This is a genomic window from Methyloceanibacter superfactus, from assembly GCF_001723305.1.
In the GTDB taxonomy this organism is placed as follows: Bacteria; Pseudomonadota; Alphaproteobacteria; order Rhizobiales; family Methyloligellaceae; genus Methyloceanibacter; species Methyloceanibacter superfactus.
This window is the reverse complement of record NZ_LPWF01000036.1, coordinates 1-88192: the sequence shown is the minus strand read 5'-3', so window position 1 is coordinate 88192 and position 88192 is coordinate 1. Positions and strand designations below refer to the sequence as shown.

The following is an 88192-nucleotide window of genomic DNA, read 5'->3' as shown; positions in this document are numbered from 1 at the left end:
CCGATTATCCCGTCCAGCCCGGCGACACTATTTACGTTCTCGAACGCTTCTTCTAAAGCTCAGGGGTTCGTTTTCCCCGCTGCGACGTCCCGGGTCCCGTGAGCTCCAATTTCCGCATCCTCCATTGTCTGCGTGCGCCGACCGGAGGCCTCTTCCGACACGTGCACGACCTGGCGATCGGCCAAGCCGAGCTTGGGGCCGAGGTCGGCGTGATCTGCGATTCGCGGCCGGACGACAGCGACGAGCTCAACGTGGCGCTGAGCCGGCTCGAAGACAATTGCGCGCTGGGGGTCACCCGCCTGCCCATGACGCGGCAGCCCGGCGTCAACGACTGGCACACCTATCGCAAGATCGCCAAGATCGCCGGCAAGCTCGATGTCGATGTGCTGCACGGCCATGGCGCCAAGGGCGGCGCCTATGCGCGGCTCGCGGGACGGAAGCTGCGCAAGAAGAAGGGCACGAAGGTCGTCTATACGCCCCATGGCGGCGTGCTGCATTATTCGCCGTCGACCTTCTCGGGGCGGCTGTACCACGCCATCGAGCGTAAGCTCGCCGCATATACCGACGGGATCATCTTCGAGAGCCTTTATGCCGCGAATTGCTACGGCGAGCTCATCGGTCCACCGCCCTGCCCGGCGCGCGTGATCTATAATGGTCTATACCGGCACGAATTCTACGAGTCCTTGCTCGCCGACGACGCGGCGGACTTCGTGTTCATCGGCGAGTGCGTAAGCAGGGCGTCGACATCTTCCTCGAGGCCCTCGCCGCGCATCAGACCATCTTCCCCGGCCGCGCCATCATCGTCGGGTAGCGGTCCCGACGAGAAGCACTTCAAGCGCATGGCCCGCCGGTTGGGCCTCACCTCGCGGGTCATCTTCTCCGGTCCGCAGCCCGCCCGCACCGCGTTCGTGCGGGCCCGCTGCGTCGTGGTGCCGTCCCGGTTGGAATCCTTCCCCTATATCGTGCTCGAGGCGGCCGCCGCGCAGATGCCGCTGATCGCCACCAATGTCGGCGGCATTCCGGAGATCATGGGCGACGTGCCCATGCCGCTGATCCCGCCCGGCGACGTGGCCGCCCTGGCGAGCCAACTCCGCGCCTTCCTTGCCGATCCGAAACCGTTTCTGGTGCGCGCCGCGGCTTTGCAGAAACATGTCCGCGACAACTTCACCGTCGATGAAATGACCCGCGACGTGGTCGATTTCTACATTTCCGACCTCGGCGCCGGCATTCACAAACTGCCGGAAGCCGGCCCCACAACGGCCTCTTAACCATAGGTCGAGCGCGGCCTTCCTTCGCCGCCGCCCTTCACGCATCCAAAAAGTCTCGCCGTGCCATAACCATGAGCGGCTGCGCCGAGCGCGACGGCCCAGCGAACGCTCGCTTTTTGCATACCTGGCTGGGTGGGCCGGGTCAGGGTCGAGAGACGAATGAGCAAGACACACGCCATTAAGCCTGGCGAGTTGGACGCGCGCGAGGCGCTCGTGCCGCCGAATCCGCGCGACCGGAAGAAGGCCGGCCTCGCCTTTCCCGATAGGCGCCGCACGCCGCGTCCGCCATTGGCCGAGATCCGCCGTGGCGGCAAGCTGAACCTGCTGCCGCCCATCGTCGTGACCGGCGCCGTGCGCATGATCGAGTTCCTGATCGTGACGGTGCTCGGCTTCGCCATCTATCTCGGCTATGTGGAGCAGAAGGACGAGAGCCTGCATCTCGTCTATCTCGTCGCCGTGGTGATCGCCGCGACCGCCAATATGGCGATCGTCCAGGCGCTCAATCTTTATCAGATGCAAGCCTTCAGCGGGTTCGTCCGCGGCTTCACGCGAACCGCCTTTGCCTGGACCATGGTCATGGCCGGCATGATGGCGCTCGCCTTTTTCGTCAAGGTCGGGGCGGACTTCTCGCGGGTGTGGATCGCGGGCTGGTACGTCTCCGGACTGATCGCTTTGTTCGGCGAGCGGCTGGCGCTGTCGCTTCTGGCCAAGCGCTGGATCCGCGAGGGGCGCCTCTATCGCCGTGCGGTGATCGTCGGCGGTGGCGCCGAGGCCGAGCAGTTGATCAAGGCGCTGGAAGCGTCCGCCGATACCGATATCCGGATCGTCGGCATCTTCGACGATCGCGGTCCCGACCGGGTGTCGCCGCTGGTTGCCGGCTATCCGAAACTCGGCAATATCGACGAGCTGGTCGAATTCGCGCGGAACTCGCGGCTCGATCTTCTCATCGTGTCCTTGCCGGTCACGGCCGAGACGCGTCTCCTGCAACTCCTGAAGAAGCTGTGGGTGCTGCCGGTCGACATTCGCCTGTCGGCGCACACCAACAAGCTCCGCTTCCGGCCGCGCACCTATTCCTATATCGGCAACGTGCCGTTCATCGACATTAGCGACAAGCCGATCGCCGACTGGGACTATGTCAAGAAATGGCTGTTCGATAAGGCCGTCGCGACGCTCGCGGTGATCGTGCTGGCCCCGGTGATGCTGCTCATCGCGCTCGCCATCAAGCTCGGTTCAAAAGGTCCGGTTCTCTTCCGGCAGAAGCGTCTCGGCTTCAACAACGAGCAGATCGACGTCTACAAGTTCCGCACTATGTATGCCGAGGCGACCGATGCGGAGGCGTCGAAGCTCGTCACCAAGGACGATCCGCGCGTGACCCGCGTCGGCCGGTTCCTGCGCAAGACCAGCCTCGACGAGCTGCCGCAGTTCTTCAACGTGGTCAAAGGCGATCTCTCGCTCGTCGGGCCGCGCCCCCATGCGCTCAAGGCCAAGGCGGCGGACAAGCTCTATGCCGACGCAGTCGACGGCTATTTCGCGCGTCATCGGGTGAAGCCCGGCGTCACCGGTTGGGCCCAGATCAACGGCTGGCGCGGCGAGACCGACACCCAAGAGAAGATCCTGCGGCGCGTGGAGCACGACCTCTACTACATCGAGAATTGGTCGGTGACCTTCGACCTCTACATCCTGCTGATGACCCCATTCGCCCTGATCAAGGGCGACAACGCCTATTAGGCGAAAGGGCGCGCCGTGGCGGTCACTTACGATGCCGTGCAAGAGACGGCTCCTGCCTCGAGGGACCGTGGCGCCCGGCGGCAGGTCAGCCCCGGCATCAAGCGGCTGGCGCTCGTCTATCTCTGGATCACCATCGCCACTGGCGGGATCGTCTATTGGGAGCCGGCGCCTTACGACGGCCTGATGATCGGCGCGATCATTCTGCTGCCGCTCGTGGGGCTCGCACCTTTCACCCGCGGGCTTTCGGTCTATCTCCTGCTGCTGTGCGGCATCGTCGCCGGGGGCTATATCGCGACGACCCAAGCCGGCGTGCTGAGCGTGCCGGTGACCCATGTCTCGATCACCCTCTATCTCGCCCTGTCGTCCGTGGTCATGGCGGCGTTCGTCGCCCACAATCCGGACGCCAATGTCCGGCTGATTATGTCCGCCTATATGGCCGCCGCGCTCGTCGCCGCTTCGGCGGCGTTGATCGGCTATTTCGACCTGGTCCCGGGCCTCTACGACATCTTCACCGAGTTCGGCCGAGCCCGGGGCACCTTCAAGGATCCCAACGTGCTCGGCGCCTTCCTGGTGCCAGCCCTGCTCTATGCCTTCAACGTGGTGCTCACCGCACGGCTGCTACGCGGCAGCCTGTGGGCGATCGCGCTGCCGCTTCTTCTGCTCGGAACGCTGCTCAGCGTCTCGCGCGGCGCCTGGCTCAATCTTGCCGTGTCGCTCATGGTCTACAGCGCGTTCGTCTTCATCATCGCGGCCACAAACCGGGAGCGTCTGAAGCTCATCATCGTCATGGTGCTGGCTGGACTATGCGCCGTTGGCGTCCTGGCCGCGGCCCAGAGCATCCCCAAGGTCGCCGATATCATGGGCGAGCGCGCCACCTTCGAGCAGTCCTACGATGTCGGGCCCGAAGGCCGTTTCGGCGGACAAGAGAAGGCGGCGGAGCTGGTCGTCACGCATCCGCTGGGTATCGGCGCGCTCGAGTTTGGCCGCGTGCATCACCATGAGGACGTGCATGAGGTCTATCTCAACATGTATCTCAACACCGGCTGGATCGGCGGCACGCTCTATATTTTCCTCGTGCTCGCCACCCTGGTCCTCGGCGTGCAGCTGGTTCTCCGGGATCGGGGAGGCAACGGTTTGAGCGCCGTTCTCGTCGCGCCTTCATCGGCATGGTGCTGGAGGGCGCAGTCATCGATACCGATCACTGGCGTCACTTCTATCTCATCATGGCGATGATCTGGGGAATGGCCTTGGCACGGCCATATCTAAGGCGCGCCGGCTCATGAGGCTTGCGATCTCGCCGTGATCCCGATCAATGTGCTGTTGCCTGTCGCCGGATAGACAGACTGGGTGCTTCAGAAGGATCGAGCCATGAAGGCCGTTGAATTGATCAGAGTCTCGTTCGCCGCATGCCTCATTGCGGTGTTGACCAGCAGCGCCAGTTTCGCCGGTGACTGGGCCGGCAAGTACATGACCGCCGACACCAAGGGCAATGCGTTCAGCATCACGCTGAGCGCCGACGGCACCGCCGCCGGCGAGAAGCAAGGCCATGTCCTTAAGGGGACGTGGGAGGATGGCGGCGAGGCCGCCGTCATCAAGTGGGAGACCGGCTGGACCACCAAGCTCAGCAAGGACGGCGACCGCTACAAGAAGACGGCCTACCGCCCCGGCGCCTCCATGGAAGTCCAGACCGACGGGATCGGCGCGGAGAAAATCGAATAGCGCAGAGCTGCAACTTTGGCGCTTGGGCTGACGGGGGAAAATGGTCGGAGCGGGGAGATTTGAACTCCCGACCCCCGGTCCCCCAGACCGGTGCGCTAACCGAGCTGCGCTACGCTCCGACGTCTCGCTGACGAGGCAGACTGCATATACTCGATCGGGCTCACGAAACAAGCCAAAGCGGCCAAACCGGCGCGCTATTCCTTGGCGTCGGCGTTGGCGAGCAGCTTCTGGCAGGCCTCGATTTCCTCTCGCAAAGAGCAGAGAGCATCCCCATCCATCCTGCGCGGCTGCGAGGTCGGCCGGACATAGGTGCCGCCGCTCTTGGCCGCCTCGGCGGCCACATCGGGAATCTCGTGGGCGGGCGACAGATCGTCGTCCTCCGCCTCTTCTGACAGCCGCCGGTAATCCATGACGTAGCGCGGTCCATGCTCGCGCAGGATCTTTTGGACGCCGCGAATGGTGTAGCCATCGTCGTAGAGTAGGAAACGGATGCCGCGCAGCAGCGCGACGTCCTCGGGCCGGTAATAGCGCCGGCCGCCACCGCGCTTCATGGGCTTGAGCTGAGCGAACTTAGCCTCCCAGAAGCGAAGCACATGTTTCGGAACTTCCAGCTCATCAGCGACTTCGCTGATGGTGCGAAACGCCTCGGGCGCCTTCTCCAACGCTCTCCTCCTGGCGTTAAACAGCTGGCCTACTCGGCTGCCTTTCTCCGCGACAGCATCTCGTTAATGCGCTGCTTCATGATGTTGCTTGCGCGAAACACAAGCACGCGCCGTGGCGTGATCGGAACTTCCTGGCCGGTCTTGGGGTTCCGCCCGATGCGCTGCCCCTTGTCGCGAATACCAAAGGAGCCGAACGAGGACAACTTTACCGGGTCGCCACGCTCAAGACTCGCCACGATCTCGCGCAGCACCAGCTCCACGATCTCAGCGGATTCGTTCCGAGGTAAACCAACTTTCTGAAACACGGCCTCCGCGAGGTCGGCGCGCGTCAGTGTCTTCCCGCTCATCGTGCGTACAACTCCCCCAAAGTCGCGGGACGAACCAAGATGCTAGCCGAGCGGGCGCTGAACGGTCAATCTCTGCCGCAATCAAATTCCTGATATTGCGTCATATTCTGGCGAGGTGTGACATTCTCGCGGCACTACCAGCGAATGAGCAACGCTCCCCACGTGAATCCGCCGCCCATGGCCTCCAGAAGGACCAGATCGCCCTCTTTGATCCGCCCGTCAACGCAAGCAGTATTGAGTGCGAGGGGAATTGAAGCCGCCGACGTATTGGCGTGTTTATCCACGGTAATCACGACCCGAGAAGGGTCGAGGCCCAGTTTCCTGGCAGCCCCGTCCAAAATTCGCTTATTGGCCTGGTGGGGCACAAACCAGTCGATATCGGACACCTGATATCCCGCTATATCTAGTGTGTCGCCAATCACTTCGCTGATCTTCGTCACAGCATGGCGGAACACTTCGGGCCCGTCCATGCGGACATAGCCGACGGTACCGGTCGAGGATGGGCCGCCGTCCACGTAGAGCTTGTCCCGGTAACGGCCGTCCGAGCGCAGGCACGTGGCAAGAATGCCACGATCGCTCATGGCCCCATTGAGCTTCTGCGCTTCCACCACGACCGCCGCCGCGCCGTCGCCGAAAAGCACGCAAGTGGACCGATCCTCCCAATCGAGGATGCGCGAGAACGCTTCCGAGCCGATCACCAGGGCCCGCTTGAACTGTCCGCCCTTCAGATAGTTATCGGCCGTGGCTAAGGCGAAGATGAAGCCAGAGCAGACGGCCTGCACGTCGAAGGCGGCGCCGTGATTGATCCCCAGCTCGGCCTGGATGGTGACGGCGGTGGCAGGGAATGTTTGATCGGGGGTCGAGGTGGCGAGCACGATGAGGTCGATGTCGTCCGCCTCCAGCCCCGCGTCGGCCAGCGCCGCCTTGGCGGCATGGGTGCCCATGGTCGAGGTCAGCTCGCCGTCGGCGACGATGTGGCGCTCGCGGATACCGGTGCGGGCGGCAATCCAATCGTCGGACGTGTCAACGATCTTGGCGATGTCTTCGTTGGTGATGACCCGCGCGGGCAGGTATGCGCCTACGCCCTTGATCACTGACCGTACCGTGTTCAACTCAATCCACTCCCAGGCCTACGCCGCACCCTCGAGCTCGAGCTTGGTGTGGAAATGAGCCAAGTCGCTACCGAGCCGCTTCACCACACCGCTGGAAGCCATCTCATAGGCGAGATCGACCGCGCAGGCGAAGCCCGTGGCGTCCGTGCCACCGTGGCTCTTGACGACGATGCCGTTCAGACCAAGGAAGATGCCGCCGTTAAGCTGGCGTGGATCCATCTTTTCCTTGAGTGCACGGAAAGCGCCCTGGGCCAGCACGGCACCCAGGCGAGCAAGAAGCGACCGCCCCATGGCGGCACGCAGATATTCGCCGATTTGCTTAGCCGTTCCCTCCGCCGTCTTCAAGGCGATGTTCCCGGTGAAGCCGTCGGTGACGACCACGTCGACCGTGCCACGGCCGATATCGTCGCCTTCGATGAAGCCGTGATAACGGATGGGAAGCGGCGCTTCCTTCAAGACGGCGGCGGCGGCCTTGATCTCCTCGACGCCCTTCACCTCCTCGACCCCGATATTCAGGAGGCCGACGGACGGCTCGGCCATGCCGAACAGGGCGCGCGCCATGCCGGCGCCCATCAGGGCGAACTCGACCAGCTGGCGGGAATCCGCGCCCACATTGGCACCCACATCGAGCACGATGCATTCGGCGTCGATGGTCGGCCAGATGGCGGCAATGGCCGGACGATCGATGCCCTTGATCGTCTTGAGGCAGAACTTGGCCATGACCATCAGCGCGCCGGTATTGCCGGCGGACACGACAGCATGGGCGCGGCCGTCGCGCACCGCTTCGATGGCGAGCCACATGCTCGACTTCCAGCGCCCGCGGCGCAGCGCCTGGCTGGGCTTCGCGTCCATGGTGATGGCGACGTCGGTATGAACGACCTCGGATTTCTCGGCGAGGGCTGGATGCGCGGCGAGCTCCGGCCCGATCTGAGCCTCGTCACCCACGATGATGAAGCGCAGCTGCGGATGGCGGACGAGCGCAATGGCCGCGGCCGGAATGACCACGCTGGGACCATGGTCCCCGCCCATGGCGTCGAGCGCTATGGTGACTGGAGCACCCATTCTCACCTACAGATCAGGAAAAATTGCCATGCGGCGGTCCAGCCGCCGCAACCCCCGGAAACGAAACCCGAATAGACTCAAAAAGGCTGCCAGTGACAACCTGATTTTGCCCTTGGATTCGCGCCTCTAGCTGTCTTTTAGCCGCTTTAGAGCCGCGAATGGGCCACTTTCTTGGCCCTCCCCGTCGTCTGCCCCTTGCGACCATTGGAAGCTCGCCCCGGGTTTCTTCGGATAGGGATCGAGCGCCGTGGCCAGGCTCTCATAGACCACCGGACCGAGGTCGATCACCCCCTCGACGATGGCGTCCGGCCAGTCCAGCGGCACCGTGGTGTCGGGATCCGTGGCCTCGCGGGCGAGTTCCTCGATCTGGGGGGTGGGCCAGAACTCGTCCTCGACGGGGATATCCACTACGGATTCAAGCGGCTCGAGGGTCACGACGCAGGTCTGGGTCACGCGGGGCCTGAGACGCCCAGTGAGAAGAACGCGGCCACCCGCGGTACGGTGCAGGCGATAGGTGAAGGCGAGGCCGTCGAGGGCCACAAGATCGAGGAGCGCGACGATCTCGGCCAGTTCGGCCGGCGTCGGCTCGATGCGCAGTTCCACATTTTCCTGGATGTCGGTGACGCGCTGCTTTCGCGACAGCGGGGGTGCTTCAATCGCTTCGTCCATGGCCCTCATCTCCCAGCGGCGCCGACCGCCCTTCACGCCTCAATGTCCGGGAAGGTCAGCCGACCCTCGGAGAGATCATCCAGTGGCTGCGCCTCCAGATGCCGGACCGCCGCCATTACATAAGGTGCTAGACGCCCGCCTGCAGCCCTGGCAGCGGTTTCGTCCAGGGGCAGCGTGCCAGCGATGGCGCCGGCGAGTGCCGTCTCGCCCCCGGCAAGGCCCTCCTCATAGGCTTGCATTACGGCCGCGCCCGAGGCCGCAAGCCCCCTCACCTTTTTCGGGACGCGGAGATCGCTGACGCCGAGTTCCCGCAGCACCGTATCCATGTCGGCGGTGAAGCGATCGGCGAGCTTTTGCGCCAGACCTCTCGCCGTTTCTGGCGCTTGGGGGCCGCTTTCGGTCAGGCGGTGAAGCACGGCAAACAGGTGGAGCGACAGCAGGGTGAACCGGCCTCGAGCGTATCCGGCACCCAACCCCTACATAGAAAACGGGAAGCCGCGCCCGCGCCACAATCGCGCCATAGAGATCGTCCGCGGGGGCGCTTCTGCGGCGCCACGACAGCACGTCGGCGAGAGGCTTCAAAGACCAGGCCATTTCGTCTAGCTTCTTGGCGCTTCCTGCCCGCTTTGCGGCGCGGGCACATAAGAGCCCTTGTGGGGCTCAACGAGGGATGTCCGAATCTTGCGCAAGGTCAAGCCTACATCCGTTTGGGCGTCGCTCCCCATGGTTGCCTCCCTGCTCATGGGTTCGGCGGCCCTGACGGCGTGCGGCGCTCAGATCGACCGGCATGGGCATGTCTTCATCGACATCGACCTGGATCAAATTCAGCCGGGCATGTCGAAGCAGGAGGTCCAGACGCTTCTGGGATCGCCCGACACCACGAGCACGATCGGCGGCGATGCCTATTACTACATCTCGACCACGCAGAAGACCGTCGCCTTCCTCAAGCCCTATGAGATCGACCGGCAGGTCGTCGCCGTCTATTTCGACGGCGGCCAGACCGTCCAGGAGGTCGCGCAATACGGCATGCAGGACGGTATTCTGGTGAACTACTACAAGGGTGAGACGCCGGCTCGCGGCAAGGATCTGAGCTTCGTCGAGCAGCTGTTCGGCAATATCTCTAACCGCAAGATGTTCAAGGATCAGAGCGGCGGCGCCGGCATTCCGGGACCGGGCCTCTAAGGGAAGCCCGGTCCGGTTGTTCGTCCTAGTGGTGGGCGAGCACCGCCAGCAACAGCAGCGCCACGATGTTGGTGATCTTGATCATCGGGTTCACCGCGGGGCCCGCCGTATCCTTATAGGGATCGCCGACCGTATCACCGGTCACCGCGGCCTTGTGGGCTTCCGAGCCCTTCCCGCCGTAATTGCCGTCCTCGATATACTTCTTGGCATTGTCCCAAGCGCCACCGCCCGCCGTCATGGAGATGGCGACGAACAGGCCGGTGACGATGACGCCGAGCAGCATGGCGCCGAGCGCGGAGAAGGCCGCGCTCTTGCCGGCAATCCAGTTGATGATGAAGAAGAACACCACCGGCGACAGCACCGGCAGCAGCGACGGCACGATCATCTCCTTGATCGCCGCCTTGGTCAGCAGGTCGACCGCGCGCCCATAGTCCGGACGCTCGGTGCCCTTCATGATGCCCGGCTTCTCCTTGAACTGACGGCGCACCTCTTCAACGATGGCGGACGCCGCGCGTCCAACCGCCGTCATGGCGATGCCGCCAAACAGGTAAGGCAGCAAGCCGCCCAGGAAGAGGCCCACGACCACATAGGGATTTGACAGGCTGAAGGTGGCATCGACGCCCCCGAAATACGGGAACTGGTCGGCGTTGGCGGCGAAGTATTTGAGATCCTCGGTATAGGCCGCGAACAGCACCAGCGCGCCGAGGCCGGCCGAGCCGATGGCATAGCCCTTGGTCACCGCCTTGGTGGTGTTGCCCACCGCGTCGAGAGCATCGGTGGTCTTGCGGGTGTCCTCCGGCAGACCGGCCATCTCGGCAATGCCGCCGGCGTTGTCGGTCACGGGACCGAAAGCATCCAGCGCCACGATCATGCCGGCCAGCGCCAGCATGGTCGTGACCGCGATGGCGATGCCGAACAGACCGGCAAGCCCGTAAGCGACGATGATCGCGCCGATGATGATCAGCGCAGGCAGCGCCGTCGACTCAAGCGAGATGGCCAGGCCTTGGATGACGTTGGTGCCGTGGCCGGTGACGGAGGCTTTGGCGATGGACTGCACCGGACGGTAGTTCGTGCCGGTGTAGTACTCCGTGATGACCACGATCAGCGCGGTGACCACGAGCCCCACGACGCCGCAGAAGTAGAGCGACTGGCCGGTAAAACTGACGTCCCCGACCTTCATCGCGGTATCCATACCGACGAGCCAGGCGGTGAGCGGCCAGAGCACAATGAGCGACAACACACCCGTCGCGATCACGCCCTTGTACAGCGCGCCCATGATCGACTGGCTCGAACCGAGACGCACGAAATAGGTGCCGATGATCGAGGTGATGACGCACGCGCCGCCGATCGCCATCGGATAGATCATCATCTCCATGACGCGGTCGCCGCCGGCGAAATAGATCGAGGCGAGAACCATGGTGGCCACGACGGTAACCACATAGGTCTCGAACAGGTCGGCGGCCATGCCGGCGCAGTCGCCGACATTGTCGCCCACGTTGTCGGCGATGGTCGCCGGGTTACGCGGATCGTCCTCGGGAATGCCGGCCTCAACCTTGCCGACGAGATCGCCGCCCACATCGGCACCCTTGGTGAAGATGCCGCCGCCGAGACGGGCGAAGATGGAGATCAGCGAAGCGCCGAAGCCGAGCGCGACCAGGGCGTCGACGACAACGCGCGAGGCCGGGCTGTAACCGAGGAACTGGGTGAGGACGAGGAAATAGACCGACACGCCGAGGAGCGCGAGGCCGGCCACGAGAAGACCCGTGATGGCGCCCGCGCGGAAGGCGATGCTCAGGCCGCCGGCCAGGCTCTTAGTGGCGGCCTGCGCGGTTCTGACATTGGCGCGCACCGAGACGTTCATGCCGACAAAGCCGGCAGCGCCCGACAGTACCGCGCCGACGGCGAAGCCTATGGCCTGCGGCAAGCCGAGCAAGAAGTAGAGCGCGATGAAGATGAGCACGCCGACAATGGCGACGGCCTGGTATTGGCGATTGAGATAGGCCTGCGCGCCCTCTTGGATGGCGGCGGCGATTTCCTGCATGCGCGCCGTCCCTGGGTCCGACGCGAGAACGGCCCTTGTGGTCCAAACGCCATAGGCGATGGAAAGCGCCCCGCAAGCAATGATGAGGTAAAGAACCCAGGTCATGACAGGTTGTCCCCGTTTATCGGCTCAGTTGGGATAAGAGGGAGATCGTGGCCGCGAATAGCGAGACGGTGGTCCGTGCCCGCGGCCTCAAGGCCCCCCGGAAAGATGTGGCCGTTAGGCCGGGCGGAAAATGCCAAAGTTGCGGCGCGGACGCAACACATGCCTCTCCAGGTACTACTTTGGTCTAAGCTCTCGCCCGGGAGCCTAGAAGTGGCTGAATCCCTTATGTTTTAGCTCGATCGTGTGCCCCTCCCCGTCAAGCACGGCGACGCCTTCTTCCTCCGGTCTGAGCTCACCGATCATGCGGAACGCCGCACCCGTGGATTCCGCCTCCGATTCGAAGCCCTTGCCGCTCTTCTGGGAAACCGCCGCCACGACCCCATAATCGTCGCCGGCGGCGATCAGAACCGGAAGCAGATCGGGCTCGCGCGCCAGCACTTTCTTGGTCGCTGGCGAGAACGGCACGCGTCCGGCTTCGATCTTCGCGCCCACATGGGAAACGCGGCACAGCTTCTCGATGTCGCCCACCAGCATCGGAGACGTCGATGGCCGCTTGGGCGAAGTTGCGGACGAGCAGCGCGAGTTCGCTGTGGCCCGGGCGCGGTACCGCTCGACGAGGAACGTCACGTCTTCCTCCGTCAGGCCCCAGGTCTCGGCGAGCGCCGGATCGCGCAACAAACGAAGACCGAGATAGGCATCGCCGATGGTGCCGCTCACATAGAGCCGGTCGCCGGGTTTGGCGCCCATACGCAGCACGGCATGCTGATGGGACACGAGACCGAGCGCGGTGATGGTGATCGTGATTGGCCCGGGCGTCGCCGTGGTGTCGCCGCCGATTAGGCTGATGTCCGTTTGGTCCTGGATGGCTTTGAGCCCCGACGCAAAGCCTTCGAGCCATTCCGTCGAGATGTCATGAGGCAGCGCCAGCGACAGCATATATGCGTAGCCGCGCGATCCCTTAGCGGTGAGATCGGACAGATTCACCGCCAGCGCCTTGTGGCCGATGGACTCCGCCGGATCGTCTTTGAGAAAGTGCACGCCTTCGACCAGCGTGTCGCAAGTCACCACGAGTTCCTGGCCATCGGCCACCATGAGCACGGCGGCATCGTCGCGCAATCCCAGTGCACCCGTGTCCTTGGCCAAGGGCGCGAAGATACGGGCGATGATGTCGAACTCATCTTCATGATCGTGGCGGACGCCTTCGACGCCGTTGATCATTTGCCTGCCTCGCTTACTGCAAACTCCTTTGGACGCGCCTTATGACCGAGCCGGTCAAGGATGCCATTCACCACCCGGGGCTCGTCCTCGCCAAAAAAGGCGTGAGCAATATCGACATACTCCGTAATCACCACACGGGCTGGAACGTCGTCGCGGGTGAAAAGTTCATAGGCGCCGGAGCGCAAGATGGCCCGGAGGATGGAATCCACACGGGTGAGCCGCCAGCCCTCGGCGAGCTGCTGATCGATCAGCGGATCGAGGCTGCGTTGCTCGCGCACCACCCCTTCGACGAGATCCGCGAAAGACTGATCCTCGACCTTGTTGTATTGGTCGCCTTCGATTTCCTGACCGAGGCGGTGCTCCGTGAATTCGGCCACGACCTCTTTGAGGTCGATGCCGGTCATGTCCATCTGATAGAGCGCCTGGACAGCGGCGAGCCGCGCCGCGCTTCTCAATGCTGCACGATTGGATGTTCCGGCGCGCGGGGCCATGGCGGCTAGCGCCGGCTCGCGGAGGAGAAATGCTGCTCAAGGCGCATTAGTGTGAGGCAGGCGCGCGCCGCGTCGCCACCTTTGTTGCGGCCATCGACGCTGGCCCGCTCCCAGGCCTCGCTCGCGTGTCTCGCAAGTGAGGATGCCTGAGCCGATCGGCACGCCGTGCTCTAGGGCAAGCTGATTGAGGCCTGCCGCGGATTCGCGCGCGACGATGTCGTAATGGGCCGTCTTGCCCCTGATGACACAGCCAAGCGCTATGCAGGCACGATGGCGCCCGGCACGGCCGACGAAGCCATTGGCGAGCGCGAGACTGAGCGCGAGGGGGATCTCCAGCGCGCCCGGCACGGCGATACGCTCGAAGTCAACCTGATTGCCACGCAACTCGTCTTCCGCGCCCCGCGCGAGCTCGTCGGCGATATCCTCGTAGAAGCGCGCCTCGATAATGAGGACGGAGTTTCCTTTGCGGCTCATGACGACGGCTCCAGACCACGCTGATCCACCACTTTCAAGCCATAGCCTTCGAGCCCGACGATCTTGCGCGCGGGCGAATTCGAAAGGAGCACCATCTCGTGCACGCCGAGATCAAGGAGGATCTGCGCGCCGATTCCGTACTCCATCAGCCTCGGCTGGTCCTTACCGTTCTCCGTGCGATTGATGTGTGAGGAGATGGCGTCGCTCCGCGACTCCCGGATCAGCACGATCACGCCGCGTCCATCTTGGCCGATGATCTCCATGGCTTTGTGCAATGAGGTTTCACGCTCGGCACCCGAGACGAGCAGATCATCGAGGGTATTGACGGCGTGCACGCGCACCAAGACCGGTTCGGCGGTGCTCACATCGCCTTTGACGAGTGCCACGTGCTCAGCGGCATCGACGGTGGTGGCATAGACCTTCACATCGAAATTGCCACCGTATGGGCTGTCGATCTTCGTCTGGGCCACCACGTTGACCAGGTGGTCGTAGCGCAGACGGTAGGCGATGAGATCGGCGATGGTGGCGATCTTTAGCCCATGCGTCTGAGCAAAGCTCACAAGATCGGGCAGTCGCGCCATGGTGCCGTCGTCGTTCATGATCTCGCAGATCACGCCGGCGGGATAGAGCCCCGCCAGCCGCGCGAGGTCGACCGCCGCCTCGGTGTGGCCGGCGCGCACGAGGACGCCGCCTTGCTTGGCGAGCAGCGGGAACACATGACCGGGCGTGATGACGTCGTGATGGTCCTTCGTCGGATCCGATGCAACGGAAATGGTGTGCGCCCGGTCATGGGCGGAGATGCCGGTGGAGACCCCTTCCCGCGCCTCGATGGACACTGTGAAGGCGGTGGAATGGCGCGAGAGATTCGAACGCGACATCAGCTCGAGACGAAGCTGGGCGGCACGCTCCGGCGTGAGCGCCAGGCAGATGAGCCCGCGGCCATGTTTGGCCATGAAGTTGATGGCATCCGGCGTGGCCATCTGCGCCGGAATTACGAGATCGCCTTCATTCTCGCGCTCCTCGGCGTCGACGAGAATAAACATGCGGCCGTTGCGTGCGTCCTCCACCACCTCCTCGATGGGAGAGAGGTACTGGCGGTGCGGCGCCCGGCTAGACGGCTTGCTCAAAACGGTCACGTGCGGCGGCTTTCATATTGAGACAGGCGCGCCACGTAGCGCGCAAGAAGATCGACTTCAAGGTTTACCAGATCGCCGGGCTGACGGTCGCCCCACGTCGTATGGGTCAAAGTGTAAGGAATGATGTTCACGCCGAAGCGCTCGCCGTCCACGTCGTTAACGGTCAGCGATACGCCGTTGAGCGCGATGGAGCCCTTGGGGGCAACAAAGCCGGCGAGTTCGGGCGGCACTTCGATCAGGACTCTGACGCTGTCCCCGTCCGGATAGCGCGAGACTACTTTGGCGCGGGCATCCACATGTCCTGTGACGATATGCCCGCCAAGCTCTTCGCCGAGCGCGAGCGCGCGTTCGAGATTGATCCGCTGCCCCGGCTGCCACGTGCCGAGCGTCGTGTGCGCCAAGGTCTCATTGGACACCTCGACGGCGAAGACGGAGCCCGCCCCCTTTTCCTTCGCTTTGTCGATGTCGACCAGAGTGAGGCAACACCCGTCGCAGGCGACCGAGGCGCCCTCTTCGAGGCTCTTCTTCTTGTAGGGCGCGGCGATCACGAAGCGCGATCCGCGGCGCTCCACAAGCGTGCCTAGGCCGCTGACAATACCAGTGAACATGTTCGCATCCGGCGCCACCACGTCATCCGGTCGGGTCCAAATGATCGTGAGGCGATTGTGGTGAAATGACCGCTTTTCGTCAGCCGATCAAGCCCGTCGCCGGCAAAAGGGGTTAGCCCCTCGCCGCCGGCCGGCTCGGCGCCCTCGTAGATCACGGCCTCGTCCACGAGATCTGCGTCAAGGAAGGCGCGCGCCACCGAAGGCCCGCCCTCTACCAGAACGCGCGTGATGCCCCGGTCGGCGAGTGTCTCAAGGGCATCCTGGACATCGATAAGGCCGTGGGCGTCGATGGGGACCGGCACGATCTCGGCGCCCTGGGCATGCAGCAGATCGGCGGTCGGAAGGCTTTCGCCCTCGGCGCAGATCAACCAGACCGGCACCATGATGTCCTCGAACAGCTTGGCGTCCGGTGGCGTCCGCAAGCGCCGGTCGAGCACCACGCGCACCGGCGAGCGGCAGGACATGCCGGGAAGCCGGCAGGTGAGCGTGGGGTCGTCGGCCAGCACGGTGCCGCGGCCGACGAGGATGGCGTCGTGCCGCGCGCGCAAGAGATGACCGTGAGCACGTGCGTCCGGTCCGGTAATCCAGACCGGTTTCCCGTGGCCTTGGGGAATGAGACCGTCGGCGCCCACCGCGAGCTTCAGTGTCACCACAGGCCGTCCCCGGGTGACGCGCATGAGATGACCGAGAGTCACGGCGGCGGCCTCGTCCGCCAGCACGCCTTCCTCCACCTCGATGCCGGCGTTCCGCAATCGCTCGATGCCGCGCCCGGCGGTACGGGGATCGGGATCGCGCAAGCCAATGACGACACGTTTCGGCCTCGCGGTAACGATGGCATCGCTGCAGGCAATGCCGCGGCCCTCATGAGCGCAGGGCTCTAGCGTCACGTAGAGGGTGCTGTCTTGTGCCTTGATGCCGGCCCGCTCAAGTGCGACGGCCTCGGCATGAGGGCGTCCGCCTGGTGCCGTCCAGCCGCGCCCCACGATTTCGCCGGACGGCGCCACGACGATGGCACCGACCGATGGGTTCGGCCAGGTGAGGCCGAGCCCGCGCCGCGCAAGCACAAGTGCCTGCGCCATATGCTCCTCGTCGCTGGCACGCATCGATCGGGGTTACCTAGTCCTCGGCTTCGGTTTCGTCGGCGTCCTCGCCTTCGGTTCCGGCGAGTTCGCCGAGCAGTGCCTCAAAGTCCTTGGCCTCGCGGAAATTCTTGTAGACGGAGGCAAAGCGCACATAGGCCACGTCATCTAGGCCCTTCAGCGCTTCCATCACCAGGCGGCCGATGGTCGCCGAGCCGATATCGTTCTCGCCCATGTTCTCGAGGCGCCGCACGATGCCGCTGACCATGCGCTCCACGCGCTCCGGCTCCACCGGGCGCTTGCGCAAGGCGATCTGCACCGATCGCATCAACTTGTCGCGGTCGAAGGGGATGCGGCGCCCGCTCCGCTTGATCACGGTCAGCTCACGCAGTTGCACCCGCTCGAAGGTGGTGAAGCGGCCGCCGCAGTCGGCACAGACGCGGCGGCGCCTGATCGTGGTGTGATCCTCGCTAGGACGAGAGTCCTTCACCTGCGTGTTGGTGCTGCCGCAATAAGGGCACCGCATGGGCGATCGCCCTCCCCTTCCTCACCGTCACGCTAGAGGCTTACTCGTAGATCGGATGACGCGCACAGAGCTCGGTCGCACGCTGCTTCACGGCCTCCTCGACGGCGCCATTGCCCTCGTCGCCATTGGCGGCGAGACCGTCAAGCACTTCGAGAATCATGCCACCGATCGACTGGAACTCGGTGATGCCGAAGCCGCGCGTGGTGCCTGCCGGCGAGCCGAGACGGATACCAGAGGTGATCATGGGCTTCTCCGGATCGAACGGCACGCCATTCTTGTTGCAGGTGATGTGCGCCCGGCCGAGAGCGATCTCGGCCGCCTTGCCGGTGAGCTTCTTGGGCCTGAGATCGACCAGCATCAGATGCGTGTCGGTGCCGCCGGAAACGAGATCGAGTCCGCCTTGCACCAGCGTCTCACCGAGCGCCTTGGCGTTGTCTATCACCGACTGGGCGTAGAGCTTGAAGGAGGGCTGCAACGCCTCGCCGAAGGCGACGGCCTTGGCGGCGATAATGTGCATCAGCGGACCGCCCTGCAGACCCGGGAACACGGCCGAGTTGATCTTCTTGCCGATCTCCTCGTTGTTGGAGACGACCATGCCCGAACGCGGCCCCCGCAAGGTCTTGTGGGTCGTGGTGGTACAGACATCGGCAAACGGCAGCGGGCTCGGATGGACGCCCGCGGCCACCAGGCCGGCGAAATGCGCCATGTCGACCAGGGAGATAGCGCCGACGGAATCGGCAATCTCGCGGAAACGCGCGAAATCGATGATGCGCGGATAGGCGGAACCACCGGCGATGATCAGGGCCGGCTTGTGCTCCTTGGCGAGCCGCTCGACCTCGTCATAGTCGATCAGGTTCGTATCCTTCGTCACGCCGTACTGAACGGCGTTGAACCACTTGCCGGACATGTTCGGCGGCGCGCCATGGGTCAGGTGACCGCCGGCGGCGAGGCTCATGCCGAGAACCGTATCGCCGGGCTTGATCAGCGCCAGGAACACGGACTGGTTGGCTTGCGAGCCCGAATGGGTCTGCACATTGGCGAAGTTGCAGTTGAACAGGCGCTTGGCCCGGTCGATGGCGATCTGCTCAACCACGTCGACATATTGGCAGCCGCCGTAATAGCGGCGTCCCGGATACCCTTCGGCGTATTTGTTGGTGAGGAGCGTACCGGCGGCGTCCAGCACAGCCTTGGACACGATGTTCTCCGAGGCGATCAGCTCGATCTCGTTCTGCTGGCGCTCGTGCTCGTTCTCGATGGCGTCCCAGACTTCCGGGTCGGCATCCTCCAAGTGCTTGGTGAAAAAGTCGCTCTCGCGCGCCTCGGCGCGCCGAATATCACTTGCCGTCATGGCTAACTGCTCCTCGAGCTTAGACAAACCCCAGCTGGCCTAGGCGACCTGCCCGCTTGGTTTTCCCCTCGCGAAGCGCACGCTAGGCATATTAGGCCGGGCTTACCACATGTCGCACGGACACGCCAGCAACGCCCCAACCGTAGACCGGTCTCGACTAGCCTATCCTGCCGCTACGTAGAAATCACCCACTTTACAATATCTTACACGGAGTCTTAGGAGCGCCCGGGCCTAGCTCACAGCGAGAACCTTCAAGAGGCCGCTCCCGACGATATAGAGACCGGTTGCGATCACGACGCCGGCGAAGATGCCGGCAAGCGCGCGCTTGTGTCCCGCGAGATGGGCGTTCGTGTTGGTGCCAATGAGGGTCCCGGCAACACCGCCCAGGATCACGAGCGCGGCGATCCGCCAATCGACCAGGCCGGAAAAGGCATAACTGGTCGCCGTGGCGAGACCGAAGGCGGTGACGGCGAAGAGCGAGGTGCCGATGGCGTTCTGTAGGCCCATGCCGGTGGCAAGGACCAGCCCCGGCACGATGAGGAAGCCGCCGCCGATGCCGAAGAAGCCGGAAAGAAGTCCCACCGGCCCGACGCCGAACAGAAGGAGGCGCGGCAGCAGGTGGCGGGCGGTCTCGGGCGTCAGGCGGACGTCCTGGCCGATGCTTTCGGGACGGACACTGATCATATAGATGCCGATGCTGATCATGACCAAGCCGAACAGCGCCAAGAGCAGCGGTCCGCCGAACTGGCTTGCCGAGCTCGCGCCGATAAAAGCGCCGGCGACGCCCGCCGTCGTAAACACGAGCGCACAGGGCCATTTCACCGTGCCGAGCCGCGCATGGGCGGCGAGCCCCCAGGCGGCGTTGGCGGCGACGGCAACGGCCGAGGATCCGATGGCCACATGGGCCGAGGGGACGCCCACGAGATAGACGAGGAGCGGCACGGCCAGCACCGAGCCGCCGCCGCCGATCAAGCCGAGGGTCAGCCCGACGAGCGCACCGGAGCCCAGCAGCAGGGCAATCGGGAGAAGGCCAAGGACCATCGGCATCGGACGCTGGCCTAGGCCGACTTAGCCATTCCGCCCCACCCGAAGACGCCGCCCAGCAAGAGCCCGGCGCCGGCGAACCCGGCCAGCAGGTAGAAGGTCGGGGCGATGAAGATGCCGAGCAAGACGCCAAGCAGAACGGCAGTGCCCCCGGCGACCATCAGCCGGCGGCCAGGCGACATCCGCCGGCTGTTGTCACTGACGACGGGGAGCCCTGCCTTCTTCCAGGCCTCTATCCCCCCAGACAGGACATAGGCCTCGCAGGGCGCGGCCTCTTTCAGCCGGCCGGCATTGGTCGTCGTCCGCATGCCCGAACGGCAGTGGAAGATGATCGGTGCGCTGACGTCCTCGAACGCGTTGCCATCGATTTGCCTTAGAGGTCCATGTTGCGACCCGGGAATGTATTCGCTGGCACGTTCGCCGGTTTCGCGGATGTCGATGAGGGTCGCCCCTTGATCGAGAAGACGCTTGGCATCGGCTGGTGTGATGGTGGGCAGGCTCATGGGGCTCTCCGGGCGTCAGTCGTCACTGCAATAAAGTTTCTGGAGATAGCCGAGCAGCAGCTCGGTGCGCGGCTCGTCGATGCGGTACCAAAGCGTCTGGCCGTCGCGCCGGAAGTCCACCAGACCCTCATCACGCATCTTGGCGAGATGTTGAGACGTGGCGGACTGCGACAAGCCTGCCGCCTCGGCCAAGGAACCGACACTCGCCTCGCCCCATTCCACCAGCTTGCACAGCACCATCAGGCGCCGCTCGTTGGCGAGGGCGCGCAGGATGTCGGCGACCTTCGTGGCATTGGCTGCGAACACGGCCAAGTCGGCGGGAGCGCGGGGCATGGATCAGCTCCTTTATCCATCAGGTCTTGCTAATTTAGTATCGTCTAATATATTCGTCAACAAAGATCACGCTGTGTCGTTACGAAAGGAGCATTCCCCCATGTCCGGCACGCCTACCATCAAGGCCTTTTTCGACGAGCCCACCAATACGGTGAGCTATCTGGTATCCGACCCCGACACGAAGCGTGCCGCGATCGTCGATCCGGTGCTCGACTACGATCACGCCACCGGCAAAGCCTCGACCAAATCGGCGGACGTCATTCTTGCCGCGGTGGAGGCCGACGGTCTGACCGTCGATTGGGTGCTCGAGACGCACGCCCATGCCGACCACTTGTCCGGCGCGCCCTATATCAAGCTCAAGACCGGCGCGCGGGTCGGGATCGGCGAGCATATCCGCGACGTGCAGAAGATCTTCCGCCCGGTCTCAAACGCGACCGATCTCAGCGGCGACGGGAGCGAGTTCGATCACCTCTTCAGCGACGGCGAGCGCTTCAAGCTCGGTTCGCTGGAAGTCGAGGTGATGCATGTCCCGGGACATACGCCAGCCGATATCGCCTATCGGATCGGGAGCGCCGTCTTTGTCGGTGATACGCTGTTCATGCCGGATTACGGCACTGCGCGGGCCGACTTCCCCGGTGGCGATGCGCGCAAGCTCTACCGCTCCATCAAGCGGCTGCTGGCGCTACCGCCGGAGACCCGCCTGTTCATGTGCCATGACTACAAGGCACCTGGCCGCGACAGCTATGCCTGGGAGACCACCGTGGCCGAGGAGCGCGCCCACAACGAGCATGTGAAGGACGGCGTCAGCGAGGACGCGTTCGTGGCCATGCGGGAAGCGCGCGACGCCACGCTGGCGGCGCCCGATCTGCTGATGCCGTCGATTCAGGTGAATATGCGCGCCGGCCATTTGCCGCCGCCGGACGCGAACGGGGTCCAGTATCTGAAAATCCCGGTGAAGCTCTCTGCCTAACCGCCCGAGCCCAGCCCCCCGATGGCGTGCCTCCCCTTCCCCCTTGGCACGCCAACGCAAGAAGGCCATCCGGTCGCGAGACGGGATGGCCTTCTTTGCTCTTCGCGTTTGACTCAGTAAGCGGACGCGGTCTGCCCACCGGAGTCGTGCCCGTAGATGTCGGGACGGAAGTTGATCTGCCCGTCGGGCGTCGCCCAGGCACTCACATAGGCGAGGTAAACAGGGGTCGGGTTTGCGACCTTGACGTCGATTTGCTCGCCACTCCGCTTCAGGGTCTCGATACGGCTCATGTTCCAGCCGGGATTGCTCTCCAACAGCCAGGCGACCAGCGTGCCGACATTATGCACGCGCACGCAACCTGAACTCTCGAAGCGGATCGCCTTGCCGAACAGGCTCTTGAGCGGCGTGTCGTGCAGATACACCGCATCCTTGTTCGGGAAGTTGATCTTCACGAAGCCGAGCGAGTTCTCCTCCCACGGCCGCTGACGGAAATTGTAGCTGTAGACCGCCTCGCCGTACCAATCGATCTGGCGCGGATCGAGGGGATTGCCCGCCGCGTCGAACGCCTCCATCCGATAAGCAGCGAGCATGTCCTGCCCGCGGCTGGCGTATTGGCGGCCCTTCGGCACGAGGTCCTTATGGATGATGCTGCGCGGCACGTACCAATAAGGATTGAAGTTCACTTCCTTGATCTTGCTGGAGAGCTCCGGCGTCGGCCGCTCGATCTTGCCGACCACGGCGGCGTGACGCTGGACGACCTGGCCGCCGTCGACCGCTTCGACCTGGGCCGCGGGGATGTTCACCAGGACGTGCCGGCTTCCAGCCTGCGGCGCCAATTTCTGCAAGCGCTTAAGATTGGCCTCGAGCTGAGCGAGACGGACGCTCGCCGGAATGTTCAAGGCCTCGATCGTCGCCTTTGAATCGATGACGCCCGTCGGCGGCAGGCCGTGCCGCAGCTGGAACTTCTTCACTGCCGCGACGACGGCACCGTCATACTGATCCGGGATGCTCATGCCGACGAGATCGCCACTGATCTCGAGCCGGCGATGCAGCGTGACGACCTCCTGGCCGCGCGAGCCCGGCTTCATTGCCGTAGCCGGTACGGTGGGCCAGCCGCCCTGGGCGACGATCGTCTTGTATTTCTGGATGGCAGCCTTGGTCGCCGCGATGTTGCGGCTGGACAGGGTCGGCGAGCCGAGCGCCGGATTGACGATCATGGCGACCTCGGGGTCGCCGACGGCAAGCTCCGAGCGATGCGAGTCGTGGCTTTGCGCGGCACCGCCGCCGCCACCGAACAAGCCGCCGAACAAGCCGCCGCCATTGCCGCCCGACTGGGGCGCCTGCTGCGGCTGCTCGTACTGATCCTGGCTGTGGTTCTTGCCCTTGAACCAATTGAACGGTCCGGCGCTCGCCGGCCCGGCACCGGCGACAAGAAGGGCCGCGATCAGGCCCGCGGTCGCGATACGCGCGCCGCCGTTGAATTCGTCCATAACTTTCGGCATATGCCGCTCCCCGTCTGCTGGCGGCTTCTGTCCTGCTTTAACTATAGGCGCTTTGTCTTCGCCGCTCTACTCGTTTCGGGCCGGGCAAATCCTCGCTTGGCGTCACAAATGCTTTAACCAAGACTGAGTTCCCAGGCCCTCTTCCCGACGGCCGCGACCACGTTACGCTGCAACTGATTGAGAAAAACTTCCCCCATCAGGCGCCCTCGCCGCCATGTCCGCCCGACGCGGCAGCGGGCCGAGTTGCAAGACTGCCTGAGAAATGGGGCGAATTTGGGCTGGCACGCCGGGCGCGGCGCCAAAATAGATTGCCCCGGCGGGGGTTAGCCGCCGGGGCAAGAAATCGTAAGCGCTGATCGCGGAGGTTTAGAGCTGGTAGCGGATCTGGTCGGTCCAGAAGCGCTCGAGCCGGATCAGGGCCTTGTTGAGAATCTCCAGGTCGTCATGGCCGATGCCACCCACCTGCTCCAGCGACTTCAGCTGGCGCTGGAAGAGGCCGTTGACCACCTTGGAAACCTCCTGCCCCTTATCGGTGAGGCTTACCCGCACGGAACGGCGGTCGGTGGTCGAACGCTGGTGGTGGATGTAGCCGGCATCGACCAGCTTCTTGAGATTGTACGACACGTTCGAGCCGAGATAGTAGCCGCGGCTGGTGAGCTCACCCGCGGTCAGCTCGGCGTCGCCGATGTTGTAAAGCAGCAGTGCCTGGACGCTGTTCACGTCGCCACGGCCAAGGCGTTCGAACTCATCTTTGATGACATCGAGCAGCAACCGGTGAAGCCGCTCGACGAGCTTCAAGGAAACAAGATAGCGGCCTTTGAGGTCTTCTGCCCCATCGGTGCTCGCGTGCGTCCCTATATTCAGGGCTACATTCATCGCCTACCCTCATTAGTTGTTGTTAATCCCCAACTTGATGAGGACTATAGGCGGGCGGACCTAAGATGAGCTTAAGCGGGACGCTTAAGATTGCATGAAATTCTAGTATTAAGTTTTGATGATGTTGGCGCGCTTTGCGCCGGTCTCAAAGACTTTCCGGGCCCGGCTGGCGTTCGTCGAGTTCGAGCTCGCCTTCGACCGGCGTCGAGAAAAGCCGCGCAATCGCGTCATCGTCGACCTCCGCCAGGCTCGCCGGCCGCCACTCGGGGGGGGCGGCCCTTGCCGGCAATGCGCGCATCGATCCCTTCGCGGAAATCATGGGTGGTGATGATGTGCGAGGCCAGGCGGAACTCCAGCTTCAAGCTTTCGGCAAGATTAAGTGCGTTGCCCGCCTGCATCTGCGCGAAGGCAATCTTGAGGGAGGTCGGCGACTTCTTACGAAGCTCAGCCGCCGTCTCTCTCGCCCAAGGCTCGAATTCGCCTTCTTCCGCGTCGAGCCCGGCGAGGATCGCCTCGACGGAGGGTGCGGCGAAGATGCGGTCGATGGCTGGGGTGAGCCGTACCAATTCCCCCTCGCCCGGATCGCGATGCAACCCGTCGAGCAGACGATCGATCGGATGGTTGTCGGCGAGCGCGTCCTTGATCACGCCAAAATGGGCGGACGGGATGTAGTGGGTCACCAGGCCCAAGCGATAAGCATCGGCTGGGCCGATGGTGCTGCCGGTGAGCGCGAGATAGATCCCGGTCCAGCCGAGCAGGCGCGGCAGGAAATAGGTCCCGCCGATATCGGGCAGGAAACCGATGCCCACCTGCGGCATGGCGAAACGATAGCCTTCCGCCGCCACGCAATGGGTGCCGAAGAGGGTGATGCCGATGCCGCCGCCGAAGACGAGCCCGTTGATAAGGGGCACGTTCGGCCTGATGAATTTCTCGATCAGCCAGACATGGCTATAAGCAGCGCGGTAGAATTCTCGAATCGCCTCGGTGGCGCCTTGCTGGTTCAACTCATTCAGAACTTTGAGGTCGCCGCCGCTACAGAACACGGAAGGGTGGGATGATTGCATCACCACGCCGTAGATATGCGGCGCGGGGGCCCAGCGCCGATAATTGGCGCTCAAGGCCTCGAACATTTCGCGGCTGAGCGCGTTTAGCCTTGCGGGCCGGTCGAGGGTGACCACGCCGGCGCGGTCGTTCTCTTCGAAGGTGATGCCAAGCGCCTCGGACAAACGCGATGACCCCTGTAAAATCCAGCCAAAATCAGCCGTAGAATGGCCCGGGGCAGCTAGCACTCAATGGCGGAAACCACAAGGGCGGCAAAGAGGCACGTGAGCTCGATGCGCTTAGATGCAACTCATAACGGACGCAAGGCGCGGCGCTCGCCGGTGCGGTTGCTCGTCCTGTCTTGTCTCGCGATGCTGACGTGGCCGGCTCTGGCGCAAGAGACGCCACCAGCGCCCGAGCCGCAGCCGGCCGCAAGCGAGGCGGCCGAGACGCCGGAACTGGAGCCCGAACTTCCGGGCGACAAGGCGACGGTAGCCTGGACCGACGCCGAGGTCGCAGCGGCCAAGGCGGCCTGCGCAGACGTGCTTGCCGGCGTCACCCTCGACTACGAGCCTCTGCCGCCCATCAAGGAGGGGATTTGCGGAGCACCGGCGCCGATCCTGGTCGAGTCCATCGGCGACGTGGCGATCTTTCCGCCGGCGACCATGCGCTGCGCGCTGGCAGTCAAGCTCGACGGCTGGCTGAAGACCCGCGTGCAGCCGCAAGCGAAGGCGACGCTCGGCAGCGCCGTGGTCAAGATCCGTAACGCCACGTCCTACTCCTGCCGCAACCGCTACGGCGGCGCCAATACCAGGATCAGCGAGCATGCGCTCGCCAATGCCCTCGACATCTCGGAGTTCGTGCTCGCCTCCGGCGATCGCGTCACGGTGCTGAAGGCCTGGCCGCGCGTCGTGCCGGAACAGGAGCCTGAGCCCGAGCAGGTTGCCAGCGAGACGACCGCGGCGATCGTGCCGGTGTCCAACAGACGGCCAATGACGGCGACCAAGACAGCCCTCACGACCGCGCCTGAGATCGCCCGCCCGGATGCGGCTACGGCTAAGGCCAAGACCGAGGCCAAACCTTCGAGCAACCCGTTCGTGGCGCAGACCGAGGCCGAAGCGGCGCCCTCACCCACCCCGCAGACCAATCCGTTCGTGGCGCCGGTTTCGGTCGCCGCAGTTCCGCCCCCCCGTGCCGCCGCCGGTCGCGAGGCCACCCGCGGCCAAGCTCCCCCCGGGCAAGCCGGAGAAGCCTTCGGTCGATCACGTAACGGAGGCCCGGACGGCCTTCGTGCGTGGCGTGCACGCGGATGCCTGTAAGTATTTCGGCACGGTGCTGGGGCCGGAGGCGAACGAGGCACATCGGGATCACTTCCATCTCGACATGAAACCGCGCCGCCACTCGAATTTCTGCGAGTAAGGCTTAGCGAGACGGCAAACCATGTTTGTCGCACCTTCTGGCAGCAAGGCGGCGCGGGTGTTAGTTTCACCGCGACATCAGTCAAGTCAGCTTAGGATTTCGCGTGGCTTCACCGTCCAAACATGCCGCCAAAGACAAGACCGTCTCGTTGCGCACCGAGCGGGCGAAGCGCGCGGGCGCCAAACCGCCTGAGATGCCGCAAGCCGGCTATCCGGCAACACGCCTCAGGCGCAACCGGCGCGCCGACTGGTCGCGGCGGCTGGTGCGCGAGACCACGCTCACGCCCGACGATCTGATCTGGCCGATCTTCGTGATCGAAGGCACCGGCGAACGCAGCGCCATCGCGGCGATGCCCGGCGTCGACCGGCTCTCCATCGACCTCGCCGTCAAGGCGGCGGAACACGCGGCGACGCTCGGGCTCCCGGCCATCGCGCTGTTCCCCAACACGGACTCCGCGTTGCGCGACGAAGCCGCAAGCCAAGCGGTCAACCCGGGCAATCTGGTGTGCCGCGCGGTACGCGCCATCAAGGCGGAAGTGCCCGACATCGGCATCATCTGTGACGTGGCGCTCGATCCCTACACCAGCCACGGCCATGACGGACTGCTGGTCGACGGCGAGATCGACAACGACAAGACGATCGAGGTGCTGATCGCCCAGGCGCTGGTTCAGGCGGAAGCCGGCTGCGATATCTTGGCGCCGTCGGACATGATGGACGGGCGCATCGGCGCCATCCGGGCGGCACTCGAAGAGAACGGTTTCACGCAAACGCAGATTCTCAGCTATGCGGCGAAATACGCCTCGGCCTTTTATGGACCGTTCCGCGATGCGGTCGGCTCGGGCCAGCAACTGCACGGCGACAAGAAGACCTATCAGATGGACCCGGCCAACGGCGACGAGGCCTTGCGCGAGGTGGCGCTCGACGTGGCTGAAGGCGCCGACATGGTGATGGTGAAGCCGGGGCTCGCTTATCTCGACATCGTCTGGCGGGTGAAGGAGGCATTCAAGCTGCCGACCTTCGTCTATCAAACGTCCGGGGAATACGCGATGCTGGCGGCGGCAAGCGAGCGCGGCTGGCTCGACCGCGAGCGCGTGATCCTGGAAAGCCTGATGGCGTGCAAGCGCGCCGGGGCCGATGCGATCTTCACCTATTTCGCCTCCGAGGTGGCGAAGCGTCTGAAAGATGCGCGCTAGCCGCTAGTCGGTGACTTTCATGTCGGTGAACAGCACCGTCGCCTCTTTGCTCTTGTCGAAATTGTCGCCCGACAATCCGAAGCGCCAGCCGCCCGACGGCGCCTGCCCTCGCAGCTCACGCACCTTCGTGCCGTTGATGTAGAAGGCGAGCGTGTTGCCCTTGGCATCGACGCGCAACGTGTTGACCGCGCCGGGCGAGGTCTTGATGGCGGGGGAATCGATATTGGCGGCAATGGTGCCGAGCCAAGCACCGTCCTGCTTGCGCGCAATCCAATACCGGCCGTTGTTGAGGATGCCGAACTGGTAATAGGTCCGGTTGTTCTCACCCCAAAACAGCAGGCCGGCGCCGAGCACCGGCGCATCGCCGCCTTGCGGCCACACCGCGTCGGCGCAGATATCCGCGTCCTTGACGGTGAAGGTCACATTGAGATTCGATTGCATGTCGTCGGCGGGCAGCTTGAAGACGAAGGACCCGCCCTTCACCTCGATCGTGTTCTTGAGCGACCAGCCACCGGCGTCGTCGTCGAACTTGTCCTCGAAGATGATCTTGCCGCCGTCGCAGGCGCTCGCCGGGCCGCTCGCAGCGACGAGCAGACCCACGATCGCGAGCCCCAGTACCGATTTCCGCATGCTGGTTCCCCGTAAGCCGCGTCGTGCCCAGCAAGAATCCTTAAACCGTCGTCTTGAACTCGGCAACCAGCGGGCGCGTTCGGCGTTGCTAGGTGGCGCGTAGCAAGACCATCCGGGGCGGCCGCGCTTGTGTGACGGCGAGCAAATCCCCATGTTTCCCCTGTGAAGTGCCCCGATTCGGAGACCCCATGACCGAGCATCAGACACACCCTGCCCGCACGGGTGGGACTTTTGGCGAGCAGCCGCATGCCTATAATCCGGTAACGCAGCCGCAGCTTTTCGAGGCGGTGATCCGCAAGCGCTGCGTCGCCTTCATCATCGATGCCATCATCATCGTGGCACTGACGGCCATTGCCGGGGTCGCCGTCGCGGTTCTCGGCGTCCTCACGCTGGGCCTCGCCTGGCTTCTGTTCGGATTGGTCTTTCCGGCCGTGGGCCTCGGCTACAACGCGCTGACCATCGGCGGTCCCAATTCAGCCACGATCGGCCAGCGCATGATGGGCCTGACCGTGCCTATGTGGTTCGGCGGCAAGGTCACGCCCCTGATCGCGGCGTTCCATGCGCTGCTGTTCTGGTTCTCTCTGGTCATCTTCTGCCCGATCCTGCTGTGGGCCTTTTTCGACCAGCGCAAGCGCTGCCTGCACGACATTCTCGCCGGAGTCGTGGTCATCAACCGCCCATAGCTTCGAGCTATTCCAAGTTTTTGCGGCTTTATGACAGCCTTGGCGGATTGCGCGCCCGGCCTTTGATCCACTAAGCTCTACGTGAATTGGCTTGGATTCGCTTCAGGTCGGTGGCCCGTGACAGAACACAAGAGCAACTTTCCCGAGTTCTACATAACCGCGCCGCAGCCGTGCCCCTATCTGCCCGGCCGGCTCGAGCGGAAGCTGTTCACGCATCTGACCCGCGATAAGCCGGGCTTTCTCATCGATAATCTGCTGAAGGGCGGATTCCGGCGCAGCCAGAACATCGCCTATATGCCCTATTGCGATGCCTGCTCGGCTTGCGTGCCGGTGCGGATCCTGGTGGACGAGTTCAAACCCCGCCGCTCCCTCAAACGCATCGCCCGCGACAATCTCGATCTGGTGGCCACGCGTATGCCGGCGGCGGCGAGCTCGGAGCAATACGCGCTGTTCCGCGACTATATCGAAGCGCGCCACGCAGACGGGGGCATGGCCGAGATGAGCGTGCTCGACTATTCGCTCATGGTCGAGGACAGCGTGGTGGAGACCTTCGTCACCGAGTACCGCTTGAGGCCGGACGAGAACGGCGATGCACCGCTCATGGGTGTGTCGCTTTGCGACCGGCTCAGCGACGGCATCTCCATGGTCTACAGCTTCTACGATCCCGATGTGCCGGCGCGCAGCCTCGGCACCTATATGATCCTCGATCACGTCGACTACGCGCGGGCGCAAGGATACCCGTTCGTCTATCTCGGCTATTGGATCGAGGGCTCGCGCAAAATGCGCTACAAGGATCGCTTCCAGCCGCAAGAGCGCCTCACCTCGAAGGGCTGGGTGCGCGGCTAGCTTACTCTCTTAGTCGAAGCGTTTTCCGAACAGCCCCGACTTGGGAAAGCCTCTCGGCGGCAGGCGTCCGGCCTGGGCGCGTGCGCCCCACCACTCGCGAAGGTCGGCGGCAGACAGCGTGAACGTGCGGTCGGCCGCATCCACATAGGTGAGGCCGTCCTTCTTCTTGAAGATCTTGGCGTCGGCGAGACCGCCATCCTTGTAGCGTTGCAGGCGCACGCCCTTGCCGCGTGGCATCTCCGGCAGCTCCTTCAGGGGGAACAGCAGCAGCTTGCGGTTGTCGCCGATGACCGCAACGCTGTCGCCGTCGCCGACCGGTGCGCAAACGGCGGCCTCGTCGTTGCCCTTCACGTTCAGGATCTGCTTGCCCTTGCGTGTCATGGCCACGACCTCGTCCTCGGCGACGATGAAACCGTAGCCGGTGGTCGAGGCGACGAGCAGCTTGCGGCCCGGTTCAAAGACGAAGAGATCCACGGAATCGCCGGCGTCCTCGATGTCGACCATGAGCCGGAACGGCTCGCCGTGGCCCCTGCCCCCGGGCAGCTTGTCGGCGCCGAGCGAATAGAAGCGCCCGTTGGTGGCGAACAGCAGCAGCGTGTCGGTCGTCTGGGCCGCACGAGTCCGCTTCAGGCGGTCGCCTTCCTTGAAGGACAGGCTTCCCGCTTCGGCGTTGTGTCCCTTGATGGAGCGGATCCAGCCCTTCTCCGAAAGGACGATGGTGACCGGCTCCTTCTCGATCATCGCCTCGGCGAGCTCGACATCGACGCCCTCGGGGGCTTCCTCGAAGCCCGTGCGCCGGCGCCCAAGCTCGGTCTTCTCGCCGAACTCGGTCTTCAGTCCCTTTATTTCGTCGCCGATGCGCTTCCACTGCTTGTCCTTGGAAGCGAGCAGCGATTTCAGCTCCTTCCGCTCCTTGGTGAGATCGTCGTGCTCGCGCCTGAGCTCCATCTCCTCGAGCTTGCGCAAGGCGCGCAGGCGCATGTTGAGGATGGCTTCGGCCTGGATCTCGGTCAGCTTGAAGGCTTTGATCAGGGCGGGCTTCGGCTCGTCCTTCTCGCGGATGATCTTGATGACTTTGTCGAGATTCAAATAGACGATGAGATAGCCGGCCAGCACTTCCAGCCGGTGGTCGATCTTGCCGAGACGGAACTTCGAACGGCGGACCAGCACCTCGAGCCGGTGATCGAGCCATTCGCTCAAGACCTGGCGCAAGCCCAGCACGTTCGGGATCTTGCCTTGGCTCAGCACATTCATGTTGAGCGGCACGCGGGTCTCGAGCTCGGTGAATTTGAACATCTGCTCCATGAGCAGCAGCGGATCGACGGTCCGGCTCTTGGGCTCCAGAATCAGACGAACATCCTCGGCCGACTCGTCACGCACGTCGGCGAGCAGCGGTAGCTTCTTTGCCTGGAGCAGCTCGGCGATGCGTGCGACGAGGCGCGCTTTCGGCACCTGGTAGGGAATCTCGGTGACGACGATTTGATAGGTGCCGCGGCCGGTGTCCTCTTGCTCCCATCGCGCGCGTAGGCGGAAAGAGCCGCGCCCCGTCTTGTAAGCCTCGACAATGTTCTCGCGCGGCTCGACGATGACGCCGCCGGTGGGCAGGTCGGGTCCCGGCACGAGGTCCACGAGCTTGTCGGCGGTGGCCTTGGGAAACTTGATGAGATGGAGGGCCGCGTCGCACAGCTCGCCGACGTTATGGGGCGGGATGTTGGTGGCCATGCCCACGGCGATGCCGGAGGCACCGTTGGCGAGGAGATTCGGGAAATTGGCCGGCAGCACCGACGGCTCCAGCTCGCGCCCGTCGTAGTTGGCGCGGAAGTCGACCGTGTCCTCGTCGATGCCCTCGAGGAGCCGCGCCGCGACCGCGGTCAGACGCGCCTCGGTGTAGCGGTCGGCAGCGGGATTATCGCCGTCGATATTGCCGAAATTGCCCTGACCGTCGATCAGCGGATACCGCACCGAGAAGTCCTGGGCGAGACGCGCGAGCGCGTCATAGATCGCCTGGTTCCCATGGGGATGGAAGTTGCCCATGGTGTCGCCGACGATCTTGGCGCATTTCCGGAACTCGCCTTGCGGCCCAAGCCGGAGCTGCTGCATGGCGTAGAGCAACCGGCGATGCACGGGCTTCAATCCATCGCGCACGTCGGGCAAGGCCCGGTGCATGATGGTGGAGAGCGCATAGGCGAGGTAGCGCTCCTCGAGTGCCACGCGCAGATTAACCGGCTCGATGGGCCCCGAATCAGGGGGCGAAACGCGTTTTCCCATGTCTCGCGATTAGCGCATCGGGCACCAGCGCTCAAGGCGTGTCGATCCGCGCAGGGTTCCGGTCGGGAAGCGGCGGCAGGGTTGCCCGGGCCGGCAGACAGGATGTATCGATGAACACCTGCACGGAAACGTAGATCCAGCGGTTGTCGCGCTTCCAACCCGCCACGCCCACGCCGATCTCGGTCGAAGCCGATCTTAGGGCCCGCTCATGGCCCGGCGATCGCTTCCAGAAGCGCATGGCCTTTTGCATGGCGGCATCCACCGAGGCTCTTTTCGGCCGCGTCCAGGACTGGTGCCAGTTCTCCCCACGGAATTTGCAGAATACGATTCCGGCCTCGCGCAGCCGTTGGGCGGGCCCGCGTCCGTCCGCGTGATGGCCGGTCTTGTCGTTGCGCGCGAGATAGTCGGCATAGGCTTGCGCCGCCTGGGTGGTCCTGGGGCTCTCACGCAAGGGCGCGAGCCCCTTCGCCTGGCGATAGGCGTTGGTGTCGCTGACGATGGCCGCCCTGGCGCTAGCGGGGACGGTGAACTCTTGCGCGCTTGCGGGTGTCGCGAAAAGGACTGCGGCCGTCGCCGGCAGCAGGACTCGCGCGAGGCCCCGAACCGTGCGCATGGCTAGACCGACAGCGCTGCCGGCTGCCTCCTGGCCAGCAGATCGAGAAGCCGGTCGCGGGCCTGGGGCAGCTTGAGCCCATGGGGCTCCAGCACGTCGCGCTGGAGGAAATAGCCGGTCAGGGCGAAGCCGGCGGCGATGTCCGTGTCGGCGATGGGCGCCGTCTCGTCCAGCAGGAAGGCCGGTAAGGCCAGGAGCTTGTCGTCGTAAGGCTCACCGGCCGCGCGCGACACGGCCTTGCCCGAGCGCGGCGACACATAGACGAGCTCGTCGGTGAGGCCGGTAGCGGCGCATTCGCTGAGATCGAGGCCGAAGCCGAGCTCCTGCAAGAGCTGGAACTCCCAATGGACGAAGAGCACGGGCCATACGTCCTCCTCGGCGAAGGAGCGCAGCACATGCAGCGTCGTGGCGTAGAGCTCCGGATGCGGATCGCGCTCGGGTAGCAGCTTGATCAGGCCGGCCAGCGTGCCGATGGCGGCAAGGGCCGCGGCATCGTCGAGCACCCGGGCGCCGTGAGCCTCCATCATCTCCACGTTGAAGCCGCCAAGATGCTCGGCCAGGCGTGCGCGCCAGGTGACGCGAATGAGATTGCCGGGCTGGAGCACGGGGCGGATGCGGCGCGAGCGGCCACCGCGCACGAGCCCGAGATGGCGCCCATGCTCGAGCGTCAACAGCTCGGCGACGGCGCTCGTCTCGCCCAATGGTTTCGCCGAAAGGAAGATGCCTTCGTCAACCCAATCCATGCGCTAGCTTGGCCCTCCCAAGGGGCTTTGCCTATCCCTTTGGATAGTCGAGGCCCATCTCGCGGAACCGTTCGGGGTCGTCGCCCCAATGCTCGCGCACCTTGACGAATAGGAAGAGATGGACGGGAACGCCGGCGATCTCGGCGATCTCGGCGCGCGCCGCCGAGCCGATCTCCTTGATCATGGCGCCCTTGGCCCCCAGCACGATGCGGCGCTGGCTCTGGCGCTCCACATAGATCGTCTGCTCGATGCGGACGCTGCCGTCCTTCAGCTCCTTCCAGTCGGTGGTCTCGACCGTGAGCGCGTAGGGCAGCTCCTCGTGGAGCCGCAGGAACAGCTTCTCGCGGGTGATCTCGGCGGCGGTCTGGCGCAAAGACGCATCCGAGAGCTGGTCCTCGGGAAAGAGCCACGGTCCCTTCGGCATGGCTCCGGCGAGATAAGACTTGAGGTCGGCGACGCCGTCGCCGGTGAGCGCCGACACCATGAACACCTGATCGAAGGCCCTCAGCGCCGATAGATCGCCCACAAGCGCCAGGAGCTCCGGCTTCGCCACCAGATCGATCTTGTTGAGGATGGCGATGGTGGGAACCTTGAGCTGGGGCAAATGCTCGATCACCGGGGCGAGCTTGGCATCCACCCCTCGGGCGGCATCGATCACCAACGCGGCGATGTCGGCGTCGGCGGCACGGTCCCAGGCGGATTGCGCCATGGCCCGGTCGAGCCTGCGCTTCGGCTCGAAGATGCCGGGCGTATCGACGAGAATGATCTGGGAGTCGTCCACGATGGCGAGCCCGCGCACGGGGCCGCGCGTCGTCTGCGCCTTGTGGGTGACGATGGAGACCTTGGCGCCGACGAGCGCGTTGGTGAGGGTCGACTTGCCGCTGTTGGGCGCGCCGATCAGGGCCACGAAGCCGCAGCGCCTGGCTTCGTCCCGGCTCGTGCCGCCTTCGATTTCGGGCTCAGTCATCGGCTGTTGCGCTCCACACGCCCTCGCGCAAGAGCATGGCGAGCGCCGCGGCCTGCTCGGCCTGACGCTTGTTGTCCCCCTGCCCTTGCTCCGGCGCCAGGCCCTCGACCCGCACCTCGGCGGTAAAGCGCGGGGCATGATCCGGGCCCTCGCGGCCGACCTCCAGATAAAGCGGCAGCGGCAACTTCTTGCCCTGCGCCCATTCCTGCAACACCGACTTGGCGTCGGGGGCGGCAACCTCCAGATCCTCGAGATGGGGCGCCCAGTCGCGAATGACCACGTCGCGCGCGGCCTCGTAACCGGCGTCGGCGAAGATGGCGCCGAGAACGGCTTCGCAGGTATTGGCGAGGATGGTGGTCTTGCGCCGGCCGCCTGAGCCCGCCTCGCCGCCACTCATCAAGATGTATTCGCCGAGCGACCAGCTTTGGGCCACCTGCGCGCAGGTCTCGGTGCGAACCAGGTGATTGAGCCAACGTGCCAGCTCGCCCTCGCTGGCATTCGGAAAGCGCTCGGTGAGAAGCTCGGCCACGGCAAGACCGAGCACCCGGTCGCCCAGGAACTCGAGCCGCTCGTTATCCTCGTTGGGCTTTGAATCGGCACGTGCACTGGCATGGGTGAGCGCCAGCTTGAGGCGCGCGGACTTTGCGAAGCTGTGTCCGAGCCGGTTGCAAAGCTGGCCGAGATCGGTGGTTCGCCGCTTAGGCAAGCTCAGTGAACCACCTGGAAGATGCGGTTCCAGCGAACTTCGGTCGGCCAGTGCCAGAATTCCCAGAAGCTCGAATCCTCATCGATGGAGAAGAAGATCACCTGGGCCTTGCCCACGAGATTGACGAAGGGCACGAAGCCGACCTCCGACAGAAAGCGGCTGTCGGTGGAGTTGTCGCGGTTGTCGCCCATCATGAAGAAATGCCCCTCGGGCACCTTGTAGACCTCGGTGTTGTCGCCGAAGCCTTCATTGACGAGATCGAGCACGGGATAGCTGACCCCGTTGGGCAGCGTCTCCTTGTAGCGCGCCATGTGCCGCTCGCGGCCCGAAGCCTCGGTGACGACATAGTCGTCCACCTTCACCTTCTCCACCGCCTTGCCGTTGATATGCAGGACGCCGTGCAGCATCTGGATCTCGTCGCCGGGAAGACCGATCACGCGCTTGATATAATCCGTCTCGTTGTCGCGCGGCAGCTTGAACACGACCACGTCGCCGCGATCCGGATCGCTCGCCCAGATGCGCCCCGGAAACAGGTTCAGCCCGAAGGGAAAGGAGTAGCGGCTGTAGCCGTAGCTATATTTCGAAACGAAGAGATAGTCGCCGACCAGCAGGGTCGGGATCATCGAGCCCGAGGGGATGTTGAACGGTTGGAAGAGGAACACTCGCACGATCAGCGCGAGGATCAGCGCATGCACGATGACGCGGACGGTGTCCTTGGTGCTGCTTCTTGCTTCCATCTTTTCGGCGTCCACGCTCATGCGGAAGCTCTCCTCGGTTTGCTCGGGCTGGCCCCCGTCCCCTCCCCGTGATCTCGGGACAGGCGCCCCTATAGCCCCTCCTCAAAGATGAGGCAAACGGCTCAATCGCGCATGTCCACCTTCAAGGCGGAAATGATGACGATCGCCTGGGCGGTCGGAAAGTCGTCGGTGATGGTCAGGTCGATACGAACCTCGTGCCCCTGCGGCGTTATGCGTTGAAGCGCACGCTCGGCGCCTCCAGTCAGCTCGAGCGTGGGCCGGCCAGACGGCAAATTTACGACGCCCATGTCGCGCCAGAACACGCCGTTGCGAAAGCCGGTGCCGAGCGCCTTGGCGCAGGCCTCCTTTGCGGCGAAGCGCTTGGCGTAGGACGCGGCCCGCAAGGTCCTGGCGTCGGACTTCCGCCGCTCGGTATCGGTAAACACACGGGTCAGGAAGCGCTCGCCATAGCGCTCGATGGTCCGCTCCACGCGCCGGATGTCGATGATGTCGTTTCCGAGCCCAATAATCATGACATGGCCCCGGTTGCGGCGGCATTCCCTCGCAACGTCGCGCGTCCGGCGTCCATGGCTGCGCGCATGCGCCGCACGGTTTCACCAAGACCTTCGAAGACCGCTTCACCCACGAGATAGTGCCCGATATTCAGCTCGACGATCTCGGGCAGCGCCGAGATGGTCTCCGCGGTCTCGTAATTCAAGCCATGGCCCGCATGGACCTCCAAGCCCAGCTCATGGGCGAAGCGCGCGCCGTCCTGGATGCAGCGCCATTCGGCTTCGGCGTCGTCGAACCGGCGCTCGGCTAAGGCATCGCACCACGCGCCGACGTGAATTTCGATGGCCGGCGCCTTCAGACGCGCCGCCGCCTCGATCTGGCGATGCTCGGCGGCAATGAACAGCGACACCTGAATGCCGGCGTCGGCCAGCACGGCGACGACCGGTGCCAGCGCGTTGTGCTGCGCGACCACGTCAAGGCCACCCTCGGTGGTGCGCTCGGTGCGCTTTTCCGGCACCAGGCAGGCCGCATGGGGCTTGGTGCGGAGCGCGATCGCCGTCATCTCGTCCGTCGCCGCCATCTCCATGTTGAGCGGACAGTCGAGCTCGGCCATGAGCCGCGCGATATCCTCGTCGCGGATGTGACGCCGGTCCTCGCGGAGATGCGCGGTGATGTTGTCGGCACCGGCAGCGACGGCGAGTTGCGCGGCGCGCACGGGATCCGGATGGTCGCCGCCACGGGCGTTCCGCAAGGTGGCCACGTGATCGATATTGATTCCGAGCCTGATCGCGCGGGGCTCGCGCCGCCGCCGGCCGGATTCGTCCGCGCGGCGGTCATCTCGCCTCCATCGCCTCACGGCTGGCGGTGAGCGCCCGCCGGCGGTGCTGATAGGCGTTCACTGTCGGCTTGACCAGAACATAGCTCAGCGCCGCGAGACCGATGCCGACGGGAAAGGCGCCGAGCGTCATGGGCTTCACAAGCGGCCAAAGCTGATCGAGCGAACTCTGAAAGTCCCCGCCCCACAAATCGATGGGCGCCTTTTGCTTGTCGCCGCCGCCGAGCATCAGATGGCCGACCTCGTAGGTGCTGACCCAGAACAAGGGGTAGGTCAGTGGGTTGCCGACAAAGGTGCCGAGAACGGCGGCGACCATGCTGCCGCCGATCACCCAGGCGATGAGCGCGGCCACGATGAGATGCGTGCCGAGGAAGGGCGTGGCGGAGACGAAGACGCCGGCGGCGAAGCCAAGTGCCACCGCGTGCGGGGTGGCGCTCAAGCGGCGCACCCGGTGCACCACATAGCGGGTCGAGCGACTCCAGCTGCGGCGCGGCCAGAGATGGACCCGCAACCTCGCCAGAAAGCTCTCGGCCTCGCGGCGCCTGAACAACATCACAACCTCGTTCCAAGGACCGGCGTTGATCGCCCGTTCATGCCAGCCCTTCGGCGACAGGCCCTACCATATTTGGGATATGTTTTCTCTATATGCCAGGGCTAGACATGCCAGGACTAACCTTCGGCGCGCGCCGCGGCGCTCACCACGTCCTTGGCCCGCAAGCCCGCCAGAATTTCATTCAAATGTTGCAGGTCCCAGACCTCGAGATCGATCAGCATCTCGGTGTAGTCGGCCACCCGATTGGTCATCTTGATGTTCTCGATATTGCCGTCGGCCTCGCCGATCACCGAGGCGACCTGGGCAAGACTGCCGGGCTCGTTCATCGCCGTGACCGCGATCTTGGCGGGGAAGCGCTGCGAGTTGTCATCGTCGATATCCCAGGTGATGTCGATCCAGCGCTCCGGCTCCTCGTCGAACGCCTTCAAGGCGTCGGCGTGGATGGGATAGATGGTGATGCCCTGCCCCGGGGTCAGAATGCCAACGATGCGGTCGCCGGGCACGGCGCCGCCGTCCGGCGAATTCCGGCAAATCGCCTCGCAAGCCGCGGATCGGAATTCCACTTGAGCCTTCGGGCCGCTCCTTACCGGCGGAGCCGGGCCAGCGGAATTTGAGGCCCATGACCTTGCCGAGGCCGAACCAGCCTTCGTCGGTGCGCTCTTTGCGCCGGCGCTTTGGCCCCTCCTGCGCCCCCTCCTCGGGAAAGACGGCACGGACCACGTCGCCGACGCGAGCTCGCCACGCCCCACCGCGGCCATGACATCTTCGGCGGTCTTCTGCGACAGGCGCCCGAGCGCCGCGCTCAGACTCTCCTCGCTGAAGGTCTTGTCCCGGCGCTGGAAGGCCCGGTCGAGGATCTCCCGCCCGAGCTTCCCATATTGGGCCCGCACCGCGTCGCGGGTCGCACGGCGGATGGCCGAGCGCGCCTTGCCGGTGACCGCGAGGCTCTGCCAGGCGACCGGCGGCGCTTGCGCCGTCGAGCAGATGATTTCCACCTCGTCGCCGTTGCGGAGCGCCGAGGCGAGCGGCATCGGCCGGCCATTGATCTTGGCGCCAACGCAGGTGTTGCCGACATCGGTGTGCACCGCATAGGCGAAGTCGATGCAGTTCGCCCCACGCGGCAGCGCGATCAGGCGGCCCTTGGGCGTGAAGCAAAACACCTGGTCCTGAAACAGCTCGAGTTTGGTGTGCTCGAGGAACTCCTCCGGATTGTCGCCGTCGAGCAGCATGCCGACGAGATGGCGCAACCAGCGATAGGCGTTTGAGTCTTGCGACGGGACCGCCTTGCCGTTGGCGCCGTTCGTGTCCTTGTACAGCGCATGCGCGGCGACGCCGTATTCGGCGATCGAGTGCATCAGCTCGGTGCGGATCTGCAGCTCGACACGCTGATGCCGGGGACCGACGATGGTGGTGTGGATCGACTGGTAGTCGTTCTGCTTTGGATTGGAGATGTAGTCCTTGAACCGGCCCGGCACCGCGTGCCACGTCGTGTGCACGACGGCGAGCGCATGATAGCAGTCGGGGACCTCGGGGACGACGATGCGGAAACCGTAGATGTCGGAGAGCTGCTCGAGCGAGATCTGCTTCCGCTCCATCTTGCTCCAAATAGCGTAGGGCTTCTTCTCGCGGCCGGCGACGATGCAGCGGACCTTCGCCTCTTTGAGTTTGGTGATGAGCGCGCCCTCGATCTCGTCAATCAATCCTTGCGTGTGTGCGCGCAAGATCTTCAAACGCTCGACCACGGCGGCATAGGCTTCCGGATTGAGCCAGCGGAAGGCGTGATCCTCAAGCTCCTCGCGCAACCACTGCATGCCCATGCGGCCGGCCAACGGCGCATAGATGTCCATGGTCTCCTCGGCGATGATCTTGCGCTTCGCCGGCTTCATGTGCTCGAGCGTCCGCATGTTGTGCAGACGGTCGGCGAGCTTGACGAGCAGAACGCGGATGTCGCTGGAGATGGCAAGCAACAGCTTGCGGAAGTTCTCGGCCTGCTCGGCCTTCTTGGTGACGAGGTCGAGCTTCTTGATCTTGGTCAGACCGTCGACCAGCGTGCCGATCTCGGCCCCGAACATCGTGTCGATCTCGGTCCGCGTGACGTCGGTATCCTCGATGGTGTCATGGAGGAGCGCGGTGGCGATGGTCGCGTCGTCGAGACGCATCTCGGCGAGGATGGCGGCGACTTCGAGGGGGTGAGAGAAATACGGTGCGCCCGACGCGCGCTTCTGATTGCCGTGCGCCTTCATGGCGTAGACATAGGCGCGGTTCAGCATCGCCTCGTCGGCGGTGGGTTGATAGCTCAGCACACGCTCGACCAGCTCGTATTGGCGGGTCATGGGGCGTGCCTAAGGAAGACTGTCGAACGCGGCACCATCGTCGCCCCGGCGCAAGCCGGGATCCAGGTCAGCATGATCGAAACCGGTCTCTGTGGATTCCGGCATTCGCCGGAACGACGTCGCGGCGAGGCAATATGAAACGCGCCGCGCTCTAGGGTCTCGTCAGGCTCAGCGTGCGCGCGGTCCCGCATTCGAGCCATCCGAAGCGCCTGTGTCGCCATCCGGCGCAACAGCTCCTCCTCGGTCATCTTGTCGATCGCCGTGTCGTTCGACTGATCGTCCTGGCCGAGGACGGGCATCCGCGTGTCCTGCGACAGCATCGGCACGGCTTCCGCCTCGGGCTCATCCACTTCGACGTATTTCTGCATGGAGTGGATGAAATCTTCCTTGAGGTCGTCGGTCGCAATTTTCTTCTCGGCAATCTCACGCAGCGCCACCACCGGGTTCTTGTCGTTATCCCGCTGCACGGCGATCTGGGCGCCGGCGGAAATGGTGCGGGCGCGATGGCCGGCGAGCAGGACGAGCTCGAAGCGGTTCGGAATCTTGTCGACGCAGTCCTCGACGGTGACGCGAGCCATGAGGTGATCCTTTTGAAATTGGGCAGATTTAGCCCCTATTTATGCAGTTCGCGGCGGGCATGCAAGCCGAACCGCAGCTCAAAGCTTACGCATCACTTGGCCTTGGCGGCCGCCGGCGGCTTGGCGCCACAGCTCCCGCGCGGTCCGTTTCAGCACCGGATGGCGCCAATCCGGGGCGATGTCGAGCAGCGGCCGGAGCACGAAAGGCCGCTTGTCGATCCACGGATGGGGCAGAACAAGGGGTCTGCGCCCTGCCCGGGCGAATCGGGGGCGGCCTCGCCGCCAATGCTTAACGAGCCCCTTGTGGTCGAGAATGTCGATATCGAGGGTGCGCGGCCCCCACGGGCTGCCGCCCCGGCGCCCGGCCGCCCGTTCCACCCGCTTCAACAGCCGCAGCAACGCCTCAGGACCCAGATGCGTATCGAGGACGGCTGCGGCGTGACGTAAGGCGGCTGCCCGGCGCGACCGACCGCCGCAGTCTCAAAAAGGCCTGAGACCGCCTCGACCGTCACGCCCGCACCCGTGATCTCGCGCAAGGCCCGGGTGATGGTGTCGGCGGGACTGCCCCAGGGGCCGGGATAATTTGCGCCCAAACCTACCAGTGTCTTGCCACGCGTGACCAATTGCGGTGAGCCCTCGTCATACTTATGTTGTCTACAAAGACCTTTATGCGTTTGTTTCAAGTCGACCATATTTGCAGTGTTAGGACGCTCAATGCATTTTTATCCCAATGAGCGCATCGCGCTCTTTATTGACGGCGCCAATCTCTACGCAGCCGCGAAATCCCTCGCCTTCGACATTGATTACAAACGGCTTCTGAAGCTGTTCGGCAGCAAGGGGCAGCTGGTGCGGGCGCTGTATTACACCGCGCTCATCGAGGATCAGGAATATTCGTCGATCCGGCCGTTGGTCGATTGGCTCGACTATAACGGCTACACCATGGTGACGAAGCCGACCAAAGAGTTCGTCGATGCGGCCGGGCGGCGGAAGATCAAAGGCAACATGGATATCGAGCTTGCGGTCGATGCCATGGAGCTTGCCGAGCATCTCGACCATCTCGTGCTGTTCTCCGGCGACGGCGATTTCCGGTCTCTGGTGGAAGCGCTCCAGCATAAGGGCAAGCGCGTCAGCGTCGTATCCACGCTTGCCACCAACCCGCCCATGGTCGCCGACGAGTTGCGCCGTCAGGCTGATCAGTTCATCGACCTCGCCAATTTGCAAAACGAGATCGGCCGCGACCCAGCCGAGCGCGGCCATCGCGAGCCGCGCCGGCGCCAGGATCCCGAGCCGCTCGACGAGTTCGAGTCCGAGGATTTGATCGAGACCTGATCGTAGTTTGACGCGAGCGTCTGGCGTTGCGGGCCGCGCGGCGCTAGGCATAGCCATGCCGCTCGCCGACATCGCTTCGCCAGCCCCAGCCGAACCGGCGCCGGATTGCGCGCTTTGCCCGCGCCTCGTGGCATTCCGCCGCGACAACGAGGCGGCCCATCCGGATTGGTTCAATGGGGCTGTACCTTCCTTCGGTCCCGAGACGGCCGCGCTCCTCATCGTCGGGCTGGCGCCGGGTCTCAGGGGCGCCAACCGCACCGGGCGCCCTTTTCTCGGCGACCATGCGGGGGAGCTTCTTTACCGCACGCTGCTCAAGACCGGCCTCGCCCACGGCACGCATGACGTGGACGCCCCGGAAGCGCTCGAGCTGGTCGACTGCATGATCACCAATGCGGTGCGCTGCGTGCCGCCGCAGAACAAGCCGAAGCCGGACGAGATTGCCGCTGCCGCGCCTTTCTCGTCGCCGCATGGCGGCGTACCGAATTTGCGCACGCTGCTCGCCATCGGCCGCATCGCCCATGACAGCATTCTCGAAACATTTCAGTTGAGAAAGCGCGACTTCCCGTTCGCGCACGGCGCGCGCCACGACCTTCCGGCCGGGCTCATTCTGTTCGACAGCTATCATTGCTCCCGCCAGAACACGAACACGGGGCGGCTCACGACGCCCATGTTCGAGGCGGTGGTGGGCGCGGCCGCGGAGAGCCTCGCGCGCTAGTCTCTTTGCGGCTTGGTGCGGCTTGCTGGCAGGGGGCAAGTCGGGCATGCTCGCAAGGATCATCTATTGCAGCGAGGCGTCCTCATGGCGGGGTTGGAAATCTCACCGACCAAAGTCGGCTTTGTCATCGTTAAGGCGCGGGAATGTGCCGCCAAGGTCGGCGCTTGGGACGACGGCGCCACCTCCGACCATGACGCGGATTCGATCCTCGAATCCTTCTCCGACGATGCGACCTTGGCCGAGCTCAAGGAGTTCATCCACGATCTGAACGAGGACGAGCAAGTGAGCCTGGTGGCACTCGCTTGGATCGGCCGCGGCTCGTTCGGCCCGGACGAGATCGACGATGCTTTGGAGACCGCCCGCGCCGAACGAACCAACCGCACCGCGGACTATCTCATCGGCATGCCGCTTCTGTCCGACTATTTGGAAGAGGCGCTCGACCGGCTCGGCTATTCGGTGGAGGACGCCGAAGACGACGCCATGGGGGACTGAAGGCGCTTTACGCCTCTTGCTTCAACCAGGCCAGAATCTCGCCGGCGTGCCCCGCGGGGTCCATCACCGGATAGAACACCCATTCGACTTCACCGTCGCGCAGCATGAGTGTGAGTCTTTTCAGGTAGCTCTCGCCGCCGGTTGTGAAACTGGGTAAGGCGAAGGCCTCGCTGAAGCTGCCATGCTCGTCGCTCAGGATCGGGAACGGTAGGCGCAGGCGCTCCACTGCTTCCTGCTGGTAGTCCGTGGTTTGACGGCTTAGGGCGAAGATGCGCGCGCCGTGCCGGGCGATTTCCTCGGAGAGATCGCGAAAACCCTCTAGCTCAGGCGTGGAGCCATGGGCCCCGTGGATGTCGTCCCAGTGGGGCGGGTTCGGCTGCCCGGGGCGTCCGGTCCAGGGGTAGACCGCGAGTACGCTCCGGCCGGTAAGCGTGGCGAGATGCACGCGGCCGCCGTCCGTCGACGGTAGGTCGATCGGCGGCAACAGCATGCCGGGTGTGACGTGGTCGAGCCCGCCGTCTTCCATATCAGCCCTTCTCCCGCATGAGCCGGCCCTTCTGGCGCTCCCAATCGCGCTTCTTCTCGGTCTCGCGCTTGTCGTGGAGCTTCTTACCGCGCCCCAAGCCAAGCTGGATCTTGGCGATGCCACGGGCGTTGAAATAGAGCCTCAGCGGCACGAGCGCCATGCCCTCGCGCTGAATGGCGCCGAGGAAGCGCGCCGCCTCGCGTGCATGCAGCAGAAGCTTTCGCGGCCTGGTCGGCGCGTGGCCGTCCCGGGCGGCGCCCGGATATTCGGCGATATGGGCGTTGATCAGATAAAGCTCGCCGTTTTCGTTCGAGGCATAAGACTCCGCGATGGTCGCCTTGCCTTGGCGCAGCGACTTCACCTCGGAGCCCGTCAGCACGAGGCCCGCTTCGAGCGTCTCACCGATCTCGTAGCTGTAGCGGGCTTTTCGATTCTCGGCGACGAGCTTGCCGCTGTCGCGCTTCGGCGCCATGTCGCGATCCTCTGGCCTTAGGCGCCCGCGAGGCCGACCGCCGCCAACGCCTCATCAACCCGCTTGCGCGAGCTTTCGGCGATCGGTGCCAGCGGCAACCGCGTAACGCCGGAGCAGAGGCCGAGCTTCTCGGCCGCGTATTTCACCGGGCCGGGATTGGCTTCGACGAACAAGGCTTCATGTAGCGGCAGTAGGCGATCCTGCAACTCGAGCGCCCGCTTGTAATTTTGGGCCAAGCAAGCGAGCTGGAACTCCGAACAGAGTGCCGGCGCCACATTGGCGGTGACCGAGATGCAGCCCTGTCCGCCATGGGCCATGAAGCCGAGCGCCGTGGCGTCCTCGCCCGAAAGCTGGATGAAGTCGTGACCCATGGCGGCGCGCTGCAGGCTGACGCGGGCCATGTTGGCGGTCGCGTCCTTCACCCCGACAATGTTCTTGAGGTTGAACAGCCGCGCCATGGTGTCCACCGACATGTCGACGACGCTCCGGCCGGGAATATTGTAGATCACGATCGGAATGTCGGCGGCGTCGTTGATCGCCTTGTAGTGGAGGTAGAGCCCCTCCTGGGTGGGCTTGTTGTAATAGGGCGTCACCACGAGGGCGCCGTCGGCGCCGGCTTCCTTGGCGTGTTGCGTGAGCGCGACGGCTTCGCGTGTTGAATTCGAGCCGGTTCCCGCGATGACCGGCACGCGGCCTCCGGCCGCCTCGATGCACAGCTCGATGACGCGGCGATGCTCGTCATGGGTTAGCGTCGGCGACTCCCCGGTGGTGCCGCACGGCACGAGGCCGTGCGTGCCCTGGTCGATCTGCCACTCCACGAGTTTGCGGAAGGCGGCCTCGTCGAGCGAACCATCCTTGAAGGGCGTGATGAGGGCCGTGATCGAGCCTTGAACGGCGGCATGGACAAAGCGAAAGCTCCTAGGGGCAAGCACTGGATTATGGGGGACCGGGTGCAAAAAGTCGGGCGGACAATAGGGTCTGACGGTTGAGGCGGCAAGCCAGCCTCCCGCTCGCGCGCCACGTTAGGGATAAAGCCGGCGGGGCGCCACGAGTCTCTACTCGCGGAAATAGCATGGTGGGGAACAGCTTAGCCAATTCTTCTCAGGGATCTTCTAACCTTGGACAAGCCGGTTTCAGTCATTTTTCCGCCGGAATCTTTCAGACATTGTTCAATTTAGGTACACTGCTGTGGACTTTATCGTCGCGGCTCCCCGGTCGGGGGACGTCCTGACCGCTAGACGCAGGTCGTAACCGGTACCGATCGACGAGATGAAACGCATTCGCGCGCATAATCTATCTGTTGCTGTCGCCTTGGCTTGCGTCGTCGCACCCGGCATGTCCGTGGCCGCGCCGGACCTGGTCTCGCTGCCGGACCGCAACCCGGAGCGCCCGGTCCTCACGGCCGAGCAAGTCCCTGCCAGCCAAGAGGCTGCTCCCTCCGCACCGGACACGGCTCCGGCCGCAGCGGAGACGGCGTCGACCAGCGCCGAAGCGACGCCCGATCCGGGCGCCGTCCCCGAGTCAGACGCAGCGCCAAAGACGGACGCGACGGCCGAAGCGGCAACCGAGAGCAGCGACACCACAAGCGTCGCGGCGATCCCTGCCCCCGGGAGCAATCCAGCGAAACCGGAAGAGCCCGCGGAGGCGACCGAAGCGCCGGCCGTAGAGGAGGCGCAAGCCCCCTCGCCCGAGATGGTCAAGGTCCCGCCGCCCGATATCAACCCGAACCGGGGCTCGCCCATGGATCCGCCGGCGCCGGAGCCAGCGCTCGACTATGCCGCGGTCCTGAAGCCGCTGCTCTCCTACGATCTCGGCTCGTCGGATGAGAGCCGCATGCGGTTCGTCATGCGCCACAAAGGCAGCATCGACGAGACCGCGGCGAAGATCTCCGACTCTGCCGTGCGCGATTTCGCTCTGTGGTATCGCTACAAGCACAATAAGAGCACCGTGCTCGACGCCGAAGCGGTCGAGGCGTTCCGGATCGCGCACCCGGACTGGCCCGGCCAGGACGACCTCCGGGAGAAAGCCGAGACGTCGCTGTTCCTCGGCGAAGCGTCGCCCGAGCAGATCAAGGCGTTCTTCGGCGCCTCGGCCCCGCAGACCGGCGCCGGCAAGGCCGCCCTCGCCAGCGTTTATCTGAAGGACGGCAATGAGGCGGCGGCGGAGGACCTGGTCGTCTCCGCCTGGCGCGATCATCGGCTCAACGAGCCCGTCGAGAAGAAGATCCTCGACAATTACGGCAAGATGCTCACCGTCGAGCATCACCGCGCCCGCATCGATCAGCTGCTCTATCCCGACAAGCAGTCGGTGACCAAGGACGCGTTGCGCATCGCCAAACTGCTTCCGCCCGACGAGCAGAAGAAGGTGGACGCGCGCATCGCCGTCATCAAACGCGGCGGCAATGCCGGCAAGTTGCTCGACGCGCTGCCCGACGACGCCGTCAAGGCCGACATCGGCCTGCGCTTCAACAATATTCAGTGGCTACGGCGCACGAAGGACAAGGACCAGCGTCTGATTGCCTTCAAGCTGCTGCTCGACGCTCCCCTCGAACCGAATGTTCTGCTCGATCTCAACGAATGGTGGATCGAGCGCCGCATCAATGTCCGTGCCGCGCTCAACGACGGACATCCGCGCACAGCCTACGAGATCGCCGCCAAGCACGGGCTGGCCTCGGGCGACTCGTTCATCGAGGCCGAGTTCTTGGCGGGCTGGGTGGCGCTGCGCTATCTGAACGAGCCCAATACGGCGCTGCGGCACTTCCTTGCTCTGCGTAAGGCGGCGACGGACTCGCGCAATATCGCACTCGGCGAATATTGGCTCGGCCGCACGGCCCTGGCGCTGGGCGATCGGGCCTCGGCCGTCATTCACTTCCACGGCGCCGCCAAATATCCGCAATACTTCTACGGGCAGCTCGGGCGCCAGGCGCTCGATCCCCGCCCAGCCCGGCTCGAGGTCACCTCCACCCCAGTACCGACGCAGGCCGACATCGACCGCTTCATGTCGCGGAACGGCGTGCGCGCATCGGCATCGCCCGGGCGGCTAAGATGGAATGGGTCACGCCGCAGTTCTTCCTGGCGCTGTCGCGGACCCTGGACAACGCCGCCGAGGTCGTGCTCCTCGCCGAGCTCGCCAAAGCCATGGACCGGCAGCAGATAGGCCTCAGGCTGGCGAAGATCGCCTTCAACCGCGACCTACCGCTTGGCGACTATGCCCTGCCCGTCGGCGTGATGCCCTCCTTCAAGAGCCTGCTCGAAGAGCGGGTCGATCCGGCGCTGGTCCATGCGCTGTCCCGCCAGGAGAGCGAATTCATGCCGGCGCCAAGAGCCCGGTGGGAGCCAGCGGCCTGATGCAGCTGATGCCGGCGACCGCGCGCGGCATCGCCCGGCGCTACAAGGTGCAGTACTCGCAATCGCGCCTGACCAACGCCGCCTACAATCAGCAGCTCGGCGAAGCCTTTCTGAACGACCTGATAGACGGCTATAGCGGATCGTATTTCCTGGCGCTCGCCGCCTACAACGCCGGTCCCGGCGCGTCAAAGAATGGATGGAAATTTACGGAGACCCGCGCAACCCGGACGTCGATCCCATCGATTGGATCGAGCGCATCCCCTTCACCGAGACGCGGCGCTACGTCATCAAGATCATGGAGACGTTGCAGCTTTATCGCTCGCGGCTGGCCGGCCCCAAGGACGCGCTCCACCTGGTGCAAGATCTCAATCGCGGCCGGCGCGTGCCGTCGTCGGAAACGGCATCCGTCGTCCCGGCCCCAGCGTCGGCGGTGGCCAAGCGCCTTGAGGCGCCACCAGGGTTCCGGGTTGACTTTTCGAGGCTTGCTCCCCCATCAACTATGCTCAACACTGCGGGCCGTGCGCCGCAAGCGCGCATCCGCAGATCCAACTACGCTCCCAAGGTTGCTGCACTGAAAATGCCAGAGCTTGATAGCAAGCCGTGGCGCGACATCTTCTATGAGTCGTTCGACGACCTTAGACTTTACGCGCGCCACTATCCCGCACCGGATGACAAGTTCCGGAGTGTCATCTGTTTGCCGGGCCTCACCCGCAACTCGAGCGACTTTCATACGCTGGCGACCTATCTGTCGACACATCCGGAGAAGCCCCGCAATGTCTATTGCCTCGATTATCGGGGGCGCGGCCGGTCGCAGCACGACAGCAACTGGCGCAACTACGTGCCCTATATCGAGCTCCTCGACACGATCGACTTCCTGACGGTGCGCGGACTGCACCGGGTCGGGATCGTCGGCACGTCGCGCGGCGGGATTATCGCCATGATGATGGCGCGCCTCAGGCCGACGGCCATGGGGGCGGTGGTGCTCAACGACATCGGTCCGGTCATCGAGACCCGGGGGCTGGCGCGCATCGTGAGCTATGTGGGCCGCATGCCGGTGCCCAAGACCTGGGCCGACGCGGTGATGATCATGCGGGAGATCAATGGGCGCGGGTTCCCCGACTTCACCGACGGCCAGTGGGACAGCATGGCGCGCGGCGTATTCGAGGAGCGCAAGGGACGCCTCGTCCTGTCCTACGACCGGAAGCTCAGCCGCGCCATGGGAACCATCGATTTGAGCCGGCCGGTGCCCGATCTATGGCCGCAATTCGTCGCGCTGGGGCAAGTCCCGGCCTTCGTGCTCAGGGGCGAGCACTCAGACGTGCTGAGCCCGGAGACGCTGGAAGAGATGGTGGAGCGGCACCCCAACTTGCGGGCCATGACGGTGTCCGAGCAGGGCCACGCGCCCGTGCTGCAAGAGCAGGAGCCGGTCGAGGCGATCGGCTCCTTCTTCGCGGTCAACGATTAGATCGAAGGCGCCTACTGGGTGTCGAGCAGCGGCAGAAGGGGCGGCAGCTCGCGCTTCATCTTGCCGCCATTGGTCCGCGCGTACTCCTTGATGCGCGGGAGAACTTGCGCCGCCACATCACGCGAGGCGCTTGCCTCTTTCCACTTGATGCTCTCCGAGGTGGAGAACAGCTTGGGCAGATCGCGCCGCAGCTGATAGGACACGGCGACGGCGGTGCCCTTGTCGGGCGCAACACCCTCGATGGTGACGGCGAGGCCGGACATGGCGACCTTGCCGGATTCCAGCCGGCTCAACGCGCGCAGCGCGGCGGTCACAGCCTCGTCCCAATTCTTCGGTGCGCCGGAGGCAACCTCAAGCCGATCGTCCAGCCCCGGCCGTTCGAAGATCTGGCGGGACAGATCGCGCAGTTGCTTGCGGGAGTCCTCACTCGGCACGCTGCCGGCGAGGCTCAGCGCGTTGGTGCCAAGATCGGCGGTGAACACGAACGGATCGGCGATCGGCGGGCGCACGTTGTCGCCCTTGACGACGAGACCGGTCGGCAGCGGACCGGCAAGCGCTTTCTTGATCTCGACATAGTCGCCGGCGCTGCGCGCCTCGCCCGAAACCCTGAGACCGACATTGAGCAACCGCACGGATCCGCGCTTCAGATGCGCAAGCTGCTGCAGCCCGAAGCTCACCGCTCCGAGCCACTGCTCTCGCGGCGGACCGCCTTCGACGATCCGCAGGCGATCCTCGACCACGAGATCCGGGAAGTTCGCCTTCACCATGCCGAGCATGGTGCGGCGGTCTTCCTCGGAAGGCGCCACGCCACGCAGGCGAAGCCCCGACTCCATCCGGGTCGCCGACCACACATAAGCCGTCTGCTGCGGCTCGGTCTTGGCCCCGGCGAGGACCAGGGGACGCGCGGCGGCGGCGCCGCTCTTCAGCGCAGGATCCGGACAAAAGCCAGCATGCGCCCCGAAGGCGGCGAGCACCATAAGCATCGCTGCAAGGCCGATCAGGTGTCTCGACCGGAATCCCAACATGGAACTCTCACTCTTCTTGGCGCGCCGCTCGGCTTGACTGCCTTGTTTATTCACACCCTTGGTAACCCCGTCTTGTCGCGGTCTCTAAGAAGCACGCACGGCCTAAAGCCCGAGGCCGTCAGCCTCTTGGCTTTCGACCTGCTGCCTCGAACGCCCTGAAGGATCGGTCCCCCGCGCCGGGGGTCGCTCCCCTGATGCGTGACCACCGAACTATAAGGCATTGGAAGATACGGTTCTAGGTTTCCTTTGGCACGCCGCACAGATGCGGTGGGCTGCCGCAGCAACCGCATGCATTTACCTTGCGCCCCGATAGGAAAAAGCCAGCGGACTATTGGAAGTGATGCGCAAGTCCAATGATACCAATGGCGATGAGATAGATCGCCACGACGTAATTCAAGATGCGCGGCATCAGCAAGATGAGAATACCGGCGATCAATGCGATGAGCGGGTTCAGCAGAACTGGATCCATGGCTGGCAAGGGTTCCCTCCCGTAAAAGGGCCCGCGGGCCCGATTCGTCTGACTGACAGCAAAAGCATAAGCGATCCGCGAGGACTTGTCCTCGACGGAAACTCCCGCTATGGGCCGTCCAGGCCGTTTCCCTGATCTTCAAACCGGCCTTTGAGCACCTATATATCTTGTCTTGCCTTTGCCGTTTTTCACGGCAAAGGGTAAGGGCTTCGGCTGGGCGTATGGGGACCGGCCGGTCCCGTGGCCGCAGGGGGTAAGCAGCAGCATGACTGTCGACGATCCAGGTTTTTGGCTCGCCGTTTTACAGATTATCTGGATCGACCTTCTGTTGTCGGGCGACAACGCTGTCGTCATCGCGCTCGCTTGCCGCAAGCTCCCTCCCAGCCAGCGGGCCTGGGGCATCGCGCTCGGAACTCTCGTCGCCATCGGCCTGCGCGTCATCTTCACCGGTTTGGTGACGACGCTCATGACCATGCCGTTCGTGAAGCTGATCGGCGGCCTTCTCCTTATTTGGATCGCCATCAAGCTGCTCGGCGGCGAGGAAGAGAATGAGGGCGCCAATATCGAGCCGGTCAACAATCTCTGGCATGCGGTCAAGATCATCGCCATCGCCGACGCGGTGATGAGCCTCGACAATGTCATCGCCATCGCCATGGCGTCGCGCGGCAATTATGCGCTCCTGATGTTCGGATTGGCCGTCAGCATCCCGCTCATCATGGCCGGCGCGGCCATCGTCATGGCGCTGCTCGAGCGCTACCCCATCATCGTGTGGGCCGGCGCGGCGCTCCTCGGGTGGATCGCCGGCGAGATCATCGCCAAGGATCCGCTGGTTCTGGGACATCTCGATCCCGCCTCCGCCCACACCGTCGGCTTGGTGGGGGCGACGTTCGGAGCCGTGTTGGTGTTGAGCGCGGGGCTCGTCCGGCGACGATGGCTCAGACGCAGCGCGCCGGATCAGGCTTAGCGCCAAGCCCGGCCCGCGGTCGTTAGACCAGGCTGCTTGGCCGCGACTCCACGGGTCACCTTAACCTGCGACAGGCCGACCCTTCGGATCTCCCTTCTCCAATTCGAGCACGGCGTTGATCTCCGCTCCCACCAGCACGATGAAGAACGAGAGGTAGAGCCAAAACATCAGGATGATCACCGCGCCGAGAGAGCCGTACATGCGGTCGTAGTGAGAGAAGTTGGAGACGTAGTAGGAAAAGCCGAGAGACGCGACCAGCCATACGGCCGTGGCGAAGATCGCCCCGACGCTGACCCATCGCCATTCCGCCCCCTGGCGGCGGCTCGGACCGAAGCGATAGATCAGGGCGAGCAGAGACATCACGAGAAATGCGAGGAAAGGCCAGCGCCCGATCTTCACGATCGTCGCATAGGCAACGGAGTGGCCGGTATCGGCAAACAGGATGGGCACATAGACGATGGCGAAGAGCATCGCCACGCCGCCGAGAATGCCGATGAGGGTGTAGCCGAAGGCGGTCAAATGATACCGCAACAGGCTGCGGTGCTCGGGTTCGCCAAAGGCGATCGTCAGCGCGGAGAACATGGCTTGCGTGCCGAGATTGGCGCTCCACAGCGCGATGGCGAGGCTAAGCCCAAAGCTCCAGCCCAGCGTCTTATCCGAGGTCTGCGCGATCCGGTGGATTTCGCCGATGACGATGTCATAGGCCTGAGCCGGCAGCACGGTCGCGAGCATGCCGAATCGCGGCTCCACGCTCGCCGGATCGGTGGTGAGGCCGAACAGCGAGATCGAGGCGGTCAGCGCCGGGAAAATGGCAAACATGGCGTAGAAGGCGCAGCCCGCGGAAACCACGGAAAGATTGTCGCTGCCAATCTTCTGCCCCACCCTTTGCACGATTTGCCACCATCCCTTAAGGGGAGTGGTGTAGGGACGCGTGGCGCCGATTGAGGCTGTATCCGGCTTGCTGTCCATGGCCTATGAAGGATCGTCAGGATGCCCAAAGACAAGCAGATAATGGGCAGAGCCTAAGAGCAGGTTTCCCGCCAGGCCTCGGACGTCGAGGGCTCGGGCCCACATTTGGAAGGGAGTTCGACAATGCGCCGCATCCTTGCCGGCATGGTTCTCGCCTTGATCTTGACCGGCTGCGACGCGGACGACGCGTCCGACGAGAAGGCAGCCGAGGCCGAGAAGGCACCCGGGGCCGAGCAGACCATCGAGATCGAGAAGACGCTTGAGGTCGAGAAGGCCGCCGAGGCCGAGAAGGCCGCCGAGGCCGAGAGAGCAACTGAGGCCAACCAGGCGTTCGAGGAAGGCACGGCCGCTTACAAGAGCGGTGACTATGCGACGGCTCTGCGCTTGCTCGAGCCGATCGCGGAGCGTGGCTCTGTGCCGGCGCAAATGCTGGTCGGCGTCATGTATTTCGAGGGCCAAGGCGTTCAGCGCGATTACCCTCAAGCGCTGAAGTGGTATCGCCTCGCCGCGGAGCAAGGCGCGCCCAAGGCGCAGACCATCGTCGGCAACATCTACTTGCAAGGGAACGGGGTCTTCCCCGATGACAACGAGGCGGTGAAGTGGTTCCAACTTGCGGCCGAGCAAGGAGACGCGGAAGCCCAAAACAATCTCGGCGTCATGTACGCCAGCGGCAAGGGCGTACCGCAGGACTACGTTCAGGCGCTCGTATGGTTCAGTCTCGCAGCCGCGCAGTCTTCGAACCCGGATCAACCGAAAGGCAGCAAGGACGCCGTCAAGAATCGTGATCGTGCCGCCTCTCAAATGAGCCCGGAGCAGATCGCCGCGGCGCAGAAACTGGTGAGCGAGTGGAAGCCGCGGCCAGCCGCCCAGTAGGCCGATCTATACCCGGGGCGGCATAGACAACGGTCTATGGCTCCCAAAGCGTCGGCCGGACTTTGGCCGCGTATCAATCAGGAGGGGTGGCCGAGTGGTTGAAGGCACCGGTCTTGAAAACCGGCAGGCGCGCGAGCGTCTCGTGGGTTCGAATCCACCCCCTCCGCCATTGTGTACTTTAACATACTCTGATTATTATTATTTTTTGTTGCTCTCCGTTTCTACACACACTTCTACCCACATCTTTTTCAGGGTTCTTGCTGTCCGGCTATTGCCTGTTAACCGCTGGGTCGCTGGTTCGAGTCCGGCCCGGGGAGCCAATAAAATCATAGGATTATAGGCCGTCTCGACCAATCAGTTCGCTGTTGGCAGCTCTACATGTACGCCATGTTGTACGGCGAAGGCGCCAATCGGCTTCAGGGTAGAAGTATGAGTGGCGGGGGCGGATCCAAGGGCGGCAACTCTGGGGGATTGCCTGTTGCTACGCGCCGCATGTAGAGCGCGACTTGCCAATATCCGTCACCACAGAGTGTTTCAGGTGAAGTATGCTCAGCGTCCAACGCACTCGCCATTTTGCTGGTCCATCGACCACTCGGCAACTGACGAGAAACGTGCGTGACGATATCCATCATCGTGTAGATGGCGACCTTCTCGAGCCCCATCTCGAGCTCGCCTGATGGACAGTCTTCGAAGCCGGCTCGAATGAAAAACCGGCGAAATGAGTCGACCGTCTCTTCACGAGGCAGATCGAGCGGCCATCCCCACTGGTTCTTTTCGTCTGGCCAAATAACACGATTGTTGCGCCACACTGCCCAAGCCAAACAATTGTAATTTGGATCAGCGTTGCTCGTAGGAAAGAAACTGACGCCTTCAACGGCGTTTGGATGCATCGGCGTCATGCAGCATGGGTAAACCCGGCCTGTTCACCCCACGTTAGCCAAGCGGTAGTCATTTCCGGCACTACGCCTCGGCTAGCCGGTGGTACCGGATCTGCTCCCCCACTTAAATCGTGGAGAAGTGGAAACCAATGAACCTCGATTTCTCCACGGCTCATACGATCTAGAATGAAGCGAATGGCGATCTGGCCTAGGCCCTTTATGTCATTGTATCTGGGGTGCCTCGTTATGAGGCCGAGAGACGATTGCCATTCTGTGTCGGCCAGCCATTCGGACACCCACGCGTCAAAAAACAGCCGCCGATCATGATCGAGTGCGGGTGACAAGTAGTCTGGCTGATATTCCGTGACTATGGGTCTTATCAAGAGCGACCGGTCAGGTACCCACTCCTGCTCTGGAGAGGCACAGTATTGCTGTGCAGTCGGGTAATTCGTCAGCAGGTGTATCATATCGGCATCAATATTCATGCTGTCTTCCCCCCGGCGCCTTTTGATTTCTTCTGTATCTCGTCAAGTTCCTCTATTCTCTTCGTGAGCCAATCGCGCAATTCTGCCGCAGCTTGCTTGGACATGATCAAATCCACGTCAAGTTCACGCACGATGCCAAGCTTTCCTTCCGTGTCAATTGGATCAAGTAGGCGACCTTCCGGCGCCACCTCATGCTCCTGTGACTGCGGAATCGCTGGACGCTCGCTATAGACCGAGGCGTGTATAAGTCCACGTGGGGTGATCCCGCCGATTGCACCGTCGACGTGGATTGCCCGAAATTGGGTGCTCTTAAGATAGTAGAAGCGGACCCGTGGGGGAGCATCCGCCATTTTGCCTCTGTCCTTTTCCACCGAGAGTGGCTGGCTTAGCTGAGACGGCCAGAGTCGGCAAGCAATACAAGCTACACCAATTCCCAGGGTTAACCATCAATCAGCGTGGTTTAATCGTAGTGGAGGCCAATTCAGTCGCAGTTTCCGCAATCTCCCTAAAAACGAATGCCAGCTCGTTACCCAGCATATCGTCATCTTCCAAATGGCTCTTCGAGACGGTCAGGCCGATGCTCGCGAGCAAACCCACCCGGTAGAGATCGTGGTGGTGCTCATCAATTTGCACCGCGAGCCAGTTTCCCTGCGCTGCAAGGGGTCTATCTTCATCGACCCTCTGCTTGGTCAAATCCTCCGCGATACAGGCGAGGAGGCTGATCCTTTCGCTCAGCATGCGCTCCGACGGGCGTGGTGCTTCTGACGTGGTATCGCTAAAATTCATCATCGCGGCTTCCTTCCAGGTTGGCGCTTGCAAGTCGCGGCCGAGCACTGAAATCACTCTGTCACTAGCGCGAATCATGAGCGCAGACCGCGCCGACTGCAACGGTTCCACATATCGAACTAAAGGCCTCGCTCGCAGTCCCAAACGGGTGCGGCACGCACCTCCTGTGAATAACGTGGAAATGCTTCGATTCATTCATTGACGAAGCTCGAATCCATCCACGATGCGGCCCGACGCCATTTAACGGAAGGTTCCTCGCGAATTCGATGCCGGATTGGTTTCAGCAATTCCTTAGCAGTGATGAGATGGTGGCAGCCGTAATCGCGGTATTGCTTGCGGCACTTATCGAGATCATCCAGCGCTTTTTTGCACCAAGAGGTCGCGTGAGATGGGCTGTGGCGCATGAGTTCGCATACGAGGTCCGGCAAACCCAAGGCCAGGCGTTGCTCATTCGAACGCGGCACATCTGGATTCAAAATGTAGGTCGTGCGCCCGTTAAAAATCTCGAGGTCGTATTGAACTATCGGCCAGAACACTACGAGGTTTGGCCACAGCGAGCATATTCCGAAGACACCAATCCGGAAAAAAGGCTGGTGGTCAACGTGGCGTCACTAGCGGCCCGGGAGTTCTTCACGATCGGCATGATTTCGGCAACGCAGGAACTACCAGCAGTCATGAATGTGCGGTCATCAGACGGAATGGGGCGTCCTGTGCTGATGGGGCCAACACAAATACAACCGCGCTGGGTCTTAGAGATGCTCAGGTTTCTACTTTTCCTTGGCGCTTTCTCACTCATTTACTGGGCCGTTCGAATTATTCAGTTTTTTTGAGTGCCCCACGTTCAATGTTTGAACGAATGGTGGCGGCGGGCTCCAACCTCCTAAAGCCCACCGCCGCCATCTAAGCGCGCCAAGCCGAGGGATGCTCCGGCTTCGCGCAGCAGCCTCCTAGGACGTGCACACTTGAGAAGCTTGATCGCGTTCGAATCCGCGACGCAACCACCAACGCGCTTGGTGAGATAGAACATCACGTTGGGCTTGTTTGTGAACGGATCGCGAAGCACGCGGGTGCCGAGACGATCAACGATGCGATAACCTCGGCGCCAATTTCCGAAGGCGATCGGAAAGGTGTTCGCGCCGACATTGGGCATGTTCTCATCGATGGCCACCGGATAGCCCAGGAGCATAGGTGGCTGGCCGGCCTGCGTGCTTTCCGTCCAAAGATACTGCGCCGTATCGCCGAGCGACTTCAGCTTGCGGCACTTGCCGGCGAGGGTCGAGTTCATCATCCAACCAACGCCGGGGCCCTGCCGGTAAGCAGGTTTGAGCGCGTAGACCAAATCCGTCAACGCATCGACGCCGTTGTGCGTGCCGTCATTGATGTCTGCGGCGACACCCGATGCCACGTACTGCAAGACGCCAAAGGCCCGCGTGGCGTCGGCGGTCGTTACAGGGTCCTCGAGCTGCAAGAAGCCCTTCGGCTTGTTGATGCCGTTGCCATCGACGAAGGCCGCGCCCTCCTGCACCGCGAACTCATCGATAATGTTGTCGCGGATGAACTGATCGAGATTGAACTGTGAGTCATCGAGCAGCCATTGCGTGATTGATGCATTGGCGTAGATCTCGCCTTCGGGCGGTGTGATCTTCGCCATTTCTGGCGTGCTTGTCTCAGGGCGGGCTTCCGTTTCCCCGACCCAGCCCGAACTCGCTCCGCGGCGGTTCACCAGAAACGAATAACCGCCCTGCCCCTGGCCGAGCGTGATGATCGTCGCCCAGCCGCGCAGCGGCGAGAACTCGAGAAGCTGATTCTGGATCACACCGTCGATCTCCTCGGGCACGCTGTAGCCGCCGTCCGGGTCGCTCGATTCGCGCATGGCGGCTTGCGGCGCACCAGTACGCATGAACTCCACGAGGCGCGCCTATCTCGGCGGTTCTCCGGGCCACTGCCATCGCCAACGCCGCCAACGCGTAGGGCGGCGACAACAGAATTCACTTCGTCCAACGAAGTCCTGAGCGATGCGATTTCCTTGTCCTGCGCACGGGCAATGGCCACGGTCTTCTCTGCCATGTCCATCACCTGATCGGAGACCTCATCGAGCTTAACAGCGGCACCAACACGCTCGCCGCGCTGTGCTGCCCTGACATCCTCGACGTAACCGTGGCTACCGACAACCATGATCCCGCGAGGCAGGCCGTCGCGAGACAAAGTTGCTTTGGGTAGATTTTTTCGGAGACTCATGGTCTCACCCCTTTCTGCAAAAAAGCGTTGCGTCCAAATTGTGCGATCCGTCTCTCCCCTATTTTTGCGAACGCATCGCTTGGCGAGAATGGATCACTCTTGACGCACCACCGATCGCATCGGGGCGGCCGCCGGACGCGAGCGCATCGCGTCAGTTGCGGCATCCGACCAGCACGACACGCGCAGATCGAATCGATATGAGTTGACTCCCTCATGGTGTTCCTCGTCAAGAGTCGCGTTCGCATCTTCAACAGCGTTAGTTCACGGTCGGCGGCGCTGCGTCGGGAGTCTCGGCGAGATTATCGGCGAGATGGCGAAGAAGCTCGGCGCAGGGCGCATTCCGGCGCCCTTCGGAGAACAAGGCCACACCATGCAAGAGCATCGACTCGGCGAGGGCTTGCTCCTTTACCGCCGGCGCAAGCGGCATCGGCTGAGCTAGCCATGTGTCGGCGCACTTTTGGACGTAGCGCAGCGCCAATGATCCTGCCTTCGTCACGTGGTCGTTGTTGTCGTTGTCTGACATTTCGCGTCCTTTCTCTGCTTGAGCGCGGTATTGCGCATCGGATAACTCCCCTGGACCAAAAAAAAATTCCGGCCAATGTGCGACTACAAATTTTGCGTTACACCGCCGGTCAGCATTCGAGGCCTTTTCAACTTTCGACCGCCCCCCTATAGCTTCCGATTCATTTGGCGGTTATGGCGGGGCGCTCTGATCTTGGAGGATACCCATGCGGCGTCCCCTTTCGACTAGCTCCTCGATGGCAGCGTCATCGAGCATTCCATAGCGCACACGTGCGCAGAGCTGCTCCACTTCGTCTGAGGGAATTGCACTCAAGACCTCAAATCCTTGAGGACCGATGCGTTCCGCAATCTTGACTTCAGCTGCTCCGTCCTTCGATCGCCACAGCCTCACTCTTGCCTGCCTTCTGACCGTCCCACTCTCATGCGGTGGTTTGTTTATTACGGTTCTTGATGGTTCTTCCTTATAGGGACGGGCGGCTTGCGGCTTAGGTCCGGGCGCCTTGCGGCTTAGGTCGCTGGCTTCGCTGTCGGTGTCGGCGCAGGAGGCCAATGCCGCAGCTTGCGGCTTAGGTCGCATCTGCAAGAGTAGTAATCAGCCGTTCGCCCGCGGCCGCGGCCGCCTCCGCGGCACCGGCGACAACGCTCGATCAACCCGGCTTCTTCAAGGTCGCGCAAGCGCCGCTGCACGGTGTCTGTGGACTGTTCAGCTTCGCGCGCGATGAGGTCTTGAGACGGCCAACATTTGCCCGTGGGGTCGGCGTAGTTGGCTAGCACAAAGAGGACGCATTTGGCGCTCGTGCTGCCCGTCTTGACGCCACGCGCCCATGCTAAGGCCGGAATGCTCATCCTACCGCCGCCAAGGCTTGCGCATGGAATTAGGCTTAGTGGGCGCGGTCGTGGAACTACCCTGGCGATTGCCGGCGACATGTCCCCCAACGATTTTTGCGGCGAGATGAGGCCGGCGCGCCTTCACGTTGGCGACCGGCTCCCATGAGCGCCGGCCCTCACGATCGCGAACGTCCAGCCGCCGAAACTCGGCCGCCATGCGGCAAAGGAAAGAGAAAACTCCGTCGCGGCACGCCTGCACGCGATCGAAGCGCATTGCCATCACTAGATCGTAGAGCTCGGCACCCCGCTTTGCGCGCCTGTTGTGGAAAGCGGAGCGGCACGCCTGGCCGCAATATGTTTGGCGAGCCTGCGCAGCAAACCGCGCGCCGCATTCGGGACAGAGGCGGTCGCCGCGGCTACCGTCTAAACGCTCCCCCATAGCGGGCCGCTCATCGGCGAGTCTGTTCCGGGTTGAGAGCGTCACCGTGCACCGCCCCGCATCGCTGTAGGATGCGCGCTTGGTTGACGACGATTGCGCTGGTTGTCTGAGGGGTCTCGCAGCCAAAAGAGATTTGCCCGAACCCCGGCCGCCCCCAAAGCGCCGGGGTTCTCGTTTTTTGCTGTCATGATTTTACGCGGCCTTACCTTCGATGCCATCGCGCTCGGCGATGCGGTCGCGCTGCCACGCACTTACTTCAGACTCGATCCAGCCGACTGCGCGCGGAGAAAGCCGCACTTGCTTCGGGAATGTTCCCTTGCCCATCATTTCGTAGATCGTTGCACGGGGAAGTCCCGTGACACGCTGAACATCACCGATACGCATGAAAGTGAGCGAGAGCTCCGCACGATGACCGGTGGCCGCTGTTCCGACGATGACGCCGGCTCTGGTCTTGACCATTTTCCGAACCTCCAAACGTTCCGGGCTCAATTGAACCAGCCCGGACAAGCTCGGAAGCTGCAGCACTCACCTCAATCTAAAAAGTGATGTTTAAAGTGGAAAGTTATCCCGCACGGCCTTCGCTTGGCCGTAGGTAGTACGGGCCCTATCTTTGGCCTCGCCGTTGTAGTCCGGCCAGAGCGTCTTGCCGAGTTTCTGCCAACTAGCGCCACAATCTCGCGCATCGAGAACCCGGAGATAGGTTGGCCAAATTTCTTGGCTCGGCCGGCGCGTGTTCCTCTTACCGTAGGCTTCCTCCTGGAGGGAGAGCAGATAGGTTCGAGCCGTCTCAATCTGAGGGCTAATCGGTACCGATAGGTTGAATCGATAGTCGATCAGGCCGAGTTCCTCTTCCTCTCTCGTTTGGTCGCGCAATTTCTCAGCCATAAGCTCAGATGCTGATTTGGACTTGCCTGCGAGAAACACGCCCATCCTGAAGTGCGATTCGGGATACGACCTACGCGTGAAGCACCAGGCTGGCCTGAACAAGGCGCACCGCGAAATCAAATCGGCCGACATCGAACAACGCGGGTCTATGATTGAGGTGACGCCGAACCTGCGAACCATAGCCAGACCGTCGTCGGTTCTCGCATAGCTCACGCCTTCCTCGCCAAGTTCGATAACCTGAGCTGCGCTTCCCTCAGACCACAAGCGCCACTCTGATCGATAATCAGGCCGCCGACGCAGGAACTCCCATCGCCAAACTGCGTCATCAAGCCGGTGAGGATAGGCCGCCGCGGCGGTCCAGTCGGGTATTCCAAACTTCGCCCGTTTATCAGCGGCTTTCATGCGCGGAGCGGAACCACCACGTTTGCCGAATGTCTGGACTCGCAACAATAGTTTGCCCACGCTTCCATCAACCGCCTCCGCTTTTCGAGCGCGCTCGAGCGCCTATAGGCGGCCTCGGCCTTGTCCTTGAGTTGGTGCGCCAATGCGTGCTCGATGACGTCGCGCGCGAAGTTTGTTCGGTCGCCGGCCCAATCTCGAAATGTTGAGCGGAAGCCGTGAACGGTAAGCCCGTCGCGCAATCCGCGCACCAATTCCAACATCGCCATATTCGACAAGGGCTGCCTGGCTTTTGCTCCGGGGAAGAGATACCCACCCCGCTCAAGCGGCAGCGCCTGAAGGATCTCCACCGCCCGCTTGCTCAGCGGTACCTCATGCTCCTTACTTCCCTTCATCCGATCGGCCGGCACCGTCCAAACGCCCGTCTCAAGGTCGATCTCGGACCACTTGGCCCCGATAGCCTCGCCAGTGCGAGCCGCTGCCAGGATTGTGAACTCGAGGGCGGCGGCCGAGATGCCTTTCTTGCCGCGGAGCTCGGCCATGAAGGCGGGGATATCGTCAACCGGCAGGGCAGCGTGATGCCGAACGCGCTTGGCCGCGCTCTGCCGCGGAAGCGGCTTCCCTTCCTTTACCCATTGAATGACGCGCTCGATGCGCTGCTTCGTCCGCCGGGCCGTTTCGGGCTTTCTTTGCCAGATGCTCGAAAGCGCCTCGGTAATTAGCGCCCCGTCGATTGCGGCGATGGGTCTGCCCCCTAGGGTCGGGAAGGCGTAGGTCTTGAGCGTGCTCGCCCATTGCTGCTTGTGCTTGTCGTTGCGCCAGGTGTCGTTGTGCAACTCTAGGAAGCGCGCAACGGCATCCTTGAACAGCATCATGTCGGCAGTTTCGGCTCGCGCCTCATCGTGTTGCTTGCGCCGAAGCTCGATCGGATCTTCGCCGTCGAGGATGATTTGGCGAGCTTGCCGCGCGCGCTCCCTCGCCTCGGCCAGCGAGACCGTGTGGAGAGCACCTAAACCCATCTGGCGGGCTCTGCCGTGGCGCGTGTATCGAAAAAGCCATGACTTTGTGCCGCCGTCAGCGACTTGCAGCCACAGCCCTAGTCCGTCGCAATAGCGGCCTGGTGAACGGAGCTTCGACACCTTGATCGCCGACAGCTTGTTCGTTTCGCGAGCCATCCCACCGTCCTACCCACAAATCAGTTGTGGATTGTGCTGGACGGAGTCGGACGTGTCTAGACGAGCAGCGCACGATAAATGGCGGAATCAACAGGGTTTTTGGATCGTGTCGGACTATGCCGGCGCTAAAGAAGGTGGCCACCCCCTCCGCCAGCCTTTCGTACCCGCTGTAAGGCCGGCCTCTACGGCCCTGCTCCGTAAGCATCCGGGCCGTAACCGGCGCAGGATCCCTTCATGCGGATATCGTGGCCCAACACCTGGCAGGTGTAGACCTTCTTCTGGGGATTGTTGCGGATCTGCGCGCCCGTCACCTTCCAGCCATAGCTGCGGGCAACGCGCGCGATCTGCTCTTCCTCGCAATAAGGGGTGGCGATCAGCCCGTATTTGCTGACCTGGAAGTTGCCCTTGCACTGGACACGGGCCGCCGCAGGCTCCGCGGCGAAGGCCAACGCCATCATGCCGCCGAGCGCGACCAGTCCGATCCGCAAGCTCTGTGAGCGCATTTTCCTAGCTCCTTCAGTCGATTGAGCCGACTTTAGAGCAAATGGGGTTGACGGATCGTGAGTGCGATAGCGCCCGCGTCACAAGGCCGTGAGCGGCCCCTACGCCTTTCGGAAACCCAGGAAAACGGGCCCTAGACGCCGCCGGACTCGCCGAAGGAGGTATCCGAGCGCGGGGTGCGGCGGGCGGACTGCGGCCCGCCCACGAGCCAGGAGGTGCGCTCGCCCATGCGCGGCACTTCCTCTTGCCTCACCTCTTCGACGCGGTGGGGCAGGACTCTGGCGGCCTGCGATTCTAACTGAGCCACGGTCCAGATCAGCGGCCGCTCAAGATGTTCGGGCAGCACGGTGTGCACGTCCCCCTCGGCTTCGTGCAACTGAGCTTGGTGAGATTGCGCGCATCGCGCAGGCTGGCGCCGCACAGATTGGCGCCGCAGAGAGTGCGCCGGCGAAATCGACACGGTCGAGAAGCGCACCGCTTAGATCGGCGCCTGAGAGATCGGCGCGCTCAAGCCGCGCGTCCCTGAGATCGGTATCGGCAAGGTCGGCGCCTTCGAGGTTCGCCCCGGTCAGCGTCGCGTAGCGCAGGACTGCGCTGCGCAGCCGCGTATGCGCCAAGTTGATCGGGCCGCCATTGATCGGACCGAACTGGCGATCGCCGATGCTGAGAGAGATGCCGACGAGATTCGGCACGATTTGCGGGTTATGCGCCCGCCACTCGTTCCACGGCCGAGGGCCGCAGCGGAGAAGCTCGATATGTTCGGAATCTGCAGTCACAACGCACGCCTACAACACGGAACGCAACACACTCAACGCGACAAATGATACGCACGAATTACTGTACACAAGGTAACGCAGAGGAACGTAGTGCAGGTCCGCTTCCATCCACAAGAGGATGCTAAGCCCGAGGCGCAACTATCAGCACGGTGCCGATAAATCAGGCATCAGAAACGAGAAGAGCCGCCTCGATGGGCGGCTCTTGCTGCATTCTTGGACTGGACCTTGGCGGCGTGGAGTCAGCCGAGTGGCTAGCCACCGATCCGCGCCGTGCCGGAGCGGCCGTCATTGCGAACCCAACGGACACTCGAACCCTGGCGGGTGAGCTTGTAGCAATACTGCTTACTCTCCATCCAGCTCGTCCACTTCTGGCAGAGCTGGTCGTCGGCGACCCACCACTTGCCGGAATCCGACGAGCCGTCGCCCCGCGAGAAGCTCGCGGCCACGGTGCCCATCTTGCCGGTCATGCGCCCGTTGGCGGCATAGCGGATCGGAAGCTCGAATCCGGAAACGTTGGATAAACGGTCTTGCCGCTGATCGCGCTGCGGAGCTCATCGCCGGCGAGGCTGGTGGCTCGGCGCTGAGGGCCGCGGTCGCCGGCAAGGCAAGAGCCGCCGCCAAAAAGAGAGCTTTCGTCGTCATTGCATCCCCATAGTGTCTTGGAACTGTCATGGCGGCGATACCGCCCCGCAAACTTGGTCAATTTGGGGCTAAGCCGAGGGGATTGCGTGACAATCTCAAGGGCGCGGAAAAGGGCTTTGTTAACCCTTGGCGGCCGGTTTCGTCTTTTTTGCCGGTTTCGCCTTCTTGGCCTTCTCGCGGGCGCGGCGCCGCCGGCGCAACGCCAGGACGTTGACGATCTCTACGGCGGCCGAGAAGGCCATGGCGAAATAGATGTAGCCGCGCGGGATGTGGAAGTGGAAGGCGTCGGCCACCAACGCGGCGCCGATCAGGAGCAAGAAGGACAGCGCCAACATCTTGGTCGTGGGGTGCCGTTCGATGAAGGCGGCCACGGGCTCGGAGGCGAGATACATGACGAGAATGGCCACCGCCACGGCGGCGATCATGACCTCGATATGGTCGGCCATGCCGACGGCGGTAATAATCGAATCGACGGAGAAGACGAGGTCGATGATGGCGATCTGAACGATGGCCGCGCCGAGCGACTGCACGACGACATTGCCTCCGTTTTCCCCGTTCTCACCCTCGATGCCTTCGTGGATCTCGCGCGTGCCTTTGACCAGAAGGAACAGCCCGCCAGCCAGCAGAATCAGGTCGCGCCAGGAGAAGCCGAACTCGCCGATGGTGAAGATCGGCGTCGTCATGTGGACGAACCAGGCGATGAAGGCGAGCATGATGACGCGGAAGATGAGCGCCAACGACAGACCGATGCGCCGGGCCATGAGCCGCTGCCCGGCCGGCATCCGCGACACCATGACGGAGATAAAGACGACGTTGTCGATGCCGAGCACGATCTCCATCGCGCTCAAGGCAAGGAAGCTCGCCCAGACATGCGGATCGGTCAGAAAATCGGCGAGAGACATTCGTGTGGCGCCCACGGAGTGAAAACGCAGTCGGCAGCTAATACCGTAGCTGCGGGGCGCGGTCCATGGGGCTCGCATCAAAATGCATGGCAGAGCGGAGGCCTTAGCTCGAGGTCACGCTGCCCGCCGCGGCGGTCGCAGGCCTTCGCCAAAGCCTTCGCGACCCGGCTTGAGAAATTCAACACTACGGAGGTGAAGACCTCCGCCCAGTAGCCTCGCATCCATCCAGAAACGACAAAAGCTCACCGAGGCGGCATGCCTCGATGAGCTTTTTTGTGAGACGGCCCCCTTCCCCTTCTTTGCTGGAGAAGAAAAAGCCGCCGCCCGGGACAGGGCGGCGGCAATCAGGCGAAAGGGGACTGTTCTTTCGTTCGTCGTTCCAGGCTTACCAATCCACCTGGGCGCGCAGACCGACACCTTCGATGGTCGCGCCGTTGTTGGCACCGCCGTCGATTTCGGACTGGCTGACCTGCAGTTTGAGCGCCGTGTAGTCGGTGAGCCACCAGTTGACGCCGATGAGCCAGGTCTTCTGCTCGCCGCAGTCGGTGCAGGTGACGGCATTCGGAGCGGTCGAGGCGTTGATGGCCGCGGCCCCGTCGCTGAGGTCGATGGTGTCGTAACGACCGGCGATCTGCCAGGCACCCCAGCCACCGCTGCCGCCATACACAGGGTTCTTCACCTTGGTACGGCCGAACACGCCCTCGTCGGCTTCGTAGTTCCGCATCTCGCCGGTGATGAACCAGCTCGCGTCGATGTACCAGCCGTTATAGGTCGGGTTCACAGAAGCGATGGTGGTCGGAATTTCCGTCTCGAGCTGAGCGTACTCGCCCTGCACCGAGAAGGACTTCCAAACAAAGGCACCTTCGAGGACGAACATGTCGTCGGAGTCGCCAACCCGCGGCGTGGCAACGAAGCGATCGGCAAGATGCAGATCGGCGCCGTGAGCGCGATAGCGGAACAGCTCGGCGGCCGCCGTGTCCTTCAGCGTGCCGGCATCGCGATGACGATAGCTGGCGCCCAAATGGACGACCGTCGTGTCGTTGTTGATCGGAGCGACGGTACCGCGAGCCGAGAAGGCCGTGGTGTCGTCGAAGTAGGTTTCCTGCTCGCCAGCCGGGGCGCCGTAGTAGCCCGTCTGGAACGACCAATGATCGTTACCGGCGACGATGCCGGCACCAATCTGACGATCGAGGAAGAACGCCTCGGTGAACGCCGCACGCTCCATGAAGGTGATGAAGCGCGAGCTCGTCAGCTCTTCAAGGGAGTTGTAGACGTACTGATTACCGAAGCGGATTTCGGACTTCTCCCAGGGCGCCCAGTTGGCATAAGCCACGTAGGCATCCTTGATCTCGGCAGAGTCACCGGCGAAGTCGACTTCGAACTTGTACTTCCAGTCGTAGAAGACGGTGCCCTCCACGCCGAGACGGGCGCGGCGGAGTTCAACGGCGCTGACGTCATGCTCGCCGGTGATGGAACGGTCCTGGTTGATGCCGTCATAGTCCACCATGATACGGCCGCGGACCTTGAACTTGAACTTGCCGTCGGAGCTGGACAGCTCCGGCGCGCCTTTCCACTTGACCTTGAGGTCCAGGTCGCTGCCGTGGCTGCCCTTGGCGGCGGCGGCGTCCGACTTGGCCTGGTTCACTTGGCGCTGCAATTCGCGCATTTGCTCCTGCATGGCCCGCATTTGGGCCTCAAGAGCCGCGGTATCGGATGCCTTGGCCGCAGTGCCGCCAATGGCAAGAATGCCAAGCGCGCTCGCCCCGGCGAGCAGATAACCGCTAGTTTTCTGTAGTCCCCCGATCATGACCCCTCTCCACTCTGTTAGACGGTGTGTGTTTTGTTAGTCAGTTCAGTCGGTTAGGAGATTTCTCTGTCTCCCATTGTGAATCGTTTAGCCGCGTCCCCACGGCTGACCCTCAACGTTCTATTTCCTGGGCAATGACGCGCTTGTGACAGTGGGACGACGATGGGGATTTCGTAGCTCACTGTTGCCGATTGGCCACGACACGTTGAGACTGAAGATGAACTTGGAGCCGCCCCCTCGGCGCCGTTCGTTCAACACTAGGCTTCGGGCGTGACAGGGGAAATGCGGTCAGTGCCCTGGTCCCCTGGATTCACGCTTTCGGCGATCTGCGACATTCTCGACCGCGCTCCGACAGGTCTCCGGCTGGCCCTAGGGCGCCCCGGAGCCAATGACGGAGAACCCATTTTCCTCGAATCGGCGTCCCGCCTCGGGCGTCCGCAAATAGGCGAGGAAAGCCTCCCCCTCGGGGCCCTTCGCGCGGGCGAGCCGTGCCGCCGGGTAGACGATCGGCGGGTGGCTGTCGGGCGGAAAGGCGCCCAGCACCTTCACGTTGGGATCCGCCTTGGCGTCGCTGGCATAGACGATCCCGAGCGGCGTCTCCCCACGCGAGACAAGGCGAAGCGCGGCGCGGACATTCTCGGCCTGCGCGAGCTTGCCCTTAACTCCATCCCAGACCCCGAGGCTCTCAAGCGCGGCCTTGCCGTATTTCCCGGCGGGCACCGCATCGACGCCGGCAATGGAGAGGCGCCCGTCGCCGAGGGCCTTGGTGAGCGGAAAGCCCGGCGCGATGTCGACCGCTAGCTGCGAGTCCTTCGGCGCGATCAGCACGAGCTCATTCGCCAGAAGATCGAATCGTGTCTTCGGATCGATCAGCTGCCGCTCGGCGACATAGTCCATCCACGCGAGATCGGCGGAGATGAAGACGTCGGCCTCGGCGCCCTGCTCGATCTGCTTGGCGAGCGCCGACGTGGCGGCGAAGGAGATCACCGCCTCATGGCCAGTCTGCTCCTTCCAGTCCGCCGCGACAGCATCGAGCGCGTTCTTGAGACTTGCGGCGGCGAACACCGTGGGGCCCTTGTCCGCGGCCAACGCAGGCTGGGCGGCACTCGTTATCAAGGGCACGGCCAAGGAAAGAGCCAAGGCCATCGCCGACCGGACACTCTTTATGACATTCATCGTCGTTACTCCCGTCTCCTCAGTTCGGTCGTGCGCCGAAATCTCCGTGTCTCAGTCCCCGTCCATCTGGTGGCCGATGCGGGCGAACTCCTCGCGGATGGCCGCGTTGGCGCGGTCGTCGGCACGCCGATAGGCGTCCGCCACGGCACTCCCGAACGCGGTGACCTCGGCCCCGCCGCCGCCGGCGCCGCCGGGCGAGGTGCTGACAAGCGTGCGGCCGAACATTTCGTTGAGGGCGCTGACCAGGAGCCACGCGCGCCGGTAGGACATGCCCATCTCGCGTCCCGCCGCGGAGATCGAGCCCGTGCGCTCGATAGCTTCGAGGAGCTCGATCTTGCCCGGTCCCAAGACGAGTCCGGGACGCACCATGATGCGCAGGCGGGGAAACGGCCGGCCGGCGACGATCTCTGATGGCTTCCCGGCTCGCTTGACCTGTGCGCTGCCGCGCTTGTCTCCTGCGCCAGGCCGGGCTGTGCTCTTCCGCGATTTGATCAGCGCCACGACGAGCCTCCTTTGACTATCGCTATATCTGCCTGAATATAGCGCTACGCAAAGGCTGGTGCCGACCGAATTCATCAGGCGGCGCTTGCTTGCGTTGCGTCGCGGCGTCGCAACCAGCCACACACCAAATCCGTCGCGAAATCCGCATGTTGAGGCGACATAGACCGGCAATTCGCAGCGCAAACATGTTGCCTAACCGAAACGCACGGGGGACATTCCCCTGGACTTGGGACCGAAGGAGCTTGCCCGTGACCGCAAATGATGGCGCGATCTACGACGTCGCCGTCGTAGGCGCCGGCCCGGCCGGTATCGCCGCGGCGTTGGCGCTCGCGCATCTGGGCGCTCGGGTGGCCCTTGTCGGACCGCCGCCGCCGAAGGCCCTACCGGCGCGTCCCGAGACCAGGACGGCGGCTCTGCTCACAAGCTCCGTCGACTTCCTGAAGCGGTTGGAGGTGTGGGAGCCGCTCATCCCGCATGCGGCGGCGCTCAAGGTCATCCGCATCATCGACGCCTCGCGCAGCCTGTTCCGCTCGCCCGACATCGCCTTCGATTCCCGCGAGCTCGGCCTAGAGGCCTTCGGCTACAACATCGCCAACACGACGCTGGTCGAGATGCTTTATGCCCGCGCGGAAGAGATCTTGCCCGCCGTCATTCCCGCAAGCGTCGAGGCCGTGCAGATCGGCGACCGCGAGGCCCGCCTCACAGTGAGCGGGGACCGCGCCCTCATCGCGCGGCTCGTGGCCGGCGCCGACGGCAGGCGTTCGGTCTGCCGTATCGCCGCCGGCATCGCCGTGAGCGAATGGCGCTACGACCAAGCCGCGATCGCCTCGAGCTTCCACCATACGCGACCCCATGACGGCGTCTCGACGGAGTTGCACCGGGAATCCGGCTCGGTCACCACGGTGCCCATGCCGGACCCACTTCTGTCGAGCCTGATCTGGGTGGGCAGCACGGCGGAGATCGAGGAGGTGATGGCCGGCGACGACGCAGCCTTCGCCGCCTTGCTACAGAACCGCCTCGGCGATGCCCTCGGCGAGATCACCGCGGTCGGCGCGCGCGCGCAGTTTCCCGTGGCCGGCTTGACCGCCAAGCAACTCGCCGCCAACCGCACGGCCCTCATCGGCGAAGCCGCGCACATTCTGCCGCCGATCGGCGCGCAAGGGCTCAATCTCGGCCTGCGCGATGCCGCCGCCTTGGCCGTTCTGCTCGCCGCGGCGCTGCGCCGGGGCCACGATCCCGGCGGGTCGTCGGTGCTGTCGGCTTACGTCCGCGCCCGCCAGCTCGACGTGCTGTCACGCACCGTCGGCGTCGATCTTCTCAACCGGTCGCTGCTCACCGGTCTTTTGCCGGTTCAGGCGGCCCGCGGCCTCGTGCTCCACGGCCTGAATGCGCTGGCGCCGTTGCGGCGCATGATCATGCGCGCCGGCCTGGCGCCGCCCGCCACACTGCCGAGCCTGATGCAGCCCGCAGCTTGATCCCTCGCCAGCGCGTTCGACGCCTCGCTTTGGCCGCTTGACGCTACCCGTCAGTTTGGCCATGAGGGTGGGCTTGCATTCTGCGGCCCTGCCAGCCCAAAAAAGCCAATAGAAGGAAGCCTCTGTGGCCAACAGCTTCAACCTGCCCTTTGCCCGCGATCTGCGCTACCGGCTGGAATATGCCGGCTTGCGGTTCCTCATCGGGTTGGTGCGCCTACTGCCTGTCGACACTGCCGGCGACATCTCGGCCTTCTTCTGGCGTGTGCTCGGCAAGCGCAACCGCCGGCATAAGCGGGCGCTGGCCAATCTCGCGCGTGCTTTTCCGGAGAAGTCGCCTGAAGAGCGCGAGCGCATAGCAATTGGGGCCTGGGACAATCTCGGCCGCGTCATGGTCGAGACCATGAATATCGACCGCATCCTAAAAGATCCGGGCCGGCTGCACGTCACCAACGGCCACTGGATCGGTCGCTACAAGGACAAGATGGGCCCTGCCCTGATCGTCACCATGCATATGGGCAATTGGGAGATCGGCATGTGGCCGGTGATGCTCGCGGGCGTGAAACCCGCCGGCGTCTACCGGCAAGTGAAGAACCCTTACGTCGACCGCTATCTGCGGGCGCAGCGCGAGACGCTCTATCCCGGAGGACTGTTCGGCCGCGGGCGAACGGCGGGACAGGACGAGACGCACAAGACCGCGCGCCTGATCATGGACTATGTGCGCCAGGGCGGCCGTCTCGGCTTCATCTCCGATCTCTACGACGCCAACGGAATCGAGGTGCCGTTCTTCGGCTATCCGGCTAAGAGCATGCCCATCGCCGCCATGATCGCGCGGCGCGTCGGCGCGCGCATCTGGATCGGGCGTTGCGTGCGCATCGGTAAGCGCGCTTGCTTCGACATCAACGTCAACGAGCTGCGCATTCCGCGTACCAACAATCAGGCGGAGGACATCCGCTCCATCACCGCGGCGATCCAGCGCCACTTCGAGGTTTGGATCCGCGAGGCGCCCGAGCAGTTCATGTGGTCCAACCGCCGCTGGTGGTGAGATGCGTTTATCTGCGTTGACAGCCTCGGTAGGCCGCGATCTTATCGTCACAAAGACTCGGGGATAGGTAACGTTGTAATGTCTACCATCCGCAACGCCAGATTTCAGATCGGCCAGGTGGTGCGCCACCGGCTCTATCCGTTTCGCGGCGTGATTTTCGACGTCGATCCGACATTCTCGAATACCGAGGAATGGTACGCGTCCATTCCCCAGGATGTCCGGCCGCAGAAGGATCAACCCTTCTACCACTTGCTCGCCGAGAATGCCGACACCGAGTACATCGCCTATGTGTCAGAGCAGAATCTCGTGCCCGACGCGTCCGACGAGCCGTTGCGCCATCCGCAGGTTCCGGAGTTGTTCGAGGATTTGCGGGAGGGCGTGTTCCGCTTCCGCTTCCTGCAAGAGCACTAGGCAGGCATCAAGACATGAAAAAGGCCGCCCCGGTCATCCGGCGGGCCTTTTCGATTTCTCGTCGAACCCTACCCTTAAGGCGTCGCGGGCGGGGCTTTCTGCTGGGCGGTCGCATTGCCCGGCGCCGCGGCGGCACCCGCCGCCGCCTGGCCCTGCTTCGCCTTGGCGGCAAGCTCGGCCTGACGCTTGCGGAACATCTCCATCAACTGACGGCGCTGCTCCTCGTATTTGGCGTTGTCGACCGGCGGGCCGTCATAAGCCTTGCTGAACCCGGTCAGCGGCACGGGGAAGCCCATGGTCTTCTGCTGGATGTTCATCGCGGCCACGACCATCTGCTTGCCGGCGCGCATCTTGTTGTAGAGCTCGTCGGTCAGCTCCATCTGCACCTGACAGCTGGTCGGGAAGCAGAGCGAGTATTGCAGCTGGATCGGCTGCTCCTCGTCGATGCGGATCTGCACACCCGCCGGAATCACCAGCGCATAAGCAGTCGGCACCCTGATGAGAAGCTGCTGCTTGTCCTCGCCTTCCGCCTTGCGTACGGCGGCGGCGATGAGAACCATGCCGGTATTCGGCTCGAGGCCCTCATGGTTGATCAGGCAAATCTGCTTGTTGCCGCTCTGCTCGTTCTTCATGCAGAGCTTCACCCAGGCGTCGTCCGGGGACTGTCCCGGAGCCGGCGTCGCGGCTGGCGCGGCGGACGTCTTCGGAGCCGCCGTGGATTTCGGCTGGGCCTGTTGTGCCAAAGTCACGGGCGCCACGGTGGCAATGGCCAGCGCAACAACACCCGCACCCAGCATCCAACGACCCGCGCTGCGGCTCAGCGTGTTCCATCGATCCTTGGACCAGATCATCAATCGACCTTCCTCTATTTGCGGACTGGCTCAGGCCTGCCAGAAGTACCCCGTGCCCGCTCCCTAATACTCGGATCAATACCCGAAATGCGGCGTAGACGTGGCCTTAAAACCACGACCACGGGAGTTTCTTGGCCGCGCCCTCCAGAGTTCTAACCTTTTTCGTTCGCGGGGAGATAGCTTGCGGCGTCGGATTGTCGTGCCAGGGATGCTACCCTTGAACTCATGGTAAATTGCGTGGGCATCTATAGCCATGCCGGGTCGCGGTTGAAAGCCCCTATTTTGCTGCTGATGCTGGGGCTGGCGCTGTTCCCAGGCAGCGGCCGGGCTGAGCCTACGACGGGCCTTGCCATGCACGGCACCCCGCGGGAAGAGCCTGATTTCAGCCATTTCCGCTACGCCAATCCCAGTGGCCCCAAAGGGGGCCGTGCGACCTTTGCCGTGCGGGGCTCCTTCGACAGCCTGAACCCCCTGATCGTCAAAGGCGTGTCAGCGGAGGGCGTGCGGGAGTATGTCTATGAGAGCCTGATGCGCGGCGTTCGACGAGCCTTCACCCTCTACGGCCTGATCGCCGAAGCGGTGGAGACGCCGGCGGACCGGTCTTGGGTCGAGTTCACCCTGAACCCCGCCGCCAAATTCTCCGACGGCACGCCAATCACCGTGGACGATGTGATCTTTTCGCATCAGGTGTTGCGCGATCACGGGCGGCCCAACCATCGCTCCTATTACAAGAAGGTGGCGAAGGTGGAGAAGACCGGCGACCGCAAGGTCCGCTTCACCTTCGACGACACGGGCGACCGGGAGATGCCGCTGATCATGGGGCTGATGCCGGTGTTGCCGAGCCATCTGTTCACGCCCGACACGTTCGAGAAGACCACGCTCGAGGCGCCGATCGGCAGCGGGCCTTACGTCATCGACAAGGTCGATCCGGGCAAGAGTATCACCTACAAGCGCGATCCCGCCTATTGGGGCCGGGACCTGCCGGTCAATCGCGGTCACTACAATTTCGACGAGATCCGCTTCGACTATTACCGGGACGCCGGCAGCATGTTCGAGGCGTTCAAATCAGGGCTCGTGCAGCTTCGCAACGAGGACGATCCAACCCGCTGGACGGAAGGCTATGACTTCCCTGCTCTGGATGAGGGCCGCGTCGTCAAGGAGGCGCTGCCCGTCGAGACGCCCGCCGGCATGTCCGCGCTCGCCTTCAACACGCGCAAGGCCATCTTCGCCGATCCGCGCGTGCGTCAGGCCCTGATCAAGCTGTTCGACTTCGAATGGGTAAACCGCACGCTGTATCACGGGCAGTATGCGCGCACCGAAAGCTATTTCGACCGCTCGGAACTGTCCTCGCATGGGCGTCCGGCCGACGCCACCGAGCGTGCGTTGTTGGCGCCCTACCCCGACGCGGTGAAGCCCGCGATCATGGACGGAAACTTCTCCTTTCCGGTCAGCGACGACAGCGGGCAGAACCGTGAGGGCCGCGTCGAGGCGCTGAAGCTCCTGGAGGAGGCCGGCTACCGGCTGAAGGACGGCGTGCTGGTGAACGCCGCGACTGGCGCGCCCTTCACCTTCGAAATCCTCGCCGCGACCCGGGCGCAAGAGCGGCTGCTCCTCACCTATGCACGTGCCTTGAAACAGGTGGGCATCGAGGCTCGAATCCGGCAGGTTGACTCCGCTCAATATCAGCGGCGCAAGCAGACCTACGACTTCGACATGATCCAGTATTTTTGGCCGGTGTCGCTTTCGCCGGGGAACGAGCAGTCGTTCCGCTGGGGCAGCGAAGCGGCGGCGACCGAGGGGTCGTTCAACTATCCGGGCGTCAAGAGCGAGGCGGTCGATGCCATGATCGCGGCGGTGCTGAAGGCCGAGGACCGGTCGAGCTTCGTATCGGCGGTGCGCGCGCTCGATCGCGTGCTGCTCTCGGGCGACTACGTCGTGCCGCTGTTCCATCTGCCACGGCAATGGGTCGCCCATTGGCGTGCGCTGAAGCGGCCCCATGTGACCCCGCTCTACGGCTATCAGATCGACACGTGGTGGATCGACCCGTCGGACAAGGCCGGCAGCGGCAACACCCGGCACGCAGTCGGCCCATGAGCTTATGACATGAACCTTGCGCCATGAGCACGCTCGCAATCCCCGAGTCCGAGGAGGACAGCGCCCCGATCACGGCCGACGGGTTGCTGCGGCGGCGGGCGGAGCAGAAGCCCGAGGCGCCGGCTCTGAGCGATCCACCGAACCGTCAGCTGCTCGGCCTCGGCGGGCCGCGCGCCTTCACCTATGGCGAGGCGGACGCGACCGTGGATGCACTCGCGGCCTTCTTCGTCCACCTCGGCCTGGAGCGCGGCGACAGGATCGTGCTGCAGCTCCCGAATCTGGTCGAGCGCCGCTGGTGCTGCTGGGCGCCTGGCGGGCCGGGCTCACCGTTGCCGCGGTGCCCATGCTGTGGCGGTCGATGGAGCTCGCCAGGGTTTGCGACGCGCTGGAGCCAAAGGCGTTGCTCGGCGTCTCCCATTTCGCCGACGACAGACCCGCCGAGATCTTGCGCGACGTTGCCGCCACGCGGCTATCGGTGCGCTTCGTGCTCGGCTTCGGCCGCGATCTTCCCGACGGTGTCACGTCTCTTGACGACGTGATCGCCGCGGGGCGCCTGCCGCGTGACGTTGTCAGGCCGCGCAGCCATGGCGGTCCCTCGCTCATCACTTTCACCGCCCGGGCCAGCGTACCGCTCGTTCCGATCTTCCGTCAGGAGGACGAGATCCTGGCGCAAGGGGCGATGGCGGTGCTGTCGCTCGGGCTCGATCGCAGCGACGTGATCCTCAACGCTTACCCCTTGACCGGCCCGATCGGCTTCGCCCTCGGTTTGGCGCCGTGGCTGATCGCGGGCGCCACGCTGGTGCAACATCACCCCTTCGACTACGGCATGTTCGTGCAGCAGATCCTCACCTCGGACGCGTCGGTGACGGCACTTCCAAGCGCCATCCTCACCGAGCTCGGCGTCGACCGCGTGCTGAAAGATCCCCAATGCAAGCTCCGGCGCGTCGGCCGCGTCTGGTCGCCGGCCGAGCTTGCGGATCCGGGAGCGCCGCTGAACCATATGGCCGCGGAAAATTTGAGCCGGCCGGTATTCGATCTCTACCCGTTCGGCGATCTCGCCAGTCTCTTGCTGCGCCCCGCGCCGGTCGCGGACCGCGCCGCATTGCCGCTTGGGCCGGTCCATTTCGGCGAGGACAAGGGCGGCACCGTATTCGTGGAGACCAAGCTCGCCGACGAGACCGGCGACCTCCTCCTGCGGGGCCCGGTGGTGCCGCAAGGCCGGTCGAACGGGCCTGCGGCGCGCGACGGCGAGGGATTCGTCGCCACGGGCTTGCGCGGCCAGGCGGAAGGGGGCGGGCATTTCCGGGTCAAGCGCGATCCGGAGCTGATCCATCATGGCGGCTTCACCATCGCCGCGTCCGAGCTCGACGGGCTTTATCAGGCCTATCCGGGCTTTCTCGACGCCGCCTGTTTCGTGCTGCCGGACCCGATCGTCGGCGACCGCATCTTCGCGGCGGTCGCGCCTTCGCCCAACGCGCCGGTGTCGCTGGAAGCGCTGCACCGCTTCCTCATGGAGCGCGGCGTGTCGCCCTACAAATTCCCGGACAAGCTCTTGGTGGTGCGTGACATTCCGCGCGACACCCAAAGCAAGATCGTGCGCGCGGACATTCTGGCGCAAGTCTAGCAGTCTGCCACGGTGGATTCCGGCGTTCGCCGGAATGACGGAACTACGCCGCCTGCTTCACCGCGCCAGCGATCTTGGCGAGCCGCTTCAAGAGATCGCGCGTGCCGGACAGGCGGTCCTCGGGGTCTGGCCAGTTGGCGTAATAGATGAGCCGGTGATCGGGCTGCAGCTTCACCTGCTTGCCTGCCTCGCGGATGAAGTCGATCAGCCCTTCCGGATTGGCGAAGGCGTTGTTGCGGAAGGCGATGACGGCGCCCTTCGGCCCCGCATCGATTTGCTCGATGCCGGCCTGGCGGCACAGCCCCTTGATCTCGACCACGTTGAGGAGATGGCGAACCTCCTCGGGCAGCGGACCGAAGCGGTCGATCAGCTCCGCGGCGAAGCCTCGATGGCCTCTTGATTGTTCACCGCCGCCAAGCGGCGATAGAGACCGAGCCGCACTTGCAGATCGGGGACGTAGGGCTCCGGAATGAGAACCGAGGTGCCGAGATTGATGCGGGGGCTCCACTGATCCTCGATCGACTCGTCGCCGCCCTTGAGGGTGGCGACCGCCTCTTCCAGCATGGACTGATAGAGCTCGAAGCCCACTTCGCGGATATGGCCGGACTGTTCCTCGCCGAGAAGATTGCCGGCGCCTCTGATGTCGAGATCGTGGCTCGCCAGGATGAAGCCGGCGCCCAGCTTGTCGAGAGACTGCAGCACCTTCAGGCGCTTCTCCGCCGCGGGCGTCAGGCGTCCGTCAGCGGGAATGGCGAAATAGGCATAGGCGCGGATCTTCGAGCGGCCCACGCGGCCCCGCAGCTGATAGAGCTGGGCCAGGCCGAACATGTCGGCGCGATAGACGATGAGCGTGTTGGCGGAGGGAATGTCGAGACCCGACTCGACGATCGTGGTCGAAAGCAGCACATCGTATTTGCGGTCGTAGAAGGCATTCATCACCTGGTCGAGCTCGCCCGGCGGCATCTGGCCGTGGGCGCGCGCCACCTTCAGTTCCGGCGCATGCTCCTGGAGGAAGGCAGCGGCCTCCTCGAGATCGGAGATGCGCGGCACCACGAAGAACGTTTGGCCGCCCCGGAAGCGCTCGCGCAGGAGCGCTTCACGCAAGGTCATGGGATCGAACGGCGTCACATAGGTGCGCACGGCCAGCCGATCGACCGGCGGGGTCGAGATCAGCGACAACTCGCGCACGCCCGACAGCGCCAGTTGCAGTGTGCGCGGGATGGGCGTGGCGGTGAGTGTCAGCACATGGACGTCCTCGCGCAGCTCCTTCAGGCGCTCCTTATGCTTCACGCCGAAATGCTGCTCCTCGTCGACGATGAGGAGACCGAGATCGGCGAACTGAATCGACTTGCCGAGTAGCGCATGGGTGCCGATGACGATATCGATATTGCCCTCTTTCAGGCCCTTCTTGACCTCGGCGAGCTCCTTGGCGCTCACCAGGCGCGAGGCTTGGGCGATCTTCACCGGGAAGCCGCGGAAGCGCTCGGTGAAGGTGTGGAAATGCTGGCGTGCGAGCAGCGTGGTCGGCACGACCACGGCGACCTGCTTGCCGGCGAGCACGGCGATCAGGCTCGCGCGCAACGCCACCTCGGTCTTGCCGAAGCCGACGTCGCCGCAGACCAGCCGGTCCATGGGCCGGCCGCTGGCCAAGTCCTCGAGCACCGCGTTGATGCTGGTGACCTGGTCCTCGGTCTCCTCATAGGGGAACCCGGCCGAGAACTCGTCATAGGTGCCGTCCGGCGGGTTGAGCACCGGCGCGGTGCGCAGCTCGCGCATCGCCGCCACCTTGATCAGCTTCTCCGCCATGTCGCGGATGCGCTGCTTGAGCTTGGCCTTGCGCGACTGCCAGGCGACGCCGCCGAGCCGGTCGAGCTGTACGTTGGACTCATCGGAACCGTAGCGGCTCAGCAGCTCGATATTCTCCACCGGCAGATAGAGCTTGTCACCGCCGTGGTAGTGCAGCTCCAGGCAGTCATGCGGCTCGCCCGCGGCCTCGATGGTGGACAGGCCGACGAAACGGCCAATGCCGTGGTCGGCATGGACCACGAGATCGCCGACCGTGAGGCTCGCCGCCTCGGTCAGCGCGTCGCTGCCCTTCTTGACGCGGGACTGCGCACGAGCCGGTCGCCGAGAATGTCCTGCTCGCCAATCACGGCGATGCCCGGCCCCTCGAAGCCGCGCTCCAACGGCAGCACGGCGACGGATGTGGCCCCGGGTGGCGCGGCCACGGCATCGGCGAAATTCTCGACCCGCACCGTGTCGCCAACGCCATGCTCGGCCAAGAGCGTGGCCAGCCGCTCGCGTGCGCCGACGCTCCAGCAGCCGACGATCACGATTCGATGCTCGCCGATCAGGCGCTTGGCGTGGGCGACCACGGCGTCAAACACGTTGGCGCCTTCGGTCTGGCGCTCGACCGAGAAGGTGCGGCCCTGGCGGCCGCCGAAGGAGACGATATTGGCGCCGTCACGCTCGGGGTGCTCGAAAGTGTCGAAGGCGATCACCTGGCGTTCGGAAAGCGCGTTCTGCCACTCCGTCTCGCTCAGAAACATGCTGTCGACCGGCACCGGATGATATGGCGGGGCGCCGAAGGCCTTGCGCTCCAGGGCGCCGGCGCGGGCGTCGCAATGATCGGCGATCTGTTCCAGCCGATCCTTGCGTGCATCGTCGGTGAGCGGGTCGAGGGTCACCACGGCCCCGGGCAGATAGTCGAACAGCGTGGCGAGCTCGTCATGGAACAGCGGCAGCCAATGCTCCATGCCCTGATGATGGTGTCCCGCCGAGATCGCCTCGTAGAGCGGGTCGTCGCCCTTCACGGGACCGAACAGCTCCACATAGCGCTGGCGGAAGGCGCTGCGCACGCCGGGCGTCAGCGCCACCTCGCTCATGGGCAAGAAATGGACCGCATCGAGGCGCGCCTCGGTCCGCTGGGTTTCGGGATCGAAGGCGCGGATGGATTCCAGCGTGTCGCCGAAGAAGTCGAGGCGCACAGGCTGACCGCCCGGCGGGAAGAGATCGAGGATGCCGCCGCGCACCGCGTATTGGCCGGGGTCCGTCACCGTGCCGGCGCGCGAATAGCCCGAGGCCTCGAGGCGCTCGATGAGCGCCTTCATGCTCATGACGTTCCGGATTTGAGCCTGAGGCTCGATCCGGCGATGAAGGCCGGCGGCGGGACGCGCTGGAGCACGGCATTGACGGAGGTCAGCAGCACCAGCGGCGTGCGATCGTCCGTCCCGCGCTCGGTCAGCTCCGACAGGGTTTCGATGCGGTTGGCGATGGTCTCCGCATTGGGCGCCACCCGGTCATAGGGCACGCTGTCCCAGGCGGGGAAGCTCAACACCGTGACGTCGGGGGCGAAGAAGGCGATGGCCTCCTCCAGCGTGGCGAGCCGGTTGCGTCGCGGGCCACATGCAGCACGGGCGCGCCGGCATGCCGGGCCAACTCGCCGAGCAGGAGCGCGTCGAGACCTTCCGGCACACCGCTGGCGATCGTTCGCGGGCCTGTCAGCAGGCGTCGACCGGCAGAGATGGGAGCTTGGACGCAGCACTCATGGATGATGGCCTGGGATGGTCGCCGTCTAGCTGCCTGCGGCAGGCCATGGAACTGGCGCATAAGCCTCGATGGAGCGCGTCGAGATCGCGCTCGCCGAGCGAGTAGCCCTCGTAAAGACACAACTCGATCTGCGGGTCCGGCGCATCGATCAGGCGCTCCAAGACGGCAATCTCATCGGCGTTCATGCTGTCGATGGCTTGCTCGGTGAAGCGGCCGAGGAGATAGTCCATCTCCCTGGACCCTCGATGAGTCGCCCGCCATAGCGCCCGGCGGCGGCGCATTCCAAGATCACTCGTCATGATCCGTGCTTTCAGTGCTAAGTCGTGGGTTAGAGCGAGCGACCCTATGGATGTCAAGGGCACCGCCCCCTGGGCCCCCTGGGCGCGATAGACTTAACGCATGCGCCCGCCCCCACTCGCCCCCCTATTCGCCTCAGCCCGCGCCCTGAAAGGCGTTGGCCCGCGCATCGAGGGTCTGCTGAATAAACTGGTGGCGCCGCGTCATCAAGGGGCCCATGCCCGGGCCGTCGATCTTCTGTGGCATTTGCCGGTGGGGATCGTCGACCGGACGCTCATTCCGCGAATCGCCGACGCGCGCGCCGGAGAGCTGGCCACGCTCGAGGTCAGGGTGGCCGAGCATCGGCCCGGCGGCGAACGGGGCGGCAGGCGAGCGCCTTACAAGATTCTGGTCGAGGACGATTCCGGCGCGCTCGAGCTTATCTACTTCAAGGCCGATCCGGCCTATCTCAAGCGGCTCCTGCCCGTCGGCAGCCAGCGGCTCATCTCCGGCAAGCTCGAAGCCTATGACGGCTACTTGCAGATGCCGCATCCCGATCATGTGGCGGCGCCGGAGGGGCTGAGTGACCTGCCGCTGATCGAGCCGGTTTATCCGCTGACCGCGGGGCTCTCGAACACCACCTTCCGCAAAGTCCTCGCCGGAGCCTTGGCGCAGCTTCCCGATCTGCCCGAATGGATCGACGCCGGCTTTCTCGCCAAGAAGGACTGGCCGCGCTTTGCCGAGGCGATCGCGCGTCTGCATGCCCCGCAAGGCGCTGACGATCTGCTGCTTATGACGCCCGCCCGGTCGCGCCTCGCCTATGACGAGCTTCTCGCCAACCAGTTGGCGCTCGCCATCATCCGCCAGCGTCTCAAGAAACGTGCGGGACGGCCCCTGCGCACGGAAGGGAAGCTGCGGCAGACGATCCAAGACGCCCTGCCCTTCGCGCTCACGGCGGCGCAACACCGCGCGCTGGCCGAGATCGATGCGGATCTCGCCAGTCCCAACCGCATGCTCCGCCTGCTGCAGGGCGATGTGGGCAGCGGCAAGACCGTGGTGGCGCTCCTCGCCATGACCAAGGCTATCGAGGCGGGCGCGCAGGCCGCCCTCATGGCGCCGACCGAGCTCCTCGCCCGGCAGCACCTCGCCACCATCGGCGCTTCGCCGAGCCCGCCGGGTTGCGGGTCGCGCTCCTCACCGGCCGGGAGCGCGGCCGCGAGCGCGATGCCATTCTTCAGGCGCAGGATGCGCATCGACATCCTCATCGGCACCCATGCGCTCTTTCAGGAGACCATCCAATTTCGCGATCTCGCCCTCGTGGTCATCGACGAGCAGCACCGCTTCGGGGTGCATCAGCGGCTCGCGCTTCAGGCCAAGGGACCCGGCACCGGCGCCGAGCTTCTGGTGATGACGGCGACGCGATCCCCCGCACGCTTCTGCCGAGCTACGGCGATATGGACGTGGACGCGTCTCGACGAGAAGCCCCCGGGCCGCAAGCCCATCGTCACCCGCACGGTGCCGCTGGAGCGTTTCGACGAGGTCGTCGACGGCGTTGCGCGCGCTGTGGCGGGAGGCGCGCAAGTTTATTGGGTCTGTCCCCTCGTCGCCGAATCCGAAGTGCTCGACGTGGCCGCCGCCGAAGACCGCTTCGCCGCGCTCCGCAGCCAGTTCGGCGAGCACGTCGGCCTCGTGCACGGGCGACTCACGGGCAAGGAGAAGGATGCGGTCATGGCGCAGTTCGCCTCCGGCGCGCTGTCCGTCCTGGTGTCGACAACGGTGATCGAAGTTGGCGTCGACGTGCCGAATGCCTCCATCATGATCATCGAGCATGCGGAGCGTTTCGGTCTTGCCCAGCTTCATCAACTGCGCGGCCGGGTCGGCCGCGGTGCCGCCGAGTCCTCCTGCATCCTACTATACCGGCAGCCGCTATCGGAGACCGCGCGCGAAAGGCTCAACGTCATGCGGAGCACGGAGGACGGCTTCGTCATCGCCGAGGAGGATCTGCGGCTCAGAGGCGGCGGCGAGGTCCTGGGGACGCGGCAGAGCGGCTTACCCGCGTTTCGCATCGCCGTCTTGCCCGACCATCGCGAGCTGTTGGAGGCGGCGCGCGATGAGGCGCGCCTGCGACTATCCCGCGATCCCGACCTCACGGGCAAGGACGCGGAAGCGCTGCGGCTGCTGCTTTATCTGTTCGAGCGGGACGATGCGATCCGGCTGATGCGCGCCGGCTAAACGACGGGCTCTTCCTCGGGCACAGGCTTCTGCTTCGCCTTGGCGTCGTCCGCCAGCGTCTTGAGCTCGTCTTGGGGCGGCGCCACGAGACCCGCGGAGATGACGAGCTTGGCGCCGTCGTCGATCGACATGTCGAGCACGGTGACGTCCTTGGCCGGCATGAACAGGACGAAGCCCGTGGTCGGGTTCGGCGCGTTCGGCATGAACACGGTCATCAGCTTCTCGCCATTACCGATCTTCTGCTTCACCTCAGCGGGCGGCTCGCCGGAGACGAAGACCACGGCGTAGAGTCCGCGGCCGGGGAAACTCGATGAGCCCCACGCGCTTGAACGAAGTGCCGGACTGGAGAAGATCGTGGTGAAGATCTGCTTGAGCAGCCGGTAGACGCCGCGCACCACCGGCATGCGGTCGAGCATCATCTCGCCGTAGCTGACGATGGTGCGGCCGAACAGATTGGCGGCGAGCGCGCCGACAAGCATCAACGCCAAAATGCCGACGATCATGCCGACGCCGGGAATGTGGAACGGGAGGAAGTTGTCCGGCAGGTAGCTCTGCGGAATGAGCGGCTTCACCCAGCCGTCGACCAGATTGATGAACCACCACACCACATAGACGGTGATGGCGACCGGGCCGACGATGATCAGGCCGGTGAGGAAATAGCCGCGCAGGCGCGCGCCGAAATGCGACGAGGTCGGCTCGAGGGCGCCGAACAGACCGAGCTGATCGTCATGCGGATCGGGCGTTTGCCGGCCTGGCTGGGAGTCTTTGGTCTTGGGATCTTCGGCGGTCATGCGGCTCTGCGACTCAAGGGGGAAACGGGGACGATCACGATAATATGGGACCATTGGGCGGCCGCTCTTAGCACACCCAGTCTACAAGTGTGAGGCATGGCCGAATGTACGCGCGCTGGCAAGACGCTTTCGGCCTATGGGCCATCGGGCGAGACGACGGAACAATCCGTACCGCTCCGCTTCAGCGCGTTGCACACCTTGGTGCCGTCCGCCTGGCTGGCGAAGGGCCCGATTTTTAGGCTGTAGAAAGTGCCGAAGCTGCCGATGTCCACCTTTTCGATCTGCGGCGCGGCGCTCGCCAGCTGCCGATTCGACTTCGTCACCTGCTTCCACAAGGCTTGGGCTTCGGCTTCAGACCGGCTGTTGGCCAGTTGCACGCGATAACCGGGGCCACTGGCCTGGGGCGCGGCAGCCGGCGCGGGCTCGGACGAACCGCCAAACCAACGGCCGAGACCGCCACCACTTGTCGTCTCGGATGCGACCTTGGTGGTTTCCGTATTGGCCGCCCAACTGGAGGCCGGCGGCGGAGCCGCCTTCGGCGCGCTCGTCGTTCTTTCGGCTGTCGTCGTTCTGGGCGGCGCGGTTGTCGTGGCGGCGGGCCCGGGGCTCGGTGCCGCGGGCGCGCTGTCGCCCGTGAGCGAGCCGAACCAGCGACTGACGCCGCTGCCGCTGCTCTGGGTCGACTTCTCGTCGGCGACGGTCGCGCCCCATCCGGCTGTCGGCGGCGGCGCAGCAGCGGTCTGGGTGGCGGCGGGCGCAGGCGCGGGCTCAGCCGCGGGTGCCGGCGGCGGCGGCTGCTGCTCGAACCGCCGAAACTCGGCACCAGCCGGCTCCAGACGCTCTCCCCCGACGAGGAGGAGGGAGAGGACGATTCGCCACCGCCGCTGCTGACCTGCGTGTCGAAGTTGCTCGCGACCGCACCACCGCCGTCCTCGGCGATGATCTTGTCGACCGTGCTCGAGCTCGACGCGCTTCTCGCCTGCGCGATGGCGGCATCGCCCTGGCTGGAAAGTCCGGCGGATTTGTAGGCGAGACCCTTGTTGACCAGCGCCCTCACCCTGTCGGAGGTCGGCAGCCCGAGCCACAGGCGGCGCCGAGATCGGCGATCGCCCGGCCTTCCTGGCCAAGCTTGCGGTAGGCGATTCCCCGCAGATACAGCGCCTTGGCGGCCTGGCCCGGGGTCGAGTTCTCGTTGTTGACGGTGGCGGAGAGCTGGCGCACGGCGGCGTCATAGTTGCCGGCGGTGAGCGAGGCGACGCCACTCTTGAGACCGGCCTCTTGGGCATGGGCTCTGTCGGAGACCGCAATATTGGCTGCCGTCAGCGCGCCAAGCAGCGCAAGCGCGGCGCCCAGTAGGCGTCCGCGTGGAAGAGTGCGCCCGTCAAAAGCAAGACGGCGCGGCCGGAAGGTCTTCCGATGATCCGCCATGGTCTTGCTCAAGCAAAGAATTCAGGCAAATCCGAGGCTGTAGCCTATTCCACAGTCACGGATTTTGCGAGGTTTCGCGGCTGATCGACGTCCGTGCCCATGAACACCGCCGTATGATAGGCGATGAGCTGCACTGGGACCGCGTAGACGAGCGGCGTCACGAAGGGGTGGACGGTCGGCACCGGCAACATGGTCTGCACCTCGCAGCCCGTGCTGGCCGGGTCGGCGTCGCTGACCAGGATGATCTTGCCGTCGCGTGCCGCCACCTCTTGCATATTGGAGACGGTCTTGTCGAAGAGGTCGTCGCGCGGGGCAATGACGATGACCGGCACCTCCTCGTCGATCAGCGCGATCGGCCCATGCTTCAGTTCCCCGGCGGCGTAGCCCTCGGCATGAATGTAGGAGATCTCTTTCAGCTTGAGTGCGCCTTCAAGCGCGATCGGGTAGCTCGAGCCGCGGCCGAGATAGAGCACGTCACGCGCCTTGGACAGGCTATGGGCGAGCGTCTCGTAAGGTGTCTCGTCGCGCAGCATGGTGGCCATGTGACGGGGCACCTCGACCAGCGCCTTGACGAGCTCCGCCTCGAGCTCCGGGCCGATCACGCCGCGCGCTTTCCCCGCGGCAATGGCGAGACAGGCGAGCACCGTGAGCTGGCAAGTAAACGCCTTGGTGGAGGCAACGCCGATCTCCGGACCGCCGAGCGTCGGCAGCACGCCATCCGATTCCCGGGCAATGGACGATTCCTGCACGTTGACGATCGACAGCACGTGCTGGTGCTGCTCCCGGCAATAGCGCAGCGAGGCGAGCGTATCGGCGGTCTCGCCGGATTGGGAGACGAACAGCGCCGCCCCACCCGGCGCCATCGTGGTCTCGCGATAGCGGAACTCGCTCGCGATATCGATGTCGACGGGCAGCTTGGCCCAGCGCTCGAACCAATATTTGGCGACGAGGCACGCATAGAAGGCCGTGCCGCAAGCCGACAGCGACAAGCGGGTCACGCTGGCAAAGTCGAAAGGCAACGCCGGCAGGTCCACGCGGTAGTTGGCGAGATCGAGATAATGCGCCAGTGTGTGGCCGACGACCTCGGGCTGCTCGTGAATTTCCTTGGCCATGAAATGGCGGTAGTTGCCCTTGTCGACCACGAGCCCCGCGGCGAGCGACCGCGCGATGGGGCGCTCGACGGCGGCGCCGGCCCGATCGCGAACGGCGATGCCCTCGCGCGTGATGACCGCCCAATCGCCGTCCTCGAGATAGGAGATGCGGTCGGTGAAGGGAGCAAGCGCGATGGCGTCCGAGCCAACATACATCTCGCCGTCGCCATAGCCGATGGCGAGCGGGCTTCCCTGGCGGGCCGCGACCATGAGGTTGTCGTAGCCGCGGAAGATCATGGCGAGGGCAAACGCGCCTTGGAGCTGGCTGAGCGTGTGGTAGACGGCGGCGATGGGGTCCTTGCCCGCCCGCAGCTCGCGGGTGATGAGATGGGCGATGACCTCGGTGTCCGTATCGCTCGAGAACGGCGCGCTTCCGCCTGCAGCTCGGCCTTGAGCTCGCGGAAATTCTCGATGATGCCGTTATGGACGACCGAGACGTCGTCGGTCATATGCGGATGGGCGTTGGCCTCGCTCGGCTTGCCATGGGTGGCCCAGCGCGTGTGGCCGATGCCGGTGTCGCCTAGGAGCGGCTGGACCTTGAGGAGATCCTCGAGATTGCGCAGCTTGCCTTGCGCGCGGCGCGCGCGAGCTGGCCGTTCTCCAGCGTCGCCACCCCGGCGGAGTCGTAACCGCGATATTCGAGGCGCTTCAGCGCATCGACCAGCTTCTCCGCGACCGGCCCACGACCGAGCACGCCAACAATGCCGCACATAGCCCCCTACTCCCTCGAACCCTGTTTCCTGCCTAAATGCACAGGCGCTGCGTCGCAATTCACGAGCTATGTCCCTTTATTGCGTGGCGTCGATGTGGCGCGGCTTGGATTTGTCCCGGTTGCGCCGCTCGCGCACCTTGGCGGCCCAACCGGCCCGTTCTTCCTGGCTACCTCGCGCGACCGCGAGCGCATCCGCCGGCACGTCCTTGGTGATGACACTGCCGGACCCGACATAGGCGCCATCGCCGATCTTGACCGGCGCCACCAAAGAGCTGTTGGAGCCGATGAAAGCGCCGGCGCCGATCTCCGTCTTATGCTTGGCGAAAGCATCGTAATTGCACGTGATGGTGCCGGCGCCAATGTTAGCCTTCGCGCCGATGCTGGCATCGCCGATATAGGTGAGGTGGTTAACCTTGGCGCCCTCGGCGACTTGGGAATTCTTGATCTCGACGAAGTTACCGACATGGGCCTCTTTCGCGAGCACGGCACCGGGCCGCAATCGCGCGAACGGGCCAACGGTCGCGTGCGCGCCGATGGTCGCGTTCTCAATGTGACAGAAGCCCTTGATGGTGACGCCGTCGTCGATGGCGACGCCAGGCCCGATCACCACGTTGGGCTCGATCACCACGTCCTGGCCCACTTGCGTGTCATAGCTGAAGAACACCGTCTCGGGCGCGATCAGGGTGGCGCCGCCCGCCATGACGGCGGCCCGCAGCCGCCGCTGCATCAGCGCTTCGGCGGTGGCCAGCTCGGCGCGCGCATTCACACCGAGCACCTCTTCGGGATTTGACAGGACCACGCGCGCTTGCAGACCGCTTTCGCGCGCCAGCGCCACGGCGTCGGTCAAATAGAACTCGCCCTTGGCGTTGTCGTTGCCGATCCGGCCCAGCAGCGAGACAAGCGTCTCGCTCGTGCGGAACGCCATGATGCCGGAGTTGCAAATCGTCAGCGCCCGCTCGGCGGTGCTGGCATCCTTCTCCTCGCGGATGCCGGCAAGGCGTCCCTTCTCGTCGAACAGCAGACGGCCGTAGCCGGTGGGATCGGCCGCCTCGAACCCGATCACGACCACATCGGCGCCGGCATCGAGCTCACCCAGGACCGCCTTCAGGGTCTCGGACCGCAACAGCGGCGTATCGCCGTAAAGCACCAGCACATGGCCGGCGAAGCCCTCATAGGCGGGCGCCGCCGCCTTGACCGCGTCGGCCGTTGCGAGCTGCTCGGGCTGAACGAACACGGCGAGACCAGGGTCGATGGCGAGCGCGGCCTGGCCCACCTCTTCCATGCCGGGACCGATGACCACGCTGGAGCGGCCGATTCCCGCCGTGGCGGCGGTCCGCAGCACATGGCCCAGCATGGGCAGGCCCGCCAGGCGGTGCAGCACCTTGGGCAATGCGGATTTCATACGGGTGCCCTTACCGGCGGCAAGGACAATGGCGAGAGCCGATGGATGGGTCATGATGGGTGGGTCATGATGCGTAGGTCATGCCGTTCGTGATCGTTGCCTATAGCTTGGCCGCCGCTCGATTCGCGCCGGCCAACTTCTCCTAAGGCCGCAGTGTCTAGTCCAAACCGGCCGCGAGGGCCACAGCCCAGGCAGTCCAAGCCTCGCGCCCTATGACTTACGCAGAAATTGACCGTGCGGACAGAGTGAGTAATCTCCCACCGAGCGGCATGACACTCTGACTTTTGCCCTAATCGCGTCGCTTTTTCGCTCAAACCTCGCATTCGGAGGCTCGAAACCCCATGGTCGCCAGAAGTCGCCGATACGGTGCGCGGAGTTGGGCACGAGGCACGTTCGCTTTTCTATGGATCGTGCTGGCAGGTTTCTCGGGCCTGTATCTCTTCACCCTGTTCACCGATCCGGCGGCCCTTGGCGGCCAAACCATCCAGCTCAGCGCCATTACCGGCGGCGCGGACATCCCGTCCGGAGACGGTCCGCTGAGCGAGGCCGACACCGCCAGGCTGAAGGACTCCTTGCGCGCGCTCGAGAAGCAGATGGCCGCGATCGATACGCGGTTGCAGGCGGCCGAGGACTATGTCGCACCGGTGGCAGCGCTCCCCGAGCCAGAGACACCGCCAGCGGAAGAGCCCGCGCCGGCGGCCGACGAGCCGGTCGAAGAGGTCGTGGTGGAGGAGACGGAGGTCGTCGAGGCCACGCCGGAGCCCGCGGCGCCGGAGCCCGTAGCGGCGGAGCCCGAGACCGCGGCGCCGGCGGTGACCGCCGCGCCGCCCGCCCCAGAGCCGGAGCCAGCACCCCCGCCGCCCGTCGTCGTGGCGCCGCCCCCGCCCGTCACCGTCGATCCGCCGGCC

The 88192-nt window shown here is 64.1% G+C and carries 89 protein-coding genes, 2 tRNA genes and 7 pseudogenes; 32 read left to right on the top strand and 66 right to left on the bottom strand.

Annotation, left to right across the window (positions count from 1 at the left end; genetic code table 11):
• The first annotated feature begins 98 nt into the window (after nucleotides 1-98).
• The 4 genes from AUC69_RS15030 (at nucleotide 99) to AUC69_RS15015 (ending at nucleotide 4715) form a co-directional block, all read left to right on the top strand.
• Entirely contained in the window at nucleotides 99-1268 is a 1170-nt protein-coding gene (locus AUC69_RS15030; protein WP_069442866.1) for a glycosyltransferase family 4 protein, read from the top strand.
• A gap of 159 nt (nucleotides 1269-1427) precedes the next feature.
• Complete coding sequence (locus AUC69_RS15025) at nucleotides 1428-2996, top strand: undecaprenyl-phosphate glucose phosphotransferase (protein WP_083239511.1); 1569 nt, start codon at nucleotides 1428-1430, stop codon at nucleotides 2994-2996.
• A 15-nt stretch (nucleotides 2997-3011) separates the two neighbouring features.
• Nucleotides 3012-4229: an O-antigen ligase family protein gene (locus AUC69_RS15020; protein ID WP_069442864.1), complete on the top strand. Its 1218-nt coding sequence runs from the start codon at nucleotides 3012-3014 to the stop codon at nucleotides 4227-4229.
• 135 nt (nucleotides 4230-4364) lie between these two features.
• Nucleotides 4365-4715, top strand: a complete 351-nt coding sequence (locus AUC69_RS15015; RefSeq protein ID WP_069442863.1) for a hypothetical protein — start codon at nucleotides 4365-4367, stop codon at nucleotides 4713-4715.
• 41 nt (nucleotides 4716-4756) lie between these two features.
• On the opposite strand, the gene AUC69_RS15010 is transcribed toward AUC69_RS15015, so the two are convergent.
• The 7 genes from AUC69_RS15010 to AUC69_RS14980 form a co-directional block, all read right to left on the bottom strand.
• Nucleotides 4757-4834: transfer RNA gene (locus AUC69_RS15010), tRNA-Pro, on the bottom strand.
• A 75-nt stretch (nucleotides 4835-4909) separates the two neighbouring features.
• The gene (locus AUC69_RS18805; RefSeq protein WP_083239510.1) at nucleotides 4910-5377 is read right to left on the bottom strand and encodes a MerR family transcriptional regulator; all 468 of its coding nucleotides are present in this window, start codon (nucleotides 5375-5377) and stop codon (nucleotides 4910-4912) included.
• Nucleotides 5378-5406: 29 nt separating this feature from the next.
• Nucleotides 5407-5724, bottom strand: coding sequence for an integration host factor subunit alpha (locus AUC69_RS15000; RefSeq protein ID WP_069442862.1), 318 nt, complete (start codon nucleotides 5722-5724; stop codon nucleotides 5407-5409).
• Nucleotides 5725-5858: 134 nt separating this feature from the next.
• Nucleotides 5859-6836 (bottom strand): beta-ketoacyl-ACP synthase III, encoded by a 978-nt coding sequence (locus AUC69_RS14995; RefSeq protein ID WP_069442861.1) that lies wholly within the window; start codon nucleotides 6834-6836, stop codon nucleotides 5859-5861.
• 18 nt (nucleotides 6837-6854) lie between these two features.
• A complete protein-coding gene (gene plsX / locus AUC69_RS14990) occupies nucleotides 6855-7898 on the bottom strand; it encodes a phosphate acyltransferase PlsX (protein ID WP_069442860.1) in 1044 nt (347 codons plus the stop codon).
• Nucleotides 7899-8024: 126 nt separating this feature from the next.
• Nucleotides 8025-8567 carry a YceD family protein gene (locus AUC69_RS14985; RefSeq protein WP_158008152.1) on the bottom strand — a complete coding sequence of 181 codons (543 nt, stop codon included), beginning with the start codon at nucleotides 8565-8567 and terminating at the stop codon, nucleotides 8025-8027.
• A gap of 32 nt (nucleotides 8568-8599) precedes the next feature.
• Nucleotides 8600-9040 (bottom strand): ubiquinol-cytochrome C chaperone family protein, encoded by a 441-nt coding sequence (locus tag AUC69_RS14980; RefSeq protein ID WP_083239509.1) that lies wholly within the window; start codon nucleotides 9038-9040, stop codon nucleotides 8600-8602.
• A gap of 250 nt (nucleotides 9041-9290) precedes the next feature.
• Between AUC69_RS14980 and AUC69_RS14975 the strand changes: the two genes are divergently transcribed.
• Entirely contained in the window at nucleotides 9291-9749 is a 459-nt protein-coding gene (locus AUC69_RS14975) for an outer membrane protein assembly factor BamE (RefSeq protein WP_069442858.1), read from the top strand.
• Between the two features lie 25 nt (nucleotides 9750-9774).
• Here AUC69_RS14975 and AUC69_RS14970 read toward each other — a convergent pair whose 3' ends face one another.
• From AUC69_RS14970 to AUC69_RS14915, 12 genes are all read right to left on the bottom strand, one after another.
• Entirely contained in the window at nucleotides 9775-11895 is a 2121-nt protein-coding gene (locus AUC69_RS14970; RefSeq protein WP_069442857.1) for a sodium-translocating pyrophosphatase, read from the bottom strand.
• A 204-nt stretch (nucleotides 11896-12099) separates the two neighbouring features.
• Entirely contained in the window at nucleotides 12100-13113 is a 1014-nt protein-coding gene (gene thiL / locus AUC69_RS14965; RefSeq protein WP_069442856.1) for a thiamine-phosphate kinase, read from the bottom strand.
• Nucleotides 13110-13604 (bottom strand): transcription antitermination factor NusB, encoded by a 495-nt coding sequence (gene nusB / locus AUC69_RS14960; RefSeq protein ID WP_069442855.1) that lies wholly within the window; start codon nucleotides 13602-13604, stop codon nucleotides 13110-13112. Before nusB ends, thiL begins: the two co-directional genes overlap by 4 nt.
• A 36-nt stretch (nucleotides 13605-13640) precedes the next feature.
• Complete coding sequence (gene ribH / locus AUC69_RS14955; RefSeq protein WP_342018617.1) at nucleotides 13641-14078, bottom strand: 6,7-dimethyl-8-ribityllumazine synthase; 438 nt, start codon at nucleotides 14076-14078, stop codon at nucleotides 13641-13643.
• Nucleotides 14075-15205, bottom strand: a complete 1131-nt coding sequence (gene ribB, locus AUC69_RS14950) for a 3,4-dihydroxy-2-butanone-4-phosphate synthase (RefSeq protein ID WP_069442879.1) — start codon at nucleotides 15203-15205, stop codon at nucleotides 14075-14077. Before ribB ends, ribH begins: the two co-directional genes overlap by 4 nt.
• A gap of 5 nt (nucleotides 15206-15210) precedes the next feature.
• On the bottom strand, nucleotides 15211-15822 hold the full coding sequence (locus tag AUC69_RS14945; protein WP_069442878.1) for a riboflavin synthase: 612 nt from the start codon (nucleotides 15820-15822) through the stop codon (nucleotides 15211-15213).
• A complete protein-coding gene (gene ribD / locus AUC69_RS14940; RefSeq protein ID WP_069442854.1) occupies nucleotides 15795-16925 on the bottom strand; it encodes a bifunctional diaminohydroxyphosphoribosylaminopyrimidine deaminase/5-amino-6-(5-phosphoribosylamino)uracil reductase RibD in 1131 nt (376 codons plus the stop codon). Before ribD ends, AUC69_RS14945 begins: the two co-directional genes overlap by 28 nt.
• 13 nt (nucleotides 16926-16938) lie before the next feature.
• Nucleotides 16939-17427, bottom strand: coding sequence for a transcriptional regulator NrdR (gene nrdR / locus AUC69_RS14935; protein WP_069442853.1), 489 nt, complete (start codon nucleotides 17425-17427; stop codon nucleotides 16939-16941).
• A gap of 40 nt (nucleotides 17428-17467) precedes the next feature.
• Nucleotides 17468-18775, bottom strand: a complete 1308-nt coding sequence (gene glyA, locus AUC69_RS14930; protein WP_069442852.1) for a serine hydroxymethyltransferase — start codon at nucleotides 18773-18775, stop codon at nucleotides 17468-17470.
• Between the two features lie 231 nt (nucleotides 18776-19006).
• A complete protein-coding gene (locus AUC69_RS14925; protein ID WP_204377342.1) occupies nucleotides 19007-19816 on the bottom strand; it encodes a sulfite exporter TauE/SafE family protein in 810 nt (269 codons plus the stop codon).
• A gap of 17 nt (nucleotides 19817-19833) precedes the next feature.
• A complete protein-coding gene (locus AUC69_RS14920; protein ID WP_069442850.1) occupies nucleotides 19834-20322 on the bottom strand; it encodes a rhodanese-like domain-containing protein in 489 nt (162 codons plus the stop codon).
• 15 nt (nucleotides 20323-20337) lie between these two features.
• Nucleotides 20338-20655 (bottom strand): ArsR/SmtB family transcription factor, encoded by a 318-nt coding sequence (locus tag AUC69_RS14915; protein ID WP_069442849.1) that lies wholly within the window; start codon nucleotides 20653-20655, stop codon nucleotides 20338-20340.
• Nucleotides 20656-20755: 100 nt separating this feature from the next.
• Here AUC69_RS14915 and AUC69_RS14910 point away from each other — a divergent pair, with 100 nt between their 5' ends.
• On the top strand, nucleotides 20756-21625 hold the full coding sequence (locus tag AUC69_RS14910) for an MBL fold metallo-hydrolase (protein WP_083239507.1): 870 nt from the start codon (nucleotides 20756-20758) through the stop codon (nucleotides 21623-21625).
• A 113-nt stretch (nucleotides 21626-21738) separates the two neighbouring features.
• Here AUC69_RS14910 and AUC69_RS14905 read toward each other — a convergent pair whose 3' ends face one another.
• From AUC69_RS14905 to AUC69_RS14895, 3 genes are all read right to left on the bottom strand, one after another.
• Nucleotides 21739-23127 carry a L,D-transpeptidase family protein gene (locus AUC69_RS14905; RefSeq protein ID WP_083239506.1) on the bottom strand — a complete coding sequence of 463 codons (1389 nt, stop codon included), beginning with the start codon at nucleotides 23125-23127 and terminating at the stop codon, nucleotides 21739-21741.
• Nucleotides 23128-23493: 366 nt separating this feature from the next.
• Nucleotides 23494-24003: a transcriptional regulator LdtR gene (gene ldtR, locus AUC69_RS14900; protein ID WP_069442847.1), complete on the bottom strand. Its 510-nt coding sequence runs from the start codon at nucleotides 24001-24003 to the stop codon at nucleotides 23494-23496.
• A 227-nt stretch (nucleotides 24004-24230) separates the two neighbouring features.
• Nucleotides 24231-25229, bottom strand: coding sequence for an enoyl-CoA hydratase/isomerase family protein (locus AUC69_RS14895; RefSeq protein ID WP_158008151.1), 999 nt, complete (start codon nucleotides 25227-25229; stop codon nucleotides 24231-24233).
• A 156-nt stretch (nucleotides 25230-25385) separates the two neighbouring features.
• Between AUC69_RS14895 and AUC69_RS18800 the strand changes: the two genes are divergently transcribed.
• The 3 genes from AUC69_RS18800 to hemB all read left to right on the top strand — a co-directional run bounded on the left by AUC69_RS18800 (nucleotide 25386) and on the right by hemB (nucleotide 27655).
• A complete protein-coding gene (locus AUC69_RS18800) occupies nucleotides 25386-26363 on the top strand; it encodes an extensin-like domain-containing protein (RefSeq protein WP_158008150.1) in 978 nt (325 codons plus the stop codon).
• On the top strand, nucleotides 26335-26463 hold the full coding sequence (locus AUC69_RS18795) for an extensin family protein (RefSeq protein WP_244500290.1): 129 nt from the start codon (nucleotides 26335-26337) through the stop codon (nucleotides 26461-26463). Before AUC69_RS18800 ends, AUC69_RS18795 begins: the two co-directional genes overlap by 29 nt.
• A 193-nt stretch (nucleotides 26464-26656) precedes the next feature.
• Complete coding sequence (hemB, locus tag AUC69_RS14885; RefSeq protein ID WP_069442876.1) at nucleotides 26657-27655, top strand: porphobilinogen synthase; 999 nt, start codon at nucleotides 26657-26659, stop codon at nucleotides 27653-27655.
• A 3-nt stretch (nucleotides 27656-27658) separates the two neighbouring features.
• On the opposite strand, the gene AUC69_RS14880 is transcribed toward hemB, so the two are convergent.
• On the bottom strand, nucleotides 27659-28285 hold the full coding sequence (locus tag AUC69_RS14880; protein ID WP_069442845.1) for a 3-keto-alpha-glucoside-1,2-lyase-like domain-containing protein: 627 nt from the start codon (nucleotides 28283-28285) through the stop codon (nucleotides 27659-27661).
• Nucleotides 28286-28473: 188 nt separating this feature from the next.
• Between AUC69_RS14880 and AUC69_RS14875 the strand changes: the two genes are divergently transcribed.
• Together AUC69_RS14875 and AUC69_RS14870 are read left to right on the top strand one after the other, a co-directional pair.
• Entirely contained in the window at nucleotides 28474-28968 is a 495-nt protein-coding gene (locus AUC69_RS14875) for an RDD family protein (RefSeq protein WP_069442844.1), read from the top strand.
• A gap of 117 nt (nucleotides 28969-29085) precedes the next feature.
• On the top strand, nucleotides 29086-29814 hold the full coding sequence (locus tag AUC69_RS14870; protein WP_069442843.1) for an arginyltransferase: 729 nt from the start codon (nucleotides 29086-29088) through the stop codon (nucleotides 29812-29814).
• 9 nt (nucleotides 29815-29823) lie between these two features.
• On the opposite strand, the gene parC is transcribed toward AUC69_RS14870, so the two are convergent.
• From parC to folK, 12 genes and pseudogenes are all read right to left on the bottom strand, one after another.
• A complete protein-coding gene (gene parC, locus AUC69_RS14865; RefSeq protein WP_069442842.1) occupies nucleotides 29824-32082 on the bottom strand; it encodes a DNA topoisomerase IV subunit A in 2259 nt (752 codons plus the stop codon).
• A 31-nt stretch (nucleotides 32083-32113) separates the two neighbouring features.
• Nucleotides 32114-32695, bottom strand: coding sequence for a CAP domain-containing protein (locus tag AUC69_RS14860; RefSeq protein ID WP_069442841.1), 582 nt, complete (start codon nucleotides 32693-32695; stop codon nucleotides 32114-32116).
• A 2-nt stretch (nucleotides 32696-32697) separates the two neighbouring features.
• Complete coding sequence (recO, locus tag AUC69_RS14855) at nucleotides 32698-33438, bottom strand: DNA repair protein RecO (protein WP_069442840.1); 741 nt, start codon at nucleotides 33436-33438, stop codon at nucleotides 32698-32700.
• Between the two features lie 31 nt (nucleotides 33439-33469).
• The gene (gene era / locus AUC69_RS14850) at nucleotides 33470-34405 is read right to left on the bottom strand and encodes a GTPase Era (protein ID WP_069442839.1); all 936 of its coding nucleotides are present in this window, start codon (nucleotides 34403-34405) and stop codon (nucleotides 33470-33472) included.
• The gene (gene rnc, locus AUC69_RS14845; RefSeq protein ID WP_069442838.1) at nucleotides 34398-35111 is read right to left on the bottom strand and encodes a ribonuclease III; all 714 of its coding nucleotides are present in this window, start codon (nucleotides 35109-35111) and stop codon (nucleotides 34398-34400) included. The genes era and rnc overlap by 8 nt, the downstream gene beginning before the upstream one ends.
• Before the next feature lie 2 nt (nucleotides 35112-35113).
• On the bottom strand, nucleotides 35114-35869 hold the full coding sequence (gene lepB / locus AUC69_RS14840; protein ID WP_069442837.1) for a signal peptidase I: 756 nt from the start codon (nucleotides 35867-35869) through the stop codon (nucleotides 35114-35116).
• Between the two features lie 101 nt (nucleotides 35870-35970).
• Entirely contained in the window at nucleotides 35971-36381 is a 411-nt protein-coding gene (gene acpS, locus AUC69_RS14835) for a holo-ACP synthase (RefSeq protein ID WP_069442836.1), read from the bottom strand.
• Nucleotides 36378-37148, bottom strand: a complete 771-nt coding sequence (locus AUC69_RS14830) for a pyridoxine 5'-phosphate synthase (RefSeq protein ID WP_069442875.1) — start codon at nucleotides 37146-37148, stop codon at nucleotides 36378-36380. Before AUC69_RS14830 ends, acpS begins: the two co-directional genes overlap by 4 nt.
• A gap of 46 nt (nucleotides 37149-37194) precedes the next feature.
• Nucleotides 37195-37749 carry a DUF2062 domain-containing protein gene (locus tag AUC69_RS14825; protein ID WP_069442835.1) on the bottom strand — a complete coding sequence of 185 codons (555 nt, stop codon included), beginning with the start codon at nucleotides 37747-37749 and terminating at the stop codon, nucleotides 37195-37197.
• Between the two features lie 116 nt (nucleotides 37750-37865).
• The gene (locus tag AUC69_RS14820) at nucleotides 37866-40082 is read right to left on the bottom strand and encodes a RelA/SpoT family protein (protein WP_244500289.1); all 2217 of its coding nucleotides are present in this window, start codon (nucleotides 40080-40082) and stop codon (nucleotides 37866-37868) included.
• Between the two features lie 224 nt (nucleotides 40083-40306).
• Nucleotides 40307-40660, bottom strand: a pseudogene (gene rpoZ / locus AUC69_RS14815) (DNA-directed RNA polymerase subunit omega); the annotation flags it as partial.
• 78 nt (nucleotides 40661-40738) lie between these two features.
• A pseudogene (gene folK, locus AUC69_RS18030) lies at nucleotides 40739-41086 on the bottom strand (2-amino-4-hydroxy-6-hydroxymethyldihydropteridine diphosphokinase); the annotation flags it as partial.
• A 288-nt stretch (nucleotides 41087-41374) separates the two neighbouring features.
• On the opposite strand from folK, the gene AUC69_RS14805 reads away from it, so the two are divergent.
• The 3 genes from AUC69_RS14805 to AUC69_RS14795 all read left to right on the top strand — a co-directional run bounded on the left by AUC69_RS14805 (nucleotide 41375) and on the right by AUC69_RS14795 (nucleotide 43196).
• Nucleotides 41375-41989: a LabA-like NYN domain-containing protein gene (locus tag AUC69_RS14805; RefSeq protein WP_069442834.1), complete on the top strand. Its 615-nt coding sequence runs from the start codon at nucleotides 41375-41377 to the stop codon at nucleotides 41987-41989.
• Nucleotides 41990-42044: 55 nt separating this feature from the next.
• A complete protein-coding gene (locus AUC69_RS14800; RefSeq protein WP_069442833.1) occupies nucleotides 42045-42704 on the top strand; it encodes a uracil-DNA glycosylase in 660 nt (219 codons plus the stop codon).
• Nucleotides 42705-42770: 66 nt separating this feature from the next.
• On the top strand, nucleotides 42771-43196 hold the full coding sequence (locus AUC69_RS14795; protein WP_244500288.1) for a DUF3775 domain-containing protein: 426 nt from the start codon (nucleotides 42771-42773) through the stop codon (nucleotides 43194-43196).
• Nucleotides 43197-43203: 7 nt separating this feature from the next.
• Here AUC69_RS14795 and AUC69_RS14790 read toward each other — a convergent pair whose 3' ends face one another.
• The 3 genes from AUC69_RS14790 to dapA are packed head-to-tail and all read right to left on the bottom strand — an operon-like array spanning nucleotide 43204 to nucleotide 45126.
• Nucleotides 43204-43722 (bottom strand): peroxiredoxin, encoded by a 519-nt coding sequence (locus AUC69_RS14790; protein WP_069442831.1) that lies wholly within the window; start codon nucleotides 43720-43722, stop codon nucleotides 43204-43206.
• A gap of 1 nt (nucleotide 43723) precedes the next feature.
• Nucleotides 43724-44194: an SsrA-binding protein SmpB gene (smpB, locus tag AUC69_RS14785; RefSeq protein ID WP_069442830.1), complete on the bottom strand. Its 471-nt coding sequence runs from the start codon at nucleotides 44192-44194 to the stop codon at nucleotides 43724-43726.
• A 17-nt stretch (nucleotides 44195-44211) separates the two neighbouring features.
• Nucleotides 44212-45126, bottom strand: a complete 915-nt coding sequence (dapA, locus tag AUC69_RS14780) for a 4-hydroxy-tetrahydrodipicolinate synthase (RefSeq protein WP_069442829.1) — start codon at nucleotides 45124-45126, stop codon at nucleotides 44212-44214.
• 337 nt (nucleotides 45127-45463) lie between these two features.
• Between dapA and AUC69_RS14775 the strand changes: the two genes are divergently transcribed.
• The 4 genes and pseudogenes from AUC69_RS14775 to AUC69_RS14765 all read left to right on the top strand — a co-directional run bounded on the left by AUC69_RS14775 (nucleotide 45464) and on the right by AUC69_RS14765 (nucleotide 49006).
• A complete protein-coding gene (locus AUC69_RS14775) occupies nucleotides 45464-47350 on the top strand; it encodes a hypothetical protein (RefSeq protein WP_141700840.1) in 1887 nt (628 codons plus the stop codon).
• Nucleotides 47332-47541 (top strand): hypothetical protein, encoded by a 210-nt coding sequence (locus AUC69_RS17620; protein ID WP_158008149.1) that lies wholly within the window; start codon nucleotides 47332-47334, stop codon nucleotides 47539-47541. Before AUC69_RS14775 ends, AUC69_RS17620 begins: the two co-directional genes overlap by 19 nt.
• A pseudogene (locus tag AUC69_RS19850) lies at nucleotides 47541-47699 on the top strand (transglycosylase SLT domain-containing protein); the annotation flags it as partial. The gene AUC69_RS17620 and the pseudogene AUC69_RS19850, both read left to right, overlap by 1 nt.
• 38 nt (nucleotides 47700-47737) lie before the next feature.
• Nucleotides 47738-49006, top strand: coding sequence for an alpha/beta fold hydrolase (locus tag AUC69_RS14765; RefSeq protein ID WP_244500287.1), 1269 nt, complete (start codon nucleotides 47738-47740; stop codon nucleotides 49004-49006).
• Nucleotides 49007-49017: 11 nt separating this feature from the next.
• Here AUC69_RS14765 and AUC69_RS14760 read toward each other — a convergent pair whose 3' ends face one another.
• Nucleotides 49018-50031 carry a hypothetical protein gene (locus AUC69_RS14760; RefSeq protein ID WP_141700839.1) on the bottom strand — a complete coding sequence of 338 codons (1014 nt, stop codon included), beginning with the start codon at nucleotides 50029-50031 and terminating at the stop codon, nucleotides 49018-49020.
• A 328-nt stretch (nucleotides 50032-50359) separates the two neighbouring features.
• Entirely contained in the window at nucleotides 50360-50500 is a 141-nt protein-coding gene (locus AUC69_RS16695; protein WP_083239502.1) for a DUF3096 domain-containing protein, read from the bottom strand.
• Between the two features lie 265 nt (nucleotides 50501-50765).
• Between AUC69_RS16695 and AUC69_RS14755 the strand changes: the two genes are divergently transcribed.
• Complete coding sequence (locus tag AUC69_RS14755) at nucleotides 50766-51464, top strand: TerC family protein (protein ID WP_069442873.1); 699 nt, start codon at nucleotides 50766-50768, stop codon at nucleotides 51462-51464.
• A 60-nt stretch (nucleotides 51465-51524) separates the two neighbouring features.
• Here the strand turns inward: AUC69_RS14755 and AUC69_RS14750 are convergent, their stop codons facing one another.
• Nucleotides 51525-52433: a YihY/virulence factor BrkB family protein gene (locus AUC69_RS14750; RefSeq protein WP_069442825.1), complete on the bottom strand. Its 909-nt coding sequence runs from the start codon at nucleotides 52431-52433 to the stop codon at nucleotides 51525-51527.
• Nucleotides 52434-52556: 123 nt separating this feature from the next.
• On the opposite strand from AUC69_RS14750, the gene AUC69_RS14745 reads away from it, so the two are divergent.
• Both AUC69_RS14745 and AUC69_RS14740 read left to right on the top strand, forming a co-directional pair.
• Nucleotides 52557-53306 (top strand): tetratricopeptide repeat protein, encoded by a 750-nt coding sequence (locus AUC69_RS14745; RefSeq protein WP_083239501.1) that lies wholly within the window; start codon nucleotides 52557-52559, stop codon nucleotides 53304-53306.
• Nucleotides 53307-53386: 80 nt separating this feature from the next.
• Nucleotides 53387-53475 (top strand) — tRNA-Ser (locus tag AUC69_RS14740).
• Between the two features lie 247 nt (nucleotides 53476-53722).
• Here AUC69_RS14740 and AUC69_RS17190 read toward each other — a convergent pair.
• From AUC69_RS17190 to AUC69_RS14730, 3 genes are all read right to left on the bottom strand, one after another.
• On the bottom strand, nucleotides 53723-54205 hold the full coding sequence (locus AUC69_RS17190; protein ID WP_141700838.1) for a DUF7689 domain-containing protein: 483 nt from the start codon (nucleotides 54203-54205) through the stop codon (nucleotides 53723-53725).
• A gap of 460 nt (nucleotides 54206-54665) precedes the next feature.
• Complete coding sequence (locus AUC69_RS14735) at nucleotides 54666-55019, bottom strand: hypothetical protein (RefSeq protein ID WP_069442824.1); 354 nt, start codon at nucleotides 55017-55019, stop codon at nucleotides 54666-54668.
• Nucleotides 55020-55119: 100 nt separating this feature from the next.
• The gene (locus AUC69_RS14730) at nucleotides 55120-55503 is read right to left on the bottom strand and encodes a hypothetical protein (RefSeq protein WP_141700837.1); all 384 of its coding nucleotides are present in this window, start codon (nucleotides 55501-55503) and stop codon (nucleotides 55120-55122) included.
• Nucleotides 55504-55721: 218 nt separating this feature from the next.
• Between AUC69_RS14730 and AUC69_RS14725 the strand changes: the two genes are divergently transcribed.
• Nucleotides 55722-56285 carry a hypothetical protein gene (locus tag AUC69_RS14725; RefSeq protein WP_069442822.1) on the top strand — a complete coding sequence of 188 codons (564 nt, stop codon included), beginning with the start codon at nucleotides 55722-55724 and terminating at the stop codon, nucleotides 56283-56285.
• A gap of 50 nt (nucleotides 56286-56335) precedes the next feature.
• On the opposite strand, the gene AUC69_RS14720 is transcribed toward AUC69_RS14725, so the two are convergent.
• The 14 genes from AUC69_RS14720 to AUC69_RS14665 all read right to left on the bottom strand — a co-directional run bounded on the left by AUC69_RS14720 (nucleotide 56336) and on the right by AUC69_RS14665 (nucleotide 68246).
• Nucleotides 56336-57355: a phage major capsid protein gene (locus AUC69_RS14720; RefSeq protein WP_141700836.1), complete on the bottom strand. Its 1020-nt coding sequence runs from the start codon at nucleotides 57353-57355 to the stop codon at nucleotides 56336-56338.
• 594 nt (nucleotides 57356-57949) lie between these two features.
• Nucleotides 57950-58216 (bottom strand): hypothetical protein, encoded by a 267-nt coding sequence (locus AUC69_RS14715; RefSeq protein ID WP_069442820.1) that lies wholly within the window; start codon nucleotides 58214-58216, stop codon nucleotides 57950-57952.
• A 506-nt stretch (nucleotides 58217-58722) separates the two neighbouring features.
• The gene (locus AUC69_RS19845) at nucleotides 58723-59061 is read right to left on the bottom strand and encodes a helix-turn-helix domain-containing protein (RefSeq protein ID WP_158008146.1); all 339 of its coding nucleotides are present in this window, start codon (nucleotides 59059-59061) and stop codon (nucleotides 58723-58725) included.
• A 613-nt stretch (nucleotides 59062-59674) separates the two neighbouring features.
• Nucleotides 59675-59941 (bottom strand): helix-turn-helix transcriptional regulator, encoded by a 267-nt coding sequence (locus AUC69_RS14710; RefSeq protein ID WP_141700834.1) that lies wholly within the window; start codon nucleotides 59939-59941, stop codon nucleotides 59675-59677.
• 90 nt (nucleotides 59942-60031) lie between these two features.
• Entirely contained in the window at nucleotides 60032-60769 is a 738-nt protein-coding gene (locus tag AUC69_RS14705; RefSeq protein WP_141700833.1) for a transcriptional regulator domain-containing protein, read from the bottom strand.
• Entirely contained in the window at nucleotides 60766-61941 is a 1176-nt protein-coding gene (locus tag AUC69_RS14700) for a tyrosine-type recombinase/integrase (protein ID WP_069442818.1), read from the bottom strand. The genes AUC69_RS14705 and AUC69_RS14700 overlap by 4 nt, the downstream gene beginning before the upstream one ends.
• A 182-nt stretch (nucleotides 61942-62123) precedes the next feature.
• Nucleotides 62124-62444, bottom strand: a complete 321-nt coding sequence (locus AUC69_RS14695; protein WP_069442817.1) for a hypothetical protein — start codon at nucleotides 62442-62444, stop codon at nucleotides 62124-62126.
• 131 nt (nucleotides 62445-62575) lie between these two features.
• Nucleotides 62576-62749 carry a hypothetical protein gene (locus AUC69_RS17615; protein ID WP_158008145.1) on the bottom strand — a complete coding sequence of 58 codons (174 nt, stop codon included), beginning with the start codon at nucleotides 62747-62749 and terminating at the stop codon, nucleotides 62576-62578.
• 19 nt (nucleotides 62750-62768) lie between these two features.
• On the bottom strand, nucleotides 62769-63218 hold the full coding sequence (locus tag AUC69_RS16680) for a pentapeptide repeat-containing protein (RefSeq protein WP_083239498.1): 450 nt from the start codon (nucleotides 63216-63218) through the stop codon (nucleotides 62769-62771).
• Nucleotides 63219-63469: 251 nt separating this feature from the next.
• Nucleotides 63470-63685 (bottom strand): hypothetical protein, encoded by a 216-nt coding sequence (locus AUC69_RS14685; protein ID WP_069442815.1) that lies wholly within the window; start codon nucleotides 63683-63685, stop codon nucleotides 63470-63472.
• Nucleotides 63686-63979: 294 nt separating this feature from the next.
• Complete coding sequence (locus AUC69_RS14680) at nucleotides 63980-64762, bottom strand: TerC family protein (protein WP_069442814.1); 783 nt, start codon at nucleotides 64760-64762, stop codon at nucleotides 63980-63982.
• Nucleotides 64763-65147: 385 nt separating this feature from the next.
• Complete coding sequence (locus tag AUC69_RS14675) at nucleotides 65148-66569, bottom strand: OprO/OprP family phosphate-selective porin (protein WP_069442813.1); 1422 nt, start codon at nucleotides 66567-66569, stop codon at nucleotides 65148-65150.
• A 369-nt stretch (nucleotides 66570-66938) separates the two neighbouring features.
• Nucleotides 66939-67715: a molybdate ABC transporter substrate-binding protein gene (gene modA / locus AUC69_RS14670; RefSeq protein ID WP_244500286.1), complete on the bottom strand. Its 777-nt coding sequence runs from the start codon at nucleotides 67713-67715 to the stop codon at nucleotides 66939-66941.
• A gap of 81 nt (nucleotides 67716-67796) precedes the next feature.
• Nucleotides 67797-68246 carry a winged helix-turn-helix domain-containing protein gene (locus tag AUC69_RS14665; protein ID WP_244500285.1) on the bottom strand — a complete coding sequence of 150 codons (450 nt, stop codon included), beginning with the start codon at nucleotides 68244-68246 and terminating at the stop codon, nucleotides 67797-67799.
• Nucleotides 68247-68494: 248 nt separating this feature from the next.
• Between AUC69_RS14665 and AUC69_RS14660 the strand changes: the two genes are divergently transcribed.
• The 3 genes from AUC69_RS14660 to hspQ all read left to right on the top strand — a co-directional run bounded on the left by AUC69_RS14660 (nucleotide 68495) and on the right by hspQ (nucleotide 71174).
• Nucleotides 68495-69721, top strand: a complete 1227-nt coding sequence (locus tag AUC69_RS14660) for an FAD-dependent monooxygenase (RefSeq protein ID WP_158008144.1) — start codon at nucleotides 68495-68497, stop codon at nucleotides 69719-69721.
• A gap of 124 nt (nucleotides 69722-69845) precedes the next feature.
• Nucleotides 69846-70763 (top strand): lysophospholipid acyltransferase family protein, encoded by a 918-nt coding sequence (locus AUC69_RS14655; RefSeq protein ID WP_244500284.1) that lies wholly within the window; start codon nucleotides 69846-69848, stop codon nucleotides 70761-70763.
• 78 nt (nucleotides 70764-70841) lie between these two features.
• Nucleotides 70842-71174 (top strand): heat shock protein HspQ, encoded by a 333-nt coding sequence (hspQ, locus tag AUC69_RS14650; protein ID WP_069442811.1) that lies wholly within the window; start codon nucleotides 70842-70844, stop codon nucleotides 71172-71174.
• Nucleotides 71175-71248: 74 nt separating this feature from the next.
• On the opposite strand, the gene AUC69_RS14645 is transcribed toward hspQ, so the two are convergent.
• Nucleotides 71249-72025 carry an invasion associated locus B family protein gene (locus tag AUC69_RS14645; protein WP_083239496.1) on the bottom strand — a complete coding sequence of 259 codons (777 nt, stop codon included), beginning with the start codon at nucleotides 72023-72025 and terminating at the stop codon, nucleotides 71249-71251.
• A 291-nt stretch (nucleotides 72026-72316) separates the two neighbouring features.
• Here AUC69_RS14645 and AUC69_RS14640 point away from each other — a divergent pair, with 291 nt between their 5' ends.
• The 3 genes and pseudogenes from AUC69_RS14640 to AUC69_RS14630 all read left to right on the top strand — a co-directional run bounded on the left by AUC69_RS14640 (nucleotide 72317) and on the right by AUC69_RS14630 (nucleotide 75743).
• On the top strand, nucleotides 72317-74119 hold the full coding sequence (locus AUC69_RS14640) for an extracellular solute-binding protein (RefSeq protein WP_141700842.1): 1803 nt from the start codon (nucleotides 72317-72319) through the stop codon (nucleotides 74117-74119).
• A 23-nt stretch (nucleotides 74120-74142) separates the two neighbouring features.
• Nucleotides 74143-74394, top strand: a pseudogene (locus AUC69_RS19840) (AMP-binding protein); the annotation flags it as partial.
• A 20-nt stretch (nucleotides 74395-74414) separates the two neighbouring features.
• Nucleotides 74415-75743, top strand: a complete 1329-nt coding sequence (locus AUC69_RS14630) for a class I adenylate-forming enzyme family protein (protein WP_069442807.1) — start codon at nucleotides 74415-74417, stop codon at nucleotides 75741-75743.
• A gap of 43 nt (nucleotides 75744-75786) precedes the next feature.
• Here AUC69_RS14630 and mfd read toward each other — a convergent pair.
• Together mfd and AUC69_RS16675 are read right to left on the bottom strand one after the other, a co-directional pair.
• A pseudogene (gene mfd, locus AUC69_RS14625) lies at nucleotides 75787-79268 on the bottom strand (transcription-repair coupling factor).
• Nucleotides 79244-79573: a succinate dehydrogenase assembly factor 2 gene (locus AUC69_RS16675; protein WP_280136661.1), complete on the bottom strand. Its 330-nt coding sequence runs from the start codon at nucleotides 79571-79573 to the stop codon at nucleotides 79244-79246. The pseudogene mfd and the gene AUC69_RS16675 overlap by 25 nt, the downstream one beginning before the upstream one ends.
• 118 nt (nucleotides 79574-79691) lie before the next feature.
• Between AUC69_RS16675 and recG the strand changes: the two genes are divergently transcribed.
• A complete protein-coding gene (recG, locus tag AUC69_RS14615) occupies nucleotides 79692-81800 on the top strand; it encodes an ATP-dependent DNA helicase RecG (protein ID WP_244500281.1) in 2109 nt (702 codons plus the stop codon).
• On the opposite strand, the gene AUC69_RS14610 is transcribed toward recG, so the two are convergent.
• On the bottom strand, nucleotides 81797-82591 hold the full coding sequence (locus AUC69_RS14610; RefSeq protein ID WP_083239495.1) for a DUF502 domain-containing protein: 795 nt from the start codon (nucleotides 82589-82591) through the stop codon (nucleotides 81797-81799). The two genes, recG and AUC69_RS14610, sit on opposite strands and share 4 nt — an antisense overlap.
• A gap of 134 nt (nucleotides 82592-82725) precedes the next feature.
• Nucleotides 82726-82971: pseudogene (locus AUC69_RS17610) on the bottom strand (SPOR domain-containing protein); the annotation flags it as partial.
• Nucleotides 82972-83077: 106 nt separating this feature from the next.
• On the opposite strand from AUC69_RS17610, the gene AUC69_RS17605 reads away from it, so the two are divergent.
• Both AUC69_RS17605 and AUC69_RS19145 read left to right on the top strand, forming a co-directional pair.
• On the top strand, nucleotides 83078-83482 hold the full coding sequence (locus AUC69_RS17605; RefSeq protein ID WP_158008142.1) for a hypothetical protein: 405 nt from the start codon (nucleotides 83078-83080) through the stop codon (nucleotides 83480-83482).
• Between the two features lie 5 nt (nucleotides 83483-83487).
• On the top strand, nucleotides 83488-83619 hold the full coding sequence (locus tag AUC69_RS19145) for a hypothetical protein (RefSeq protein WP_280136662.1): 132 nt from the start codon (nucleotides 83488-83490) through the stop codon (nucleotides 83617-83619).
• Nucleotides 83620-83644: 25 nt separating this feature from the next.
• On the opposite strand, the gene AUC69_RS17600 is transcribed toward AUC69_RS19145, so the two are convergent.
• The 3 genes and pseudogenes from AUC69_RS17600 to glmU all read right to left on the bottom strand — a co-directional run bounded on the left by AUC69_RS17600 (nucleotide 83645) and on the right by glmU (nucleotide 87338).
• A complete protein-coding gene (locus AUC69_RS17600) occupies nucleotides 83645-84019 on the bottom strand; it encodes a tetratricopeptide repeat protein (RefSeq protein WP_158008141.1) in 375 nt (124 codons plus the stop codon).
• Between the two features lie 44 nt (nucleotides 84020-84063).
• A pseudogene (gene glmS / locus AUC69_RS14590) lies at nucleotides 84064-85882 on the bottom strand (glutamine--fructose-6-phosphate transaminase (isomerizing)).
• A gap of 76 nt (nucleotides 85883-85958) precedes the next feature.
• A complete protein-coding gene (gene glmU / locus AUC69_RS14585) occupies nucleotides 85959-87338 on the bottom strand; it encodes a bifunctional UDP-N-acetylglucosamine diphosphorylase/glucosamine-1-phosphate N-acetyltransferase GlmU (protein ID WP_069442802.1) in 1380 nt (459 codons plus the stop codon).
• 356 nt (nucleotides 87339-87694) lie between these two features.
• Here glmU and AUC69_RS14580 point away from each other — a divergent pair.
• Nucleotides 87695-88192, top strand: a 498-nt coding sequence (locus tag AUC69_RS14580) for a hypothetical protein (RefSeq protein ID WP_204377339.1), incomplete at its 3' end; no start/stop codon positions are given.

Bases quoted from the DNA above. Each gene is read 5' to 3' on its own strand.
- AUC69_RS15025 (WP_083239511.1), top strand. From the start codon at position 1,428: ATGAGCAAGACACACGCCATTAAGCCTGGCGAGTTGGACGCGCGCGAG.
- AUC69_RS15015 (WP_069442863.1), top strand. From the start codon at position 4,365: ATGAAGGCCGTTGAATTGATCAGAGTCTCGTTCGCCGCATGCCTCATT.
- AUC69_RS15000 (WP_069442862.1), bottom strand. From the start codon at position 5,724: ATGAGCGGGAAGACACTGACGCGCGCCGACCTCGCGGAGGCCGTGTTT.
- plsX (WP_069442860.1), bottom strand. From the start codon at position 7,898: ATGGGTGCTCCAGTCACCATAGCGCTCGACGCCATGGGCGGGGACCAT.
- AUC69_RS14985 (WP_158008152.1), bottom strand. From the start codon at position 8,567: ATGGACGAAGCGATTGAAGCACCCCCGCTGTCGCGAAAGCAGCGCGTC.
- AUC69_RS14975 (WP_069442858.1), top strand. From the start codon at position 9,291: ATGGTTGCCTCCCTGCTCATGGGTTCGGCGGCCCTGACGGCGTGCGGC.
- AUC69_RS14970 (WP_069442857.1), bottom strand. From the start codon at position 11,895: ATGACCTGGGTTCTTTACCTCATCATTGCTTGCGGGGCGCTTTCCATC.
- thiL (WP_069442856.1), bottom strand. From the start codon at position 13,113: ATGATCAACGGCGTCGAAGGCGTCCGCCACGATCATGAAGATGAGTTC.
- nusB (WP_069442855.1), bottom strand. From the start codon at position 13,604: ATGGCCCCGCGCGCCGGAACATCCAATCGTGCAGCATTGAGAAGCGCG.
- ribH (WP_342018617.1), bottom strand. From the start codon at position 14,078: ATGAGCCGCAAAGGAAACTCCGTCCTCATTATCGAGGCGCGCTTCTAC.
- AUC69_RS14945 (WP_069442878.1), bottom strand. From the start codon at position 15,822: ATGTTCACTGGTATTGTCAGCGGCCTAGGCACGCTTGTGGAGCGCCGC.
- ribD (WP_069442854.1), bottom strand. From the start codon at position 16,925: ATGCGTGCCAGCGACGAGGAGCATATGGCGCAGGCACTTGTGCTTGCG.
- nrdR (WP_069442853.1), bottom strand. From the start codon at position 17,427: ATGCGGTGCCCTTATTGCGGCAGCACCAACACGCAGGTGAAGGACTCT.
- glyA (WP_069442852.1), bottom strand. From the start codon at position 18,775: ATGACGGCAAGTGATATTCGGCGCGCCGAGGCGCGCGAGAGCGACTTT.
- AUC69_RS14925 (WP_204377342.1), bottom strand. From the start codon at position 19,816: ATGGTCCTTGGCCTTCTCCCGATTGCCCTGCTGCTGGGCTCCGGTGCG.
- AUC69_RS14920 (WP_069442850.1), bottom strand. From the start codon at position 20,322: ATGAGCCTGCCCACCATCACACCAGCCGATGCCAAGCGTCTTCTCGAT.
- AUC69_RS14915 (WP_069442849.1), bottom strand. From the start codon at position 20,655: ATGCCCCGCGCTCCCGCCGACTTGGCCGTGTTCGCAGCCAATGCCACG.
- AUC69_RS14910 (WP_083239507.1), top strand. From the start codon at position 20,756: ATGTCCGGCACGCCTACCATCAAGGCCTTTTTCGACGAGCCCACCAAT.
- AUC69_RS14905 (WP_083239506.1), bottom strand. From the start codon at position 23,127: ATGCCGAAAGTTATGGACGAATTCAACGGCGGCGCGCGTATCGCGACC.
- ldtR (WP_069442847.1), bottom strand. From the start codon at position 24,003: ATGAATGTAGCCCTGAATATAGGGACGCACGCGAGCACCGATGGGGCA.
- hemB (WP_069442876.1), top strand. From the start codon at position 26,657: ATGCCGCAAGCCGGCTATCCGGCAACACGCCTCAGGCGCAACCGGCGC.
- AUC69_RS14880 (WP_069442845.1), bottom strand. From the start codon at position 28,285: ATGCGGAAATCGGTACTGGGGCTCGCGATCGTGGGTCTGCTCGTCGCT.
- AUC69_RS14875 (WP_069442844.1), top strand. From the start codon at position 28,474: ATGACCGAGCATCAGACACACCCTGCCCGCACGGGTGGGACTTTTGGC.
- parC (WP_069442842.1), bottom strand. From the start codon at position 32,082: ATGGGAAAACGCGTTTCGCCCCCTGATTCGGGGCCCATCGAGCCGGTT.
- AUC69_RS14860 (WP_069442841.1), bottom strand. From the start codon at position 32,695: ATGCGCACGGTTCGGGGCCTCGCGCGAGTCCTGCTGCCGGCGACGGCC.
- recO (WP_069442840.1), bottom strand. From the start codon at position 33,438: ATGGATTGGGTTGACGAAGGCATCTTCCTTTCGGCGAAACCATTGGGC.
- era (WP_069442839.1), bottom strand. From the start codon at position 34,405: ATGACTGAGCCCGAAATCGAAGGCGGCACGAGCCGGGACGAAGCCAGG.
- lepB (WP_069442837.1), bottom strand. From the start codon at position 35,869: ATGAGCGTGGACGCCGAAAAGATGGAAGCAAGAAGCAGCACCAAGGAC.
- acpS (WP_069442836.1), bottom strand. From the start codon at position 36,381: ATGATTATTGGGCTCGGAAACGACATCATCGACATCCGGCGCGTGGAG.
- AUC69_RS14825 (WP_069442835.1), bottom strand. From the start codon at position 37,749: ATGTTGTTCAGGCGCCGCGAGGCCGAGAGCTTTCTGGCGAGGTTGCGG.
- AUC69_RS14820 (WP_244500289.1), bottom strand. From the start codon at position 40,082: ATGACCCGCCAATACGAGCTGGTCGAGCGTGTGCTGAGCTATCAACCC.
- AUC69_RS14805 (WP_069442834.1), top strand. From the start codon at position 41,375: ATGCATTTTTATCCCAATGAGCGCATCGCGCTCTTTATTGACGGCGCC.
- AUC69_RS14800 (WP_069442833.1), top strand. From the start codon at position 42,045: ATGCCGCTCGCCGACATCGCTTCGCCAGCCCCAGCCGAACCGGCGCCG.
- AUC69_RS14790 (WP_069442831.1), bottom strand. From the start codon at position 43,722: ATGGAAGACGGCGGGCTCGACCACGTCACACCCGGCATGCTGTTGCCG.
- smpB (WP_069442830.1), bottom strand. From the start codon at position 44,194: ATGGCGCCGAAGCGCGACAGCGGCAAGCTCGTCGCCGAGAATCGAAAA.
- AUC69_RS14775 (WP_141700840.1), top strand. From the start codon at position 45,464: ATGAAACGCATTCGCGCGCATAATCTATCTGTTGCTGTCGCCTTGGCT.
- AUC69_RS17620 (WP_158008149.1), top strand. From the start codon at position 47,332: ATGGACCGGCAGCAGATAGGCCTCAGGCTGGCGAAGATCGCCTTCAAC.
- AUC69_RS14765 (WP_244500287.1), top strand. From the start codon at position 47,738: ATGGAAATTTACGGAGACCCGCGCAACCCGGACGTCGATCCCATCGAT.
- AUC69_RS14760 (WP_141700839.1), bottom strand. From the start codon at position 50,031: ATGTTGGGATTCCGGTCGAGACACCTGATCGGCCTTGCAGCGATGCTT.
- AUC69_RS16695 (WP_083239502.1), bottom strand. From the start codon at position 50,500: ATGGATCCAGTTCTGCTGAACCCGCTCATCGCATTGATCGCCGGTATT.
- AUC69_RS14755 (WP_069442873.1), top strand. From the start codon at position 50,766: ATGACTGTCGACGATCCAGGTTTTTGGCTCGCCGTTTTACAGATTATC.
- AUC69_RS14750 (WP_069442825.1), bottom strand. From the start codon at position 52,433: ATGGACAGCAAGCCGGATACAGCCTCAATCGGCGCCACGCGTCCCTAC.
- AUC69_RS14745 (WP_083239501.1), top strand. From the start codon at position 52,557: ATGCGCCGCATCCTTGCCGGCATGGTTCTCGCCTTGATCTTGACCGGC.
- AUC69_RS17190 (WP_141700838.1), bottom strand. From the start codon at position 54,205: ATGACGCCGATGCATCCAAACGCCGTTGAAGGCGTCAGTTTCTTTCCT.
- AUC69_RS14735 (WP_069442824.1), bottom strand. From the start codon at position 55,019: ATGGCGGATGCTCCCCCACGGGTCCGCTTCTACTATCTTAAGAGCACC.
- AUC69_RS14725 (WP_069442822.1), top strand. From the start codon at position 55,722: ATGCCGGATTGGTTTCAGCAATTCCTTAGCAGTGATGAGATGGTGGCA.
- AUC69_RS14720 (WP_141700836.1), bottom strand. From the start codon at position 57,355: ATGCGTACTGGTGCGCCGCAAGCCGCCATGCGCGAATCGAGCGACCCG.
- AUC69_RS14715 (WP_069442820.1), bottom strand. From the start codon at position 58,216: ATGTCAGACAACGACAACAACGACCACGTGACGAAGGCAGGATCATTG.
- AUC69_RS19845 (WP_158008146.1), bottom strand. From the start codon at position 59,061: ATGAGCATTCCGGCCTTAGCATGGGCGCGTGGCGTCAAGACGGGCAGC.
- AUC69_RS14710 (WP_141700834.1), bottom strand. From the start codon at position 59,941: ATGGTCAAGACCAGAGCCGGCGTCATCGTCGGAACAGCGGCCACCGGT.
- AUC69_RS14705 (WP_141700833.1), bottom strand. From the start codon at position 60,769: ATGAAAGCCGCTGATAAACGGGCGAAGTTTGGAATACCCGACTGGACC.
- AUC69_RS14700 (WP_069442818.1), bottom strand. From the start codon at position 61,941: ATGGCTCGCGAAACGAACAAGCTGTCGGCGATCAAGGTGTCGAAGCTC.
- AUC69_RS14695 (WP_069442817.1), bottom strand. From the start codon at position 62,444: ATGCGCTCACAGAGCTTGCGGATCGGACTGGTCGCGCTCGGCGGCATG.
- AUC69_RS14685 (WP_069442815.1), bottom strand. From the start codon at position 63,685: ATGACCGGCAAGATGGGCACCGTGGCCGCGAGCTTCTCGCGGGGCGAC.
- AUC69_RS14680 (WP_069442814.1), bottom strand. From the start codon at position 64,762: ATGTCTCTCGCCGATTTTCTGACCGATCCGCATGTCTGGGCGAGCTTC.
- AUC69_RS14675 (WP_069442813.1), bottom strand. From the start codon at position 66,569: ATGATCGGGGGACTACAGAAAACTAGCGGTTATCTGCTCGCCGGGGCG.
- modA (WP_244500286.1), bottom strand. From the start codon at position 67,715: ATGGCCTTGGCTCTTTCCTTGGCCGTGCCCTTGATAACGAGTGCCGCC.
- hspQ (WP_069442811.1), top strand. From the start codon at position 70,842: ATGTCTACCATCCGCAACGCCAGATTTCAGATCGGCCAGGTGGTGCGC.
- AUC69_RS14645 (WP_083239496.1), bottom strand. From the start codon at position 72,025: ATGATCTGGTCCAAGGATCGATGGAACACGCTGAGCCGCAGCGCGGGT.
- AUC69_RS14640 (WP_141700842.1), top strand. From the start codon at position 72,317: ATGCTGGGGCTGGCGCTGTTCCCAGGCAGCGGCCGGGCTGAGCCTACG.
- AUC69_RS16675 (WP_280136661.1), bottom strand. From the start codon at position 79,573: ATGCGCCGCCGCCGGGCGCTATGGCGGGCGACTCATCGAGGGTCCAGG.
- recG (WP_244500281.1), top strand. From the start codon at position 79,692: ATGCGCCCGCCCCCACTCGCCCCCCTATTCGCCTCAGCCCGCGCCCTG.
- AUC69_RS14610 (WP_083239495.1), bottom strand. From the start codon at position 82,591: ATGACCGCCGAAGATCCCAAGACCAAAGACTCCCAGCCAGGCCGGCAA.
- AUC69_RS17600 (WP_158008141.1), bottom strand. From the start codon at position 84,019: ATGGCGGATCATCGGAAGACCTTCCGGCCGCGCCGTCTTGCTTTTGAC.
- glmU (WP_069442802.1), bottom strand. From the start codon at position 87,338: ATGACCCATCCATCGGCTCTCGCCATTGTCCTTGCCGCCGGTAAGGGC.